Here is a 97,829-nt window from a genome sequence, read left to right as displayed (position 1 = left end):
TTGGAATCCGGGTTCGCAACGCCCGAGACCTTCACACGCGCGTTCGTGCAGCGGTTCGAGATCAGTCCATCGGAGTATCGGAGGATGCTGCGCGCGTACCGCGAGCACGCGGACCTGGCGCAGCAGAGCACGACGTTTGCGGGCTTCGCAGAAGAGACGCCGCTGACACTCCGTTATGACCTCGATGCCGTCCCGGTACGGGTTGAGAGCACCCCCGAGCGGCACCTGCTCGTCCTCCGTCATCGCGGGTACAACGGCCTCGGCATCGGGCACCCATCGGTCGAGCCGTGGCAGCAGCTGAGGGCCTTCGCGATAGAGCACGGCATCGCCCACTCCTCCGACCTCCTCGTGGGCATCACCCCAGATGACCCTTACGTGGTGGACAACGAGCAGATCCGCTTCGACGCTGGCATCCCCATTGCCGCACCGATAGATCCACCCCACCCCTTCACCTACCGCCAGATGCCGGCGCAGGTGTGCGTCGCGCATCGGCACACCGGCGGTGCAGAGCAGATCGCGAAGACCTTCGCGGCTATCGGGGTGCAATGGATGCCCTCAGAAGGGTGGCGGTTGCGCTGCGCACCGCCCTTCGAGATCCATCACGTCGACCAGCGCGCGAACGACGCCGTTCGCGTCAGCTGGACAGACGCCTATGTGCCTCTTGATCACCACCCCGACCATCACCCAGGAGAAGGCCCATGATCGCTTTCGAGTTCACCGAGCACATCGACAGATCGCAACAGGAAGTGTTCGCAGTGCTGGCAGATCCCACAAGGGCGGTCGACTACGTCGACGGTGTCGTGAAGAGCGTGAAGGTGACGGATGGCCCGCTCGCTGTGGGGTCCGTCATCGAGGAGACGCGCCGAGTGAAGAGCAAGGAGGCGACGGGGCAGCTGCAGATCGTGGCTCTCGAGCCGCCCACCGCTTTTGCGGTCGCCAGCGAGGCGGAGGGCATCACCGCGACCTACGTCTACCGGCTGCACCCGGCCGGCACCGGCACGCGGATCGAGTGGACGTGCGAGCTCGCCGCCGGCGGACTGCGGCGGATGATGCTGCCCCTGGTGGCCGCGATCACAAAGAAGGAGGACGGCGACCATCTGGCCCGACTCAAGGCATACATCGAATCGCAGCGAGCAACGGAGACCGCCTCGTGATGCCTTCCGACACCAGCGTCGACGAGGCGCTGGACCGGGCAACCGGGCCACGACGCGGCGAGGTAACCGAACTCCTCGAGCTCTTCGAGCACGTTGCACAGCGCCCGCCGGTGGTGTGGGCGGAACGGATTGTCGGGTTCGGCCAATACGGCTACGCGTACGACAGCGGGCGAGAGGGTATCGCGCCTGAGATCGCCTTCGCTTCCGGGTCCAAGCACACGCTTTACCTGGTCGAGGGGTTTGCCGAGCGGTGGCCCGACCTGCTCGAGCGGCTCGGTCCACACCGCACCAGTAGCGCGTGCCTCTACCTCCCCCGATTGTCGGGGGTGGACCAAGATGCGCTGCGGGAACTACTCGATCGCTCCCTCGCCGTCATTCGAGACGTGCACGGCGACGGCAAATGAGCATGGCGTCTCTCGTCCAAGTAGCCCAGCGCGTGGTCGATCTGGAACGCGCCACAGCCTTCTATTCCGCACTGCTCGGCTCCGCCCCTGTGGCCCGATTCGATCCGCCCGGTTTGGTGTTCTTCGATCTCGACGGCGTCCGTTTGCTACTCGAGAGCGCGGCACCGTCAGCGCTGCTCTACCTCCGCGTCGATGATCTGGAGTTAGCCGTCGACCGAGCCGGCGAGGTCGAAATCGTATCCCCGGGGCGGCCGATCTTCACTCACACCACAGATGCGCTCGGACCAGCAGGGCGAGAAGAATGGCAAGCATTCATTCGCGACCCCGAAGGAAATCTCGTAGGTCTAGTGGCGTTCAGAGATCCAGCGGAAATCAAGTACTGACGGCTTCGACGAAGCTGGCCGCAGCCGTCGTGGACAACTCAGCACAGAATCTGGCCGCACTCCGGTGGACATCTTCGGTGGGAGATCCCGGCTCTGTGGCTGGCACCGCGGACAACTCTGAGCGGTTCCTACACCTCCCGTCACGCGGAGGCACCGTCATCCGTTCCGCACACCACTCGGCAGATCCGACCGCCGCGGCCCGCGGACCTGAGGCTCGCGTACGCCCCCGATGCGGACGGAGACCCTGATGCGGGCGAGGTCATCTGGACGTGGGTGCCCTACGTCGAGAACGACGGGCGGGGAAAGGATCGTCCTGTGCTCGTCATCGCTCGGCGCGACGACGACCACGTGTACGGCGTGCGGCTGACCAGCAGGGCTCACGACGGAGACCGCGATTTCCTCCCGCTCGGCTCGGGGGCGTGGGATTCGCAGGGGCGACCATCCTGGGTGGATATCGAGCAGATCTACCTCGTCCACCGGGACGGCATGCGCCGGGAAGCCGCAGCTCTCGACCTCGAGCGATTCACGCGCGTCGCGCGGGCGCTGCAGCAGCGCTACGGATGGGATGCCGGAGCCTGACCGTCCGTGAACCCACGGACCCCGCCCGCACGCAAAGACCCCCGCCGAGGCGGGGGTCAGAAGTGGGCGATACCGGACTCGAACCGATGACCTCTTCCGTGTGAAGGAAGCGCGCTACCAACTGCGCCAATCGCCCATGGCCGTGAGGCCGGATACCGATCCTACCCGACGCGGACGGCCGCGAACGACACCGGCGGCGAGGACACACCCGGGGCGCGGCTGGTTTTGCACTCGGCCCGTCCTGGGCTAAAGTCATTCAAGCGCCCGGGGAAATCCGGGAGCATGCGGATGTAGCGCAGTTGGTAGCGCATCACCTTGCCAAGGTGAGGGTCGCGAGTTCGAGTCTCGTCATCCGCTCGAGTGCAGTGGTTCCTGGAACCAGCACGTGGGGTCAAACCACACGCGGTGGCGTGGCCGAGCGGCTAGGCACCGGCCTGCAAAGCCGTTTACACGGGTTCGAATCCCGTCGCCACCTCGCTCACAACTTCATAGCCCATACGGGCGCGATTGGCGCAGCGGTAGCGCGCTTCCCTGACACGGAAGAGGTCACTGGTTCGATCCCAGTATCGCGCACAGAACTAAACCCCCGGTTTACCGGGGGTTTTTTCATTGTTCGGTTCTGCGCGGGCTATCGTCTCGGCATGGAATCCGACGGCCTGGTGCGGGAGATCAGGGACGCGCTTCGCGCACGGGCTGATCCCGAGAGGGCGATGGCCCAGCAGGCGTACATGAAGTCGGCGCTCCCGTTCTACGGGGTGCGCCTTCCCGAGGTCCGCGCGGTGGCACGTGCGGCCGCGCGACCTTACGACATCCCGGTCGCGGCGGAGGCGGCATCCGTTCTCTGGGACACCGTCACCCGCCGGGAGGAGTGGTACGCCGCGATGGCCCTCCGAGGCCTTCCCGGGTTACGTCAGGCGCCGGACACCCTCGGGGTCGTGACCGCCATGGTCCGGTTCGGGCGATGGTGGGACATCACGGACGAACTGAGCCACCGCGTAGCCGACATGCTGGACGCGGATGCCGTGACCACCGCGCGCGCGGTCCGCGCGTGGAGCGTCGACGAGGACCTCTGGATGCGGCGGCTCGCGATCATCTCCCAACTCGGCAGGAAGCACAACACGGATCGCGCGCTCCTGGCCGACGTCATCGAGCCCAACCGCGGGGACGCGGAGTTCTTCGTCGCCAAGGCGATCGGCTGGGCGCTCCGCGACTACGCGCGGACAGATCCGGACTGGGTGCGCGCCTACCTCGATGCTCACGACCTCCGCGCATTGTCGCGCCGGGAGGCCGCGCGTCACCTGCTCTAGCGGGGTGCCCCGAGGGCGAGCGGGACCACCGCGAGGAAGAGGGTGAGCGGAGCGATCACAAGGCCCAGGATGACGAAGTTCCGCCACCGCACCGGCACCCCGGCGGAGCGGAGCCGATCCGCCCAGAGCAGGGTCGCGAGCGACGCCCACGGGGTGACGAGGGGCCCGGCGTTCACGCCGACGAGCAGAGCGGCCAGACGCGCGGGGGAGTCCGCCACCGCCTCGAGGGCGAGGTAGGCGGGGAGGTTGTTGATGCCGTTGGCGAGGAGCGCGCTGGCTCCCGCGAGCTGCCAGAGTGAGAACAGATCCTCACCGGACCCGGCGATCACCCCGAGCACCCGTCCGCTTCCGAGCGACTCGAGCGCCGCGACGGCGGTGAAGAGACCGAGTACGAAGATCAGCAACGACCAGGGGACGAGCCGCACCGACAGCGCTTTCGGTGCGCGCCAGGCGAAGACCGCGGCCAGGACGAGCGCGGCGGCCGTCGCGGGGATCCAGGGCTCCAGACCGCTCACGAGGAGGGGGAGGAGAGCGCCGGTCACGACACCGGCCGCGATCAGGAGGGGACGATCCGCAGTGACGGGTTCCGACGCGGTCGGATGCGTCCGGGGGAGCCGCGGCAGGAAGACCACCGACAGCACTCCGACCGAGACCACGATCGCGAGCAGGGCCGACGGCCCGAGAAGCCGGAGGAAGGCCGCCGGATCGTTGCCGGTGCCGAGGCGGTCCAGGGAGAGCAGATTGGTGAGGTTCGACACGGGAAGGACCAGCGACGCGGTGTTCGCCAGCACGACGGTGACGAACGCGAAAGGCAGCGGGTCGAGTCGCCTCGACACCGCCACCGCCACCACAACCGGCGTGAGCAGGACCGCGGTGGTGTCGAGGGAGAGGAACGCGGTCGCGGTGACGGCGAGCGCGACGATGAGGATCCACAGCACCGCGGTCCGCCCGCGCGCGAGCCGCGCCAGACGGCCGGCGAGGAGGTCGAAGAGCCCGGCTCTCGCGGCGAGCTCGGAGACGACGGTGACGGACACGACGAACACGAGGACGGGCCAGACCCGCTCCGCAACCGTCACGAGCTCCGCGGGCGGAAAAATGCCGACCCCCACGGCGATCGCGCCGAGAGCGGCGAGCGCCGCGCCGATGATCGCCAGAGTCACCGCTCCATACTGGGCCACGGGAAGGCCCGCCGTGTCCGACCGGCCGGGATGCGGCCGGTAGCCTTGATCGCGACCCTTCAGGAGAACGCTGTGACAGATGCCGCCCTGCCCTCGGACGCCGCTCGGCCCGCCGACGGCTTCGCCCTTTTCCCCGACCGCTCCGTCGTCGCCCTGCGGGTCAACGGCGAGTTGAAGGACCTGGCGACGGTCGTGCACGACGGCGACGCCGTCGAGCCGGTGACCGTCGACAGCGCCGACGGTCTCGACATCCTCCGCCACTCCGCCGCGCACGTCCTCGCGCAGGCGGTGCAGCGGATCCGCCCGCAGGCGAACCTCGGGATCGGCCCGCCCATCACGGACGGCTTCTACTACGACTTCGGCGTCGATGAGCCGTTCACGCCGGAGGACCTCAAGGCGATCAAGAAGGAGATGGAGCGCATCGTCCGCGAGGGCCAGCGCTTCGTCCGCCGCGTCGTCTCGGACGACGAGGCGCGCGCGGAGCTCGCCGACGAGCCCTTCAAGCTCGAGCTGATCGGCCTCAAGGGTGCCGGCGCGGAGAAGACCGAGGGGGCGTCGGTCGAGGTCGGTGCCGGAGAGCTCACGATCTACGACAACGTCTCCCGCGATGGTGAGACGGCGTGGAAGGACCTCTGCCGCGGCCCTCACGTGCCCAACACCCGCATGATCGGCAACGGCTGGGACCTGCAGCGCGTGGCGGGCGCCTATTGGCGCGGGAGCGAGAAGAACCCCCAGCTCCAGCGCATCTACGGCACGGCCTGGCCGACCAAGGACGAGCTGCGCGCCTACCAGCACCGGCTCGAGGAGGCCGCGCGACGCGACCACCGGAAGCTCGGCGCCGAGCTGGATCTCTTCTCCTTCCCCGACGAGATCGGTCCCGGGCTTGCGGTGTTCCACCCCAAGGGCGGCATCATCCGCTACGAGATCGAGCAGTACATGCGTCGACGCCTCCTCGCCGCGGACTACGAGATGGTGAATTCCCCGCACATCACCAAGGGCGACCTGTTCATGACGAGCGGGCACCTGCAGTGGTACGCCGACGGCATGTACCCCCCGATGGAGCTGGACGAGGTGGTGGATGCCGAGGGGCACGTCACTCGGCAGGGGCAGGAGTACTACCTCAAGCCCATGAACTGCCCGTTCCACAACCTGATCTTCCGTTCGCGCGGGCGCAGCTACCGCGAGCTGCCGCTCCGCCTCGCGGAGTTCGGCACGGTGTACCGCTACGAGAAGAGCGGCACCCTGGCGGGTCTCACCCGGGTGCGGGGGATGACGCAGGACGACGCGCACATCTACGTCACCTCCGACCAGGTGCGCGACGAGCTGACGAGCAACCTCGAATTCGTCCTCTCGGTGCTCCGCGACTACGGCCTCGAGGACTTCTACCTCGAGCTGTCGACGAAGGAGGAGGGCAACCCGAAGTTCATCGGCGACGACGCGCTGTGGTCGCAGGCGACGGAGACCCTGCGGGAGGTGGCCGAGGCGTCGGGTCTCGAGCTCGTTCCCGACCCGGGGGGCGCGGCGTTCTACGGTCCGAAGATCTCGGTGCAGGCGCGCGATGCGATCGGGCGCACGTGGCAGATGTCCACGATCCAGCTCGACTTCAACCAGCCGGAGCGCTTCGAGCTGGAGTACACCGGTCCCGACGGCGACAAGCACCGCCCGATCATGATCCACCGTGCGCTGTTCGGTTCGATCGAGCGCTTCTTCGCGATCCTGCTCGAGCACTACGCGGGGGCCTTCCCGGTGTGGCTCGCGCCGGTCCAGGTCGTGGCGATCCCGGTCGCCGACGAGTATGCCGACTACCTGGGTGAGATCGTCCGGGAACTGCGCGAGCGCGGCGTGCGGGCGGAGCTCGATCGCTCCGACGACCGGATGCAGAAGAAGATCCGCACCCACACGACGCAGAAGGTTCCTCTGCAGCTCATCGCGGGCGAGCAGGACCGCGCCGGCGGCACCGTGTCCTTCCGCTTCCGGGACGGCTCGCAGCGCAACGGCATCCCGATCGCCGAGGCGGTGTCCCACATCCTCGGCGCGATCGAGGGGCGCGTGCTCGTGAACACCGCGGAGGACCTCGGGTGAGCGACGGGCGGGACACGGATGCCGATGCCTCGGTGACCGGATCGGATGCCTTCGCGGGCGTCCCGGACGAGTTCCAGCGGCTGTGGACCCCGCATCGCATGGCGTACATCCAGGCGGGGCGCGAACCGCACCACGAGGAGTGCCCGTTCTGTGCGGCGCCGGAGAAGTCCGATGAGGACGGCCTCATCGTCGCGCGCGGCCGCACGGCCTACGTGCTGCTCAATCTCTTCCCGTACAACTCCGGTCACCTGCTGGTCTGCCCGTATCGTCACATCTCGACGTACGATCAGGCGACGCCCGAAGAGGTCGCCGAGATCGGCGCTCTCACCCAGGTGGGGATGCGGGTCCTCCGCGAGACCTCGCGGTGCGAGGGGTTCAACCTCGGCATGAACCAGGGCGCCGTGGCCGGTGCGGGAGTGGACGGCCACCTCCATCAGCACATCGTCCCGCGGTGGTCGTCGGACGCGAACTTCTTCCCCATCGTCGCCAAGACCAAGGCGCTCCCGCAGCTCCTCGGCGACGTGCGACACACGCTGGCTGAGGCCTGGCCGCACTGACCGGTTCCCTGTGGACAACGCAGGGTTCCTCCACCGCCGCGTGGGTAGGGTCGTGCGGGTGATCTCCCCTTTCCTGAAGAGTCTTCCCGTCGCCGTTCTGACGACGGCCGTGTTCGCCGCGACTCTGGCGGGGTGCGCCCCCGCCCCCGCCCCCTCGGATTCCGAGGGGCCGACCGCGGCGGCAGCCACGCCGACGCCATCGGTTCCCGTGGAGGGGGAGGAGGGTCCGGCGCTGGACATGGAGGCGGCCATCCTCGAGCGCGAGGAGTTCTTGGACGCGCAGCAGCAGCCCCGCGACGGCTCGCTGCTCTCGGCGAAGACACCCGAGCAGCAGGAGTTCATCGCGCAGCAGCGCGCCTATCTCGAATCCCAGGGTGCGACCTGGGCGCCCGAGACCGAGTCGCTCCTGCTCGCGACGACGCTCGACGCGTGCGAGACGGCGATCCTCAACAACCATCGCACCGACGCGGACATCTTCGCGATGCACGTGAACTCGTCGCCGATCTTCGCCCAGGTCACGCAGGGGGATGCCGCAGCCGAGCAGGGACTCGCGAGCATCATGGTGTTCGGGATGTCGTTCGTGTGCCCCTCGGACGCGGAGCAGTGGGATGCGGCCTACACCGAGGTGTACGGCTGAGAGTCCTCAGCGGACCTGTTCGACGGCGAACTGCATCCGAGGGTGGGCGTAGGCCTCCTGCGACTCGATGAGGCGCAGCTCCCGCTCGCCCGAATCGAAGGTGTTCTGCAGCAGATCGAACACACTCGAGGTGGTCCGCGCGAGCGCGTCGGCGGCGTTCCCCGTGGCGGTGAGGTGGGCGGTGAACAGCGCCGCGGTGACGTCGCCTGAGCCGTTCGCCTTCATCGGGATGTGCGGGGTCCGCACGAGCCACGCGCCGTCGTCGGTGACGGCGAGCATCTCGATCGTCCCCTCGGGGCGGTCGGGTCGCTCGACGCTCGTCACGAGCACCGTCCGCGGACCCATCGCGCGTGCGCGGTCGGCGGATTCCAGGGTCGAGGCGAGGTCGGCGGGCTCGGTGCCGGTGAGGAAGCCGAGCTCGAACTGGTTCGGGGTGATGATGTCCGCTGCCGGGACGACCTTCTCGCGCAGGAGTACGGGGATCGCCGGGGCGACGAAGCAGCCGCTCTTGGCGTTGCCCATCACCGGGTCGCACGCGTAGACCGCAGCGGGATTGGCTTCCTTCACACGCGCGACGGCATCGAGGATCACGTCCGCGATCCCTTCGCCGCCCTGGTATCCCGACAGCACGACGTCGATATCGCCGAAGACGCCCCGCTCGCCGATGCCCTCGATGACGGCGGCGACATCGTCCGGGGCGATGAGCGGCCCGCGCCAGGCGCCGTAACCGGTGTGATTGGAGAAGTTGACGGTGTACACCGGGAGCACTTCGACCCCGATGCGCTGAAGGGGGAAGACGGCGGCCGAATTGCCGACATGGCCGTAGGCGACCGCGGACTGGATCGAGAGGATCTTCACCGGACGATCATCCCACTGCCCGGGTGCCCACGGTCGCCTCGACGGCGGCGAGGAGGTCGCGCAGGAGGGATGCGGCATCCGTCGCGGTCAGGTCGTGCACCGTCAGGCGCAGGTGGAAGCGGGCGGCGTCGTCGCCCAGGAGGAACTCGTCGCCGGGGCGGGCGAGCCAGCCGCGACGCATGAGCTGTTCGCAGACGTCGCGGGCGGGCGACGGCAGCCGCACCCACAGGTTCAGCCCGTCACCCGTCGACACCGTCAGCCCCTCGCTCCGCAGGGCTTCGGCGAACGCGGTGTTCCGTTCGGCGTAGTGGACCGCCGCCGCCTCGATGCCCGACCGCACCTCCGGGTCCGTCACCAGGGCATGGGTGAGGCGCTGCAGGAGGTGGCTGACCCAGGTGGTGCCCGGACTGAGCCGCTGCGCCAGTCGCGACCCGGTTTCGGGATCGGATGCCGTCACCGCCAGGCACATGTCGGGACCGAGGAACTTCGACACCGACCGGACCAGGGCCCACCGTTCGTGGTCGCTCGGGATGACCGAGGCATGCGGCATCCGCGAGAGGAGGGAGAAGTGATCGTCCTCGATCACGAGCACGTACGGGTGGGCGGCGAGCTCTGCCCGCAGCTGCTCCGCCCGGCGCTCCGTGATGCTCGCCCCGGTCGGGTTCTGCGCGCGCGGCGTGCAGACCACCGCGCGGACGCCGTCGGCGAGCGCCGCCCGCAGACCGTCCACCGTCATGCCCTCGTCGTCGACGGGGACCGGAACGGCGCGATACCCCCCGAGGCGCACGGTGTTCAGGCTCGCCAGGAAGCACGGGTCCTCCAGCGCCACGCCGTCGTCACGCGTCAGGTAGGTGGACAGGAGACGGTCGATCGCGTCGGAGGCGCCGCTCGTGATCGTGAGCCGCATCGGCTTCTCCGGGGGCAGCGCGGCGCGCATCCACTCGTCCGCCCACGCCTCGAGGTCGCGATCGATCACGGGCTCTCCGTAGAGGACGGGCCGGCCGACGATGCGCGTGAGCGCCGACGTCGGATCCGGGATCCGCGCGGGATCCGGATTGCCCGTCCCCACATCACGCAGAACGGTGTCGGCGGCGAACCCGTCCTGCGCGACCGTCGCAGGGCCCGTCACGTGCGTTCCTGCGCGGCCGCGCGAGACCACGAGCCCGGCCTGAGCGAGCTGACGGTACGCCGCCATGACGGTGTTGCGGTTGACGTCGAGGGCCTCCGCGAGGGCGCGCACCGGGGGGAGGGCGTCGCCCGCGCCGAGCAGGCCGCGCTCCATGCGCTCCCGAAGGCTCTCGGCGATCTCGTTCGCCGTCCCGCCCCGGATCCCCGAAAGGGCGTCGCGGTCGTTGCGGAGCATGCTGCGAGTCTATGCGCGCGCCACCCCGCGTCCGCCCCGTGCTACCTTTTGGCCTAGGCCAAACGTCAGGCTGCCCTCACCCGTCGAAACGGAGCGCCATGTCCACCTCCACCACCGGTTCCTCCCGCGTCAAGCGGGGCCTTGCGGAGATGCTGAAGGGCGGCGTCATCATGGACGTCGTGACGCCGGAGCAGGCGCGCATCGCTGAGGACGCCGGCGCCGTGGCCGTCATGGCCCTCGAGCGCGTGCCGGCCGACATCCGCGCCCAGGGCGGGGTGTCGCGCATGAGCGACCCCGACATGATCGACGGGATCATCGAGGCCGTGTCGATCCCCGTGATGGCGAAGGCGCGCATCGGGCACTTCGTCGAGGCGCAGGTGCTGCAGGAGCTCGGTGTCGACTACATCGACGAGTCCGAGGTCCTCTCTCCCGCGGATTACGTCCACCACATCGACAAGTGGAAGTACACCGTCCCCTTCGTCTGCGGCGCGACGAACCTCGGTGAAGCGCTCCGCCGCATCAACGAGGGCGCCGCGATGATCCGCTCGAAGGGCGAGGCCGGCACGGGCGACGTCTCGGAGGCGATGAAGCACATCCGCAAGATCCGAGGCGAGGTCGCCGCCCTCGGCGCGCTGACCAAGGACGAACTGTACGTCGCCGCGAAGGAGCTCCAGGCTCCGTACGAGCTCGTCGCCGAGGTCGCCGAGACCGGGGCGCTCCCCGTCGTCCTCTTCGTCGCCGGCGGCGTGGCGACCCCCGCGGATGCCGCGATGATGATGCAGATGGGGGCGGACGGCGTGTTCGTCGGCTCCGGCATCTTCAAGTCCGGCAACCCCGCCGAGCGGGCCGCCGCCATCGTGAAGGCGACGACCTTCTTCGACGACCCCAAGGTCATCGCGGACGTCTCCCGCGGGCTCGGCGAGGCGATGGTGGGCATCAACGTCTCCGACCTCCCCGCGCCCCACCGCCTGGCCGAGCGCGGCTGGTGACGCACCGGCCCCGCGTCGGCATCCTCGCCCTCCAGGGGGACGTGCGCGAGCACGCGCGCGTGTTCGCAGAGCTGGATGCGGATGTCCGACTCGTCCGTCGACCGGAAGATCTCTCCCTCATCGACGGACTGGTCCTGCCCGGCGGCGAATCGAGCGTCATCGACAAGCTGGCGCGGGCGTTCGGGATGCGGGAGCCGATCCGTGAGGCGATCGCCGGGGGGCTCCCGGTCTACGGCACTTGCGCGGGCATGATCCTCCTCGCCGATCGTCTGGAGAACCCGATCGCCGGTCAGCAGACCTTCGGCGGGCTGGACGCGACGGTCCGCCGGAACGCGTTCGGAGGACAGGTCGAGTCGTTCGAGGTCGCGCTGGAGGTGCCGGTGCTCGGGGCGCCGCCCGTCCACGCCGCCTTCATCCGTGCTCCCGTGGTGGTCGACTGCGGCGCGGGCGTCGAACCCCTCGCCGCGCTCGCCGACGGTCGGGTCGTGGCCGTCCGGCAGGGGGCGATCCTCGCGACCGCGTTCCACCCCGAGGTCAGCGGAGAGACGCGTTTCCACGCGCTCTTCCTCCGCATGCTCCGCGCCCGCTGAGTCTCGCCGGTAGGATCGAGCGCATGTCCGGACACTCCAAATGGGCTACGACCAAGCACAAGAAGGCGGTCATCGACTCCCGCCGTGCCAAGTCGTGGGCCAAGCTGATCAAGAACATCGAAGTCGCCGCGAAGCTCGGCGGTCCCGACCTGCAGGGCAACCCCACCCTGTTCGACGCGGTCCTCAAGGCCAAGAAGACATCGGTGCCGAAGGACAACATCGACCGCGCGATCAAGCGCGGCGCGGGGATCGGCGGCGAGTCCGTCGAATACTCCTCGATCATGTACGAGGGGTACGGCCCGAACGGCGTCGCCCTGCTGATCGAGTGTCTGACCGACAACAAGAACCGTGCCGCCGCCGAGGTCCGCACCGCCCTCAGTCGCAACGGGGGGACACTCGCCGATCCCGGCAGCGTCGCCTACAACTTCTCCCGCAAGGGTGTCATCGTCGTCTCCGGTGAGGAGACCAACGAGGACGACGTCATGCTGGCGGTCCTCGAGGCCGGTGCCGAGGAGGTCGAGCCGCACGCGCAGGGATTCGAGGTCATCACCGAGGCATCCGATCTCGTGACCGTCCGCAGTGCCCTTCAGGACGCCGGGATCGAGTACGAATCGGCCGACGTGGAGTTCGTCCCCAACCTCAAGGTGGAGATCGACGCCGAGACCGCACGCAAGGTCTTCCGGCTCATCGACGCGCTCGAGGACAGCGACGACGTCCAGAACGTCTTCAGCAACTTCGACCTCACGGCCGACGTGCAGGCCGAGCTCGAGCAGGACGACTGATCGCCCGTCCCCGGCCCGGCGTCGCGGCATCCGTCACGTCCGCGCGTACCGTGGACGGGTGACGTCGTCGGTGCGGGTGCTCGGGATCGATCCCGGACTGACCCGTTGTGGGATCGGCATCGTCGACGTGCGTGCCGACCGCTCGGCCACCCTCGTGCACGTGGGTGTCGCGCGGTCGGATCCTGTCGCGCCGATCGAGGTGCGGCTCGCGGCGATCGCAGCCGGGATCAGGGCGGCCGTCGACGCCCACGCTCCGGACGTCGTGGCCGTCGAGCGGGTGTTCGCACAGCACAACCGCCAGACGGTCATGGGCACCGCGCAGGCCAGTGGCATCGCCCTGCTGGTGGCGGGGGAGCGAGGTCTCCCCGCCGCGACCCACACGCCGTCCGAGGTGAAGGCGGCCATCACCGGATACGGCTCCGCCGACAAGCGACAGGTGCAGGCGATGGTCGCGCGCGTTCTGCGCCTGGACGCGCTGCCCACCCCCGCGGATGCCGCCGATGCGCTCGCCATCGCTCTCTGCCATGCCTGGCGTCGGCCCCTCGGTCCGGTCGGGGGAGGGGCGGCACTGACTCCCGCGCAGCGCGCCTGGGCGCAGGCGGAACGTCGTGCGCGCTCCTGAGCGTGTTGCTCGAACAAACATGCGATACGACGTAAGGTCGGAGGATGATCTCATCACTCCGGGGACGCGTCACTCACGCCGACGATGACGGCGTCGTCGTAGAAGTGGGCGGTGTGGGACTCGCGGTCGCGGTGACCCCCGCGGTCGGCCGGTCCGCCCACATCGGCGCGGAGCTGATGCTTCACACGACGCTGGTCGTCCGGGAGGACGCGCTGTCGCTCTTCGGGTTCGACACCCGCGAAGAGTTGCGTGTGTTCACCCAGCTCCTCGGCGTCACCGGCGTCGGCCCGAAATCCGCTCTCGGAGTGCTGTCCTCGCTGACCGTCGGGCAGATCGCGGATGCCGTGGCCGCAGAGGACGATGCGCCGTTCCGCCGCGTGTCGGGCATCGGCCCCAAGACCGCCAAGCTCATCGTGGTCCAGCTGACGGGCAAACTCGACCACGTCGTCTCCTCCGGCGCGTCCGGCGGCGGTTCCCCGGTCGCGCCGGGCGTCGCCGCGCAGGTCGTGGCCGCCCTCGTCGGACTCGGCTGGCCCGAGCGCACCGCGGCACCCGTCGTGGAGGAGGTGCTCGCCGACGCCTCCGAGGCGGATGGTGCGTCGGTGCCGGCGCTTCTCCGCCTGGCACTGGTGCAGCTCGGCCCCCGCCGGAAGGAGGCCGTCGGTGGATGATCTGAGGGACGTCGACGAGCCTGTCGACGAGTCCGAGCTCGCGATCGAAGGCGCCCTGCGGCCGTCCTCGCTGGCGGAGTTCGTCGGACAGCAGAAGGTGCGCGGACAGCTGCAGCTGCTTCTCGACGCGGCGCGGATCCAGCAGCGTCCGGCGGACCACATCCTCCTGTCGGGGCCTCCGGGGCTCGGCAAGACGACGCTGGCGATGATCGTGGCGCACGAGAGCGACAGGCCGCTGCGGCTGTCGAGCGGTCCGGCCATCCAGCACGCGGGGGACCTCGCCGCTCTCCTGTCGAGCCTCACCCCCGGTGAGGTGCTGTTCATCGACGAGGTGCATCGGATGGCGCGCTCCGCGGAGGAGATGCTCTACCTCGCGATGGAGGACTTCCGCATCGACATCATGGTCGGCAAGGGAGCGGGGGCGACGAGCATCCCCCTGGACCTCGCGCCGTTCACCCTGGTGGGAGCGACCACACGCTCGGGACTCCTCCCCAATCCGCTGCGTGACCGGTTCGGCTTCACCGCGCACCTGGAGTATTACGAACCCGTGGAGCTCGAGCGCGTCATCGAGCGCTCGGCACGCCTCATCGGCGTGGCGGTGCCGCCGGAGGCTCGCGCCGAGATCGCGCGGCGCTCCCGTGGAACACCCCGTATCGCCAACCGGCTCCTCCGGCGGGTGCGCGACTACCTCATCGTCCACGGTGACGGCGCGGACGCCGACCACGCCATCGTCGACGCGGCGCTCGACCTCTACGACGTCGATCCGATCGGTCTGGACCGGCTCGACCGGGCGGTCCTCGACGCCGTCGTGCGTCGGTTCCGCGGTGGTCCCGTCGGTCTCAGCACGCTCGCGGTCACCGTGGGGGAAGAGGCGGAGACGATCGAATCCGTCGTCGAGCCGTACCTGGTGCGGATCGGGTTCCTCGGGCGTACGCCTCGCGGACGCGTCGCGACTCCGGAGGCTTATGCGCACCTGGGCGTCCGCAGCCCCGAATCGATGCTCGAACTCGATGACCTATAATCGCTGAAGGCTTGCGCCGACCCCCTAGGCAGTGCCGCCCCGGCCACGCCCTCTCGAAAGGCCCCTCCTTCTTCATGGACTTCCTCGCCAATTACGGCCTGCTCATCCTGCTGATCGCCCTGCTGGTGTTCATGTTCTGGAGCTCCCGCCGGCGCATGCAGCGCCAGAAGCTCGAGCAGGAGGAGCGCGCCCGCCAGACCGTGCCCGGTGCCGAGGTCCTCCTGCAGGGCGGTCTCTACGGCACGATCGTGGAGTACGACCCCGAGAACCTCGATCAGCCCGCGATCGTCGAGCTCGCCCCCGGCGTCGAGATCAAGGTGCACAGCCAGGCGATCCTCCGCGTCGTCTCCCCGACCGAGGGCGCCGTCAGCGAGGACGACTACCTCGCGGCCGAGCAGAGCCACGAGGAGTACGCCGAGGCCGTCGCCGACGGCGAGATCACCTCGATCAGCGACGACCGTCGTGCCGCGGGTGCTCACGAGGCGATCGACCCCGACGCCGAGCCCGGCAAGCCCCAGGCCTGACCCGTCCTCCGGGACGTCCCCACCAGAAAGCTGAGTCCGTGGCGACTTCCACCCCCGTTCGCAATGCCTGGCGCGCGCTGACCGGACTGCTGGCGATCACCGCCGTGCTGTTCGGCATCAATGCCCTCGGTGTCCACGTCTTCCAGCAGAGCTCCTGGGTTCCCGAGCTTGCTCTGGACCTCCAGGGCGGCACGCAGATCGTCCTCGAGGCGCAGACCGAGGACGGTGTCGCACCCTCCGAGGAGCAGATGGCCCAGGCGGTCACGATCATCCGCCAGCGCGTCGACGCCTCCGGCGTCAGCGAAGCGGACGTCACCACGCAGGCCGGCAACCAGATCGTCGTTCAGATCCCCGGTCAGGCCGACCAGGAGACGCGCGACCGGATCGAGGCATCCGCACAGCTCCAGCTCCGCGCCGTGTTGTTCGCGGGCAGTCCCGCGACGAGCTTCGTCGGCGAGGACGGCACGGAGACGCCGTATCCGACCCCGGATCCCTCGCTGGTGGCGACTCCGACGGCATCGCCGACGAACGGCAGCGACCTCGCCTGGATCACCCCCGCCCTTGAGGCGGAGTTCCTCGCCTACGACTGCGCGGACCCGGCCAACGACCCCGCTCAGGCTCCGGCCGACCAGCCGCTCATCACCTGCGACCCGACCGGCGCGCAGAAGTACATCCTCGGCCCCGTCGAGCTCGACGGCTCCGCGATCGACGACGCCACCTTCGGTCTGCAGTCCAACAACGGTCAGTGGGCGGTCAACCTCCGCTTCGACACCGAGGGCACCGAGACCTTCGCCGCGATCAGCCAGCGCCTCTACGGCGCCACGCCGCCGCTGAACCAGTTCGCCTTCGTCCTCGATGGCTCGGTGCTCTCCGCGCCCTCGATGAACGCGATCATCGTCGGCGGAGACCCGAGCATCACCGGCAGCTTCACCCAGGAGAGCGCGCAGGTGCTCGCCGACCAGCTCAAGTACGGTGCGCTGCCGCTCAGCTTCAACGTCGAGAGCTCCAACACCGTCTCGGCGACCCTCGGTTCCCAGCAGCTCCAGATCGGTCTCATCGCCGGTCTCATCGGCCTGTTGCTCGTCGCGATCTACTCTGTCGTCGTCTACCGCGCCCTCGGCTTCGTGATCGTCGCGTCGCTCATCGTCATGGGTGTGCTCACGTACGTCATGTTGGCGATCCTCGCCTGGCGCATGGGCTTCCGCCTCTCGCTCGCCGGCGTCGCGGGCATCATCGTGACCATCGGCTTCACTGCGGACTCGTTCATCGTCTACTTCGAACGCATCAGAGACGAGATGCGCGACGGGAAGTCGATCACCAGTGCCGTCGAGGACGGCTGGGCGCGGGCGAAGCGGACGATCTACATCTCGAAGTCCATCAACGTCCTGGCCGCGGTCGTCCTGTACGTGCTGGCCGACGCGAGCGTGAAGGGCTTCGCCTTCACGCTAGGTCTCACCACGCTGATCGACATCCTCATCTTCATCCTCTTCACCCACCCGGTGCTCCAGCTGCTCGCGAGGACGAAGTTCTTCGGCTCCGGGCATCCGCTCTCCGGACTCGACCCCGACGCGCTCGGCGCGGTGTACCGCGGGCGCGCCCAGTTCCGCAGCCCCGTCGCCGCCGGATCCGCGGGGGCGGCCAAGCGTGCAGGCCGTGCACGGGGTGAAGCAGTGCGACGCCAGACGATCGCCGAACGCAAGCAGGCGGAGCTCCAGGCCGCGGGTGCGGACCGGACATCGTCGACCACCGGCAAGGAGGGAGACCGCTGATGCGCTCCATGAATCAGCTCGGCAACGACCTCTACACCGGTAAGGTCTCGTTCCCGTTCGTCGGCCGTCGGCGGCTGTGGTTCCTCATCGCGGCGATCCTCGTCATCGGTGCGGCGCTCGTTCCGCTGTTCCGTCCGATCCAGTTCTCCATCGAGTTCACCGGCGGCTCTCAGTTCACGGTGAACAACGTGGTCGACACCGACCAGTTGATCGCCGACGAGGCAGTGCGGTCGGTGGTTCCGACCGCGACCACGCGCGTGGCGACGGTCGGTGAGGACACGATCCGCGTTCAGACGGACCAGCTGACGGATGCCGAGACGCGCGACGTGTCCGCTGCCCTCTCCGAGGCGTACGACGTCCCCGTCGCCGACATCAGCGAGTCCTTCATCGGTCCCAGTTGGGGTGCGGACGTCACGCGTCAGTCGCTGTGGGGGTTGGCGATCTTCCTCGCCTTGACGTTCCTGATCCTCGCCCTGTACTTCCGTACGTGGAAGATGTCGGTGGCAGCCATCATCGGTCTGGTCGATGTCCTCGTGATCACGATCGGCATCTACGCGCTCTTCGGCTTCGAGATTTCGCCGGCCGGTGTCATCGGCTTCCTGACGATCTTGTCGTACGCGCTGTACGACACCACCGTGGTGTTCGACAAGATCAGGGAGAACACCACGGAAGACGGCGAGATATCGGGTCGCACCTTCGGGGAGTCCGTGAACCTCGCGGTGAACCAGACGCTGGTGCGTTCGATCAACACGACGGTCGTCGCAGCGCTCCCGACCGCAGCGATCCTCATCATCGGCGTCATCTGGATGGGCGCGCAGACGCTCACAGACCTGTCGCTGGCGATCTTCGTCGGAACGATCGTGGCGGCGTACTCCACCCTGTTCGTCGCCGCGCCGCTCTACTCGCTGCTCCGGGAGCGCGAGCCCAACCTGGTCGCGCGCGACCAGCGCGTGCTCGAGGCTCGCGAGCTGGCCGGCACCCCCGCCTGACTCGGCTCGCCGCCCGCGGGCGGCGTAGGATGATGATCTTCACCGGAGGGTAGGGCGTCGATTGGCAGAGACCGTTCCCCCCGCGTCGACATCGTCGCTTCGACGACTCGTGCCGCGGATCTTCTCGCGGTCGGCGCGACGGGATGATGTCGAGCAGCTGCTGAGGACGGTGCGGACGCACCATCCCAAGGGCGACCTCGTCATCCTCGAGCGCGCCTATGCGGTCGCCGACAAGGCGCACAGTGGTCAGACGCGGCAAAGCGGCGAGCCGTACATCACGCATCCGCTCGCGGTCGCGCAGATCCTCGCCGACCTGGGGCTCGGACCGCGGGCGATCGCCGCGGCGCTCCTCCACGATACGGTCGAGGACACCTCCTACGGGCTCGACGACCTGTCGGCGGAGTTCGGCGACGAGGTGGCGATGCTGGTCGACGGCGTCACCAAACTCGACAAGGTCAAGTACGGCGAGAGCGCGCAGGCCGAGACCGTCCGCAAGATGATCGTCGCGATGTCGCGCGACATCCGCGTCCTGCTCATCAAGCTCGCCGATCGACTCCACAACGCGCGCACCTGGGGCTTCGTGCCGCCCGAGAAGGCGCGGAAGAAGGCGACGGAGACCCTCGAGATCTACGCGCCCCTGGCGCACCGGCTCGGTATTCAGGCGATCAAGTCCGAACTCGAGGACCTGAGCTTCGCGGTACTCCACCCGAAGCTGTACGCCGAGATCGAGAGTCTCGTGCTTCAGCGGACACCCCAGCGCGAGCAGTACGTCCGCAACGTCATCGAGTCCGTCGACGCGGACCTCCGTGAGCTGCGGATCCGCGGACGCGTCATGGGGCGGCCCAAGCAGCTGTACTCGGTCTATCAGAAGATGATCGTGCGCGGTCGCGAGTTCGACGACATCTACGACCTGATCGGCATCCGTGTCCTCGTCGGCAGTGTTCGTGACTGCTATGCGGTCCTCGGGGCCATCCACGCGCGGTGGACGCCGCTTCCGGGCCGGTTCAAGGACTACATCGCGACCCCGAAGTTCAACCTCTACCAGTCGTTGCACACCACGGTCATCGGGCCGAACGGCCGCACGGTCGAGATCCAGATCCGCACCAACGAGATGCACCAGCAGGCGGAGTTCGGCGTCGCCGCCCACTGGAAGTACAAAGAGCAGATGGCGGGTGCGAAGCCCGACGCGAAGGCCGTGGACACCGACATGGCCTGGCTCGCGCACATCTCCGACTGGCAGGCCGAAACCGCCGACCCGGGAGAGTTCCTCGATTCGCTGCGCTTCGAGATCGGCGCGAAGGAGGTGTACGTCTTCACGCCCAAGGGTCGCGTGATCGGCCTCCCCGCAGGGGCGACACCGGTCGACTTCGCCTACGCGGTGCACACCGAGGTCGGGCACCGGACGATGGGCTCCAAGGTGAACGGCCGACTCGTGCCGCTGGAGTCCGAGCTGAAGAGCGGCGACGTCGTCGAGGTCTTCACGTCGAAGAACCCCGACGCAGGTCCCAGCCAGGACTGGCTGAGCTTCGTCAAGAGCACGCGCGCCCGCTCCAAGATCCGAGGCTGGTTCACGAAGGAGCGGCGCGAAGAGGCCATCGAACAGGGCAAGGAGTCCATCGCCCGCGCGATGCGGCGACAGAACCTGCCCCTCCAGCGGCTGATGAGCCAGGATTCGTTCGGCGAGGTGGCGCAGCAGCTGAAGTACGAGGACGTCTCCGCGCTCTATGCGGCGGTCGGCGAAGGACATGTGTCGACCCAGTCGGTGATCGAGAAGGTCACCGCGCTCGTCAGCGCCCAGGACACCTCGACCGGGCCGATCGACATCCCCGTGGTCGGCCGCGCCCGCCAGCCTCGCAGCGGCGACTCCGGAGTTCTGGTGCGGGGTGCCCCCGACATCCTGGTGAAGCTCGCCAAGTGCTGTACGCCGGTCCCCGGCGACGAGATCGTCGGCTTCGTCACCCGCGGAAGCGGGGTGTCGGTCCACCGCGAGGACTGCACCAATGTGGCGTCCCTCAAGCAGGACCCCCAGCGTCTGATCGATGTCGAATGGGCGCCGACGACGAAGAGCCTCTTCCTCGTCCAGATCCAGGTCGAGGCCCTGGACCGCTCGGGTCTGCTCAGCGACGTGACGCGTGTGCTCAGCGAGCATCACGTGAACATCCTGTCGGCGACGGTGTCCACCAACAACGATCGCCTGGCCATCAGTCGTTTCGTCTTCGAGATGGGCGACACCGTCCACCTCGACCGGGTGCTGAACGCCGTCCGGCGCATCGACGCCGTCTACGACGTCTACCGGGTCACGTCGAGCTGATCGCCGAGGGCGGTCAACGCCGCCCGAGCACGGCGGACGTGGGGGAGGGTGCTGGACTCCAGCCACGCGCGCGTCTCTTCGAGGACGGCGGGGACGGCGATCGCGAACGCCCGGGCGGCGTCGGCGTAGACGGGGGACTCCTCGCGCAGGAGGTCGGCGAGGGTACGGGCCCGGGACGTGACGAGCGTGCCCCCGCAGCGGAGCAGGTCGTCCGGATCCACGCGGATGTCGCGATACTGCAGGCGCCGTGAGACCAGCGTATGCCGCCGCCGCGGGCTCGTGCGTTGCACGGTGTGGCGGCCCGGCGGGTGGACCAGACCGCCGTGGATCCACGCGGCGGACAGATGGGTCGCGGCCAGATCGTCGCCGAGCAGCGGGCGGAGGGATGCCGCCCGCAGCGCTACAGTTTCCACGGTGTCGGCCGGGGCGTAGCCCTCGCCGACCTCGACGATGTCGCCGTCGAGACAGGCCGCCGTCAGCTCCGCATGCGAGAGGCGGTCACCGGCGAAGTACAGCAGTCGAGAACCCACCCTCGAAGTGTGCCCTGCATCGCCACGATGCGGCGGCGCGGGCTCCGTTCCTGTGGATATCTCCCGGTCAGTGAAGGGTCAGAGGCCCAGGGCGGAGAGCCAGGCGCGCCGGGCCTCGAGGGCCTCGGTCGCGCGCGCGAGGGCCTTCTTGTCCCCGGAGGCCTCGGCCGTGGCCACGTCCGCCTCGAGCTTGGCGATCGCGTCGGTGAGCTGGCGGGTCATGTCGTTGGCCCGCGCCTTCGTCTCGGGGTTGTTCCGCTTCCAGTCGACCTCTTCGCGACCGCGCAGCGCCTGCTCGATCTTGCGGAGATCGTCGTCGAGCGCGCGCTCGACGTCCCGCGGGAACACGCGACCGATCTCGTCCCAGCGCCGCTGGATGCCGGTGAGGAGCTGGCGGGCCTTGGCGATGTCCCGCTCGTCCGCCACGGCGCCGGCCTCGACGAGCAACGCGCGCTTCGCCTCGATCTTCTCGCGGGAGGCCTCGGCGTCGGCCGCCTCCCGCTCGCCGCGCGCCGAGTACAGGGCGTCACCGGCGGCCTTGAAGCGCGCCCAGAGGGCGTCGTCGGCCTTCTTGCCGGCACGACCGGCGCCCTTCCACTCGTCGAGGAGGTCGCGGTACGCGGGGATGCCCTCCTCGCCACGCGGTGCGAGGGCTTCAGCGCGCTCGACGAGCCGGGTCTTGCGGTCGCGCACGGCCTTGTGGGCCTCGTCGAGCTCGGCGTAGAACTCGCGACGGTGCTTGTCGACGCTCGCACGGGCATCGCGGAAGCGCTTCCAGAGCTGCTGAGCGGTCGCCTTCGGCAGGCGGGGGCCGTTCTGCTGCTGGGACTGCCACTGATCGAACAGCGCCGTCATCTCGGCGGACGCCTGCTTCCACTGCACGGTGCGCGGGTCGCGGGCCGCGAGTGCTTCGGCAGCCTCGACGACCGCGGTGCGCTCGCGCACGGCCTCGTCGACCGCTTCGCGCGCGGCGGCGGCTTCGGTCTCGGATGCCGCGGCCAGCGCCTCGACGAGCGCGGCCACGCGCGCCTCGAGCGACGCGAGGTCGCCGACGGCGGCCGCCCCGTCCAGCTTGCCGGCGACGGTCTTGGCCGCGGAACGCAGGTCGGAGGCGGACGCGCCGCCCCGGCGGTGCCGGACCTCCAGCAACGTCACCTCGGAAGCGAGGTCGGCGTACTTGCGCTCGAAGTAGGCGAGCGCCTCGTCGGTCGAGCCGTCGGGATACTGGCCGACCACGCGCCATCCCGCGGCTTCACGGACCGACACGGTGCCGTCGTCGTCGACGCGTCCCCAGGGCTCGGTCGACGCGGCGTCGTTGGCGGTTTCGGATCGGGATTCTGCTTCGGCAGTCACGGGATGCACCTCATCGCGGATCTCTCCGCCTGTGGGGGAATGAACGGCTCCTCAGCCTAGTACGCGGGTCCGCCCGGCCGGAGGCCGACTCACTCGGTGGGTGCGGCCGTCGGCGCCGGAGCATCCTCCGAAGGTGCCGGTGTGGTCTCGTCCGAGGGTTCCGGGGTCTGCGTCGGCGCGGGGGACTCCACGGGTGCGGGAGTCTCGATCGGCGCGGGAGCACCCGGCCCCGCGGTGAAGTACACCGTCTGCACGCCGACGGCGGCGAGGATCAGCAGGCCTCCCACGACGACGCCGATGAGGTTGTCGCGGCGACGCCGGGCGCCCTGGGAACGGTGGAACTCCGTTCGCGCCTGATACAGCCGCGCGCGCTCTCGCGCCTGTCGGTCCTTCGCCTGGGCCACCGGTTCTCCTCTACGACGAGCGCGGGCCTGCTCGATCGGCCCGATCCTACGGCGCGGGCGGGGGAGCACCCAAACCTGGGCGGCGGTGTCGGTGCCGGCGATTAGCCTGGGCGGGTGAGTACCTCCGCCGCGCTCTTCCAGGGGCAGACGCCGCTGGCGGTGCGCATGCGCCCCGCGTCGCTGGACGAAGTGGCGGGTCAGGAGCACCTTCTCCGGCCTGGGTCTCCTCTCGTCACGCTCGCCGACGCCGGGACGACCGGGCGGACGGCGTCCTCGGTGATCCTTTGGGGGCCGCCCGGAACCGGCAAGACGACCATGGCGCAGGCCATCGCGCGATCCTCCGGCCGACGGTTCGTGGAGTTGTCGGCCGTCACGGCCGGTGTGAAGGACGTGCGTGAAGTCATGCAGGAGGCCGTCACGCAGCGCGACCTGTACGGCCAGTCGACGATCCTTTTCCTCGACGAGATCCACCGATTCACGAAAGCGCAGCAGGATGCCCTGCTTCCGGGGGTCGAGAACGGGTGGGTGGTGCTCATCGCCGCCACGACCGAGAACCCGTCGTTCTCCGTCATCTCCCCCCTGCTGTCGCGCTCGCTCCTGCTCACCCTGCGTCCCCTCACCGACGATCAGCTCGGGTCGCTCCTGGACCGCGCCGTCGAGGATCCCCGGGGCCTCGACGCCGCCGTGACGCTGCTCGCCGAGGCGCGGGAGGCCCTCGTGCGACTGGCCTCCGGCGATGCCCGCCGCGCCCTGACGGCACTCGAGGCGGCGGCATCCCTCGCGGAGGCCCCGGACGACGAGGACGGCGAGCATGACGCGGATAGGCGCCCGGAGATCACGGCCGACCACGTCGCGCAGGCGGTCGATCGTGCCCTGCTGCGCTACGACCGCCAGGGCGATGAGCACTACGACGTCATCAGCGCCTTCATCAAGTCGATCCGGGGGTCCGATCCCGACGCGGCGCTCCACTACCTCGCCCGGATGATCGAGGCGGGGGAGGACCCGCGCTTCATCGCCCGCCGTCTGATCATCTCCGCCTCGGAGGACATCGGACTCGCCGACCCTCAGGGGCTCGTGATCGCCGTCGCCGCCGCCGATGCGGTGCAGTTCATCGGAATGCCGGAAGGGCGGATCCCCCTCGCCGAGGCGACCGCGTACCTCGCCACCACGGCGAAGTCGAACGCCGCGTACCTCGCGATCGACCGCGCGATCGCCGACGTCCGCGCCGGGGGATTCGGCCGGGTGCCGCTGCACCTCCGAGACGCGCACTATCCCGGTGCCAAGAGGCTCGGCCACGGCAAGGGCTATCGCTACCCGCACGACAGCGATGTGGGCGTCGTCGCGCAGCAGTATCTTCCCGACGAGCTTCGCGGCCGTCGCTACTACGACCCGACACCGCGTGGCCAGGAGCGCGACATCGGCGCGCGCTTGGAGAAGATCCGTCGCATCGTCGACGGGGACTGAGTGCTCCGCCGGGGCGGCGGAGGCGGCTCTGGTAGCATGGGACGGCTCGAAACCGAGTTTTCGGGCATCCCCCTCTTCTGACACCGACCTTCTGGCGTGCTCCGGCGTGCAGTCCAGACGGGCGACGAGGGGGGATACGCCCGCAGGCCGTGACTCGCACGGCCGCGTATCGGAAGGAAGTCTTCGTGGCTACGAAGTCCCAGGACCGCCGCAAGGTCCGTCTGTCCCGCGCCCTCGGCGTGGCCCTCACCCCGAAGGCCGCCCGCTACCTCGAGAAGCGTCCCTACGCTCCGGGTGAGCACGGTCGCACCAAGCGCAAGGCCGACAGCGACTACGCCGTCCGTCTGCGTGAGAAGCAGCGTCTGCGCGAGCAGTACGGCATCCGCGAGAAGCAGATGCGCAACACCTTCAACGAGGCCCGTCGCAAGGACGGCCTGACGGGTGAGAACCTCGTCGAGCTGCTCGAGATGCGTCTGGACGCGCTCGTCCTGCGTGCCGGCTTCGCCCGCACCACCGCGCAGGCCCGCCAGCTCGTCGTGCACCGCCACATCCTCGTCGACGGCGAGCTCGTGGACCGCCCGTCGTTCCGCGTGAAGCCGGGTCAGCTCATCCACGTGAAGGCGAAGAGCGAGGGCACCGAGCCCTTCCAGGTCGCCGCCGCCGGTGGGCACGCCGAGGTGCTGCCCCCCGTTCCGGGCTACATCGAGGTCGAGCTCGACAAGCTGCAGGCGCGTCTCGTGCGTCGCCCGAAGCGCGCCGAGGTTCCCGTGGTCTGCGACGTCCAGCTGGTCGTCGAGTACTACGCGGCCCGCTGACGCACCGTCAACAGGCCGGAGGGCGTCGGGGAAACCCGGCGCCCTCCGCTGTTTCCGCCTACGATGGGGATGCCGCGGCCCGGCGGATGGGGGCTGCGAGGAAGTGGTGACATGAAGAACGTCTTCTGGTTCGTGTTCGGTATCGCGAGCGGGTTCGTCCTCGCGCATCTGGTCAACAAGGACCCGCGCGGGCACGAGATGCTCGCCGAGGTCGATGCGAGGATCTCCGAGTTCACCGAACGCATCGGCGACGCATACCGCGAGCAGGAAGCCCGTTTCGCCGGCGCCGTGGACGACGCCGTCACCGCGGCGGGCAAGGCCGCCGAAAAGCTCACCGACTGAACCGCATCCGTGCCCTTTCGGGGGACGCGTGTGCCCGTGCTGCAAGGACCCCACATGAAGACCGCCGAGATCGCCCAGCGCTACCTCGACTACTTCCGCAAGAACGATCACGTGATCGTTCCGTCGGCTTCCCTGGTCACCGATGATCCGGCGCTGCTGTTCACCGTCGCCGGGATGGTCCCGTTCATCCCGTATCTGTCGGGTGACGTGCCCGCGCCCTACAAGCGCGCCGCAGACAACCAGAAGTGCATCCGGACCCTCGACATCGAGGAGGTCGGCAAGACCCCGCGTCACGGGACGTTCTTCCAGATGCTCGGCAACTGGTCGTTCGGCGACTACTTCAAGGAGGGGGCGATCCGCTTCGCGTGGGGCCTGCTGACCTCGCCCGAGGAGGAGGGCGGCCTCGCCTTCGACCCGGCCGATCTGTGGGTGACGGTCTACGAGGAGGACGACGAGGCGCACGATCTGTGGCTGCGGCTCACCGACCTCCCCGGGGAGCGCATCCAGCGCCTGGGCAAGGACACCAACTACTGGTCGACGGGTCTCCCCGGCCCCGCGGGCCCCTGCTCGGAGATCTTCTTCGACCGCGGTCCCGCGTACGGCGTCGACGGGGGTCCGGCCACGGACGACGACCGATACGTGGAGATCTGGAACCTCGTGTTCATGCAGTACGAGATCACCAACGTCCGGTCGAAGTACGACTTCGACATCGTCGGTGAACTCCCCGCGAAGAACATCGACACCGGCATGGGGCTGGAGCGCGTCGCGTTCATCAAGCAGGGCGTGGACAACATGTACGAGACCGACCAGGTGCGTCCGGTCCTCGACAAGGCGGTCGAGCTGTCGGGTCGCACCTACGGTGCCGTCCATGAGGACGACGTGCGCTTCCGCGTCGTGGCCGACCACGTGCGTTCCTCGCTCATGCTGCTCGCCGACGGCGTCACCCCCTCCAACGACGGACGCGGGTACATCCTGCGCCGCCTGATGCGGCGCGCGATCCGCTCGATGCGCCTTCTCGGCGTGGACGGGCCCACCTTCGCCGAGCTCTTCGCCGCATCCCGCGATGCGATGAAGGATGCCTATCCCGAGGTCGAGACGGACTGGGCGCGCATCTCCCAGTACGCCCTCGCGGAGGAGGCGACGTTCCTGCGCACGCTGGCGTCCGGATCGGCGATCCTCGACGAGTCGCTCGCCGCGTCCAAGGCGGCCGGTCGATCCTCGGTGGCCGGATCGGAAGCCTTCCTGCTGCACGACACCTACGGATTCCCGATCGACCTCACGCTCGAGATCGCCGAGGAGGCCGGTCTGACGGTCGACCGCGCGGCGTTCGACAGGCTGATGGCCGAGCAGCGCGACCGAGCGAAGGCCGACGCGCGCTCTCGGAAGAAGCAGCTCGCCGACACGAGCGTCTACCGCGCCCTGCGCGCGCAGGGCGAGACGGTGTTCACCGGCTACTCGGACCTGGAGACCGAATCGAGGGTGCTCGGCATCCTCGTGGACGGCCACCCCGCCGACCGCGCGACGGTCGGGCAGATCGCGGAGGTGGTGCTCGCCGAGACGGCGCTGTACGCCGAGTCGGGCGGTCAGGTCGCCGACAAGGGCGTCATCGTCGGGCCCGGTTACGAGCTCGAGGTGCTCGACGTCCAGCGGCCGGTCCCCGGACTCACCAGTCACACCGTCGAGGTGCTCTCCGGCGAGGTCGGCGTGGGCCAGCCCGCGACGTCGGTGGTGGACGCGGCCAACCGTCGCGCCGCACGCCAGGCGCATTCGGCCACGCACCTCGTCCACGCGGCGCTGCGCGACACGCTGGGCAAGACCGCCACGCAGGCGGGTTCGCTCAACCGCGCCGGCTACATGCGATTCGACTTCTCCTGGAGCCAGGCGCTGTCGGAGGCGACACGGACCGAGATCGAGGAGATCGCCAACAACGCCGTGCGTGACAACCTCGAGGTGCAGACCCGGGTCCTCCCGCTCGACGAGGCGAAGGCACTGGGCGCGATGGCCCTGTTCGGTGAGAAGTACGGGGACAGCGTCCGCATGGTCGACATCGGCGGACCCTGGTCGCGTGAGCTGTGCGCCGGTACGCACGTGTCCCGCAGCTCCGAGGTGGGGCTGATCAACCTGATCGGCGAGTCCTCGGTGGGCGCGTCGAACCGTCGCGTCGAAGCCCTGGTCGGTCTCGACGCGTTCCGCTCGCTCGCGGCGGAGCGCGCCCTGGTGTCGCAGCTGTCCTCGACGCTGAAGACGCCGCGGGAGCAGCTTCCGGGACGCATCGCCGAGCTGACGGCGAATCTGAAGGCCGCCGAGAAGCGCATCGCGGCCCTCGAGGCGAAGTCGCTGGGGGAGCGGGCGCCCGCGTTGCAGGCCGCCGCGCGTCGCGTCGGCGCGGTCACGGTCGTCGCCGAGTCGCTCGGTGCGGCCTCCTCCGCCGACGACGTCCGGACCCTCGCGCTGCAGGTGCGCGACCGTCTCGGCAGCGACGCCGCCGTCGTCGTGCTCGGCGCGGAGGTGGGTGGACGCCCCGTGGTCATCGCGGCGACGAACGACGCCGCACGGGCGACGGGCGCCAAGGCGGGTGCTCTCGTGAAAATCGCCGCCGGCGTCCTCGGCGGCGGCGGTGGCGGACGCGACGACGTCGCCCAGGGCGGAGGAACGGATGCCGCTGCTCTGCCGGCGGCGCTGACCGCCGTGGCGGAGGCCCTGAGCGCGTGAGCGGTTTCCGCCGAGGCGTGCGGCTCGGCATCGACGTCGGCCGCGCCCGCGTCGGTGTCGCGCGCTGCGACCCCGACGGACTGCTCGCCACCCCCATCGAGACCGTGCCGCGCGACGACGCCGCGGTGGCACGCATCACCGCCCTCGCGGAGGAGTACTCCGCAACGGAGATCTGGGTGGGCCTCCCCACCAATCTGCGCGGTGAGGACACCGCGTCCACGACCGACGCGCGAGGCTTCGCGGCGGAGCTCGCCGCTCGTGCCGCCCGTCCTGTCCGCCTCGTCGACGAGCGTCTGTCGACGGTGAGCGCGCACGCCGTTCTGCGCAATGCAGGCAAGAGCCAGCGTTCGTCTCGTAGCATTGTGGATCAGGTCGCCGCGGTCGTGCTCCTGCAGCATGCACTCGATGTGGAGAAGAGCACGGGGCGCCCACCTGGCACACCCGTCCCCCAGGAGTCTCCCTGATGCCCCACGACACCGATCCGTTCGCGGACCTGTTCGGCAAGTTGCCCGACCCGCGGACCCGGTCCACCGGCGACGGTGCCGGCCCCGCTGCGGGGCGAGACGCCCCCGCGGAGCGCCGCGCCGATGCGCGCGGATCGGACCCCGTGCCGAGCCCGACCGGACAGACCCCGACCGGACAGACCCCGGCATCCGCTGATCCTCCGCTCACGCGGCGCCAGGCTCGCAGGACGCCGGATGCGGGTGCCGAGTCTGCGATCCGCGCCGATGAGCCGAAGCGGACGGCGAGCCCCGGGGAGTCCGCGTCGACGCCCGCGATCACTCGTCCCCCGGCGCCGGTGACGCCGAGTCGAGGGTCCGCCGCGACGGCGTCATCCTCCCCGGCCGCCGCGGAGCAGCCCGCCCGAGCGGCGCGCAGCTCCACGAGCACCGCCACGTTGGAAGACCTCTTCGCGAGGGAGCATTCGGGCGACGAGATGGGTTCCCCGCCCCGTGCTCCGCGTCGACGTCGACGGGTCGGGATGTGGATCGCCCTCGCCCTCGTGCTCGTCGTCGTCGGAGGTGTCGCCGCGGGCGGTCTGTGGGTGTGGAACACCTACGAGAGCCAGATCCGCGCTGTCATGGGGTGGGAGGAGCCGAAGGACTTCGAGCCCGGCATGGCCAACGGCGAGGCGTTCGTGACGATCGCCAGCGGTGACAGCGGAGGACCGATCTCCCAGTCGCTCTTCGAAGCGGGTGTCACCAAGACCCCGGGAGCCTTCTACGACTACCTCATCGCCACCGCGCAGAACCCCCCGTTCCAGCCCGGGGTGTACGCACTGCAGCGCCAGATGACCTCGGAGGCGGCACTCGAGGCGCTACTGAACCCCGAGAACAAGATGGAGGACTCCGCTCAGTTGCCGGAGGGCCTGACCGTGGAGCAGTCGCTGACGCGACTGGCCGACGGCACCGGCATCCCCCTGGAGGAGTTCCAGGCCGCCGTCGCCGACCCGTCCGCGTACGGGGTGCCGGCGGACACCCTCGAGGGATGGCTCTTCCCGGCCACCTACACCTTCGACCCGGGGACGACCGCCCCGCAGATCATCCAGCGTCTGGTCGACCGCACGGTGCAGTCCCTCGACTCCGCGGGGGTGCCCGTGGAGGACCGCGAGGAGATCCTGACCATCGCCTCGATCATCCAGCGCGAAGCACGTTTCGAAGCCGACATGCAGAAGGTGTCGCGCGTCATCCAGAACCGGCTGGACCCCACCAACCAGGAGACGTTCGGCCTTCTGCAGATGGACTCCACGGCGCAGTACGGATACGGCGAGATGCACGCGGGAAGCGCGAGCACCTCCGCCGAGGCGCAGTTCGACGACAACCCGTGGAACACCTACGTGCGGACGGGTCTGCCCGTCGGACCGATCGCCAACCCCGGGGACGTCGCGATCGCCGCGGCCCTGAACCCCGCCGACGGCGACTGGCTGTACTTCGTCACCGTGAACCTCGACTCGGGCGAGACGGTGTTCACGAACAACCTCGCCGACCACAACGCCGCCGTGGCGCAGTGGCAGGCCTGGTGCCGCGACAACCCGGACTCGGGGTGCTGATCACCGGAGACCGGCTGGCGGTCTGGGGCGATCCGATCGCCCACAGTCGGTCGCCCCAGTTGCACGCCGCGGCCTATCGGGTACTCGGTCTCGACTGGCGCTACTCGCGCCGCCGGGTGGACGCGGCAGGGTTCGCGGACGCCCTCGCGGGGCTCGACGCGAGATGGCGCGGGCTGTCGCTGACGATGCCGCTCAAGTCGGTCGCGCACCGCACCGCCGTGACACACGATCGGCACGCACAGCTCACCGGTGCGGTGAACACCCTGCTTCTGGATGCCGGAGGACCGCGCGGATTCAACACCGACGTCGGTGGCATCGTCGCCGCTCTCGCCGAGTCCGGCATCGACGCGGTGACCACCGCGCGCATCATCGGCGCCGGCGCCACCGCGACCTCCGCGCTGGTCGCGCTGGCGGAGATGGGTGCCGGCACGATCGAGATCGTCGCGCGGCGCCCCGAAGCCTTCGAGCCGCTCACCGTCCTGGGCGAAGCGCTCGGCGCCCGCGTGGTCGGGGTTCCGTTCGCCGCCGCCGCGCGGACGCCGGTGCCGGTGACGGTCGCCACCCTCCCGGGCGATGCCGCGGTGCCCGAGGCCGACGGCATCCGGCTGGCGCGGAACGGGGGCCTCCTCCTCGACGTCGTCTACGGCCACTGGCCCACGCCTCTGGCGGGTCACTGGCAGAACGAGGGGGCAACCGCACTGTCCGGCCTCGGGATGCTGCTGCACCAGGCCGTCCGGCAGGTGCGCATCTTCACCTCCGGTGAGGCTGAGACACCCCTTCCGGAGGAGGCGGCGGTGCTGTCGGCGATGCGCTCCGCCGCCGAAGGTCCGCTCGCGGCGTCATCCGACCCGGACGACGTGGGAGACTAGACCAATGCTCCGCGTGCTCACGGCCGGCGAATCGCACGGCCCCGAACTCGTCGCCATCATGGAGGGCCTCCCCTCCGGCATCCCCGTTTCGCGTGCCGCGATCCAAGCGGATCTCGCGCGCCGCAAGCTCGGCTACGGTCGCGGCTCACGGATGAAGTTCGAGGAGGACGATCTGTCCATCTCGTCGGGGGTCGTCCAGGGACGCACCCTCGGGAGCCCCGTCGCCCTGCGCATCGGGAACACCGAGTGGCCCAAATGGGTCGAGGTGATGAGCGCGGAGCCCACCGAGCTCACCGAACGCTCGCGCGGACGCGGGGCGGCCCTCACCCGTCCGCGTCCCGGCCACGCCGACCTCGTCGGGATGCAGAAGTACGACTTCGACGAGGCGCGCCCGATCCTCGAGCGCGCCAGCGCCCGCGAGACCGCCGCCCGGGTCGCGCTCGGTGCCGTCGCCCGGGCCTTCCTCGGCGAGCTCGGCATCCGTCTGGTCAGCCATACGCTCTCGATCGGTCCGGTCCGTGTCCCCGAGGGGCGGGCGGTCCCGACGCCGGACGACGTGGACGGTCTCGACGCGGATCCGTTGCGGTGCTTCGATCCCGAGACGAGCGCGCGCATGGTCGCAGAGGTGGATGCCGCACGCAAGGACGGCGACACCCTCGGCGGCATCGTCGAGGTGCTCGCCTACGGTCTGCCGCCGGGGCTCGGATCCCACGTCCACTGGGACCGTCGCCTCGACGCCAAGCTCGCGCACGCCCTCATGAGCATCCAGGCCATCAAGGGCGTCGAAGTCGGCGACGGCTTCCTCACCACCACGCGTCGGGGATCCGACGCGCACGACGAGCTCTTCGCCGCGGCGCAGGGCATCACCCGCGCCACGGACAAGGCGGGCGGCACCGAAGGCGGGATGTCGACCGGCACCCCGCTGCGCGTCCGAGCGGGCATGAAGCCCATCGCGACGATCCCGAGGGCCCTCCGCACCGTCGACGTCGCCACCGGCGAGACCGCGGCCGCGCACCACCAGCGCTCGGACGTCTGCGCCGTCCCGGCCGCCGGCGTCGTGGCGGAGGCCATGGTCGCCATCGTCCTGGCCGACGTGGTGCTGGAGAAGTTCGGCGGCGACAGCATCGGCGAGACGCGTCGCAACCTCGAGGCCTACCTCGCCGCGATCCCGGAGACGCTCCGCTCGAGCGCGGACGTCGACGCGGTCCTCGCCACGCATGACCTCTCCTGAGTCCGGGGCGATCGTCCTCGTCGGTCCGATGGGAGCCGGCAAGACCAGCATCGGGCGTCGTGTCGCGCGCGACCTCGGCGTGGGCTTCAGCGACACCGACAAGATCGTGGTGCGGGACCACGGACCGATCCCGCAGATCTTCGTGGAGCACGGCGAAGCGCGCTTCCGCGAGCTCGAACATCACGCCGTGGCCGAGGCGCTCCGCGCGGGTGGTGTCGTCGCCCTCGGGGGCGGCGCGATCCTCGACGCGCGCACCCGGTCCCTCCTCGAGACCCATCGCGTGGTCCTCCTCACCGTGAGCCCGCAGACGGTGGCCGGACGCCTGCACGGCGACGATCGCCCGCTTCTCGCCGGCGACGACGCTCTGGAGCGCTGGCACCGGATCTGGACCGAGAGGCGCCCGCTGTACGACAGCGTCGCCGACGTGACCTTCGACACCTCGCGCGGCCCCCTCTCACGGGTGGTGGATGCCGTCACCGCCTGGGTACGCGGCACCGACGCCCCCTCGACCTCCCCGACGACCGCCGTGTCGTCCCGCTCTTCCAAGGAGTCCTCGTGACCGAGTCCGTGACCGATACCACCACGATCACCGTCGCCGGTGACGACGGGTACGACATCCTCGTCGGTCGCGGCATCCTGGACCGTGTCGGGGACGCCCTGCCGGTTGCCGCACGCAAAGCCCTGATCGTCCACGCCCCCACCCTCGCCGAGCGCGCGGGTGCGCTGCGCCAGCAGCTGCTCGAGGGCGGCCGGGAGGTCCTGCTGGCCGAGATCCCCGACGCCGAGCAGGGCAAGCGCGTCGAGGTCGCCGCATTCTGCTGGCAGGTGCTCGGGCAGGCGGACTTCACCCGCACCGACGCCGTCATCGGCTTCGGCGGGGGAGCGGTGACGGATCTCGCCGGTTTCGTCGCCGCGACGTGGTTGCGCGGAGTCGCCGTCGTCCAGGTGCCCACCACGGTGCTCGCGATGGTCGACGCGGCGGTCGGCGGCAAGACCGGCATCAACACCGCCGAGGGCAAGAACCTCGTGGGTGCGTTCTGGCCGCCGCGCGCGGTGGTGTGCGATCTCGACCTGCTCGACTCGCTGTCGGCGAACGAGCGGACCGCGGGTTTCGCCGAGGTCGTCAAGGCGGGTTTCATCTCGGCGCCCGAGATCCTCGACATCATCGAGGCGGACCCCGTCGCCGCAGTCGATCCGCACAGCGCGGGATTCCGTCGCTGCGTCGAGCTGGCCATCGAGATGAAGGCCCGTGTGGTGGGGGAGGATCTCCGCGAAGCGGGGCTCCGCGAGATCCTGAACTACGGGCACACGCTCGGGCACGCCATCGAGCACGCCGAGCGCTACCGCTGGCGTCATGGTGCGGCCATCTCGATCGGCATGGTCTTCGCCGCCGAGCTGTCGCGTCTGGCCGGTCGCCTCGATGACGCATCCGCGCAGCGGCATCGGACGATCCTCGAGAGCCTCGGGCTGCCGACGACCTATCGCGCGGGCGCGTGGCCGCAGCTGCTGGCCACGATGCAGCGCGACAAGAAGAGCCGAGGCGGGATGCTGCGCTTCATCGTGCTGGACGACATCGCCCGCCCCACCGTGCTGCGCGCGCCCGACGAGTCGCTGCTGTTCGCGGCGTACCAGGAGGTCGCCGGGTGACGAACGAGTCCGCCGGCGCGCGAGATCGCGGCGATGTGCGAGATTGCGGACCGCGGAGGCCTCCGGCATCCGTCATCCCGCACATCTCCGTGATCGTGCGCGGCTAGTGTGAACGCGTGACCGACCGCCGCCTGCTGCTCGTCAACGGCCCGAACCTGAACCTCCTGGGCACCCGCCAGCCGGAGATCTACGGACATGAGACCCTCGCCGACGTGGAGGACCTCGTCCGGGATCGGGCGGGACGCCGTGGGTTCGACATCCGCGCGATCCAGAGCAACCACGAGGGTGTCCTCATCGACGCGATCCACGCCGCACGCGCGGACTGCGCCGGCATCGTCATCAATCCCGGTGGATTGACCCACACCTCCGTCGCTCTGCGGGACGCCCTTGCCGGCGTCTCCCTCCCCGTCGCGGAGGTGCACATCTCCGACATCTCGGCGCGCGAGTCGTTCCGCCACTTCTCCTACGTGCGGGATGTCGCCGCGGTCCACGTCATCGGCGAGGGGATCGCCGGGTACGGCCGCGCGACCGACGCGCTGATCGCCCTCATCTCGGGGGACGAGGCCGCGGGAGGCGTCCCGTAGAATCGACTGTCGGCCGCGCTCGGCGCGTGCCCCGAATCCCAACGAACGGACATTCCACCTCATGGCATCCACCGCAGACATCAAGAACGGCGTCGTCCTCAACATCGACGGTCAGCTCTGGAGCGTCGTGGAGTTCCAGCACGTCAAGCCCGGCAAGGGCGGCGCGTTCGTGCGCACCAAGCTGAAGAACGTCGTCACCGGCAAGGTCGTCGACAAGACCTACAACGCCGGCGCGAAGATCGAGACCGAGAACGTCGACCGCCGCGACTTCACCTACCTCTACAACGACGGTGAAGGCTTCGTCTTCATGGACGTCGCCGACTACGACCAGCTCACGGTCCCGGCCGCGACCGTCGGAGACGCGGCGAACTTCCTGCTGGAGAACCAGCAGGTCCAGATCGCGCTGAACAACGGCAATCCGCTCTACATTGAGCTTCCGGCGTCGGTCGTACTGGAGATCACCTACACCGAGCCCGGCCTGCAGGGCGACCGTTCGTCGGCGGGTACCAAGGCGGCGACGCTCGAGACCGGGTACGAGATCCAGGTGCCGCTGTTCGTCGAGCAGGGCACGAAGGTCAAGGTCGACACCCGCAGCGGTGACTACCTCGGCCGCGTCAACTGACGCGTGAGCGCCCGGAGCAAGGCGCGCAAGCGCGCCCTCGACATCCTTTTCCAAGCCGACGTGCGCGGCGAGGACATCCCCGTGATGCTCGCCGTCGAGGCCAAGCGCGCCGCCGCCGAGCCCGCCCGCGAGGCATCGTGGCTCTACGCCCGCGAGATCGTCGACGGTGTCATCGACAACCGCGATGAGATCGACGAGCAGATCACCACGTACGCCAAGGACTGGTCGCTCGCACGGATGCCGGCCGTGGACCGCGCGGTCCTCCGCATCGGCGTCTGGGAGATCCTCTTCAACGACGCCGTGCCCCCGGCGGTCGCGATCGACGAGGCCGTCGAGCTCGCCAAGGAGTATTCGACCGACGATTCCGGCTCGTTCGTGCACGGCATCCTGGGGCGGATCGCCCGCACCTCGTGACGGGGCGACAGCCCTGATCGGTGCACGCCGATGTCCGCGGCGGCGACGAGGATGATCCCGTGACCTCCCACTGGCGCGACCTCCTCGGCACCGGCGGGCGCGACGGCGATGGCGGTGAGGCGCTCGCGCTCGGCTTCGAGCTGCGCCGCCGCGAGCCGTACGATCCCGCGCGGTGGGAGCCGCGTGGTGTGGCCACCGTGACCACCGCGACGCTGACCGGCGTCGCGGGAGATCTCCACGTGGCCCTTCGACCGCTCATGCGAGGATCCCGCGGGGACTGGATCCGGGGGGACGTGTCCTGGGAGTCGCTGCGGCGTGGCCCCTCCCGTTTCCGTCCCGACCAGGTGCGGTGGTTCGCCGAGCTGCACGCCCTCTCCCGGGTGGCGCGGCCCGAGGCGCCGCTGCCCACGACCGGCGATGTGGTCGTGCTCGACGAGATCGTGTCGACCCATGTGTGGCCTCACCTCCAGGCGGCATCGGATGCCGGCGTGCCCCTGGTGCCTGCGACGGGGCACCAGGAGGTGACGCTGGCCGATGCGGCGAGCGCACGCGTCGCAGTGGATCCGCGTCGCGGGGGAGGCCTTCGCCTGTCCGCCGACATCGACCTCCCGGGACTCGCTCCGGACGCGGCCGTGATCCGTCCGGTCGGGCAATGCGGCCTGTACGCGGCCGAGGCACGCGGTGACGTGGTCCGGCTGATCCTCGCAGCGGTGCCCTTGCCGATGCCCCTTCCGCGTCTGCTCCTCGACGGTGCGGTCGACGTGCCGGCGGGCGACACGGACGCGTTCCTCGTCGAGACCTACCCGCGGCTCGCGCGGTCGGCGCCGCTCTCGATCGCGGACGGGGTGCCCCCGCCCCCGGAGGATCGACCGACCCTGGGCGTCGACGTGACCTACCGGGACGACGGGGTCGCCGAGTACGGCATGCGCTGGCGCTACCCCGGGGTCGCCGTCGCCTTCGACGATGACGCGGCGTCCGCCGGCATCGTCCGTGACGCCGAGGGAGAAGCGCGGATCATCGCCGTCCTCGAGGGCCTCTGGAGCGCCGCGGGTGCCGAGTTCCAGCCGTCGGCCGTCCTCGACGATGCCGACGCCGCGGCGTTCGCGACCGCGATCCTCCCGGAGCTGGATGCGCACCCCGACATCGTCGTCACGGTCGAGGGGGCGCCTCCCACGGCCGAAGCCCTCCGCGGGGACCCGCGCATCCGGATCACCGCCGTCCCGTCGTCGGATCCGGACTGGTTCGATCTCGGCATCCTCGTGTGGATCGACGGCAGGCCCGTCCCGTTCGGTGCGCTCTTCCGCGCGCTCTCGCGGGGACGGGCGCGGATGAAGCTCGCCGACGGCGGATGGTTCTCCCTCCGTCATCCCGCGCTGCGACGCCTGAAAGACCTCCTCGACGAGGCGGGCGACCTGGACGAGTGGGAGACGGGACCGCGGGTCGCGCGGAGCCAGATCAGTCTGTGGGCGGATTTCGAGGATCTCGCGGACGAGTCGGATGCCGCCGCCGAATGGCGCGCGCTCGTCGCCGCGTTCGCCGACGAAGGGTCGCCGACGCCCCCGCTGGATGTCCCCACAGGGATCCGCGCGACGCTTCGTCCGTATCAGCGCGACGGGCTGTCGTGGCTGGCGCGCTTGCACGACCATCGGCTCGGGGGGATCCTCGCCGACGACATGGGCCTCGGGAAGACCCTGCAGCTGCTGAGCCTCGTCGCCCGCGACCGGGAGCGCGGCGGGCGGCGCCCCTGGCTGGTGGTCGCGCCCACCTCGGTGATCACCACGTGGCGTCGGGAGGCGGCGCGATTCGCCCCGGATCTTCGTGTCGCCCTCATCGACGGCACAGCGGCCCGGCGTGATCGCACGGTCCTCGACGTCGCCGCCACGGCGGACGTCGTCGTAGCGTCCTACGGCGTGGTCCGCATCGACGCCGACGAGTTCGCCGCGCTCACCTGGGCGGGGCTGATCCTCGACGAGGCGCAGTTCGTCAAGAACCCGGCGACCAGGATCCATCGCGCCGTCGCGGCGATCCGCTCCGGCGGTGTCTTCGCCGTGACGGGCACCCCGATGGAGAACAGCGTGGAGGATCTCTGGGCGCTGCTCTCGCTCACAGCGCCCGGTCTGTTCCCGTCGCGTCGCCGCTTTCGGGAGGAGTACGTCCGTCCGCTCACCCGGACGGATGGGGACGCGCCGACGCCCCTCGCCGTCGCGGCCGGTCGCTCCCACCGCGCGCGACAGCGTGAGAACCTCCGCCGACGCACGCGGCCCTTCCTCCTCCGGCGGACGAAGGAGCACGTCGCCCCGGAGCTGCCTGCGAAGCAGGAGCAGGAGATCGAGGTGCGGCTCTCGCCGGCGCACCGCGCCCTCTACGACCGCGTCCTCCAACGGGAGCGCCAGAAGATCCTCGGGCTCCTGGACGACCTGGACCGCCAGCGCTTCATCGTCTTCCGCTCCCTCACGCTCCTGCGCATGCTGAGCCTCGCCCCGGCTCTGATCGACGAGCGCGATGCCGGGCTCGGCTCGGCGAAGCTGGACGTCCTGGTGGAACGCATCGCCGAGGTGCGGGCGGAAGGTCACCGGGTGCTGGTCTTCAGCCAGTTCACCTCCTTCCTCGACCTCGCGGGCGCACGGCTGAGCGAGGCGGGCATCGTCCATACCCGCCTGGACGGCACCACCCGGGGACGGGACGCGGTCGTGGAGGAGTTCCGCTCCGGGCGGGCCCCCGTCTTCCTCATCAGCTTGAAGGCGGGCGGGTTCGGTCTCACCCTCACGGAGGCGGAGTACGTCTTCCTCCTCGATCCGTGGTGGAACCCGGCTGCCGAATCGCAGGCGGTCGACCGTGCGCATCGCATCGGCCAGAGTCGGAGCGTCTTCGTCTACCGGCTGATCGCCGCCGGAACCATCGAGGAGAAGGTGCGCGCACTCCAGCAGCGCAAGGCCGACCTCATCCGCGGCGTGCTCGACGACGGTGCCGCGTTCGCCGATGTTCTGGACGCGTCCGACATCCGCTCGCTGCTGGAGCCGTGATTATCCCCGGCTCCTCACGGAGCGCCCAGGAGGGGCCCGCGTAGACTCGGAGAGTTCATTTCCGACAGGAGCGACATGAAGATCACAGGCCTCGGGCACGCCGGGATGTTCATCGAGACCGCGGGGGGCTCGATCCTCTGCGACCCGGTGATCGGCCCCAGCTTCTTCGGTTCGTGGTTTCCGTTCCCGGACAACCGCGCGCTCGACTGGGAGCGGTACGGTGCCGCGGACTTCCTCTACATCTCGCACCGTCACCGCGACCACTTCGACCCGGCACTCCTCGAGCGGTACGTCTCGAAGGACATCCGCGTGCTCCTGCCGGAGTACCCCACCGACGATCTCGAGCAGGACCTGATCGCCCTCGGCTACACCAATCTGGTGCGGACCGAAGCCGGCGTCCCCCTCGAGTTCGGGCCGCTGAAGCTCATGGTGACACCGCTGCGCGCGCCGAGCGACGGCCCCATCGGCGACTCGTCGCTCTCGGTCGACGACGGAACCGCCTCGGTGCTGAACCAGAACGACTCCCACCCGCTGGACCTTGAGAAGCTGTTCGACTTCGGCAAGCCCGACGCCTACTTCACCCAGGTCTCGGGGGCCATCTGGTGGCCGATGGTCTACGACCTGCCGCAGGACGCCAAGCAGAACTTCGCCCAGCTGAAGCGCGACGCGCAGAACAAGCGCGCGATGTACTACATCGAGAAGGTCGACGCCGAGCACGTCTTCCCGATGGCCGGGCCGCCGATGTTCCTCCGCGATGCGCTGTTCCGGTACAACGGCACGGGACTGGAGAACGACTCGATCTTCACCGACCAGCACCAGTTCCTCCAGCACATGGCCGAAGTCCGCCCGGAGCAGAAGGGCCACCTGTTCCTCCCCGGCACGGAGGTCGAGGTGCGCGGGAGCGACGTCACGGTCACGCAGACGCTCTTCTCCGAAGCGGAGATCGCCGGGATCTTCGAGGACAAGTGGGAGTACCTCGCCGCGCAGCGAGACAGTCGTCAGGAGGAGATCGCGGCGGAAGAAGCCACCCGCGCCGAGATCATGCCGCCCGCGGAGATGCTGGCTGCGCTGAAGGAGTGGTGGGAGCCGCTGCTCCGGCGGGCGCGGACGATCCGAAACGGCGTCGGCGGGATGGTGCGCTTCCGCATCGGCGAGCTCGACATGGTCGTCGACTTCCCCAAGGCCAAGCTCCGGGAGTATGCGGGCGAGGAGTGCGTGTACTGGTACACGATCCCCGCCGACCTGGTCTCGACGAACATCCGCGACCACGAGATCGACTGGTCGAACTCGATCTTCCTCTCGATGCAGTTCGAGGTGGGGCGCTCGGGCAAGTTCAACGAGTTCCTCACGACGTTCCTGAAGTGCCTCTCGCGGGACCGGATCGAGTACGTCGAGAACTGGTACGCCGAGCAGTCCGATCAGACGGAGGATGCCGAGATCGACGGCTGGCAGGTCCAGCGCCGCTGCCCGCACCTGCGGGCGGATCTCACCAAGACCGGCAAGATCGAGGACGGCGTCCTCACGTGTTCCCTGCACGACTGGAAGTGGGACCTGGCGACCGGACGCTGCCTGACCACGACCGGTCACCCGATCCGCTCGCAGCGCGTCACCGAGGATGCCGCCGTCCGATAGGCTGTCCTGCGATCACCACAGCAACCTTTAATCCCGTCCCGTGAGGCGGAGAAGGGAGCGGCGGATGAGCACACGTACCGTGCTTCACGAGGCCGACATCTCGCGTGCCCTGACTCGGATCTCCCACGAGATCCTGGAGTCCAACAAGGGGCCGGAGGGCCTCGTCCTCCTCGGCATCCCGACGCGGGGCACGACGCTCGCACAGAGGATCGGCGCGCTCGTCGGCGATTTCGGCGGCATCGCCGTCCCGGTCGGGGCCCTGGACGTCACGATGTACCGCGACGACCTGCATCGGAACCCGACCCGCACCCCGCAGCCCACCGACATCCCCTCGGTCGGCATCGACGGACGCACGGTCGTCCTCGTCGACGATGTGCTGTTCTCCGGCCGGAGCATCCGTGCCGCCCTCGATGCGCTCCAGGACATCGGACGCCCCGCGGCGGTCCGGCTGGCGACGCTCGTCGATCGGGGACACCGGCAGCTGCCGATCCGGCCGGACTTCGTCGGCAAGAACCTCCCCAGCGCGCGGGAGGAACGCGTCAACGTCCGCTTGCGGGAAGTGGACGGCGTCGAAGAGGTGACCATCGAGTCATGAGGCACCTCCTGGACACCCGCACCCTGTCGCGCGAAGACGCCCTGCGCATCCTGGACGTCGCCGAAGACATGGCCGACACCCAGCGCCGCGAAGTCAAGAAGCTCCCGACCCTCCGGGGGAAGACGGTGGTGAACCTCTTCTTCGAGGACTCCACCCGCACGCGGATCTCGTTCGAGGCCGCGGCCAAGCGCCTCTCGGCCGACGTCATCAACTTCTCCGCCAAGGGCTCCAGTGTGTCCAAGGGGGAGTCGCTGCAGGACACGGCGCAGACCCTTCAGGCGATGGGGGCGGATGCCGTCGTCATCCGCCACGGAGCCTCCGGTGCGCCGCGCACCCTGGCCACGAGCGGGTGGATCTCCGCCGGTGTGGTCAACGCCGGCGACGGCACCCACGAGCACCCCACGCAGGCGCTTCTGGACGCCTTCACGATCCGCAAGCGCCGGTTCGGCGCCGACAGCCGTGGCCGGGATCTCGCCGGCATCCGTGTGACCATCGTCGGCGACGTCCTGCACTCGCGCGTCGCGCGCTCCAACGTCTGGCTGCTCACGACGCTCGGCGCGCACGTCACCCTGGTGAGTCCTCCGACGCTCGTTCCGCAGGACGTCAGCCGGTGGCCGGTCGAGGTTCTGTACGGCCTTGACGAGGCTCTCGCGCGGGAACCGGATGCGGTGATGATGCTGCGCATCCAGCTCGAACGGATGAATGCGGCGTATTTCCCCACTGAACGGGAGTATTCGCGCATCTGGGGGCTCGATGCCCGGCGAGCATCGGCCCTCCCGGCGGATACGATGGTCCTGCACCCGGGCCCCATGAACCGGGGGTTGGAGATCTCCGCAGAGGCCGCCGACAGCGCCCGCTCGACCGTCCTCGAGCAGGTCGCCAACGGCGTCTCGGTGCGCATGGCCGCGCTCTACCTGCTTCTGGCGGGCGCGGGACCCGACGACCGGAACGCCGCAGACGAGGAGAGCCCCCGATGACCCAGTCACCGCCGACCGCCACCCCCGAACGGCTGCTCTTCCGCGGCGCCCGCATCGACGGTGCCGCCGCCGCCGACATCCTGGTCGCGGACGGTTTGATCGTCGGGGTCGGCGCGGGTCTCAGCCGCAACGGCGCGACCGAGATCGATGTCGACGGTCTGGTGGCCCTGCCGGGGCTCGTCGACCTCCACACCCACCTGCGCGAGCCGGGGTACGAGGCGTCCGAGACGATCCTGACCGGTTCGCGTGCAGCCGCCGCGGGCGGGTACGCGGCCGTATTCGCGATGCCGAACACCTCGCCCGTCGCCGACACCGCCGGGGTCGTCGAGCAGGAGCTCGCGCTCGGCGAAGCCGCCGGTTTCGTCACGGTCCAGCCCATCGGAGCCGTCACGGTCGGGCAGAAGGGCGAGCGGATGGCGGAGCTCGGCGCCATGGCCGACTCCCGCGCCCGCGTCCGCGTGTTCAGCGACGACGGCTTCTGCGTGTGGGATCCGCTGATCATGCGTCGGGCGCTGGAGTACGTCAAGGCGTTCGACGGCGTCATCGCCCAGCACGCGCAGGATCCCCGGCTCACCGAGGGAGCCCAGATGAACGAGGGCGCCGTCTCGGCCGAACTCGGACTGACCGGGTGGCCGGCGGTGGCGGAGGAGTCGATCATCGCCCGCGACGTCCTCCTCGCCGAGCACGTCGGTTCACGCCTGCACGTGTGCCACCTCTCCACCGCGGGATCGGTGGAGATCATCCGGTGGGCCAAGAAGCGCGGCGTGGACGTGACGGCGGAAGTGACCCCGCACCACCTGCTGCTCACCGAGGATCTGGTGCGCGACTACGACCCGCGCTTCAAGGTGAACCCGCCCCTGCGTCGCGAGGAGGACGTGCGCGCCGTGCGCGAGGGGCTCGCCGACGGGACGATCGACATCGTCGCGACCGATCACGCCCCGCACCCCGCGGAGGCCAAGGCCTACGAGTGGGGTGCGGCGGCCAACGGAATGGTGGGGCTGGAGAGCGCGCTGCGCGTCGTCCAGCACGCGATGGTCGACACCGGAATGCTCACGTGGGCGGATGTCGCCCGGGTGATGTCCCGGGAGCCCGCGCGCATCGGCCGCCTCGCCGGGCACGGCACGCCGATCACCGTAGGGCACCCCGCGCACCTCGTCTTCCACGACCCCGCTCCGATGCGCACCTTCGGCACCGCCGACCTTGAGGGGCGGAGTGTCAACTCGCCCTATGTGGGCCGAGAGCTCCCCGGCGCGATCCGCTGGACCGTCTACGGCGGTCTCGTCACCGTGGCCGACGGCGCGGTCCTGGACCGGCCCGGGGTGCGCTCGTGAACGGGGTGCTCGTGAACGGGGTGCGCTCGTGACCCGCGAGGGGGCACTCCTCATCACGGTGGGGGTCGGTGTCCTCGTCGTGGCGCTCCTCGGCTGGGCGTGGCGACGACGTGCCCGCCGCGATGCCGGGTGGTCGGCGCCCTTCGGCGATCTGCCGGCCGGTGCCGAGGTCGCGGCATCCTTCCCCGTGCTGTACGTCGCCACGACGCGCCACGGCGAACCGCTCGAGCGCCTCGCCGTCCGGGGCCTGGGTTTCCGCTCCCGCGGCGAGGTCCGCGTGGCTTCGGCGGGCGTCGCGATCGGCCTCACCGGGCAAGCGCCCATCTTCCTCCCCGCGGCGCGCGTGACGGCCGTCGCGCAGGCCACGGTCGCCATCGACCGCGTCGTCGAGCGGGACGGGCTCGTCCGCGTCTCGTGGCTCATCGACGACGACACGACGGTCGACTCCTACTTCCGCCCGCAGGATGCCTCGGCGCGAGCCCTCGCCGACGCCCTGGGTGCCCTCCTTCCGAAGAACAAGACGGGACACGACGCATGACCTCTCCCTTCGACCTCGACCCCGCTGTCCTCGTCCTCGAGGACGGGACCCGGTACCCGGGCGACGCCTACGGTGCCCGGGGCACGACACTCGGCGAGGTGGTGTTCGCCACCGGCATGACCGGGTATCAGGAGACCATCACCGACCCCTCCTACGCCGGCCAGATCGTGGTCCAGACTGCGCCCCACATCGGCAACACCGGCATGAACGACGAAGACCCGGAATCCCGACGCATCTGGGTGTCGGGCTACGTCGTCCGCGACCCGTCGCGGGTCGTGTCGAACTGGCGCGCCGATGAGAGCCTCCCGGACGCTCTCGTGCGCGACGGCGTGGTCGGCATCAGCAACATCGACACGCGTGCCGTCACCCGGCGCATCCGTTCCGAGGGCAGCATGCGCGGCGGCGTGTTCTCGGGTGCCGCGGCGGGCCTGGACGCCGAGGAGCAGCTGCGTCTCGTCCGCGAAGCCCCGGACATGCGCGGACGCAACCTCTCCGCGGAAGTGTCGGTCAGCGAGGTCGAGGTGACCCCCGCCGTCGGCGAGCGCATCGGAAACCTCGCGGTTCTGGACCTGGGTGTGAAGACCGCCACGATCAACAACCTCGCCGCGCGCGGGTTCGAGGTGCACGTCTTTCCGCAGTCGGCCACGATCGAGCAGATCCGGGCCATCGAGCCCGTCGCGGCCTTCTACTCCAACGGTCCCGGCGACCCGGCGGCGTCGGACCAGCATGTGGAGCTGCTGCGGGCCGTCCTCGACGACGGTCTGCCCTTCTTCGGGATCTGTTTCGGCAATCAGCTCCTCGGGCGCGCGCTCGGCTTCGGCACGTACAAGCTGCCGTTCGGCCACCGCGGCATCAACCAGCCCGTGCTCGACAAGGCGACCGGCCGAGTGGAGATCACCTCGCAGAACCACGGGTTCGCCGTGGACGCCCCCACCGACGGCATCGTCGAGAGCCCGAACGGGTACGGGCGCGTCGAAGTGAGTCATATCGGCTTGAACGACGACGTGGTCGAGGGACTCCGCGCCCTCGACATCCCCGCCTTCAGTGTGCAGTACCACCCCGAGGCGGCCGCGGGCCCCCACGACTCCAACTACCTCTTCGACCGGTTCCGCGACATGGTGCTCGCGGCCCACAGCAAGGACGACAACTGATGCCCAAGCGCGACGACATCACCAGTGTCCTGGTCATCGGGTCCGGCCCGATCGTCATCGGCCAGGCGTGCGAGTTCGACTACTCCGGCACCCAGGCCTGCCGCGTACTGCGCGAGGAGGGCGTGCGCGTCATCCTCGTCAACTCGAACCCGGCGACGATCATGACCGACCCGGACTTCGCCGACGCCACCTACATCGAGCCGATCACGTGGCAGACCATCGAGACGATCATCGCGAAGGAGAAACCGGACGCGATCCTGCCCACCCTCGGCGGACAGACGGCGCTGAACGCCGCGATCCAGCTCGACAAGCACGGCGTCCTCGAGAAGTACGGGGTCGAACTGATCGGCGCCAACCTCGAGGCGATCAACAAGGGCGAGGACCGGCAGCTGTTCAAGCAGCTCGTTCTCGACTCGGGCGCGGACGTCGCCGACAGCCGCATCTGCCACACCATGGACGAGGTGCTCGCCGGCGCCGCGGAGCTCGGATACCCGCTCGTGGTGCGCCCGAGCTTCACGATGGGCGGTCTCGGGTCCGGCTTCGCCTACGACGAGCAGGACCTGCGCCGGATCGCCGGCGCGGGCCTGCGGGATTCACCGACGACCGAGGTGCTGCTGGAGGAGTCGATCCTCGGGTGGAAGGAGTACGAGCTCGAGCTCATGCGTGACAACGCGGACAACGTCGTGGTCGTCTGCTCGATCGAGAACGTCGACCCCGTGGGCGTCCACACGGGTGACTCCATCACCGTCGCTCCCGCGCTGACGCTGACCGACCGCGAGTACCAGAAGATGCGCGACATCGGCATCGACATCATTCGCGCGGTGGGCGTGGACACCGGTGGCTGCAACATCCAGTTCGCCGTGGACCCCACCAACGGCCGCATCATCGTCATCGAGATGAACCCGCGCGTGTCGCGCTCGTCGGCCCTGGCATCCAAGGCCACCGGATTCCCGATCGCGAAGATCGCCGCGAAGCTCGCCATCGGGTATCGCCTCGATGAGATCCCGAACGACATCACCAAGGTGACGCCGGCGAGCTTCGAACCCACGCTCGACTACGTCGTCGTGAAGGTGCCGCGGTTCAACTTCGAGAAGTTCCCGGCCGCCGACACCACCCTCACCACGACCATGAAGTCCGTTGGCGAGGCCATGGCGATCGGTCGGAATTACGCCACGGCCCTCCAGAAGGCCCTGCGGTCGCTGGAGAAGCGCGGCTCGAGCTTCCACTGGGGCGAGGAGTCCCGTTCGGTCGAGGAGCTGCTCGACATCGCCAAGATCCCGACCGACGGACGCATCGTCGTCCTCCAACAGGCCCTGCGCCTGGGCGCGACGCCCGAGCAGGCCTTCGAGGCGACGGCGATCGACCCCTGGTTCATCGACCAGATCGTCCTCATCAACGAGGTCGCGGAGTTCGTCCGCACCGCCGCCGAACTGGACGCCCGGGTGCTGCGCATCGCGAAGGAGCACGGCTTCAGCGACGCCCAGATCGCCCAGCTCCGGGGCATCGACGAGGTGTCCGTGCGGACTGTCCGCCACGGACTCGACATCCGTCCGGTGTACAAGACCGTCGACACGTGCGCGGGAGAGTTCCCCGCGCTCACGCCCTACCACTACTCCAGCTACGACGCCGAGACGGAGGTGACCCCGTCGGAGCGCACGAAGGTGGTCATCATCGGTTCGGGGCCGAACCGGATCGGGCAGGGCGTGGAGTTCGACTACTCGTGCGTGCACGCGTCGTTCGCGCTGTCGGATGCCGGCTTCGAGACGGTCATGGTCAACTGCAACCCGGAGACCGTCTCCACCGACTACGACACGTCTGACCGCCTGTACTTCGAGCCGCTGACGCTCGAGGACGTCCTGGAGGTGCTCCACGCCGAAGCGCAGTCGGGCACGATCCTCGGCGTCATCTGCCAGCTCGGCGGGCAGACGCCGCTGGGGCTCGCGAAGGGCATCGAGGAGGCCGGCTACACCATCCTCGGCACGTCGCCCGCGGCGATCGACCTCGCGGAGGAGCGCGGGCTGTTCAGCGGCATCCTCGAGGAGGCGGGTCTCGTGGCGCCGCGCCACGGCACCGCGATCGACGTCGAGGGCGCCATCGCCGTCGCCGAGGACATCGGGTACCCGGTGCTGGTGCGTCCGAGCTTCGTCCTCGGCGGCCGCGGCATGGAGATCGTCTACGACACCGACAGCCTCCGCGACTACTTCCTGCGCATCGCCGATCAGGCGATCATCGGGCCGGGGCTCCCGTTGCTCGTCGACCGCTTCCTCGATGACGCGGTCGAGATCGACGTCGACGCCCTCTTCGACGGCGAGACGCTCTACGTCGGCGGCGTGATGGAGCACCTGGAAGAGGCCGGTATCCACTCCGGCGACTCCAGCTGCACCCTTCCGCCGGTGAGCCTCGGGCGCACGGAGATCGACCGCGTCCGCGAGGCCACCGGCGCGATCGCGCGCGGGATCGGCGTCCGGGGTCTGCTCAACGTCCAGTTCGCCGTCAGCGCGGGGGTCCTCTATGTCATCGAGGCGAACCCGCGCGCGAGCCGCACGGTTCCCTTCGTCTCCAAGGCGCTCGGCATCCCCCTCGCCAAGGCCGCGAGCCGCATCATGGCCGGCATGAGCATCGCTGACCTGATCGCCGAGGGCCTCCTGCCCGAACGCGACGGGTCGCGGGTGCCGCTCGACGCCCCGGTGGCGGTGAAGGAGGCGGTGCTCCCCTTCAAGCGCTTCCGTACCGCAGACGGACAGACCGTCGACTCCGTCCTCGGCCCCGAGATGCGCTCGACCGGCGAGGTCATGGGAATCGATCGCGACTTCCCGACCGCGTTCGCGAAGTCGCAGGAAGCGGCCTACGGCGGCGTGCCGCTCAGCGGTCGTGTGTTCATCTCCGTCGCCGACAGCGACAAGCGTGCGGTCATCCTGCCCGCCCACCGCCTCGCCGAGCTCGGGTACGAGCTCGTCGCCACCGAGGGGACGGCGGAGATCCTCGCGCGGAACGGCATCCGCGTCACGGTCGTGAACAAATACTCGTCCACGCAGGAGTCGGGGGAGCCCAACATCGTCGACCTCATCAACGCGGGGGAGATCGACATCGTCGTGAACACCCCGTCGGGCGGAATGGCTCGGGCCGACGGCTACGAGATCCGCGCCGCCGCGGTCGCGGGAGACAAGGCGCTGTTCACCACGATGGCCGTCCTCGGCGCGGCGGTCAGCGCGATCCCCGTCCTCCGTCGCGGATTCGAGGTCCGCAGCCTCCAGGAGTACGCCGTCGATCGGGCCGGGCACGCGTGAGCTCGTTCGGACGCCGCATCAGGGAGTCCCTGGATCGCTTCGGCCCGCTGTGCGTGGGGATCGACCCTCACCCGCACCTGCTGAGCGACTGGGGGCTCGGCGACACACCGGCCGGTGCCCGCGACTTCGGGCTCCGCGTGGTCGACGCGGCGGCGGGACGCGTCGGGGTCGTCAAGCCCCAGGTGGCCTTCTTCGAGCGCTTCGGCGCCGCGGGGTTCGCCGCGCTGGAGTCGGTGCTGGCGTCCGCGCGCGCTGCGGGACTGATCGTGATCGCCGACGCCAAGCGCGGGGACATCGGCTCCACGATGGACGGGTACAGCGCCGCCTGGCTGACGCCCGGCTCGCCGCTCGAAGCCGACGCCCTCACCGTGAGCCCCTACCTCGGGCCCGAGTCCCTGCGCGCGACGCTCACCGGAGCGGTGCGACTCGGCAAGGGCGTGTTCGTCCTGGCCGCGACCAGCAATCCGGAGGCCGCGGCGCTGCAGACGGCGCGCACGGTCGACGTCGAAGCGGAGGAGGACCAGTCCGTCGCCCGCCGGGTCGCACGCGACATCGCGTGGGTCAACGGCTCCGCCGCCTTCGGCGGAGAGCTGGGCCCGATCGGACTCGTCGTCGGAGCGACCGTCGACCGGCACGAGTTCGGCCTGACCGACGATGTGCTCGCCGGCGCCCCGCTGCTGGCACCGGGCTTCGGCGCACAGGGTGCCACTCCGGCCGATCTGCCCCGGCTCTTCGGCGCCGTCGCGGCGCACGTCCTCGCGTCGGAGAGTCGGAGCGTCCTGTCAGCGGGACCTGCCGGCCTGACCGCGCGCATCGACGAGCGCTCCGCCCTCTACCGGGACGCGGGGATCGCGCGCGGCCGCGGGGGAGCGGCGCACGATGGCTGATTCGCGCACCCCTCCCGAGGTCGACCGGGTCGCGGCATCGCGGCGTGCCGTGGCTGCGCGCCGCGAGCGCGCCGCGCTCAAGAACGACGTCGCCACGCGGGTGATCACCCCCCAGGAGCTCCTGCGGCGCGCGCTGGATGCGCCGACCTCGCCGGCGGGCGCGATGCGCGTCACGGAGTTCCTCACGAGTGTGCCGGCGATCGGCGCCGGGAAGCGCGATCGCATCCTCGCCGACCTCCGCATCTCGCCGGTGAAACGGCTGGGCGGTCTCGGTGCGCGCCAGCGGGAGGCGCTGCGCGCCTTCCTCGACGCCCGGTTCCCCGAACCCGCTCCTCGGTCGGGCCGCAGCCGCCTCCTCGTCCTCGCGGGTCCGACGGCGGTCGGCAAGGGCACCGTCGCCGCCCACATCAAGGAGCACCACCCCGACATCCACCTCTCGGTCTCGGCCACGACACGCGCACCGCGTCCGGGTGAGGTCCACGGCGAGCACTACTACTTCGTCGACGACGCGGAGTTCGACCGGCTCGTGGCGGAGGGCGAGCTTCTGGAGTGGGCCACCGTCCACAACGCGTACCGGTACGGCACCCCCCGTGGCCCGATCGAGCAGGTCCTCGCCGAGGGCAGGACGGTGCTCCTGGAGATCGACCTGCAGGGTGCGCGTCAGGTGCGGGCCGCCGAGCCGACGGCGACGCTCGTCTTCCTGCTGCCGCCGAGCTGGAACGAGCTCGTCAACCGGCTCATCGGTCGGGGCACCGAGGGCCCGGAAGAGCAGGCGCGACGCCTGCGCACCGCGCGGGGCGAGCTCGCGGCGCAGGCGGAGTTCGATTACCGCGTCGTGAACGACGACGTCGCGCGGGCCGCCGCGGAGATCGCCGCTCTCGGATCCTGACGCCGCATTTCGTCACGTTACGTCCGTGACGCGGAGGTGGTGATGGAGTCGGCATGATCGAAGACGTGTCCACCCTCCTCGCGCCCGCCGTGCCCGCAGCGACCGCGCAGTCCTCCCGCGGCGTCGTCCGCCTGACCGGTCTGTCGCGCGCCTTCGCGACCCCGCAGGGGGAGCACGCCGTGCTGAGGGACGTCGACCTCGACCTCGCCGCAGGGGAGATCCTCGCGATCGTCGGACCCTCCGGGTGCGGCAAGTCCACGCTGCTCAAGCTCCTCGGGGGTCTGGACCAGCCGTCCCGCGGAACCATCACGCTGGATTCCTCGGCCGTCCGCGACACCGACGACCGCACGGCGGTGGCCTTCCAGGAGCCGCGCCTGCTGCCGTGGCGGACGATCGCGCAGAATGTCGCGCTGGGCCTTCCGCGCGGGACGGCGAAGCGCGAGGCACGCGACCGCGTGGCCGATCTGCTCCGTCTGGTGGGGCTGGACCAGGCCGCGGAGCGCCGGCCCGCAGAGGTCTCCGGCGGGATGGCGCAGCGCGCGTCGCTGGCACGCGCCCTCGCGCGCGGACCCGAGGTGCTCCTCCTCGACGAGCCGTTCGGCGCGCTCGACGCCCTCACGCGTCTGCGCATGCAGGACCTGCTCCTGGACATCCACGCTTCCCGCCCCACGACCGTCGTCCTCGTGACGCACGACGTGGAGGAGGCCCTCTACCTCGCCGACCGTGTGGTGCTCCTTCGCACCCTCGGTGACGACCCCGTGTCCGGTTCCGTCGCCCGTACGGTCGACGTCCCCGGCATCCGTCCCCGCGATCGTGCAGATCACGTCTTCGCGGACCTGCGCGCCGAGCTCCTCGAAGGACTCGGCGTCCCCACCCATCACCAGACTCTCGAGGAGACCCGATGAGCACCGTCATCCGCCGCACCGTACCCGCGATCGTCCTCGCCGGTGCGATGATGATGGCCACGACCGGGTGCCTCTCGGGCGAGAACGCCTCCGCGCAGTCCGAGGGCGACACCGCCGGCACCGCTTCGGAGTGGTCCACCGACACCCTGTCCATCGACTTCGCCACCTACAACCCGCTGAGCCTGATCGTGCGCGACCAGGGACTCATCGAGGACGTGCTCGGCGATGACGTCACCGTCGAGTGGGTGCAGTCCGCCGGCTCGAACAAGGCCAATGAGTTCCTGCGCGCCGGCTCCCTCGACGTGGGCTCGACCGCGGGCTCGGCGGCGCTCCTCGCCCGCGCCAACGGTTCGCCCATCCAGGTCATCGACATCTACTCGCAGCCCGAGTGGTCCGCGATCGTCGTGCCCGAGGGAAGCGACATCACGTCCGTCGCCGACCTCGCCGGGAAGTCCGTCGCGGCCACCACCGGCACCGACCCCTACTTCTTCCTCCTGCAGGCCCTGGAGACCGAGGGCCTGTCGGTCGACGACATCGAGGTGCAGAACCTGCAGCACGCCGACGGTCGCGCGGCGCTCGAGGCCGGTTCCGTCGACGCGTGGGCGGGCCTGGACCCGATCATGGCGGCCGCCGAGGTCGAGTCCGGCGCGCAGCTGATCTACCGCAACGTCGACTTCAACTCCTACGGCTTCCTCAACGCCACCGAGAGCTTCCTCACCGAGCACCCGGATGTCGCGCAGGTGGTCGTGGACGCATACGAGGAGGCGCGTGCCTGGGCGTTGGAGAACCCCGAGGAGACCGCCGCGCTCCTGGCCGAGGTCGCCGCGATCGACATCGAGGTCGCGAACACCGTCATCCAGGAGCGCTCGAACCTCGACGTCTCGGGTGTCCCGGGTGAGGCCCAGCTCGATGTCCTCCGCGTGATCGCGCCGGTCCTCGTGGCCTCGGATGCGGTGCAGGGCGGGGAGAGCGCCGTGAACGACGCGCTCGACACCATCGTCAACGACACCTTCGCCGTACAGGCGACCGAGGGCCGATGACCTCCGCACCCGCGCAGAACCGCACGACCCCGGACGCCACCCCGCGTCCGGGGTCGTCGGCGCGCGCGTTCTGGAGCCGTCGCTCGGTCCGCATCGTCGGGGGAGCGCTCGTCCCGCTCGTCCTCCTCGCGGTGTGGCAGGCCGTCACCGTGTCGGGTCTGGTCCCGGCCTACCGGCTGCCTCCGCCGGCCAGCGTCCTCAACGCCGCGGTGCAGCTCGCTGAGAGCGGGTCGTTGTGGATCCACATCGCGATCTCGGTGCAGCGGGTGTTCCTCGGCTTCGCCATCGGCGCCGTGATCGGGCTCGCCGTCGCCGCCGTCGTGGGGCTGACGCGCGCCGGAGACGCGCTGTTGAGCCCGACGCTCGCCGCGATCCGGGCGGTCCCGTCGCTCGCCCTCGTTCCCCTGCTGCTGCTGTGGATGGGGATCGGCGAAGAATCGAAGGTCACGCTCATCGCGATCGGTGCGTTCTTTCCGGTCTTCACCACCGTGAGCCTGGCGCTCCGTCAGGTCGACGCGCGCTCGGTGGAGATGGCCCGCTCATTCAGCCTGCGCGGATTCGCGCTCTTCCGCACCGTGCAGCTCCCGGCCGTGGTGCCCTCGATCATGGCCGGCCTCCGGCTCGCCCTTGCGCAGGCGTGGCTCTTCCTCGTCGCTGCGGAGCTCATCGCCGCCTCCATGGGGCTCGGCTGGCTGCTCACAGACTCACAGTCGAACGGCCGAGTGGACCGCATCCTCCTCGCCATCGTCCTCCTGGCTCTCCTCGGCACCCTCACCAACGGCATCCTGAGCATCGTGCAGAAGTACCTGCTCCGGCGGTGGATCTGACATGAGCGGCATCGATGACGGGAGCAGCGCTCCCGGGTCCGAGGGGCGCCTCGTGGAGACCCGGGCGTTCCCTCCGTCCGCCGAGCTCACGGCGCGCGCGAACGTGACCGCCGAGGTGTACGCCACCGCGGCGGCGGATCCGATCGCCTTCTGGGAGCGCGCGGCTGAGAGGCTGACGTGGGCGCGGCCGTGGGACACCGCGCACGAGTGGGATCCGCCGGTCCGGGATGCCGACGGGGCTCTGTCGGTGCCCGCGGCGCGCTGGTTCGTCGGCGGACGCCTGAACGTCGCGGAGAACTGCGTCGACAGGCACGTCGCGGCGGGCCGCGGTGATAAGGTCGCCCTGCACTTCGAAGGCGAACCCGGTGACCGGGTCACCGTCACCTACGCCGATCTGCAGCGTCGCGTCGCGCAGGCGGCGAACGCTCTCCTGGCCCTCGGCATCGGGCCCGGCGATCGCGTCGTGATCTATCTCCCGGTGCTCGTGGAGACCGTCGTGATCACGCTCGCGTGCGCGCGCATCGGGGCGGTGCACTCGCTCGTCTTCGGCGGCTTCTCGGCCGAGGCGCTGCGCTTCCGCCTCGAGGACACCGAGGCGAAGCTCCTCGTCACCACCGACGGGCAGCACCGTCGCGGGGCCGCCGTCGAGGTCAAGTCCGCCGCCGACGAGGCCGCGGACGGCCTCGCCCACCTCGAGCACGTCCTCGTCGTCCGCCGCATCGGACAGGACGTCCCGTGGACACCGGGTCGGGACGTCTGGTGGCACGACGTCGTCGACACCGCGTCCCCGGAGCACCGGCCCGACGCGTTCGATGCCGAGCATCCGCTCTTCATCATCTACACCTCCGGGACGACGGGGCGTCCCAAGGGCCTCGTGCACACCTCCGGCGGGTACCTCACCCACGCGAGCTTCGCGCACTGGGCGCACTTCGACGCCCGCGAGGACGACGTGCACTGGTGCACCGCGGACCTCGCGTGGGTCACGGCCCACACCTACGAGATCTACGGTCCGCTCTCCAACGGGCTCACCCAGGTGATCTACGAGGGGACCCCCGACACGCCGGTGCGCACCCGGCATCTCGAGATCATCGAGCGGTACGGCGTCACGGTCTACTACACCGCGCCCACCCTCATCCGCACCTTCATGACCTGGTTCGGTGACGAGCTGCCCCCCGGCCACGATCTGTCCTCGCTCCGCCTCCTCGGCACCGTGGGGGAGGCGATCAACCCCGCCGCGTGGGTGTGGTTCCGGCGCACGTTCGGCCGTGACGTCCTGCCCGTCGTCGACACGTGGTGGCAGTCCGAGACGGGCGCGGCCATGATCGCGCCGCTCCCCGGCGTTACGACCCTCAAGCCCGGCTCGGCATCCGTTCCCTTCCCGGGGATCGACGCGGCCGTCGTCGACGAGGACGGCCGCGAGGTGGCCCCCGGTCGCTCGGGGACCCTCGTCGTGCGACGACCGTGGCCCGGGATGGCGCGCACGGTGTGGAAGGACGCGGCCCGCTACCGCGACTCGTACTGGGCGCAGTACGCCGGCCACGGAGCCCACGGCGGCTACTACGTCGCCGGGGACTCCGCGACGGTCGATGCCGACGGGTACATCTGGATCCTCGGCCGGCTCGATGATGTCCTGAACGTCTCCGGGCACCGCATGTCGACGATCGAGATCGAGTCCGCGCTCGTCGCGCACGAGAGCGTCGGCGAGGCGGGTGTCACGGCGGTCGCCGACCCGGTCACGGGCCACGCGGTCGCCGCGTTCGTCGTCGCCTCCGGTACGGCCGCCCCGCAACCGACCGAGCTGCGCTCCCAGGTGGCGCGGGAGATCGGTCCCATCGCGAAGCCGCGTCACCTCGTCGTCGTCCCGGAGCTGCCCAAGACCCGCTCCGGCAAGATCCTGCGACGCCTCCTCGGACAGCTGTGGGAGGCTGAGCAGGATCGCCGCGCGGGGCGGGTCCCGAGCCCCCTCGGCGACACCACGTCGCTGCAGAATCCCTGGGCCGTCACCCAGATCGCCGACGTCCTCGCCGACGCCTGAGCGGCATCATCCCGAACGCCCCCACAGAGAGAGCAGCATGAGCGACGATCACCGGTTCGGCTTCCGCACCCGCGCCCTGCACGCCGGCGGCACCCCCGACGCCGCCACCGGCGCCCGGGCCGTGCCCATCTATCAGACGACGTCCTTCGTCTTCGACGACGCCGCGGATGCGGGCAACCTCTTCGCCCTGCAGAAGTACGGCAACATCTACTCGCGCATCGGCAACCCCACGGTCGCCGCCCTCGAGGAGCGACTGGCGTCGCTCGAGGGCGGCATCGGCGCCGTCGCCACCGCGTCGGGCATGAGCGCGGAGTTCATCACCTTCGCCGCGCTCGTCGGGGCGGGGGACCACGTGGTGGCCTCGGCTCAGCTGTACGGCGGGACCGTCACGCAGCTCGACGTGACGCTGCGCCGCTTCGGCGTCGAGACCACGTTCGTCCCCTCCAGCGACCCGGCCGACTACGCCGCGGCGATCCGACCGGAGACGAAGGTGCTCTACGTCGAGACGATCGGCAATCCCTCCGGAGAGATCGCCGACATCGCCGCCCTTGCGGACATCGCCCACGCGGCCGGCATCCCTCTCGTCGTCGACTCGACGCTGGCGACGCCCTATCTCGCGCGCCCGCTCGAGCACGGGGCCGACATCGTCATCCACTCCGTGACGAAGTTCCTCGGCGGCCACGGCACGACCCTCGGCGGCGTCGTCATCGAGAAGGGCACATTCGACTGGGGCAACGGCAAGTTCCCGCAGATGACCGAGCCGGTCCCGTCTTACGGCGGCATCCGCTGGTGGGACAACTTCGGCGAATACGGCTTCCTGACGCGGCTGCGCAGCGAGCAGCTGCGCGACATCGGACCCGCGCTCAGCCCGCAGGCGGCGTTCCAGCTCCTGCAGGGTGTTGAGACGCTGCCGCAGCGCATCGATGCTCATCTGGCCAACGCGCGGATCGTCGCGGAGTGGCTGCAGGACGACCCGCGCGTGTCCTTCGTGACCTGGGCGGGGCTCGCGGACCACCCGCACCACGACCGCGCCGAGCGCTACCTGCCGCTCGGGCCGGGCTCGGTCTTCGCATTCGGAGTCCGTGCGGACGGCGACGACCCGGATGCCGGGCGCCGGGCGGGGGAGGCCGTGATCGACGCCCTCCAGCTCGCGTCGCACCTCGCGAACATCGGCGACGCCCGAACCCTCGTGATCCACCCGGCGTCCACCACGCACCGCCAGCTCACCGCCGATCAGCTCGATCGGGCGGGTGTTCCCGCCGACCTCATCCGCATCTCGGTCGGTCTCGAAGATCCGGAGGACATCCTGTGGGATCTCGATCAGGCGCTCACCGCCGCGACGGGGGTGACCCGATGAGCGACTCCTGCGCCCTTCCGCAGCCGTCCGTCGGAGAAGCCTGCGCCCTTCCCGGTGCAACCGCCGCCGACACCGGCCGCACCTGGGTCGGCCCGAACGCGCAGGAGCGATTCGAGATCCTGCGCTCCGCACGGTCGATCGCGGTCGTCGGCGCCTCGGACAACCCGGCTCGTGCCAGCTACTTCGTCGGCTCGTACCTGCTCGGCAGTGCCCCCTACGAGGTGTTCTTCGTGAATCCCCGCGCAACCTCGATCCTCGGCCGCCCCGTGTACCCCTCGCTGGCGGACCTGCCGTACGCGCCGGACATCGTCGACGTCTTCCGCCGCCACGACGACCTCCCCGGTGTCGCGCAGGAGGCTGTGGATGCAGGGGCGAAGACCCTGTGGCTCCAGCTGGGGTCGTGGAACGAGGATGCGGCACGGATCGCGGAAGACGCGGGGCTTCGCGTCGTGATGGATCGCTGCGTGAAGATCGAACACGCCCGCTTCCACGGCGGACTGCACCTCGCCGGGTTCGACACCGGCGTCCTCAGCTCCAAGCGACAGCTGATCAGCCGCCCGTCCGCGTCCTGACGGTCCGTCGCGGTAGACTGGTCCGATGCGCGTTCTGCGGAGCGCGCCGCCGACCTCACTTTCCCCATCCGCCGAACCGAGGAGGTTCCCATGGCCGGAACGAACCAGGGCATCATCGAGCCCCCCATCGACAGCCTTCTCGAGAAGGTCGACTCGAAGTACCAGCTGGTGATCTACGCGGCCAAGCGGGCGCGCCAGATCAACGACTACTACTCCGACCTGCACGAGGGGAACCTCTTCGACAACGTGGGTCCGCTGGTCGACTCCACGGTCGAGGACAAGCCGCTCACGATCGCGATGCACGAGATCCACGAGGACAAGCTGCGTCTGCGTCACGCGGAGTAATCCCGCTTTCGGCCGTCGTATGACGGCCCGGTGCCCCTGATCGCGGCCGTGTCCGCGATCAGGGGCATACTTGTTCCCGCCCCGTTCCGCGATCTGGAGGATCGATGTCCGCCCTGCGCCTGTTCACGTCCGAGTCGGTCACGGAAGGGCATCCGGACAAGATCTGCGACCAGATCTCGGATGCCGTCCTCGATGCGCTGATCGCGCAGGACCCGGGAAGCCGCGTGGCGGTCGAGACCCTCGTGACGACGGGGCTCGTCCATGTCGCGGGCGAGGTGCGCACGGACGGATACGTCGACATCCCCGGAGTCGTGCGAGGCGTGGTGAACCGCATCGGCTACACCTCCAGCGAGACCGGGTTCGACGGCGACTCCTGCGGAGTGACGGTGTCGATCGGCGAGCAGTCCGGTGACATCGCCGCCGGCGTCGACACCGCGATCGAGCACCGCGAAGGCGGATCCCTCGACCCCGTCGACGCGCTCGGTGCTGGCGACCAGGGCATCATGTTCGGGTTCGCCACGAACGAGACGCCGCAGCTCATGCCGACCGCCATCCACACCGCGCACCGCATCGCCGAGCGCCTGTCCGAGGCACGCCGCTCCGGCGCCCTCCCGTTCCTCCGCCCCGACGGCAAGACGCAGGTGACGCTCGGCTACGACGGCGTCGTGCCGCGGACGGTGGAGACCGTCGTGCTGTCGACCCAGCACCACCCGGACATCTCGCTCGCCGCGCTCCGTGCCGCGGTGCGCGCCGAGGTCATCGAACCCGTCATCGCGGAGTCGGGCCTGGACATCTCCGGCACCGACTTCATCATCAACCCCGCCGGCCCGTTCGTCATCGGCGGCCCGAAGGGGGACGCCGGACTCACGGGGCGCAAGATCATCATCGACACGTACGGCGGCGCGTCCCGCCATGGCGGCGGTGCGTTCAGCGGCAAGGATCCCTCGAAGGTCGACCGTTCAGCCGCGTACGCGATGCGCTGGGTCGCCAAGAACGCCGTCGCGGCGGGGCTGGCCGATCGGCTCGAAGTCCAGGTCGCCTACGCGATCGGCAAGGCGGCCCCGGTGGGGATGTACGTCGAGACCTTCGGCACCGGTCACGTCTCTGACGATCAGATCACCCGGGCGATCTTGGAGGTGTTCGACCTGCGGCCGCAGGCGATCATCGATCAGCTGGATCTGCTGCGGCCCATCTACGCCAAGACGGCCGCCTACGGGCACTTCGGTCGCGAACTCCCGGAGTTCACGTGGGAGCGCACCGACCGCGCCGACGACCTCCGCGCGGCCGCGGGCTTGTGAGGCCGGTGCCCGACCGGCTCCGGCTGCGCGGGTGCACGACGTGAGCCTCCCGGTCGCCCGGGTCCTGATCGATTCGCCGTTGCCGCAGCTCGATCGCCTCTTCGACTACGCGATCCCACGGGAGTTCGACGCGCTCGCCCAACCGGGCGTGCGGGTGAAGGTGCCTCTGCGCAGCGCGGGCCGGGTCGTCGAGGGATTCCTCGTGGAGCGCGCGGTCGCCGAAGAGGGGGGACGGCCGCTGTCCGAGATCGAGGACGTGGTCTCCTCCGTTCCGGTCCTCACGCCGGATCTCTACCGACTGGTGCGTCGCGTCGCAGATCGTGCGGCGGGCTCGGCGGCCGACATCCTGCGCCTGGCCATCCCGAAACGGATGGTTCGGGCCGAGAAGGTCTGGCTGGCCTCGGAGACCCCGGAGGCGCCTCGGATCGACGAGACCGTGCGCCAATGGGCGAGGATGCGTCTGTCCGGGTTCCCCGGCCTCGACGAGGCGATGCGCGCGGATGCGCGGATCGCGCTCGACGCGCCGCCGCATCCTGTGCGCCTTCCGGCGGGCGACGACGTCGGGGCGTGGGCGGAGCTTCTCGCGGCACTCGCGATCGATACCCTCGCGCGGGGGCGGACCGCGGTCGTCGTCGTTCCCGACCACCGCGACCGCGCGCAGATCGAGGAGGCGCTGGCCGGTCGCGTCCCGCTCGCCGCGGTCGTCCGCCACGACGCCGCGCAGTCCTCACCCGCCCGGTACGCGGCGTATCTGCGGACCCTCGCCGAAGCCCCCTGCATCGTCGTCGGGAACCGCTCGGCCGTCTACGCCCCGGCGCGTGACCTCGGGCTCGTGGCGATCTGGGACGACGGCGACCCGCTCCTCGGAGAGCCGCTCTCACCGGGCGTGCACGCCCGGGACGCCGCGCTCCTGCGCCAGGAGCTCGAGGGAGGTGCCCTCGTCTTCGCCGGGCACACCAGAACGACGGACGTCGAGCGTCTGGTCGCGGTCGGGTGGGTACGGGATCTGCCGGCGCGACGCCGCGTCGGGGCGCGGGTGGTCCTCAGCGCGACGCGCGAGGGGGAGTCCCGCGGAACGCGCGTCCCCTCCACTGCATACGCCGCCGCCCGGGAGGCGCTCGCGCACGGGCCCGTCCTGGTCCAGGTCTCCCGACCGGGATACGCGCCGGTCCTCGTGTGCGCCGAGTGCCGGCATCCGGCGCGGTGCCGCCACTGCGCGGGTCCGCTGCACGCGCGCGGTCCCGGAACGGTCCCGGTGTGCACGTGGTGCGGGCGCAGCGCCCACGCCTGGCGATGCTCCGAGTGCGACTCGGATCGGGTGCGGATGGCCTCCTCCGGCAGCGAAAGGACCGCCGACGAACTCGGTCGGGCCTTCCCCGGAACCCGGGTCATCGTCGCCGACGGCGACCATCCGGTCCTGCGGGTCGACGACCGGCCCGCACTCGTCGTCGCGACCCGCGGCGGAGAACCGATCGCCCGGGGCGGCTACCGCGCCGTCATCCTGCTCGACGGAGATCGGATGCTGATGGCGGACGATCTGCGCATCGGCGAGTCCTGTCTCCGGTGGTGGTCCAACGCCGCCGCGCTGGCCGCGCCCGGTGCGCCGGTCCACCTCGTCGGGGTCACCGGGGCGGTCGCGCGGGCCCTGGCGACGTGGACCCAGCCCGCCTACGCGCGCGCCGAGCTCGCGGATCGCCTGCCGCTGCGGATGCCGCCCACCGTCCGGGTCGCGGCCCTCAGCGGCGCGCGGCGTTCGGTCGACACCGCGCTGCAGAAGCTGCGGGAGGATGTCCCCGAGCTCGACGCCGACGCGATCCTCGGTCCGGTGGAGGGGGAGGACGGCGCGCGCGCGCTCGTCCGGTTCGACTACGCCCGCGGGGCGCGGGTGGCCGAGAGCCTGCGCGCGTCCGTGGTGAGCGATGCGGTGTCCGGCCGCCGGCCGCCGCGCGGGAAGGGCCAGGTACGCCGGAATACACTCAGAGTGCGGGTCGATGTGCCCGATCTCGAGTTGTGAGGAGCTCCATGCGTCTGGTCTTCGCCGGAACCCCGGCGGTCGCGGTTCCATCCCTGAAAGCCCTCGCGGCCTCCGCGCACGAGGTCGATCTGGTCGTGACCCGCACCGACGCCCCCCTCGGCCGACGACGCGTGCTGACGCCCTCTCCCGTGGCCGCTGCCGCGGAAGAGCTCGGCATCGAGACGCTTCGCACCGCACGCCTCGATGACACCGCGACCGCCGAGATCGGCGCGCGCCGCCCCGATCTCGGCGTGATCGTCGCCTACGGAGGCCTCGTGCGGGAACCGCTGCTCAGCGCGCCTCGTCTCGGCTGGATCAACCTGCACTTCTCGCTCCTGCCCCGGTGGCGCGGCGCGGCTCCCGTGCAGCACGCGCTCATCGCCGGTGACGAGCAGGTCGGAGTGAGCGTCTTCCACCTGGTCGCGGAGCTGGATGCCGGGGACGTCATCGCCGAGGAGGCGATGCGCACGCCCGAGGACGTCACCGCCGGCGAGCTCCTGTCGACGCTGGCCGACGTCGGGACCGGCGTCCTCCTCGCAGCGGTCGACGCGCTCGCCTCCGGAACGGCGGTCGCGCGCCCGCAGCAGGGCGAGGTGACGTACGCGCCGAAGCTCTCCATCGACGACGGACGCGTCCGCTGGGACGCACCGGCCGCCGCGGTCCTCGGCCGCATCCGGGGGACGACGCCTGAGCCGGGCGCGCACACGGAGGTGGCCGGCATGCGGCTGAAGATCCTGGCCGCGCGACGCTCACCCGACCCGTCGCCGCGCCTGAATCCCGGCACGCTGTCCCTCCACGAAGGCCGCCTCCTCGTCGGCACCGCCGACGCTCCGGTGGTCCTCGACCGGGTGCAGCCCGCGGGTCGATCGGCGATGAACGCCGCCGACTGGTGGCGGGGCCTGCGCGTGACCTCCGCGGTGGCCGGCTCATGAGCGCCTCCGCTCCTCGTCGCATCGCCTACGAGACGTTGCGGGCCGTGCACGAGTCCGACGCCTACGCGAATCTGCTCCTGCCGGTGTCCCTCGCACGGGCCGGCGTTTCAGGTGCGGATGCCGCGCTGGCGACGGAACTCACCTACGGCACGCTGCGACGTCAGGGGACGTATGACGCGATCATCGGGGTGGCCGCCGATCGGGCCGTCGCGAACATCGATCCGGCGCTCGTCGACGCGCTGCGGCTCGGCGTCCATCAGCTGCTGTCCACCCGCGTCGCATCCCACGCCGCTGTCAACGAGTCGGTCGAACTCGCGCGGGCGGCGGCAGGGCGGGGCCCGAGCGGCTTCGTCAACGCCGTGCTCCGGCGGGTCTCGCGCGACACGCCGGGGGAGTGGATGGCGCGCATCGCCGAGGGAGCACGGTCCGACGACGAGCGCATCGGTCTGCTGACCTCCCATCCGGTGTGGGTTGTGCGCGCGTTCCGTCGGGCCCTGGCCGCCGAGGGGCGCGCCGACGAACTCGACGCGTTGCTCGCCGCCGATAATGCGGCGCCCTCCGTGACGATGATCGCCTTGCCGGATCTGGCGGACCGGCCCGCGGATGCGCGTGCCACGCCGCTGTCACCGTACGGATTCCGTTCCGAGGGCGGCGACCCCGAAGCGACCGTCACCGGCGCGGACGGACGCATCCGCGTGCAGGACGAGGGATCTCAGCTCGCGGCTCTGGCGCTCACCCGGGCGCTGCCGGCGAAGGCGGGGGAGCGCTGGCTCGATCTGTGCGCGGGTCCCGGCGGCAAGACCGCCCTCCTGGCCGCGGAGGCGCTGAAGGTCGGCGCCCGCGTCGAGGCCAACGAGGTCGTCCCCGCCCGAGCGGGTCTCGTCCGCAAAGCCGTCGCCGGGGTGCCGATGGAGGTTCCCGTCTCCGAGGAGGACGGTCGATCCCGCGCGGCCCGCGACCCCGGGGCCTACGATCGCGTCCTCGTCGACGCGCCCTGCACGGGGCTGGGCGCGCTGCGGCGCCGCCCCGAGGCGCGGTGGCGGAAGACTCCGGCGGATGTCCCCGAGCTCGCTTCCCTCCAGCGGGAACTGCTGGATGCCGCGCTGGTGGCGTGCGCGCCGGGCGGCGTGGTCGCGTACGTGACGTGCTCACCGCATCTCGCCGAGACCACGGCCGTCGTCGCGGACGTCCGCGCGTCCTGGGGCGACGCGGTCGAGGAGCTCCCCGCGCGCGACGTGATCGCGGGGATCGCATCGTCACCGCCCGACCTGCCGGCCCAGACCGACGGGACTCTCCGGGCTCAGCTCTGGCCGCATCGCCACGGCACCGACGCGATGTCGATCACTCTCCTGCGGAAGGCCTAGGGGCGGCATCCGTCCCCGGCTCACTCCGCGAGCCGGAAGCCCTCCGGCATCACTTCGAACTCCGCTCGCAGCGCGATGAGCGCGGCCGGGTGCGTGCGGGCGAGCTCCGACGCGTGGACGACGACCTCGGTGCCGTCGGGGACGGAGGCGGCGATCTCCCGGAGCACCCCGATGACCCGCTCCGTGCCGGAGAAGCCGAGCTCACCGCCCAGATGGACCACGCGCCCCTCGCCGGTGCGTTCGATCCGCAGCGCCGGCACCGCGACGTTCTCGTGCGACTCCAGCAGGTGCATGTCGAAGCGGTCCGACACCGTCTCGACGGCGGCGATGGCCCGCACGCTGTTGCCGTGCGCGTCGAGCCGCGGGCTGAAGGCGGCGACGCCGAACTGCGAGGGTGCCACGGCGAGCAGCCCGCCGCTCACCCCGCTCTTCGCCGGCAGGCCGACGCGCAGGAGCCACTCGCCGGAGTAGTCGTACATCCCGCAGGACGACATGATCGAGAGCACGTCGCGCGCGACGCGGGTGCTCACCACGCGGACGTCGGTCACCGGGTTCACACCGCCGAACGCCAGCGTCCCGGCCATCACCGCCAGGTCGCGGACGGTCACGAGCAGTGAGCACTGGCGGAAATAGGTCTCCACCGCTGCCTCCACGGATCCGGTCATCACGCCGTAGGAGCGCAGCAGGTGCCCGAGGGCGCGGTTGCGATCGCCCGTCGCCGACTCGGAGGCGTACACCGCCTCGTCGACCCACAGGGAGCGGCCCGCGAACGCCGACAGTTTCGAGACGATACGCGCCGTGCGCTCGTCGATGTCGCTCTCCGGCTCTCCGACGAGCGCCGTCGTCGCGATCGCGCCGGCGTTGACCATGGGGTTCGCGGGACGCCCGGTGTCGTGGGCGAGGCTGATCGCGTTGAAGGGCTCTCCGCTCGGCTCCACGCCCACGCACTCGAGGACCCGTTCGCGCCCGCACTCCTCGAGCGCCAGCGCCAGGACGAACGGCTTCGAGATCGACTGGATGGTGAACTCGTGCTCGCCGTCGCCGACGACCCGCACGCGACCGCGCGGTCCGACCACGGCGAACGCCAGCCGATCGGGATCCGCCGCGGCGAGTTCCGGGATGTAGGCGGCCGGCGCGCCGTCGTCCATCGGTCTGATCTCGTCGAGGAGGTCGTCCAGCAGTGCGGTGATGGGGTCCACGGCTCGACCATAATGGACCCGTGCCCGCCCGTGACGTCCCTCAGCCCGCGCGCGAGATCCGCATCAACCCCAGCATCCTGGCGGCGGACTTCGTCAACATGCAGACCGAGCTCGCCCGGATCGCCGCCGCGGACTTCGCGCACGTCGACGTCATGGACAACCATTTCGTGCCGAACCTCACCTTCGGCCCCCAGATGGTGGAGCGGATCCAGCAGACGAGCCCGATTCCGCTGGATGTGCACCTCATGATCGAGGACCCCGATCGCTGGGCCCCCGGTTACGCCGAGCTCGGCGCGGCCTCGGTCACCTTCCATCTCGAGGCGGCGCGCGACCCGATCGCCCTCGCCCGACGACTGCGCGACATCGGCGCGCGCGCGGGTGTCGCGGTGAAGCCCGGGACACCGGCATCCGCTCTCGATGAGCTGTGGGGCGAGGTCGATCAGATCCTTGTCATGACCGTGGAGCCCGGTTTCGGGGGCCAGTCCTTCATGCCCGAGACGATGCCGAAGCTCCGCCTCCTCGCCGACGAAGCCGCGCGGCGCGGGTCGGCGGTCTGGCTGCAGGTGGACGGCGGGATCAGCGCCTCGACCATCGCGCAGGCGGCCGAAGCGGGAGCCGACACGTTCGTCGCCGGTTCGGCGGTCTTCGGCGCCGACGATCCGGGAGCGGCGATCGCGGCTCTCCGCGGCCAGGCCGCCGCGCACGCGCACTGACCACGGCGCCGGATCACCCTCCCGCGGCGCGCTACCCTTGCATGGTGAAGACGTTCGATGCGCTGTTCGATGAGCTCTCCGCCAAAGCGGCCGAGCGACCCGAAGGATCCGGGACCGTCGCGCAGCTGGACGCCGGTGTGCACGCGATCGGGAAGAAGATCGTCGAAGAGGCCGCCGAAGTGTGGATGGCCGCCGAGTACGAGTCGACCGATGCCGCGGCCGAGGAGATCTCGCAGCTGCTCTACCACCTGCAGGTCCTGATGCTCGCGAAGGGCCTCACCCTCCAGGACGTCTACCGACATCTCTGAGCGCTCCGTCCCACCGCTCACCCCCATCGAAAGTCCCGACATGCTGCGAATCGCCGTGCCGAACAAGGGCTCGCTCGCCGAGACCGCGTCCGAGATGCTCCAGGAGGCCGGGTACACCGGCCGCCGCGACCCGAAGGACCTCCACGTCCTCGATCCCGACAACGGCGTGGAGTTCTTCTACCTGCGCCCGAAGGACATCGCCACCTACGTCGGCTCCGGGGCGCTCGACGTCGGCATCACCGGTCGAGACCTGCTCCTGGACGCCCGGATGCCGGGCGCGCGCGAGATCGAATCCCTCGCCTTCGCCGGGTCGACCTTCCGCTTCGCCGCTCCGACCGGGACGTTCTCCGAGCTCTCGGACCTCGAGGGCAAGCGGGTGGCGACGTCGTACCCCGGACTCGTCGACGCGTTCCTCGATCGCCACGGCATCGCGGTGGACCTCGTGCCGTTGGACGGCGCGGTCGAGTCCGCAGTGCGGCTGGGGGTCGCGGATGCGGTGGCCGACGTCGTCGAGACCGGCACCACGCTCCGCCAGGCGGGGCTCGAGGTCTTCGGCCCCGTCATCCTGCGTTCCGAAGCGGTCCTCATCACGGGACCGAGCGACGCCGACGGGACCGAGACGCTCCTCCGTCGCCTGCGCGGAGTCCTCGTCGCGCGGCAGTACGTCCTCGTCGACTACGACCTCCCCGTGGCCCTGATCGATGACGCCGTGGCGCTCACGCCGGGGGTCGAATCGCCGACCATCTCACCGCTGCGCGACCCCGACTGGGTCGCGGTGCGGGTCATGGTGGCGCGCAAGAAGGTCAACCAGGCGATGGACGATCTCTACGCCCTCGGGGCGCGCGCGATCCTGGTGACCGCGATCGACAACGCGAGGCTCTGATGAGCCTCGTCTGCCGCGTCATCCCGTGCCTCGACGTCGCCGGCGGCCGAGTGGTGAAGGGCGTGAACTTCCAGAATCTCCGCGACATGGGGGATCCGGTCGAACTCGCCCGCGAGTACTTCCGGCAGGGCGCCGACGAGATCACCTTCCTCGATGTCACCGCGACCGTCGACGAGCGCGCGACGACGTACGACGTCGTGCGTCGCACGGCCGAGGAGGTCTTCATCCCGCTGACCGTGGGCGGGGGAGTGCGCTCCGTCGACGATGTCGCGCGTCTGCTCGCCGTGGGGGCCGACAAGATCGGCGTGAATTCGGCCGCCATCGCGCGCCCCGCCCTCATCGACGAGATCGCCGACCGGTTCGGGGCCCAGGTGCTGGTCCTCTCCCTGGACGTCATGCGGCGCCCCGGGGGGCCGACCGACGAGATCCCGTCCGGGTTCGTGGTGACCACCCACGGCGGACGCACCGCGACCGACATCGACGCCCTCGCCTGGGCTCACGAGGCCATCGAGCGGGGGGCCGGCGAACTCCTGGTCAACTCGATCGACGCCGACGGGACGAGAGAGGGCTTCGACCTCGAGCTCGTCCGGCTCATGCGCGAGGCCTCGCGCGTGCCCGTCATCGCCTCGGGGGGCGCGGGAGCGGCCGTGCACTTCGGCCCCGCGATCGCCGCGGGGGCGGATGCCGTCCTCGCAGCGTCCGTGTTCCACACCGGTCAGCTCACGATCGGCGACGTCAAGCGCAGCATGGCGGGGCAGGGGATCGCCGTGCGCGAGAGCCTCCTCCCGGGGGAGACCGTCGCATGAGCCCCGACGATCCCGACGGCGTCCCCGAGGATGTCGTCGCCGAGCGGATCTCCCGCGTGCGCTTCACCGCGGACGGCCTCGTCGCCGCCATCGTCCAGCAATGGGACACCCGTGAGGTCCTGATGCTCGGCTGGATGGATGCCGAGGCGCTCCGCCGGACGCTGACGGAGGGTCGTGTGACCTTCTGGTCGCGCTCGCGCGGCGAGTACTGGCGGAAGGGCGACACGTCCGGTCACATCCAGCTCGTCCGCGGAGCGCACCTCGACTGCGACGGCGACGCGATCCTCGTCGAGGTCGAGCAGGTGGGGGCCGCCTGCCACACGGGCCTGCGCTCCTGCTTCGACACGCTCGACCTCGAACCCGCGCGCGGGCCGGAGACGGGCGCGTGACCCCGCGATCCCGTCTGATCAGCGTCCTGACTCTCCTCGCGTGCGGGGCCGTCGGCGTGATCTCCGCGACGCAGACCTGGTTCACGGTCGTCCTCGACGACGGCGCGGCCGAGCCCCTCCTCGTTCCCGGTGACGGCGCGCTGGCGCTCCTGACCCCCCTGAGCCTGACGGTCCTCGCCCTCGGCGGAGCGCTGTCGATCGTGGGTGTCGTCCTGCGGTACGTCTTCGGCGCGCTCACGGTCGTCATCGCGGTGCTCCTGGGTGCGCTGACGGCCGGCACCGCCTTCGCCACTCCGATCTCGGCCGTGTCGGCGAGTGTCACCGAGGCGACCGGAATCACGGGGACACGGGCGGTGAGCGACCTCGTGGCCTCACTCACCCCCACTCCCTGGCCCTTCATCACTCTGGTCGCATGGGTGGTCCTCGCCGCCGGCGGCATCCTGATCTTGGTGACCGCGCGCCGATGGCGCAGCGCTGATCGCCGGTATCGTGCCGAGGGCGACGCGCCCGCACGGGCAGCGGGCGCGGACGGCGCACGACCGGCCGATGCGGCTCGGGACACGGCCATCGACTCGTGGGACGACCTGTCGCGCGGAGAAGACCCGACCGCCGACCGCTAGACTGAGAAAACCCGCGCTGACAGGAGGAACCCCCATGAGCAACGAGATCGGTGACCCCGGCCACGGCCACTCTCCCGCCGCCTGGACGGCCGTCACGATCATGCTCGTCGCGGTCGCGCTGGGCACACTGTTCTACTGGTTCGACATGCCCGTGCTGGTCTGGGCTTCGGCAGGTCTCCTCGTCGTGGGCCTCCTGACCGGCTGGATCATGGCCAAGGCCGGGTACGGCGTCAACGGCACCAAGTACATCGCGAAAGAGCACTGAGCGTGCTCGCCGACCTCACGGCCGGCGCGGTGGAGGATGCCGAGGCGCGCGCACGCGCGACACCTCGGCCCGCGGTGGAGGCCGCCGCCCTCGCGCGTACCCCGGCCCTCGACGTCCTGGCTGCGCTCGCGCCGGCCGATCGTGTCAAGATCATCGCCGAAGTCAAGCGCGCGAGTCCCTCGCGCGGTGACCTCGCCCTCATCCCCGATCCCGCGTTGCAGGCACGCCGCTACGAGGAAGGGGGAGCCTCGGCGATCTCCGTCCTCACGGAGGGACGCCGTTTCAAGGGAAGCCTCGCCGATCTCGACGCGGTCCGCGGCGCGGTGCAGCTGCCGGTCCTCCGGAAGGACTTCATCGCGGACGAGTACCAGGTGCTCGAAGCGCGAGCGGCGGGAGCCGATCTCGTCCTCCTCATCGTCGCCGCTCTCGATCAAGAGACCCTCGCGCGGCTGCACGCCTTCACCCGCGAGCTCGGTATGACCCCGCTCGTCGAGACGCACTCGGCGGAGGAGGTCGATCGTGCGGTCGACCTCGGCGCCGACCTCATCGGTGTCAACGCCCGTGATCTGTCGACCTTCGAATTGGACCGGGATCTCTTCGGCCGACTGGTCGAGCGCATCCCCGCCGGGACGATCAAGATCGCCGAGTCCGCCGTCCTCACCCCGGCCGACGTCGCCCACTATCGCGCCGCGGGCGCGGACGTCGTCCTCATCGGCGAGGCGCTGGTCACCAGCGACCCCGTCACCACCCTGCGCGCCTTCCTCGAGGCGGGCGCGGACACCCTCCCCGGAGGAAGAGAGTCCTGATGAGTCTTCGCGAAGTGACCGGGCCGTTCTTCGGCGAGTTCGGTGGGCGGTACATGCCCGAGTCCCTGATCGCCGCGATCGATGAACTGACGGCGGTCTACGATGCCGCGAAGGTCGACCCCTCGTTCCAGGCGGAGTTCGTCGGCCTCCTGCACTCCTACGGCGGACGACCGTCGCCGATCACCGAGGTGCCGCGATTCGCCGAGCACGCCGGCGGGGCGCGCATCTTCCTCAAGCGCGAGGACCTGAACCACACCGGTTCTCACAAGATCAACAACGTCATCGGCCAGGCGCTGCTGACCAAGCGTCTCGGCAAGACCCGCGTCATCGCCGAGACCGGAGCCGGCCAGCACGGCGTCGCCACCGCCACCGCCGCGGCGCTGTTCGGCTTCGACTGCACCGTGTACATGGGCGAGGTCGACACTCAGCGGCAGGCGTTGAACGTTGCGCGCATGCGCCTCCTCGGAGCCGAGGTGATTCCGGTCACGACCGGCTCGCGCACCCTCAAGGACGCCATCAATGAGGCCTACCGCGACTGGGTCTCGAGCGTCGAGACGACCAACTACATCTTCGGTACCGCAGCCGGCCCGCATCCGTTCCCGGCCATGGTGCGCGACTTCCAGAAGATCATCAGCGAGGAGGCGCGCGCGCAGCTGCTGGAGGAGACCGGCCGGCTCCCCGACGCCGTTCTCGCGTGCGTCGGCGGTGGCTCCAACGCGATCGGCATGTTCGACGCCTTCCTCGACGACGACGGAGTGAAGCTCTACGGCGTCGAAGCGGCCGGCGACGGTGTCGACACACCGCGCCACGCGGCCTCGATCGGTCGTGGCCGACCTGGCGTCCTCCACGGGGCGAAGACGTTCGTGCTCCAGGACGAGGACGGTCAGACCACGGAGTCGCACTCGATCTCCGCGGGGCTCGACTATCCCGGTGTCGGTCCCGAGCACGCGTGGCTGGCCTCCATCGGACGCGCGGAGTACATCCCCGCCACCGATGACGAGGCGATGCAGGCGCTCCGCCTCCTTTCCGAGACCGAGGGCATCATCCCCGCGATCGAATCCGCGCACGCCCTTGCCGGGGCCCTGCGCATCGGGCGAGAGCTCGGTCCCGACGCCATCCTCGCAGTCAACCTCTCCGGCCGAGGCGACAAGGACATGGACACCGCGGCGAAGTACTTCGGCCTGTACGACGACGGGGCTTCCGCATGACCTCCCGTGTGTCGGCGGCGCTCGACGCGGCCCGTGCAGAAGGCCGGGGTGCGCTCATCGGGTACCTGCCCATCGGGTACCCCGATCTGCAGACCAGCATCGACGCGGCCGTCACGCTCGCGGAGAACGGCGTGGACATCCTCGAGCTGGGTCCGCCGTATTCCGATCCGGTGATGGACGGCCTCGTGATCCAGGAGGCGACGCAGGCGGCCCTCGCCGCCGGTTTCCGTCTGCGCGACACCTTCGAGGCCGTCCGCGAGATCACCCGGCGGACGAGCGTGCCGGTCCTCGTCATGACCTACTGGAACCCGATCTACCAGTTCGGGATCGACCGGTTCGCCGACGGTCTCGCGGAAGCGGGCGGCGCCGGTCTCATCACCCCCGACATCACTCCGGATGCCGCAGGGGAGTGGATCCGCGCGAGCGAGCGCACCGGTCTCGACCGGGTGTTCCTCGCGGCGCCCACCTCGACCGATGAGCGGTTGAAGATGATCGTGGAGGCGTCGACCGGATTCGTCTACACCGTGTCGACGATGGGCATCACCGGCGAGCGGGCGGACCTCGATGCCGCTGCGCGGAGGCTCGTGTCGCGTCTGCGCGAGCACGGAGCTGCGCACGCGTGCGTCGGCATCGGGATCTCCAACGCCGATCACGTCGCGGGTGTCGTGGAGTACTCGGATGGAGCCATCGTAGGAACCGCCCTCGTCCGCGCCCTCCGCGACGGCGGGCTGGAATCCCTCGGCGAGACCGCCCGAGCCCTCTCCGCGGGCACCGCACGCGCGTCGAACTAGACTGCACACGTCGTATCGTCGCCGACTTCCCTCAGCAAGGACACTGCTCTTCATGATCACCGTCGCCGCGGGCGTCTTCGCCAGCATCCCGAGCCCTTCGATCAGCTACATCGATCTCGGGCCCCTGCGCATCCACTTCTACGCGCTGTGCATCATCGCCGGCATCGTCGCGGCGGTGCTGTGGACCAACGCCCGCCTCACCAAGCGCGGCGCGGAGCCCTGGGTCGTCATCGACATCGCGCTCCTCGCCGTCCCGCTCGCGATCGTCACCGCGCGGATCTATCACGTCCTCACGCATTGGGACTTCTACTTCGGTGAGGGGCGCAACCCGCTCAGCGCGCTCTACATCTGGGAAGGCGGCATCGCCATCTACGGCGCGCTCATCGGCGGGGCCGTGGGCGCGTGGCTCGGATGCCGGTGGACCGGCATCCGGTTCTGGACGTTCGCCGACGCGCTCGCCCCCGGCCTCCTCCTGGCACAGGCGATCGGTCGTTTCGGCAACTGGTTCAACCAGGAGCTCTACGGACTTCCGACCGACCTGCCGTGGGGTCTGGAGATCGACTACCCCAACGCCGCGTGGCCGGTCGGGCTCCCGGAGGGCACGCTGTTCCACCCCACCTTCCTCTACGAGGTCATCTGGAACGTCGCGGGCGTCGTCGTCCTGGTGGCGGCAGGACGCGCGCTGAAGCTCCAGTGGGGGCGTCTGTTCGGCCTCTACCTCATCTGGTACAGCGCCGGCCGCATCGCGTGGGAGTCCATCCGCATCGATCCCAGCGAGATCATCCTGGGGCTGCGAACGAACGTGTGGGCGGCCATCTTCGGCGTCGTCATCGGCATCGCGATCATGATCGTGCAGAACCGCCGTCACCCCGGACGCGAGCCGTCGCCGTACGTTCCGGGTCGCGAATGGCACCCGGACGGGGCTGTACAATCGCAGGACACCGACGACTTCGTCGACGTCAGCGAACCGCCGACGTCCGAGCCGGTCGGGGGCAGCGCCACAAGCACACCCGCCACGAAATAGCGCTCACCGAACGACCCGTACAAGGCAGTTCATCGAGTCCCGGGCCGACGTCGTCCCATTTTGAGCATCAACGTGAGGACGGTTGGTATGGCATCGAGCCCCCGTCGCAACGCCCCCGAGGCGAGCACCCCGGCATCCGGGCTGTCCGGGTTCCCGCGCAAGCAGGGAATGTACAACCCGGATTTCGAGAAGGACGCGTGCGGACTGGCGATGGTCGCCACCCTGCGCGGTGAAGCAGGTCACGACATCATCGACCTGGCGCTCACGGCGCTGCGGAACCTCGAGCACCGCGGGGCGATCGGCTCCGACGCCGGAACCGGCGACGGGGCGGGGATCCTCACGCAGATGCCGGACGCGTTCCTGCGTGCGGTGGTTCCCTTCGATCTGCCGACGGTGGGTGAGTACGCCGCCGGAATGGTGTTCCTGCCCCGCGATGACGACGCACGGGCGTCGCAGAAGGCGGGGATCGAGAAGATCGCCGCGTCCGAGGGACTCACCGTCCTCGGTTGGCGCGAGGTCCCCACCGAGGAGGAGAACCTCGGCAAGCTCGCGTTCGCCGCGCGTCCCGTCTTCGAGCAGCTGTTCGTCTCCCGGCCCGCCGTGGGCGACGCGCCGGCGCTTTCCGGAATCGACCTGGACCGCCGCGCGTTCCGCCTGCGCAAGCGCGCGAGGACCGAGCTCGACGCGTATTTCGTGACCCTCTCCGCGCGCACCCTCGGTTATAAGGGCATGGTCACCACCCTGCAGCTCGAGCCCTTCTATCCGGACCTGCAGGACGAGCGCTTCGCATCGGAACTCGCCGTCGTGCACTCCCGCTACTCCACGAACACGTTCCCGTCGTGGCCGCTCGCGCAGCCGCTCCGGATGCTCGCGCACAACGGCGAGATCAACACCGTCAAGGGCAACCGCAACTGGATGCGGGCGCGACAGTCGCAGCTGGAGTCCGACCTCCTCGGTCACATCGACCCGCTGCTGCCCATCTGCACCCCGGGCGCGAGCGACTCGGCATCCTTCGACGAGGTGCTGGAGCTGCTGACCCTCACGGGGCGGAGCCTGCCGCATGCCGTGATGATGATGGTCCCCGAGGCCTACGAGAAGCAGGCCGACGTCGACCCCGACCTCCGAGCCTTCTACGAGTACCACTCCATGCAGATGGAGCCCTGGGACGGACCGGCGGCGCTGATCTTCACCGACGGCACCGTCGTCGGCTCGACCCTCGACCGCAACGGTCTGCGCCCGGGGCGCTGGACCGAGACCACCGACGGCCTCGTCGTCATCGGCAGCGAGACCGGAGTGCTGGACTTCGCCCCCGAGCGCATCAAGCGCCGCGGACGCCTCCAGCCCGGACGCATGTTCCTGGTCGACACCGCTCAGGGGCGCATCATCGAGGACGAGGAGATCAAGGGCGAGCTCGCGCGGCTCCACCCGTGGCGCGAGTGGCTGGACGCCGGTCGTGTGCGTCTGGCCGACCTCCCCGAGCGCGAGCACATCGTGCACCCGATCGCGTCGATCACGCGCCGCCAGCGGACCTTCGGCTACACAGAGGAAGAGGTCCGGATCCTGCTCACCCCGATGGGGCAGACGGGCGCCGAGCCGCTCGGCGCCATGGGCAGCGACACGCCGGTGGCGGTCCTCAGCGAGCGCCCGCGCCTGCTCTTCGACTACTTCACGCAGCAGTTCGCGCAGGTGACCAACCCGCCCCTGGACTCCATCCGCGAAGAGGTCGTCACCTCTCTGTCGCTCGGTCTCGGGCCGGAGCGCAACCTCCTGGAGTGGGGGCCGGAGCACACGCGCACGGTGACCCTCGACTTCCCCGTGATCGACAACGACGAGCTCGCGAAGATCCAGCACATCGACACGGCGCTGCCGGGCCGCACGTCGGTGACCATCCGTGGTCTGTACCGCGTCGAAGCCGGGCACAAGGGGATGAAGAAGCGCCTCGAGCAGATGTGCACGGAGGTCGACCAGGCCATCGAGGACGGCGCGGAGTTCATCGTCCTGAGCGACCGCGACTCCAACAAGGACCTCGCGCCGATCCCGTCGCTGCTGATGCTCGCGGCCGTGCACCACCACCTCATCCGCAAGCAGACCCGGATGAAGTGCGGTCTCGTCGTCGAGGCCGGCGACGTCCGTGAGGTGCACCACGTCGCCACCCTGATCGGCTACGGCGCCTCGGCGGTCAACCCGTATCTCGCGATGGAGACGGTCGAGTATCTCGTCCGCGCCGGCTTCATCACCGGTGTCACGCCTCAGAAGGCCGTGAAGAACCTGATCTACGCCCTCGGCAAGGGTGTGCTGAAGATCATGTCGAAGATGGGCATTTCCACGGTGTCCTCCTACGCCGGTGCGCAGGTCTTCGAGGCCGTGGGTCTGTCGGAGGACTTCGTCGACACGTACTTCACGGGCACCGAGTCCAAGCTCGGCGGCATCGGTCTGGACGTCATCGCGGCGGAGAACGCCGCGCGCCACGCGTACGCGTACCCCGAGGACGGAGCGGTGCGCGCGCACGAGCGCCTGTGGACCGGCGGCGAGTACCAGTGGCGCCGTGACGGCGCGCCGCACCTGTTCAACCCCGAGACGGTGTTCCGCCTCCAGCACGCCACCCGGACGCGCCGCTACGACATCTTCCGCGAGTACACGCGGATGGTCGACGACCAGGCGGAGGAGCTGAAGACCCTCCGAGGGCTGTTCCGGCTGCGCACCGAAGGCCGGACTCCGGTTCCTCTGGACGAGGTGGAGTCCGTCGCATCCATCGTCAAGCGGTTCTCCACGGGGGCGATGAGCTACGGCTCGATCTCGAAGGAAGCGCACGAGACGCTCGCGATCGCGATGAACCGCATCGGCGCGAAGTCCAACACGGGTGAGGGCGGCGAAGACGTCGAGCGGCTCCTGGACCCGGAGCGGCGGAGCGCGATCAAGCAGGTCGCCTCCGGACGGTTCGGCGTCACGAGCCTGTATCTCACCGAGGCGGATGACATCCAGATCAAGCTCGCCCAGGGCGCCAAGCCCGGCGAGGGAGGTCAGCTCCCGCCCCAGAAGGTGTACCCGCAGATCGCCCGGACGCGCGGAGGAACCCCCGGTGTCGGCCTCATCTCGCCGCCCCCGCACCACGACATCTACTCGATCGAGGACCTCAAGCAGCTGATCTTCGACCTCAAGCGCGCGAACCCCGCCGCCCGGATCCACGTGAAGCTGGTCAGCCAGTCGGGGATCGGTGCGGTCGCCGCCGGAACCGCCAAGGCCCTCGCCGACGTCATCCTCGTCTCGGGGCACGACGGCGGCACCGGAGCGAGCCCGATGAACTCCCTCAAGCACGCCGGGACGCCGTGGGAGCTGGGTCTCGCCGAGACGCAGCAGACCCTGATGCTCAACGGCATGCGCGACCGGGTCGTCGTGCAGGTCGACGGTCAGCTCAAGACCGGTCGCGACGTCGTGATCGGTGCTCTGCTCGGCGCCGAGGAGTTCGGCTTCGCCACGGCTCCGCTGGTCGTCTCCGGGTGCATCATGATGCGTGTCTGCCACCTGGACACGTGCCCGGTGGGTGTCGCCACGCAGAACCCGACCCTGCGCGCCCGGTTCACGGGCAAGCCCGAGTTCGTCGTGAATTTCATGGAGTTCGTCGCCGAAGAGGTGCGGGAGTACCTCGCGGCGCTGGGCTACCGCTCGCTCGACGAGATCATCGGCCACACCGAGCTCCTCGACATCGAGGGTGCCGTGGAGCACTGGAAGGCGAGCGGGCTGAACCTCGCCCCCGTGCTGGAGGGACCGGCGTTCGCGGACTCCGAGCCGCGCCGCAGCGGCCGCGTGCAGGATCACGAGCTCGACGAGCATTTCGACATGCAGATCATCGAGCGAGCTCAGGACGTCATCGCCCACGGCGGGCATCTCGTCGTGGACCTGCCGATCCGCAACACCGCGCGGGCGGTCGGTACGCTGCTCGGCCACCACGTCACGCGCGTGCAGGGGGAGAACGGACTGCCGTCGGGAACGATCGAGGTGAACCTCACCGGATCCGCCGGTCAGTCGTTCGGCGCCTTCATGCCCGCGGGGATCACCCTGCGACTTGAGGGCGACTCCAACGACTACGTCGGCAAGGGGCTTTCGGGGGGACAGATCGTCGTCCGCCCGCCGCGTGCGGCGACCTTCGACGCCTCGAAGAACGTGATCGCGGGCAACGTGATCGGCTACGGCGCCACGCAGGGGACCATGTTCCTGCGCGGCGTGGTGGGTGAGCGCTTCTTCGTCCGCAACTCCGGTGCCACCGCCGTCGTCGAAGGTGTCGGCGACCACGCGCTCGAGTACATGACCGGCGGACTCGCCGTCATCCTCGGCACGACCGGGCGCAACCTCGGGGCCGGCATGTCGGGAGGAACCGCGTACGTGTACAAGCTCGATGAGGCACTGGTGAATCGCGAGGCGCTGGCGAGCGGAGAGCTCGAACTCGGTCCGCTGGGCTCCGGTGACGCCGAGATCCTCCGCGACCTGCTGCAGCAGCACGTCGCCGAAACCGACTCGACCCTCGCCGCGGCGATGCTCGCGGACTTCGAGACCGAACTGGACAACTTCGTCCGTGTCATGCCGCGCGACTACGCCGCGGTTCTGCAGACCCGCCAGGCGGCGGCCGCCGAGGGGCTGGACCCCGACGGCGACGTCGTCTGGAGCCGCATCCTGGAGGTGACCGGTGGCTGATCCCAAAGGCTTTCTGAAAGTCACCGACCGAGAGCTGCCCCCGCGGCGGCCCGTGCCGGTGCGCATCATGGACTGGAAAGAGGTCTACGAGCCCGGCGACAGCGCGGTCCTCCGCCGTCAGGCGGGGCGCTGCATGGACTGCGGCGTGCCGTTCTGCCACCAGGGCTGCCCATTGGGGAACCTCATTCCCGAGTGGAACGACCTCACGTGGCGTGGCGAGGGACGCGCGGCGATCGAGCGCCTGCACGCGACGAACAACTTCCCTGAATTCACCGGGCGTCTGTGCCCGGCGCCGTGCGAGAGCTCGTGCGTCCTGGGGATCAACCAGCCGCCGGTGACCATCAAGCAGGTCGAGGTGTCGATCATCGACGAGGCCTTCACCCGCGGCTGGGTGGAGCCCGAGCCGCCGGGTCGCCTGACCGGCAAGACCGTCGCCGTGGTCGGTTCCGGCCCCGCCGGACTCGCCGCCGCCCAGCAGCTGACGCGCGCCGGCCACACCGTGGCGGTGTACGAGCGCGACGACCGCATCGGCGGACTCCTCCGGTACGGCATCCCCGACTTCAAGATGGAGAAGCGTCACCTCGAGTCCCGGCTCCGGCAGATGCAGGACGAGGGCACGCGGTTCCGCGCCGGCGTCGAGGTCGGCCGCGACATCTCGTGGAGCGACCTGCGTGCCCGGTACGACGCGGTCGTGGTCGCGACCGGAGCGACGCTTCCCCGGGAGCTCGCGATCCCCGGGCGCGATCTCGACGGCATCCATTTCGCCATGGAGTACCTCGTCGAATCGAACCGCGCCGTGGCGGGTGACGCCCCGGCCAACCAGATCCTCGCCGAAGGCAAGCACGTCGTCGTCATCGGCGGCGGTGACACCGGAGCGGACTGCATCGGCACCGCGCACCGTCAGGGTGCGCTCAGCGTCACCAACCTCGCGATCGGACGCCGCCCTCCCGAGGAGCGGCCGGAGAACCAGCCCTGGCCGATGAGCCCGACGCTGTTCGAGATCGCCTCCGCGCACGAAGAGGGCGGTGAGCGCAGCTACCTCGCATCGACGGTGGAGTTCCTCGGGAACGACGTCGGCGAGGTCCGCGCGCTCCGTGTGGCCGAGACGGAGTTCGTCGACGGTCGCCGCGTGCCCAAGAGCGGCACGGAGCGCGAGATCCCCGCCGACCTGGTCCTCATCGCGATGGGCTTCACCGGCCCCGAGCGCGCGCACCTCGAGGAGCAGCTCGGCGCGCAGTTCACCGATCGCGGAAACGTCCACCGTGAGAACGACTACCAGACCACCGCTCCCGGCGTGTTCGTCGCCGGCGACGCCGGCCGCGGCCAGTCGTTGATCGTGTGGGCCATCGCCGAGGGTCGCGCCGCCGCGGCGCACGTCGACCGCTTCCTCATGGGGGAGACCGAGCTGCCCGCTCCGGTCGGACCGCATGATGTCGCGATCGGTCTGCAGCCCGCGTAGGCTGGCCCCGGCACTTCGCCCCCTACCCACCCGGAGAATCCACGGATGAGACGCGCCAAGATCGTCGCCACGCTGGGTCCGGCCACATCGTCGTACGAGATGGTTCGCGCCATCATCGACGCCGGTGTGGACGTCGCCCGCTTCAACCTGAGCCACGGGGACTACTCGGTCCACGACAACAACTTCGCCAACGTGCGCAAGGCCGCAGAGGATGCCGGCCGCGCAGTCGCCGCCCTCGTCGATCTGCAGGGCCCGAAGATCCGCCTCGGGCGGTTCGAGAACGGTCCGCACGAGCTCGCACCCGGCGACATCTTCAAGATCACGGTCGAGGACATCCCCGGCACCAAGGACATCGTCTCGACGACCTTCAAGGGCCTGCCGCAGGACGTCAAGCCCGGCGACTTCCTCCTCATCGACGACGGCAAGGTCCGTGTCGAGGTCGTCGAGACCGACGGCACGGTCGTCACCACCAAGGTGATCGTCGGCGGCCCCGTCTCGAACAACAAGGGCATCAACCTCCCCGGCGTCGCCGTCAACGTCCCCGCCCTGTCGGAGAAGGACGAGGCCGACCTGCGCTGGGGTCTGCGAGCGGGGGCGGATCTCATCGCCCTGTCGTTCGTGCGCGACGCCAAGGACGTCCAGCGCGTCCACGAGATCATGGCGGAGGAGGGCGTCCGCGTCCCCGTCATCGCCAAGATCGAGAAGCCGCAGGCGGTCGACAACCTCGAGGAGATCATCGACGCCTTCGACGGCATCATGGTCGCCCGCGGCGACCTGGGCGTGGAGCTCCCGCTCGAGGCCGTCCCGATCGTGCAGAAGCGCGCGGTGGAGCTGTGTCGCCGCATGGCCAAGCCGGTCATCGTCGCGACGCAGATGCTCGAGTCGATGATCAGCAGCCCCGTTCCCACCCGGGCCGAGACCAGCGACGTCGCCAACGCCGTCCTCGACGGTGCCGACGCGGTGATGCTGTCCGGTGAGACCAGCGTCGGCGCGTACCCCGTCGTCGTGGTCGAGACCATGGCCCGCATCATCGCCTCCACCGAGGAGCACGGTCTCGAGCGCATCGCGCCGCTCACGACCAAGCCCCGCACCCAGGGTGGTGCGATCACCCTGGCGGCCATGGAGGTCGCGGAGTTCGTCGACGCGAAGTACCTGTGCCTGTTCACCGAGTCCGGTGACACCGCGCGGCGCATGTCGCGCCTGCGCCCGAACATCCCGATCCTCGGCTTCGCGCCGGACCCGGCGATCCGTCGTCGCATGGCCCTCACGTGGGGTGTGCAGTCGACGCTCGTCGAGCACGTCGCCCACACCGACCTGATGTTCATCCAGGTGGACAACTACCTCCTCGACAACAAGCTCGCCGAGGTCGGCGACAAGGTCGTCGTGATCTCCGGATCCCCTCCCGGGATCATCGGGTCCACCAACGACATCCGCATCCACAAGGTCGGCGACGCCGTCAACGGCAACGCGCCCATCTACAAATCGGAAGCGTGACACACGACGAAGCGGCCGCCGGGTATCCGGCGGCCGCTTCGTCGTTCTCGGCGTATCTTTTTCGACGTGCCGGTGGTGGGAGTCGAACCCACACGCCCTTGCGGGCAACCGAGTTTGAGTCGGTCGCGTCTGCCATTCCGCCACACCGGCTGGTCCGCGAACGACCATACCGTAGGATTCAATGGTGACTGAGCAGGAAACCACCACGGCACCCACCCCCCGTCGCGTCGTCGTCGCCGAGGATGAGTCGCTCATCCGACTCGACATCGTCGAGATTCTTCGCGACAACGGTTTCGACGTGGTCGGCGAGGCCGGTGACGGAGAGACCGCCGTGGCCCTTGCCACCGAGCTGCGCCCCGACCTCGTCATCATGGACGTCAAGATGCCGCAGCTCGACGGCATCTCCGCCGCCGAGAAGCTGAGCAAGAACCACATCGCCCCCGTGGTGCTCCTCACCGCGTTCAGCCAGAAGGAGCTCGTCGAGCGCGCCAGCGAGGCCGGAGCCCTTGCCTACGTCGTGAAGCCCTTCACGCCGAACGACCTCCTCCCCGCGATCGAGATCGCGCTGGCCCGCTACGAGCAGATCATCACCCTCGAGACCGAGGTCGCCGACATGGTCGAGCGCTTCGAGACCCGCAAGCTCGTCGACCGGGCCAAGGGGCTGCTGAACGAGAAGATGGGGCTGTCCGAGCCCGAGGCGTTCCGTTGGATCCAGAAGGCGTCGATGGATCGCCGCCTGACGATGCAGGACGTCGCGAAGGCGATCATCGAGCAGCTGGCTCCCAAGAAGGGCTGATCAGCCCGCGAGGTCTCGGATCATGTTCGTGATCCGCACCGTCGAGCAGCGCCGACCCTCGTCATCGCGCACGACGATCTCGTGCACGGTGAGGCTTCGCCCGGCGTGCAGAGGAACGCACTCACCGGTGACCCACCCGCGAGTGGCCGATCGGGTATGGGTGGCGTTGATGTCGACGCCGACGGCCAGGCGCCCCGGGCCGGCGAGGAAATTCGCGTGCATCGAGCCGAGCGACTCCCCGAGGACGACATAGCCTCCGCCGTGAAAGAGGCCCACCGGCTGCGTGTTGCCCTCGACCGGCATCCTCGCCACGGCGCGATCCGCCGTGAACGTCACCCACTCGAACCCCATCTTCTCGGCGAGGGCGCCGATCCCTCGGCTGAGCGCCCACTCGAGGCCGTCGTCACGGGGTGAGTCTGCGGTCATCGCGGCGCCTTCCGTCGGAGGAGATTCGGCCGTCGGATGCCCCGTCTAGGCTTGCAGGGTGACGGACTCCGCAAAGCCTACCCTCCTCGTCGTCGACGGCCATTCGCTGGCATACCGGGCCTTCTACGCGCTGCCGGTCGACAACTTCTCGACCAAAGACGGTCAGCACACCAACGGCATCTACGGCTTCCTGTCGATGCTGGTGAACCTCATCAAGGCCGAGCGTCCGACGCACCTCGCCGTGGCCTTCGACACCTCGCGACAGTCGTTCCGCACCCGTGAGTACCCCGAGTACAAGGCGAATCGTTCGGAGACGCCGGCGGAGTTCAAGGGGCAGATCCCGCTCCTGCAGGAGTGTCTCGCCGCCATGAGCATCCCGGTGCTCCAGCAGGAGGACATCGAGGCCGACGACATCCTCGCCACCCTTGCCGCCGAGGGCGCCGCGGCCGGGTTCCATGTCCTCGTGTGCTCGGGTGACCGCGACACCATTCAGTTGGTCAACGACGACGTGACCCTGCTTTACCCGAACGTGCAGGGCGTCTCCCAGCTGAAGCGCTACGACCGCGAGGCCGTCATCGAGCGGTACGGCGTCCCGCCCGAGCAGTACCCGGACATCGCAGCCCTCGTCGGCGAGACGAGCGACAACCTCCCCGGTGTGCCGAAGGTGGGGGAGAAGACGGCGGTGAAGTGGCTCACCCAGTTCGGCTCGCTCGACGCGCTCCTCGACGGCGCCGACACCATCAAGGGCGTCGTCGGCGGTAACCTGCGCGAGCACCTCGACGACGTGCGCCGCAACCGGATGCTGAACCGTCTCATGCGCGACGTCGAGCTTCCCGTGACTCCCGCCGACCTCGCCGTCCAGCCGATGGACGCCCAGGCGGTGCGCGACATCTTCGCGCGGTTGGAGTTCCGCACCCTCCTCCCGCGGGTGTTCGAGGTCGCGGGCCTCGACCCGTCGGTGGGAGCGCCCCCGGCTGCCGACGCGGAGCCCCTCCCGGCGTCGCCCACTGTGAATGCCGGCGCGGTGACGGAGTGGCTCGCCGCCGCCGAAGGCGTCATCGGTGTGACGGTGGTCGTCCAAGGCGGTCTGCCGCACCGCATCGGCTTGGCCACAACGTCCGCCGCCGTCGAGGCGGACTGGTCCGACGATCTCGCCGACGGTCTCCGCGACTGGTTCGCGAGCGAGACCCCGAAGGCGTTCAGCGACGCCAAGACGCAGATCAAGGCGCTGCGCCGCGCCGGGATCACGGTGACGAACCTGGCGTTCGACACCGTCATCGCCGGATGGCTCCTCCGCCCGAGCCTCCCCGACAAGACCCTCGCCGACCTCGTCGACCGCTACCTCGACGAGAAGCTCCCCGAAGCCGACCCGTCGCAACTGGTGCCGGAGAACGAGGGGGCGACTCCCGGTCAGCTGTCCTGGTTCACGCTGCGGGTCGCCGATGCCCTCCGCGCCGAGCTGCCGGCATCCGTGGCCTCGGTGCTGACCGACATCGAGCTGCCGACCCTCTCGACCCTCGCCGACATGGAGCTCGCGGGTGTGGCGGTGTCGCACGAGAAGCTCTCCGGCTTCTCCGCGGAGCTCGCCGCGCGCGCCGACGGCATCGCCCAGCAGGCCTACGCGGCCATCGGGCGCGAAGTGAATCTCGGTTCGCCGAAGCAGCTGCAGGAAGTGCTCTTCGACGAGCTCGAGCTTCCGAAGACCCGGAAGACCAAGACCGGCTACTCCACGGACGCGGCGGTCCTCGCCGATCTGCAGGAATCCCACCCGCACCCCTTCCTCAGCCTCCTCCTGCAGCACCGGGAGGCGACGAAGCTCCGCCAGATCATCGAGTCCCTCGACGGCGCCATCGCCGCCGACGGTCGCATCCACACCACCTACGTCCAGACCGGGAGTCAAACCGGCCGTCTGAGTTCCACCGATCCCAACCTGCAGAACATCCCCATCCGCACCGAGGAGAGTCGACGCATCCGCGCCGCGTTCGAGGTCGGCGACGGGTACGAGACGCTGCTGACCGCGGACTACTCGCAGATCGAGATGCGCATCATGGCGCACCTGTCGGAGGACCCGGGCCTCATCGAGGCGTTCCGGTCGGGCGAAGACCTGCATCGATTCGTCGGTGCCCGCGTGTTCGCGGTCGCTCCGGAAGAAGTGACCCCTGCGATGCGCACCAAGGTCAAGGCCATGTCCTACGGTCTGGTCTACGGCCTGTCGGCGTTCGGGTTGTCCAAGCAGCTGCGCATCGAGCAGTCGGAGGCGAAACAGCTGATGATGGAGTACTTCGCGCGCTTCGGTGCGGTGCGCGACTACCTCCGGTCCTCGGTGGAGCAGGCCCGGATCGACGGTTACACGGAGACGATCTTCGGTCGTCGCCGGCCGTTCCCCGATCTCGCGAGCCCGAACCGCGTCCTTCGCGAGAACGCGGAGCGCGCCGCGCTGAACGCCCCGATCCAGGGGAGTGCCGCCGACATCATGAAGATTGCGCTGTTCCGCATCCACGAGGAGCTGATGAGCCAGGGCCTCGGTTCGCGCGTGCTTCTGCAGATCCACGACGAACTCGTCGTCGAGGTCGCCGCGGGGGAGTGGGATCGGGTCGAGGAGATCGTGCGGGTCCGGATGGCGGATGCTGCGGACCTCACGGTTCCGCTGGACGTCCAGATCGGGCGCGGCGGGGACTGGGACACCGCCGGGCACTGAGTCGGGAACGTCCGCGCGGCGTGGGCGGCTGGCGCGGTCGCACGCGCCTGCCTAGGCTCGAATCCATGACTGAGAACTCCCGGACGCCCACGCCGATCGACACGATCGCCGACGCGTGGGTCGACACCATCGCCGAGCTGGAACCGACCGTCGCGACCTACATCGGTCGCTTCGAGCACAACGGCCGTTACGGCGACTACAGCCCCGAGGGGCACGAGCGGGTCGTGGCCGCCGCGCGGTCCACGCTCGCGGAACTCACCGCTGCGGAGCCCGTCGACGACATCGACCGCGTGACGAAGGCCGACCTCTCGCGCGAGCTCGAGCTCGATCTGGAGCTCGCCGACGCCCAGTGGCATCTGCGCGACCTCAATGTCATCGCCTCGCCCGCGCAGGACATCCGTGCCGTCTTCGATCTGATGCCCACCGACACCCCCGAGGACTGGTCGGTCATCTCGGAGCGGCTGGGCGCGCTCCCCGTCGCGATCGAGGGATACGTCGCGACGCTCCGCGAAGGTGCGGCGCGCGGCGTGGTTCCGGCGCGACGACAGGTCGTCGAGGTCGCGGCCCAGATCGCGCGCTACACCGACGACTCCGGCTTCTTCGCCGAGTTCACGGCGGAGGCTGCGCCGGCGGAAGGGCAGCTCCCCGCATCCCTCGCGCGCGATCTCGCCGATCGCGCGGGCGCCGCGCGGGTCGCCTACGACACGCTCGCCGCGTACCTCACCTCGGAACTCGCTCCCGTCGCCGAGGAGAAGGACGCCGTCGGACGCGACCTCTACGCCCTCCACTCCCGCCGGTTCCTCGGGGCGGAGATCGATCTCGACGAGACCTACGAGTGGGGTGTCGAGGAGCTCGCGCGCATGGTCGCGGAGCAGGAAGCGATCGCGAACGAGATCCTGCCCGGGGCGAGCGTCGAGGAGGCGGTGGCCTTCCTCGAGAAGGACGACGCGCGCAAGCTCCACGGCACGGCGCAGCTGCAGGAATGGATGCAGCGGGTCAGCGATCGCGCGGTCGAGGAGCTGGGGCGGACCCACTTCGACATCGCCGATCCGATCCGCAAGCTCGAATGCATGATCGCCCCGACCAAGGAAGGCGGCATCTACTACACCGGACCGACCGACGATTTCTCGCGACCGGGACGCATGTGGTGGTCGGTTCCGGAGGGGGTCGAGGAGTTCGACACCTGGCGGGAACTGACGACGGTGTACCACGAGGGCGTTCCGGGGCATCACCTGCAGATCGCGCAGGCGGTGTACAACCGCGGCCAGTTGAACTCCTGGCGCCGGCTTCTTGCCGGAACATCCGGCCATGCCGAGGGGTGGGCTCTGTACGCCGAACGCCTGATGGAGCAGCTGGGCTACCTGGATGACCCCGCCGACCGCCTGGGCATGCTCGATGGGCAGCGCATGCGTGCCGCGCGCGTCGCGCTCGACATCGGCGTCCACCTCGAGAAGCAGCGTCCGGACGGTGCCGCCGCCTGGGATGCGCCGTTCGCGCTGGAGTTCATGAGCCAGAACGTGAACATGCCTGCCGAGTTCGTGCGCTTCGAGGTCAACCGCTACCTCGGCTGGCCCGGGCAGGCGCCGTCCTACAAGGTGGGGCAGCGCATCTGGGAGCAGCTGCGCGACGATGTCGCCGAGCGCGAGGGCGCGGCCTTCTCGATCAAGGACTTCCACAAGCGCGCGCTCGACGTCGGTGGTGTCGGTCTGGACACTCTCCGTGAGGCGCTCGCCCGCTGATCGGCGCACCGGCGACGCAGCGGTGACGACGGTGGCGCCTCCGAGGGAATAGGCTGAACCCGCACACGTTCTATTCGTGCGAATAGAAAGGACGATCCATGATCGAGTTCGGACTGCACACCTTCGGGGACGTCACCGTCGATTCCGACGGCGAGCTGCTCTCTCACGCGCAGACGCTGCGCAATGTCGTCGACCAGGCGGCCCTCGCCGATGAGCTGGGGATCGCCTTCTTCGGCGTGGGGGAGCATCACCGCACCGAGTACGCGGTGTCGAGCCCGGAGATCGTGCTCGCCGCGATCGCATCGCGCACGAAGAACATCCGTCTGGGCACCGCCGTCACGGTGCTCTCCTCCGATGACCCGGTGCGTGTCTTCCAGCGCTTCGCGACGCTGGATGCGCTGTCGAACGGACGCTCCGAGCCGATCCTCGGACGCGGTTCCTTCACGGAATCCTTCCCGCTCTTCGGCTACGAGTTGAAGGACTACGACGTCCTCTTCGAAGAGAAGCTGGACCTCCTCGCGGCACTGTTGAAGGAAGAGCCCGTCACCTGGCAGGGGACCACACGGCGGCCGCTTCAGGGCACCGAGGTCTTTCCCAAGACGGAGAACGGGATGCCGGCCTGGATCGGCGTCGGCGGCTCCCCGGAGTCCGTCGTCCGCACCGCCCGATACGGGTTCGGGCTCATGCTCGCGATCATCGGCGGCCCGTCCGCCCGCTTCGCGCCCTACGCCGACCTGTTCCGTCGTTCGCTCGCCCAGTTCGGCCATGACGCGCGGCCGATCGGCGTGCACTCCCCGGGGCACATCGCCGACACGGACGAGCAGGCGTGGGAGGAGGCCTACCCCGCGTTCGACGTGATGTTCACCACGATCGGTCGCGAACGCGGGTGGCCTCCGTACAACCGTCTGCGTTTCCAGCAGGACGTGGGCGAGGGCGCCATCTACTCCGGCTCGCCGGAGCGCGTCGCGCGCAAGATCGCCGATACGGTGCTCGCGCTCGGACTGGATCGCTTCGACTTGAAGTACTCCAACGGAACGCTTCCGCACGAGAAGCTCATGCGCTCCATCGAGCTGTTCGGAACCGAGGTGATCCCCCGTGTTCGCGAGCTGGTCGCCGAGGCCCGGGAGCGCGACGCGGTGCCGATCGCGCTCTAACATGAGCCAGTGAGCACCGACACCCCGAGCGCCTCTGACACGTCGGCCCGGATGGACGCGCTGCCGTTCACCCGCCGTCACCTCCGGGTTCTGACGGGGTCCGGGATCGGCTGGGCCCTCGACGCGATGGATGTCGGGCTCATCTCGTTCATCATCGCGGCGCTGGCCGTGCAGTGGCAGTTGGAGCCGTCTCAGACCGCGTGGATCGCTTCGATCGGATTCGTCGGCATGGCGATCGGCGCCACCCTCGGCGGGCTGCTCGCCGACCGGTTCGGGCGCCGCCAGATCTTCGCGCTCACTCTTCTCGTCTACGGGATCGCCACGGGTGCGAGTGCGCTCGTCACGGGCCTTGCGGCCCTGCTCGTGTTCCGCTTCCTGGTGGGGCTCGGGTTGGGGGCGGAACTCCCGGTCGCATCGACCTATGTCTCGGAGTTCGCGCCCGCTAGAATCCGCGGTCGCGTCATCGTGATCCTGGAGGCGTTCTGGGCGGTCGGCTGGACGGCCGCCGCCGTCATCGGATTCCTCGTGATCCCGGCATCCGACGACGGCTGGAGATGGGCGTTCGCCATCGGCGCCATCCCCGCCGCCTACGCCCTCGCCGTGCGATGGGGGCTGCCGGAGTCGCCGCGATGGCTCGCGCGCCGTGGGCGTCACGACGATGCCGATCGCGTGGTGCGCAGTTTCGAGGATGCGGCGCGGCGCATCCGTGCCACCGGGGGTCGTACCCGTTCCGCGACGGGTCGCGTCGTCGAGCGCACGAGCGAGAACGCGCACCCGGATGCTGGAAGTGGCGTGTCCGGGTTGTGGCGCCGGGAGTTCCGTGCCCGCACGGCGAGCCTGTGGATCGTGTGGTTCTGCGTGAACTTCTCCTACTACGGTGCCTTCATCTGGATTCCGTCGATCCTGGTGTCGCACGGGTACGATCTGGTGCGCTCGTTCGGGTTCACCCTCGTGATCACGCTCGCGCAGCTGCCGGGCTACGCCGTCGCGGCGTGGCTCGTGGAGGTGTGGGGCCGGCGCGCGACGCTGTCCGTGTTCCTCGTCGGGTCCGCGGCATCCGCTCTCGTCTTCGGCACGGCCGACAGCGTCGCGATGATCATCGGCGCGGGAATGGCCCTGTCGTTCTTCAACCTCGGGGCGTGGGGAGCGCTGTACGCCGTGACACCGGAGATGTATCCGACCTCCCTCCGCGCGACAGGCGCCGGTTGGGCGGCCGGGGTCGGCCGGATGGCCTCGATCATCGCGCCCCTCACGGTTCCGCCGCTGCTCGCCGGAGGAGGCGCGCCGTTGCTGTTCGTCGTGTTCGGGGCCTTCTTCGCCGTCGCGGCGATCGCCGCGTGGGGACTGGTGGATCGTCGCGGCGCGAGTCTCGACGATCGCTGAGCGGTCGTAGGCTGTCGGGATGTCTTCTGTGCGCTTCGTGGCGATCGGCGACTCCTTCACCGAGGGGTTGGGTGACGAACTGCCGGACGGTACTGTGCGCGGGTGGGCCGATCTCGTCGCCGAGGGCTGGGCGAACGCCTCCGATGCGCCGGTCGAGTATGCCAATCTCGCCATTCGCGGGAAGCTCGTCTGGCCGATCGTGGACGAGCAGCTCGAGCCCGCGCTGGCACTGAAGCCCACACACCTGTCGTTCAACGGCGGCGGCAACGACATGCTGCGCCCCCGCACGAGCATCGCGGCGATCGTCGAGGCTTTCGACCGCGTGCGTCTGCGTTGCGCACAGGAGGGAGTGCAGCTCATCCTGCTGTCGGGTGCGAATCCCTCGGGGCAGTTGCCTCTCGGCCGGCTGGTGCGACAGCGCGGTGACGTTCTCTCTGCCGCCGTGGTCGAACGGTTCTCGGCGCACCCCGATGTGCTCCGCGCGCTCAACTGGCCGGATCGCGAGCTGGCCACGCCGCCCTACTGGTCGGAGGACCGTCTGCACATGAATGCCCGGGGGCACCATCGTGTGGCCGCGCGGGTGCTCTCGACACTGGGATTCGAGCCGCCGGCAGCGTGGTGGTCGCTTCCGGAGCTCGCTCCGACCGGCGCGCGGGGCGCGGCATATTACCGGGAGCATGTGGCCCCGTGGGTGCGTCGGCGGCTCGCCCGCACGTCGTCCGGAGACGGGCGGATGCCGAAGTTCGCCGAGTGGGTGACGGTCGCGCCGAGCTCCGACGCCTGATCCACAAATGCGGGCCGCTGTCAAGGCCTCCCAGTGAACACGCGGGAAGCGCCACACTCGTGGAGGGACGACATCCGTCTCGTACAGGGGAGGGCGCACGTCCCGGCCCCGGAAAGGAACCTCGCATGAGCATCGGAGCGGGAATCTTCCTCTTCGCCGTCGGCGCCATCCTCGCCTTCGCCGTCAACGTCGATGTCCAGTGGGTCAACCTGGACATGATCGGCTACATCCTCATGATCGCGGGCGCGGTCATCTTCGTCATCGGTCTCGTCCTGATGATGCGTCGCCGGTCGGTCGACTCCGTCACCCGCACGACCGATTCCGCCGGGGGAGAGCGTGTCACGCGCCGCTCCACCAGCGCCAGCGACGACGCCGCGGGTCTCTGACCCCGCACCGTCGACTGTACGAAACCCTCGTGAGCACTGCTCTCACGGGGGTTTCGTCGTTCCGCGGCGGCGGGAGGGCTGATGGGGCTCAGCGTCGTTTCGGCCGAGGATCATCCCACCCGATGTGCACGCGTGTGCGGCGCCGCTCGATGACGATGAACGTGGCGCCGATCGCCCACAGAGGGAACTGGGTGAGGAAGGCGAGTCGGAAGGCGTCGAGCGTGTAGGTGTCCGGAGTTCCCGCGCCCTGCAGGTCGAGTGCGAGACCGATCGCGAAGATCGCGATGAGCGCGGCGAGGAAGCCTCCCACATTCGTGATGCCGGTCGCCGTGCTGAGGCGATGAGCCGGATTGTGGGTGCGCGCGTGATCGAACGCGATCATCGACGCCGGGCCGCCCATCGCGAGGGCGAACGCGAGGGCATAGAGGCTCCAGATCGGCGCAGGTCCCGGCCATGCGATCACCACACTCCACACCAATGCCTGGATGCCGACGGCGGGGAGCACGAGCGCGCGTGAGCGAAGATGCGGAATGCGTCGGGAGAGGTCGCCGACCAGCGGGCCAATCGACATTCCGATCACGACATACAACGACAGGAGCGACGCCGCCTGCGCGGGGGAGAGCCCTTCGCCGGCGGTGAGGAACGGCATTCCCCAGAGGAGGACGAACGCGGTGCCGGCGAACGGCGTGGTGAAGTGCGACCAGAACGCAAGCCGGGTGCCGGGATGCGCCCAGGCCGCACGGATGCCGACCCCGGTGTCGACCGACGAGCGAACGATCTTGATCGCCCCGGTCTCGGTGTTCACCGAGACGTCCGCGGCGCGATCCGGCGGGTGGTTGCGGATGAGCAGGGCGACGAGGATCGCGAACAGCACGCAGAGGCCGGCGATCGAGCCGAAGGCGATCTCCCAACTCGTGGCGTGCAGGAGAGCCGCCAGCGGTGCGATCGCGAGGAGTTGCCCCGCCTGGCCCACGAGCCCGGTGAGCTGACTCATGACCGGCGCGCGTTGGGCGGGGAACCAGGTGGCGACGAGGCGGAGGACGCTCGGGAACACGGCGGCGTCGCCGGCGCCGAGGAGTGCACGGGCGAGAATCGCCACCCCGACGCTGGGGGAGAGGGCCAGGGTGAGCTGTCCCACCGCCATCAGGATCATCCCGGCCGTCATGATCGGCCGCGCCCCGTAGCGATCGAGAAGAAGCCCCACCGGGATCTGCATCCCGCCGTAGACCGCGAGTTGGATCACGGCGAACATCGACAGGGTCGCGGCATCCGCGGTGAAGCGCTCCGCCGCGTCCACACCGACGGCGGACAGGGAGCTGCGGTTGATGACGGCGAGCATGTACGCCGCCACCCCGACACCCCAGATCAGCCAAGCGCGCCATCCCGGGCCGTCCGCGCGGGGGAGGGCAGCGCGGAAGGACACGGTGTCTACGCTACTCCGCCGCGCACACCAGTCCCGTCCGCCGGTCGGGGTTGCAGCGTCAGGTTGCGGGCAGCGCGCGGCGTCCGGTCCGCCCGCGGAAAGCGACCAGCGCGCCGATTCCCGCGAACGTGAGCGCGGACAGGGTGCTGACGCCGATGAGGATCCACCCGGCGGGTGCGGCATCCGCTCCGCCGATGAGGAACGTGTCCGCGAGCGCCATCCCCGGGCCGAAGGAGGCGAGGAAGTACGCCCCCGCGCCTGCGGCGAGGAGTCCGAGATAGCCGAGCGTCGTCGCGGTCGGTGTCGCATCGGGACGCCGGGCGGCGATCAGCAGGAACGCCGCGATGAGGGGTCCTACGAGGAGGAACCCGATCACCCCCGGGGCGAAGACACCCTCGCCGGCGGCGGACATCGCCTCGTGGATCTCCGTCAGCGAGAGGCCCGGTGCAGCCGCCAGAGGGTTCCACACCAGGATCTGCAGCATCGCCACCGCGGCGTAGATCATCACGGCGATCGTTCCCAGGATCGCCAGCATGCCCGTGCGTGGTCGCTGTCGCGTCATGCCTTCACCCTAGAGCGGATGCCGTGCGTCCGCCGCGGGATGGGATCGGCGGCTTACTTCTTGCCGACCCGCTGCTGGGCCATCTTCCGGACGACATCGAGCGCGCCCGGAACGAAATCGCCCCACGCGTCGCCGACCTTCGCCAGATCGAGCTTGCCGGTGTGCACCTGCTCGCACAGGCGCATCCATCCCTCGCCCATCGCCACCGTCAACGCCGCGGCGACACTGGCGTTCACCGCGTTCCCCGCGCCGGGGATCAGCTTCAGGACGCTCCGCGCGAGAGCCTGGCCGGTGATCTGGACTCCCAGTTGAGCGAGCGCGCCCGCGGACATCATCGTCTTCAGCTCGAGGTCGTAGATCGCTGCGATGCGCCCCATCATCCCGAGTTGGATCGGCGCCAGGGCCAGCGCATCGCCGACGGGAATCGGCGTCGCCGCGACTCCGGCGGCGAGTCCTGCGGCGCCGTTGATGATCGGGCGCGCCATCTCGCGCTTCCAGGGGAGGTTGAGTCGCTGCGCGATGCGAAACGCGTCCTGAACGTCAGCGGGCGACAGCGCGAGGGTCTCCGCGACGAGATCACCGAGCCCGTGGCCCGTGCCCTTTCCATCTCTCTCGCGCGTGGAGGTGGGCATGACCCCGGCGAACGGGATGGTGATCGGCTGGCCGTTCTCGTCGACGGGCTCCTCGAGCCAGGAGATGAACTCCCGTGTTCCCTTCGTGGGGCGTCGGCTTCCCGTGAGGGCGTTCCGCTCCCAGTCGACTTTGGTCAGCACAAGGATGACGGGAAGTCCGCGCGCGTCGAGCTCCTGGATCATCTCGATGTCGGCGCGCGTGAGGCGATCGTCGTTCGCCTTCACGCAGTACCAGACCACGGCGATCTGCTCGTTGCGCGGGTGCTGCTCGATGGTCTTCAGATGGTCGCGGAGCTGCTCTCGCGGCGGCACGGCCGACCCGATCTCGAAACCCTCGATGTCCCAGATGCCGAGCGAGTCGTCGTGGTAGTAGCGGACGCCCTTCGTCACGGGAAGGCCTTTCCCGACCGCAGCCCAATCGCGTTGGAAGACCGCGTTCACCAGGGAGGACTTGCCGACGCCCGTGCCGCCGATGACCGCGAGGTTGAATCGCCCGTAGCGGGACTTCGCCTCCGAGGTCGCTTCGAGGAACGGGCGCTGGTCGATCTCGCGCTTCTGCCGGGAGGGGTCGGCTGACATGGGGCGGTGAACGTCCTTCCGCGAGCGTCGTGCTCGCTGTCCACACGATACGCGCCCATCGGGGGAGTGGTCCCCAGCGACGTATCCCCTCGCGCGTTCGGCGACTCCTGTGAGGCGAGGAGGAACGGATGCCGATCCTGCAGAGCATCGCCGCAGCAGTCGTCCCGGCGGTGCCGGAGAAGCCGCGTGCCGATCCGGGTCTCGTCGCATCGGCATCCGGTTCTGGCTTCGCCGATATCTTCCCGCGGAGATCGCGGGAACCGCCGCCTTGGTCCTGGCCGGTCTCACCGTCACGGAGACCAGCGCGCACCCCGTCGTGGTCCGGCGGTGGCCGCGGTCGGTGAGAACCTCGGCTTCTACGGAGTCCTGGCGGTGGTGGTCCTCGTCGAGCAGCGTCGGCGCGGCCGAAAGGGAGCGCGCGCGATCGCCGCCATCGTCGTGCTGCTCGCCGCGGAGTTCGGCGCCGCCGAGCTGCTGGACAGTCTGCTCGTGCGGCCCGGAGCGATCGCTGTCGCGCTGTGGCTCGTGCCGGAGCCGCTCTGGGCGCTGCTGGTGGGTAAGGTCGCCGCCGATCTCGTGTTCTACGCGATCGCGGCCGTCGGCTACATCATGACCACGAAGACTCATCTGCGCCGTCCCGTCGACGATCGAGGCAGTGGAGAGGGCCCTGCTCGGTCTCAGGCGAAAGCGCTCCCGTGACACACGCACCTTTCGGGTAGGGCGGTGGGTGGGGGCGTGGTGTGCGACCGCCTGTCGCACACTGCTGGGGAACCGCGTTACCTGTTTCCTCATTAACGACGGGGGAGGGGTGGCCTACCCGACGCGAGGATTGTCCAAAGACTTCGGTGGCCCACAAGACGCCCCTCTGCGCGAATCCTCAACGGGCCGGTCTTACGAGAATTGGGATCGGCGCAAGCCCACCCACGCTGTCGCGTGTTTGATCATCAGGGCGGGTTGCAGTGGAGGACCGGTATGCGGGCGCAGTCTTTTCTGGTTCGCGTAGCTAATCAAACGGGCCTATCCGCGCCTAGTCATATGCTCGGTCCCATGACCCGCCGGGATCAGCAGCCGCGACGTGAGGAGAAGCGCGCGCGTCTTCAGGCGGAGAGAGTCATGTCAGGCCAGGTGGGCGCTTACACGCCGCCGCCGCGCACGTCCTGCCGGCAGAAGAGTTGGTATCAGGCGATGGACGACGCTGACACCATCGGCTTGCGCGACTCAAGCTGTCAGTGTGGGCGTCTACACCGACCTGATCACGCCGTCTCGTGCACAGGTGGGGTTCGGTGGATCGGCTCGCCGCGGTAGTTCATGCGTGCGCCGTGCGACACTGCCAGGGTGCGTCGGGACGACTTTCGCCAACCTCCGGTCGTTGCACTGAGCCCGCGCGACGACGAAGTCGCCGCCGACCGCAGCCGCTGGCCTGACACGATTCCTGCGGTCGCGCAGCTGCTCGAGGAAGGGCTCGCCCTGGACCCTGGCGTCACGTTCCTCGTGGGCGAGAACGGCTCGGGCAAGTCCACCATCGTCGAGGCGGTAGCGATGGCCTACGGGTTCTCGGCGGAGGGTGGCTCGGCTTCCGCTCGCCACAGCACCCGACCCAGCGAGTCTGACCTGTCGGAGCGGCTGCGCCTGCAGCGCGGCGTCGGCGGCCCCAAATGGGGCTACTTCCTGCGGGCCGAGACGATGCACTCGTTCTACACGTACCTCGAGGAGAACCCCTCGGACCGTCCCGAGCCGATATTCCATGAGATGAGCCACGGCGAGTCCTTCCTCGCCATCCTCGACACGCGATTCGACTCTCCCGGCTTCTACTGCCTGGACGAGCCCGAAGCGGCCCTGTCGTTCGGGTCGACGCTCACCCTCATCGCTACGCTGCACCGCATCGCGTCCGACGGCGGCCAAGTGCTGTGTGCCACACACTCGCCGATCCTCGCGTCCCTTCCCGGTGCGAAGATCATCGAAGTCGGCGAGTGGGGCATGCGGCCGTCGCGCTGGGAGGACCTGGAACTGGTCGCCCAATGGAGGTCGTACCTCGCGGCGCCGGAGCGATACCTCCGGCACCTGCTCGACTGAGCACGGCCGGGACGCCCCGTCAAGGGATCGCTCTGTGCAATCACTCGAGTCTCTCTTCGTGCAAATCTGTGGTCGTCATCGACCTGATCTGTTTCGCAAGCGCGGCGGGGTCAGCTGGATGCGTTGTATCGACCTCGATGAGCGGCCCGACCCGCAGTGGAGTAACTCGCTGACCCCACAGCTCGCTCTCCTCACGGAGGCTGTCCAGGTGCCGGGCATCGCGGATCCGAGCGGCGTACCGTGCTCGGACGGTGTCTCGGTCCGTAACGCAACGAATCTCCACGCGCAGACCTGGAAGTCGATCGACGAGTGGTCGCGTGTATTCGAACCATGTGCTGTCAATGACGGCGCCTGGACAGTTCCGAGCCATCCGCAATACGGCATGTACAGCCGCGACACCCAGTTGCCGAGATTCCTCGACCGTTCGCGGGGGGCCCAAGACGTCCATGAGCGATTCCTTGACCTCATCCTTGCTCAGGTACGGCACTTCCAGTTCCTTCGAAAGCGCCACGCTCAAGGTCGACTTGCCGGAAGCCGGCCAGCCGCCGACCAACACGAAAATCGATGACATGGACTACCTCCAGTAGCCATCCAACCTCTCCGCGCGTTGAGATCCCGAACCGTTCGCGTTGCGTCGCCGATTGACCCCAGCAAAGTCTGCCGGGTGGTCTGGTTGGCAGCCAGCTCAGGAGTCGTCCGTAGAGAAGCGGTAGCGGATCCGCATACGCCTCGCAGACCCGGAGGGAGTGGGGCTTCAGAATGGTGATCGCGCAACGAGCTGTTGCGCGAATGGCACGGCGTTTCAAGCGAGCTGGAAAGTCCGGGCTACGGTCCCGAGATGCGAGTCCAAGCCGTGGTGCCTTCCGCGTGTCGCGCTGCAGCGCTTGACGAGGGCACGATCGCCTCGCCCGCGCGACGGGTGTCGTCGCGAACTGCATGACGACAGCGAAGGCCTTCGCGGAGCCGCCATCCGATGGCCGCCAGGAAGAACACGGCAATCAGGATGATTCCAACGAGTTCCGCCATGACCACATGGTAGATCTCCGGCTGCACGAGCAAAGCGGTGTTCATCGAGAGTTCATCCCGTCGAGGACACTGTGCGAGCGACTTGCTTGGCCGTGCGCCGTTCAGGGATCCACCTACGGCCCATCGAGGTCGAGGAGAATACGGTTGGCGTCGGCCAGCTCACGCCGCATCTGCTCGATTGACCTCGGCGTGAAACGCTTGACTTGCAAGGTCAGGATCGCATCGGCCGCGAAGTCACTGACCTCGAATGCTGCGGCGACGGCTGACCTGGCGTCGGCGTCATCGCCCGCTATGTCGGCGCACACCTGCATGAGCCTTTCGGGGTCTTCGAGGGCTTTCATGTAAGCGCTGATGATCTCGATGCGCGCCATCAGGTTACGACGATCTTCGTCCATGAGGCCACCGTACTGAGCCGAAATGAACGGGCTGCCAGGTGCCGGCTATCGCCATGGCCTGCTTCGCAAGCGGATCGTTCAGCGCGACGGACACAGGCGCGCTCGAGCACCCCGGCGCGGGCAAGGATCGCTCGGCCCACCGATCGACCAAGCTGACGGTAGCTCACCCCGCGAAGAAAGGTGTTACCCGTTTCCGACGTAATTGCGAAGCTTGCAAATACGTCGTCCTCTACTGCTGACCCGGCGTAATCTACACCGGCGTATTTTCAAGCATCCGACGATGATCGTCCCTTGCTGCGAACGCACCTCGCTCCGCCCCGTCACCTATCAGGTCGCCAGTCAAGCGGCGCCTTAGCCCAGAGCGGGCTCGGCCCGAGACAGCACGTAACTTCGATGCACATATGTACAAGTGACCACTTGTGGTAGGTTGAACTCACCATGCAAGGAGGTTCTCGATGAGTGCAGAACTAGCGGCAGATCTTGACATGGCTTTGCGTGCACTGGCTGATGGCAACCGGCGAGCGATTCTGCGCGTGATTCGGTCTGATCCGCAGCCGGTTGGCGTGATTGCGGAGGAACTCGGCCTTTCGCAGCAGACGGCATCGCACCATCTCGGTGTGCTTCGCAATGCCCGACTTGCGGTCGGCACGCGGGATGGGGCGCGGCATCTGTTCGCGATCGACACGGATGGGTTGACGGCAGTGCGCTCATATCTGGATGAGTTCTGGCCGGGGAAACTCGCCGCGCTGAAGGCCGTGATCGAATCTAAGGAAGTTGACCAGCGTGGCTGAGTTTGGCGACTCTATCGAGATCGCCGCTGCACCGGAAGCGGTCTTCGAGTATCTGGTCACCAATGAGGGCATGACGGCCTGGATGGGACAGTACGCCGATCTCGATCCAACTCCTGGCGGGCAGTTCGCCGTCAACATTGCGGGCCACCCAGTCCGAGGGAAGTACCTGCGCGTCGAACGGCCGACTCGAGTCATGGTGTCGTGGGGTTTCGCCGGGAGTGAAGATCTCCCTGCAGGAGCCTCTACGGTCGATTTCCGCCTCACGCGAATTGCGAGCGGCACACGTGTGGACCTCCGCCACTCCGACCTGCCGGAGGCTGAGGTGCGCGGCCATGCTGACGGGTGGACAAACTTCCTTCCCCGTCTCGCCGCTGTCGGGGCTGGTGTCGAAGTCGGCCCCGATCACTGGCAACCGCTTTCGGAATGAACCAACGTGTCGTTGCTATCGAAAGATTAGAGAATTGGAGTAGCTCATGGCTCAGGACACCGCATATAACACCGTTCAGAAGTATCACCGGGCGTGGACGAGCGGTGATATCGACACCGCAATGAGGTACGTCTCAGACGACATCGTTTGTCGCGCCCCTGGCGTCGACCTGGATAGCAAAGATGCGTACCGCGATTTCATCGGTGGCTTTGCCCCGATGGTCACCGGGATCGAGGATATCGCCGAGTTCGTGGATGGAGACCGGGTAGCGCTGTTTTACTACCCGCAGACCGCTGCAACCGCGACGACTCCGGCAGCCGAGTACTTCACCGTTGCCGACGGGAAGATCATCAAGAGCGTGCTCATTTTCGATCGGCTCTCCTACGGACCGCCCCCGCAGGGCTGACTCGAGAGAAGATCGTGACTCCCGAGCAGGACTCGCTCGTCCAGCGGCTCCGCGCATTGCTCGCCGACGAGCGGGTAATGCGCGAGGTATCGATGTTCGGCGGAAGATCCGTGATGGTGAACGAGAAGATGATCGTTAGCGCGCTCAAAGACGGGAACCTCCTTGTAAGAGTAGACAGCGCTCAACACGACGAGCTCCTCGCGCAGCCAGGAGCGACACAGGCCGAGATGGGCCCGGGGCGCGACATGGGGCCAGGGTGGATCGAAGTCACATCCGCAACGATTGAGAACGAGGAGCAACTCTCAGCTTGGGTTCGAGTCGCGCTGCGGTATAACCGCGAGGTCACGGGCGTTCATTCATGAGCGAATTCCATGGGTTCCCGCCAGAGCTGTTCGACTTCTTCACCGACCTGGAGGTTGCGAACACGAAGTCTTTCTGGCGAGAGAACAAGAAGAGGTGGGAGCATGACGTCCGCAAACCGATGCGATCACTGCTTGCCGATCTCTCCAATGAGTTCGGACCGTTGCGCATGTTCCGGCCGAACCGCGACGTGCGATTTTCCGCTGACAAGTCTCCGTACAAACTCTGGACAGGCGCGACTAGCGAGTCGCGAGCAGTCGGCGGAATCGGCTATTACCTCGAGGTTTCCGCCACGCGCATCGTGACCGGTTATGGGGCTCTTCGGACAT

95 protein-coding genes and 5 tRNA genes are annotated in these 97,829 nt (G+C 69.5%); 84 read left to right on the top strand and 16 right to left on the bottom strand.

Annotation, left to right across the window (positions count from 1 at the left end; genetic code table 11):
- Positions 1 to 84 precede the first annotated feature (84 nt).
- The 5 genes from LTL01_RS13485 (at position 85) to LTL01_RS14950 (ending at position 2,520) form a co-directional block, all read left to right on the top strand.
- Complete coding sequence (locus tag LTL01_RS13485) at positions 85 to 702, top strand: AraC family transcriptional regulator (RefSeq protein WP_228164526.1); 618 nt, start codon at positions 85 to 87, stop codon at positions 700 to 702.
- Entirely contained in the window at positions 699 to 1,154 is a 456-nt protein-coding gene (locus LTL01_RS13480; protein ID WP_054687628.1) for an SRPBCC family protein, read from the top strand. The genes LTL01_RS13485 and LTL01_RS13480 overlap by 4 nt, the downstream gene beginning before the upstream one ends.
- On the top strand, positions 1,154 to 1,558 hold the full coding sequence (locus LTL01_RS13475; protein ID WP_062637438.1) for a DUF1801 domain-containing protein: 405 nt from the start codon (positions 1,154 to 1,156) through the stop codon (positions 1,556 to 1,558). Before LTL01_RS13480 ends, LTL01_RS13475 begins: the two co-directional genes overlap by 1 nt.
- Before the next feature lie 2 nt (positions 1,559 to 1,560).
- On the top strand, positions 1,561 to 1,941 hold the full coding sequence (locus LTL01_RS13470) for a VOC family protein (protein ID WP_082802998.1): 381 nt from the start codon (positions 1,561 to 1,563) through the stop codon (positions 1,939 to 1,941).
- 273 nt (positions 1,942 to 2,214) lie between these two features.
- A complete protein-coding gene (locus LTL01_RS14950) occupies positions 2,215 to 2,520 on the top strand; it encodes a type II toxin-antitoxin system PemK/MazF family toxin (protein WP_372461354.1) in 306 nt (101 codons plus the stop codon).
- A 63-nt stretch (positions 2,521 to 2,583) separates the two neighbouring features.
- Here the strand turns inward: LTL01_RS14950 and LTL01_RS13460 are convergent.
- Positions 2,584 to 2,656: transfer RNA gene (locus LTL01_RS13460), tRNA-Val, on the bottom strand.
- Positions 2,657 to 2,804: 148 nt separating this feature from the next.
- On the opposite strand from LTL01_RS13460, the gene LTL01_RS13455 reads away from it, so the two are divergent.
- From LTL01_RS13455 to LTL01_RS13440, 4 genes are all read left to right on the top strand, one after another.
- A tRNA-Gly gene (locus tag LTL01_RS13455) sits at positions 2,805 to 2,877 on the top strand.
- 47 nt (positions 2,878 to 2,924) lie between these two features.
- Positions 2,925 to 2,995: transfer RNA gene (locus LTL01_RS13450), tRNA-Cys, on the top strand.
- 26 nt (positions 2,996 to 3,021) lie between these two features.
- Positions 3,022 to 3,093, top strand: a tRNA-Val gene (locus LTL01_RS13445).
- A gap of 68 nt (positions 3,094 to 3,161) precedes the next feature.
- Positions 3,162 to 3,827 carry a DNA alkylation repair protein gene (locus LTL01_RS13440; RefSeq protein ID WP_236968925.1) on the top strand — a complete coding sequence of 222 codons (666 nt, stop codon included), beginning with the start codon at positions 3,162 to 3,164 and terminating at the stop codon, positions 3,825 to 3,827.
- On the opposite strand, the gene LTL01_RS13435 is transcribed toward LTL01_RS13440, so the two are convergent.
- Positions 3,824 to 4,987, bottom strand: coding sequence for an SLC13 family permease (locus LTL01_RS13435; protein WP_236968924.1), 1,164 nt, complete (start codon positions 4,985 to 4,987; stop codon positions 3,824 to 3,826). The two genes, LTL01_RS13440 and LTL01_RS13435, sit on opposite strands and share 4 nt — an antisense overlap.
- Before the next feature lie 48 nt (positions 4,988 to 5,035).
- On the opposite strand from LTL01_RS13435, the gene thrS reads away from it, so the two are divergent.
- From thrS to LTL01_RS13420, 3 genes are read left to right on the top strand one after another with little or no spacing between them, the layout of a single operon-like run.
- On the top strand, positions 5,036 to 7,087 hold the full coding sequence (thrS, locus tag LTL01_RS13430; protein WP_372461353.1) for a threonine--tRNA ligase: 2,052 nt from the start codon (positions 5,036 to 5,038) through the stop codon (positions 7,085 to 7,087).
- A complete protein-coding gene (locus LTL01_RS13425) occupies positions 7,084 to 7,644 on the top strand; it encodes an HIT family protein (protein ID WP_053547405.1) in 561 nt (186 codons plus the stop codon). The genes thrS and LTL01_RS13425 overlap by 4 nt, the downstream gene beginning before the upstream one ends.
- 58 nt (positions 7,645 to 7,702) lie before the next feature.
- Complete coding sequence (locus tag LTL01_RS13420) at positions 7,703 to 8,281, top strand: hypothetical protein (protein WP_236968922.1); 579 nt, start codon at positions 7,703 to 7,705, stop codon at positions 8,279 to 8,281.
- A 6-nt stretch (positions 8,282 to 8,287) separates the two neighbouring features.
- Here the strand turns inward: LTL01_RS13420 and pdxY are convergent, their stop codons facing one another.
- A complete protein-coding gene (gene pdxY, locus LTL01_RS13415; RefSeq protein WP_236968921.1) occupies positions 8,288 to 9,139 on the bottom strand; it encodes a pyridoxal kinase PdxY in 852 nt (283 codons plus the stop codon).
- 7 nt (positions 9,140 to 9,146) lie between these two features.
- Positions 9,147 to 10,502 carry an aminotransferase class I/II-fold pyridoxal phosphate-dependent enzyme gene (locus LTL01_RS13410; protein ID WP_236968920.1) on the bottom strand — a complete coding sequence of 452 codons (1,356 nt, stop codon included), beginning with the start codon at positions 10,500 to 10,502 and terminating at the stop codon, positions 9,147 to 9,149.
- A 98-nt stretch (positions 10,503 to 10,600) separates the two neighbouring features.
- Here LTL01_RS13410 and pdxS point away from each other — a divergent pair, with 98 nt between their 5' ends.
- The 10 genes from pdxS (at position 10,601) to LTL01_RS13360 (ending at position 20,770) form a co-directional block, all read left to right on the top strand.
- Complete coding sequence (gene pdxS, locus LTL01_RS13405) at positions 10,601 to 11,491, top strand: pyridoxal 5'-phosphate synthase lyase subunit PdxS (protein ID WP_236968919.1); 891 nt, start codon at positions 10,601 to 10,603, stop codon at positions 11,489 to 11,491.
- Positions 11,485 to 12,081, top strand: coding sequence for a pyridoxal 5'-phosphate synthase glutaminase subunit PdxT (gene pdxT, locus LTL01_RS13400; RefSeq protein ID WP_236968931.1), 597 nt, complete (start codon positions 11,485 to 11,487; stop codon positions 12,079 to 12,081). The genes pdxS and pdxT overlap by 7 nt, the downstream gene beginning before the upstream one ends.
- A 23-nt stretch (positions 12,082 to 12,104) precedes the next feature.
- Entirely contained in the window at positions 12,105 to 12,863 is a 759-nt protein-coding gene (locus tag LTL01_RS13395) for a YebC/PmpR family DNA-binding transcriptional regulator (RefSeq protein WP_053547411.1), read from the top strand.
- 58 nt (positions 12,864 to 12,921) lie between these two features.
- On the top strand, positions 12,922 to 13,485 hold the full coding sequence (gene ruvC / locus LTL01_RS13390) for a crossover junction endodeoxyribonuclease RuvC (protein WP_236968918.1): 564 nt from the start codon (positions 12,922 to 12,924) through the stop codon (positions 13,483 to 13,485).
- Positions 13,486 to 13,529: 44 nt separating this feature from the next.
- A complete protein-coding gene (gene ruvA, locus LTL01_RS13385; protein WP_236968917.1) occupies positions 13,530 to 14,156 on the top strand; it encodes a Holliday junction branch migration protein RuvA in 627 nt (208 codons plus the stop codon).
- The gene (gene ruvB / locus LTL01_RS13380; RefSeq protein ID WP_053547414.1) at positions 14,149 to 15,177 is read left to right on the top strand and encodes a Holliday junction branch migration DNA helicase RuvB; all 1,029 of its coding nucleotides are present in this window, start codon (positions 14,149 to 14,151) and stop codon (positions 15,175 to 15,177) included. Before ruvA ends, ruvB begins: the two co-directional genes overlap by 8 nt.
- Before the next feature lie 74 nt (positions 15,178 to 15,251).
- Positions 15,252 to 15,701, top strand: coding sequence for a preprotein translocase subunit YajC (locus LTL01_RS13375; RefSeq protein WP_053547415.1), 450 nt, complete (start codon positions 15,252 to 15,254; stop codon positions 15,699 to 15,701).
- A gap of 38 nt (positions 15,702 to 15,739) precedes the next feature.
- A complete protein-coding gene (gene secD / locus LTL01_RS13370; RefSeq protein WP_236968916.1) occupies positions 15,740 to 17,470 on the top strand; it encodes a protein translocase subunit SecD in 1,731 nt (576 codons plus the stop codon).
- A complete protein-coding gene (gene secF / locus LTL01_RS13365) occupies positions 17,470 to 18,459 on the top strand; it encodes a protein translocase subunit SecF (RefSeq protein ID WP_053547417.1) in 990 nt (329 codons plus the stop codon). Before secD ends, secF begins: the two co-directional genes overlap by 1 nt.
- Before the next feature lie 61 nt (positions 18,460 to 18,520).
- Positions 18,521 to 20,770, top strand: a complete 2,250-nt coding sequence (locus LTL01_RS13360; protein WP_053547418.1) for a RelA/SpoT family protein — start codon at positions 18,521 to 18,523, stop codon at positions 20,768 to 20,770.
- On the opposite strand, the gene LTL01_RS13355 is transcribed toward LTL01_RS13360, so the two are convergent.
- The 3 genes from LTL01_RS13355 to LTL01_RS13345 all read right to left on the bottom strand — a co-directional run bounded on the left by LTL01_RS13355 (position 20,749) and on the right by LTL01_RS13345 (position 23,057).
- Positions 20,749 to 21,300 carry a type IV toxin-antitoxin system AbiEi family antitoxin gene (locus LTL01_RS13355; protein WP_236968915.1) on the bottom strand — a complete coding sequence of 184 codons (552 nt, stop codon included), beginning with the start codon at positions 21,298 to 21,300 and terminating at the stop codon, positions 20,749 to 20,751. The two genes, LTL01_RS13360 and LTL01_RS13355, sit on opposite strands and share 22 nt — an antisense overlap.
- Positions 21,301 to 21,378: 78 nt before the next feature.
- On the bottom strand, positions 21,379 to 22,653 hold the full coding sequence (locus LTL01_RS13350; protein ID WP_236968914.1) for a DUF349 domain-containing protein: 1,275 nt from the start codon (positions 22,651 to 22,653) through the stop codon (positions 21,379 to 21,381).
- A gap of 89 nt (positions 22,654 to 22,742) precedes the next feature.
- Positions 22,743 to 23,057 carry a dioxygenase gene (locus tag LTL01_RS13345; protein WP_236968913.1) on the bottom strand — a complete coding sequence of 105 codons (315 nt, stop codon included), beginning with the start codon at positions 23,055 to 23,057 and terminating at the stop codon, positions 22,743 to 22,745.
- A gap of 114 nt (positions 23,058 to 23,171) precedes the next feature.
- Between LTL01_RS13345 and LTL01_RS13340 the strand changes: the two genes are divergently transcribed.
- From LTL01_RS13340 to LTL01_RS13175, 34 genes are all read left to right on the top strand, one after another.
- Positions 23,172 to 24,521 (top strand): replication-associated recombination protein A, encoded by a 1,350-nt coding sequence (locus LTL01_RS13340; RefSeq protein ID WP_236968912.1) that lies wholly within the window; start codon positions 23,172 to 23,174, stop codon positions 24,519 to 24,521.
- A 185-nt stretch (positions 24,522 to 24,706) separates the two neighbouring features.
- Positions 24,707 to 25,336 carry a 30S ribosomal protein S4 gene (gene rpsD / locus LTL01_RS13335; RefSeq protein ID WP_053547503.1) on the top strand — a complete coding sequence of 210 codons (630 nt, stop codon included), beginning with the start codon at positions 24,707 to 24,709 and terminating at the stop codon, positions 25,334 to 25,336.
- 111 nt (positions 25,337 to 25,447) lie between these two features.
- Positions 25,448 to 25,678 carry an ATPase gene (locus LTL01_RS13330; protein WP_053547422.1) on the top strand — a complete coding sequence of 77 codons (231 nt, stop codon included), beginning with the start codon at positions 25,448 to 25,450 and terminating at the stop codon, positions 25,676 to 25,678.
- Between the two features lie 54 nt (positions 25,679 to 25,732).
- Positions 25,733 to 28,390, top strand: a complete 2,658-nt coding sequence (gene alaS, locus LTL01_RS13325; RefSeq protein WP_236968911.1) for an alanine--tRNA ligase — start codon at positions 25,733 to 25,735, stop codon at positions 28,388 to 28,390.
- Positions 28,387 to 28,854 carry a Holliday junction resolvase RuvX gene (ruvX, locus tag LTL01_RS13320; RefSeq protein ID WP_236968910.1) on the top strand — a complete coding sequence of 156 codons (468 nt, stop codon included), beginning with the start codon at positions 28,387 to 28,389 and terminating at the stop codon, positions 28,852 to 28,854. Before alaS ends, ruvX begins: the two co-directional genes overlap by 4 nt.
- Positions 28,854 to 30,440, top strand: a complete 1,587-nt coding sequence (gene mltG, locus LTL01_RS13315; RefSeq protein ID WP_236968909.1) for an endolytic transglycosylase MltG — start codon at positions 28,854 to 28,856, stop codon at positions 30,438 to 30,440. The genes ruvX and mltG overlap by 1 nt, the downstream gene beginning before the upstream one ends.
- Positions 30,410 to 31,309 (top strand): shikimate dehydrogenase, encoded by a 900-nt coding sequence (locus LTL01_RS13310; RefSeq protein WP_308195190.1) that lies wholly within the window; start codon positions 30,410 to 30,412, stop codon positions 31,307 to 31,309. Before mltG ends, LTL01_RS13310 begins: the two co-directional genes overlap by 31 nt.
- 4 nt (positions 31,310 to 31,313) lie before the next feature.
- Positions 31,314 to 32,540 (top strand): chorismate synthase, encoded by a 1,227-nt coding sequence (aroC, locus tag LTL01_RS13305; protein ID WP_053547425.1) that lies wholly within the window; start codon positions 31,314 to 31,316, stop codon positions 32,538 to 32,540.
- Complete coding sequence (locus tag LTL01_RS13300; protein ID WP_236968908.1) at positions 32,527 to 33,099, top strand: shikimate kinase; 573 nt, start codon at positions 32,527 to 32,529, stop codon at positions 33,097 to 33,099. Before aroC ends, LTL01_RS13300 begins: the two co-directional genes overlap by 14 nt.
- A gap of 8 nt (positions 33,100 to 33,107) precedes the next feature.
- Positions 33,108 to 34,187, top strand: coding sequence for a 3-dehydroquinate synthase (gene aroB / locus LTL01_RS13295; protein ID WP_236968929.1), 1,080 nt, complete (start codon positions 33,108 to 33,110; stop codon positions 34,185 to 34,187).
- 116 nt (positions 34,188 to 34,303) lie between these two features.
- On the top strand, positions 34,304 to 34,771 hold the full coding sequence (locus tag LTL01_RS13290; RefSeq protein WP_236968907.1) for a type II 3-dehydroquinate dehydratase: 468 nt from the start codon (positions 34,304 to 34,306) through the stop codon (positions 34,769 to 34,771).
- Between the two features lie 61 nt (positions 34,772 to 34,832).
- On the top strand, positions 34,833 to 35,393 hold the full coding sequence (efp, locus tag LTL01_RS13285) for an elongation factor P (protein WP_053547428.1): 561 nt from the start codon (positions 34,833 to 34,835) through the stop codon (positions 35,391 to 35,393).
- 3 nt (positions 35,394 to 35,396) lie between these two features.
- Positions 35,397 to 35,807, top strand: a complete 411-nt coding sequence (gene nusB, locus LTL01_RS13280) for a transcription antitermination factor NusB (RefSeq protein ID WP_053547429.1) — start codon at positions 35,397 to 35,399, stop codon at positions 35,805 to 35,807.
- A gap of 59 nt (positions 35,808 to 35,866) precedes the next feature.
- Positions 35,867 to 38,830 carry a DEAD/DEAH box helicase gene (locus tag LTL01_RS14885; protein WP_236968906.1) on the top strand — a complete coding sequence of 988 codons (2,964 nt, stop codon included), beginning with the start codon at positions 35,867 to 35,869 and terminating at the stop codon, positions 38,828 to 38,830.
- Between the two features lie 75 nt (positions 38,831 to 38,905).
- Positions 38,906 to 40,462, top strand: coding sequence for a Rieske 2Fe-2S domain-containing protein (locus LTL01_RS13270; RefSeq protein WP_053547430.1), 1,557 nt, complete (start codon positions 38,906 to 38,908; stop codon positions 40,460 to 40,462).
- Between the two features lie 64 nt (positions 40,463 to 40,526).
- A complete protein-coding gene (gene pyrR, locus LTL01_RS13265) occupies positions 40,527 to 41,057 on the top strand; it encodes a bifunctional pyr operon transcriptional regulator/uracil phosphoribosyltransferase PyrR (protein WP_053547431.1) in 531 nt (176 codons plus the stop codon).
- On the top strand, positions 41,054 to 42,034 hold the full coding sequence (locus LTL01_RS13260; protein ID WP_053547432.1) for an aspartate carbamoyltransferase catalytic subunit: 981 nt from the start codon (positions 41,054 to 41,056) through the stop codon (positions 42,032 to 42,034). Before pyrR ends, LTL01_RS13260 begins: the two co-directional genes overlap by 4 nt.
- Positions 42,031 to 43,365 (top strand): dihydroorotase, encoded by a 1,335-nt coding sequence (locus tag LTL01_RS13255; protein WP_236968905.1) that lies wholly within the window; start codon positions 42,031 to 42,033, stop codon positions 43,363 to 43,365. The genes LTL01_RS13260 and LTL01_RS13255 overlap by 4 nt, the downstream gene beginning before the upstream one ends.
- Positions 43,366 to 43,393: 28 nt before the next feature.
- Positions 43,394 to 43,903 carry a PH-like domain-containing protein gene (locus LTL01_RS13250; RefSeq protein ID WP_236968904.1) on the top strand — a complete coding sequence of 170 codons (510 nt, stop codon included), beginning with the start codon at positions 43,394 to 43,396 and terminating at the stop codon, positions 43,901 to 43,903.
- The gene (carA, locus tag LTL01_RS13245) at positions 43,900 to 45,054 is read left to right on the top strand and encodes a glutamine-hydrolyzing carbamoyl-phosphate synthase small subunit (protein WP_236968903.1); all 1,155 of its coding nucleotides are present in this window, start codon (positions 43,900 to 43,902) and stop codon (positions 45,052 to 45,054) included. Before LTL01_RS13250 ends, carA begins: the two co-directional genes overlap by 4 nt.
- Positions 45,054 to 48,341, top strand: coding sequence for a carbamoyl-phosphate synthase large subunit (gene carB, locus LTL01_RS13240; protein ID WP_236968902.1), 3,288 nt, complete (start codon positions 45,054 to 45,056; stop codon positions 48,339 to 48,341). Before carA ends, carB begins: the two co-directional genes overlap by 1 nt.
- The gene (gene pyrF / locus LTL01_RS13235; RefSeq protein ID WP_236968901.1) at positions 48,338 to 49,228 is read left to right on the top strand and encodes an orotidine-5'-phosphate decarboxylase; all 891 of its coding nucleotides are present in this window, start codon (positions 48,338 to 48,340) and stop codon (positions 49,226 to 49,228) included. The genes carB and pyrF overlap by 4 nt, the downstream gene beginning before the upstream one ends.
- A complete protein-coding gene (gene gmk, locus LTL01_RS13230) occupies positions 49,221 to 50,117 on the top strand; it encodes a guanylate kinase (RefSeq protein ID WP_236968900.1) in 897 nt (298 codons plus the stop codon). The genes pyrF and gmk overlap by 8 nt, the downstream gene beginning before the upstream one ends.
- Before the next feature lie 53 nt (positions 50,118 to 50,170).
- Positions 50,171 to 51,022, top strand: coding sequence for an ABC transporter ATP-binding protein (locus LTL01_RS13225; protein WP_236968899.1), 852 nt, complete (start codon positions 50,171 to 50,173; stop codon positions 51,020 to 51,022).
- A complete protein-coding gene (locus LTL01_RS13220) occupies positions 51,019 to 52,062 on the top strand; it encodes an aliphatic sulfonate ABC transporter substrate-binding protein (RefSeq protein WP_236968898.1) in 1,044 nt (347 codons plus the stop codon). Before LTL01_RS13225 ends, LTL01_RS13220 begins: the two co-directional genes overlap by 4 nt.
- Positions 52,059 to 52,889, top strand: a complete 831-nt coding sequence (locus tag LTL01_RS13215) for an ABC transporter permease (protein WP_236968897.1) — start codon at positions 52,059 to 52,061, stop codon at positions 52,887 to 52,889. Before LTL01_RS13220 ends, LTL01_RS13215 begins: the two co-directional genes overlap by 4 nt.
- 1 nt (position 52,890) lies before the next feature.
- Positions 52,891 to 54,924 (top strand): acetate--CoA ligase, encoded by a 2,034-nt coding sequence (gene acs, locus LTL01_RS13210; protein ID WP_236968896.1) that lies wholly within the window; start codon positions 52,891 to 52,893, stop codon positions 54,922 to 54,924.
- Positions 54,925 to 54,961: 37 nt separating this feature from the next.
- On the top strand, positions 54,962 to 56,281 hold the full coding sequence (locus LTL01_RS13205) for an O-acetylhomoserine aminocarboxypropyltransferase/cysteine synthase family protein (protein WP_236968895.1): 1,320 nt from the start codon (positions 54,962 to 54,964) through the stop codon (positions 56,279 to 56,281).
- A complete protein-coding gene (locus LTL01_RS13200; protein WP_053547442.1) occupies positions 56,278 to 56,853 on the top strand; it encodes a CoA-binding protein in 576 nt (191 codons plus the stop codon). The genes LTL01_RS13205 and LTL01_RS13200 overlap by 4 nt, the downstream gene beginning before the upstream one ends.
- Positions 56,854 to 56,943: 90 nt before the next feature.
- Positions 56,944 to 57,198, top strand: a complete 255-nt coding sequence (gene rpoZ, locus LTL01_RS13195; protein WP_053547443.1) for a DNA-directed RNA polymerase subunit omega — start codon at positions 56,944 to 56,946, stop codon at positions 57,196 to 57,198.
- Positions 57,199 to 57,302: 104 nt separating this feature from the next.
- Positions 57,303 to 58,496 carry a methionine adenosyltransferase gene (gene metK / locus LTL01_RS13190; protein ID WP_053547444.1) on the top strand — a complete coding sequence of 398 codons (1,194 nt, stop codon included), beginning with the start codon at positions 57,303 to 57,305 and terminating at the stop codon, positions 58,494 to 58,496.
- 31 nt (positions 58,497 to 58,527) lie between these two features.
- Positions 58,528 to 60,510, top strand: coding sequence for a primosomal protein N' family DNA-binding protein (locus LTL01_RS13185; protein ID WP_372461351.1), 1,983 nt, complete (start codon positions 58,528 to 58,530; stop codon positions 60,508 to 60,510).
- 8 nt (positions 60,511 to 60,518) lie between these two features.
- Positions 60,519 to 61,442 carry a methionyl-tRNA formyltransferase gene (fmt, locus tag LTL01_RS13180; protein ID WP_236968893.1) on the top strand — a complete coding sequence of 308 codons (924 nt, stop codon included), beginning with the start codon at positions 60,519 to 60,521 and terminating at the stop codon, positions 61,440 to 61,442.
- Positions 61,439 to 62,806 carry an RsmB/NOP family class I SAM-dependent RNA methyltransferase gene (locus LTL01_RS13175; protein WP_053547511.1) on the top strand — a complete coding sequence of 456 codons (1,368 nt, stop codon included), beginning with the start codon at positions 61,439 to 61,441 and terminating at the stop codon, positions 62,804 to 62,806. The genes fmt and LTL01_RS13175 overlap by 4 nt, the downstream gene beginning before the upstream one ends.
- Before the next feature lie 20 nt (positions 62,807 to 62,826).
- Here the strand turns inward: LTL01_RS13175 and glsA are convergent, their stop codons facing one another.
- On the bottom strand, positions 62,827 to 64,005 hold the full coding sequence (glsA, locus tag LTL01_RS13170; protein ID WP_236968892.1) for a glutaminase A: 1,179 nt from the start codon (positions 64,003 to 64,005) through the stop codon (positions 62,827 to 62,829).
- A 20-nt stretch (positions 64,006 to 64,025) separates the two neighbouring features.
- On the opposite strand from glsA, the gene rpe reads away from it, so the two are divergent.
- From rpe to pyk, 14 genes are all read left to right on the top strand, one after another.
- Positions 64,026 to 64,718 (top strand): ribulose-phosphate 3-epimerase, encoded by a 693-nt coding sequence (rpe, locus tag LTL01_RS13165; RefSeq protein WP_053547447.1) that lies wholly within the window; start codon positions 64,026 to 64,028, stop codon positions 64,716 to 64,718.
- Positions 64,719 to 64,762: 44 nt separating this feature from the next.
- On the top strand, positions 64,763 to 65,026 hold the full coding sequence (locus tag LTL01_RS13160) for a phosphoribosyl-ATP diphosphatase (RefSeq protein ID WP_236968891.1): 264 nt from the start codon (positions 64,763 to 64,765) through the stop codon (positions 65,024 to 65,026).
- 40 nt (positions 65,027 to 65,066) lie between these two features.
- Positions 65,067 to 65,909, top strand: a complete 843-nt coding sequence (hisG, locus tag LTL01_RS13155; RefSeq protein ID WP_236968890.1) for an ATP phosphoribosyltransferase — start codon at positions 65,067 to 65,069, stop codon at positions 65,907 to 65,909.
- Positions 65,909 to 66,715, top strand: a complete 807-nt coding sequence (hisF, locus tag LTL01_RS13150; protein ID WP_236968889.1) for an imidazole glycerol phosphate synthase subunit HisF — start codon at positions 65,909 to 65,911, stop codon at positions 66,713 to 66,715. Before hisG ends, hisF begins: the two co-directional genes overlap by 1 nt.
- Entirely contained in the window at positions 66,712 to 67,104 is a 393-nt protein-coding gene (hisI, locus tag LTL01_RS13145) for a phosphoribosyl-AMP cyclohydrolase (RefSeq protein WP_053547450.1), read from the top strand. The genes hisF and hisI overlap by 4 nt, the downstream gene beginning before the upstream one ends.
- The gene (locus LTL01_RS13140) at positions 67,101 to 67,724 is read left to right on the top strand and encodes a Trp biosynthesis-associated membrane protein (RefSeq protein ID WP_236968888.1); all 624 of its coding nucleotides are present in this window, start codon (positions 67,101 to 67,103) and stop codon (positions 67,722 to 67,724) included. The genes hisI and LTL01_RS13140 overlap by 4 nt, the downstream gene beginning before the upstream one ends.
- A 34-nt stretch (positions 67,725 to 67,758) precedes the next feature.
- Positions 67,759 to 67,989 (top strand): DUF6704 family protein, encoded by a 231-nt coding sequence (locus LTL01_RS13135; protein WP_053547452.1) that lies wholly within the window; start codon positions 67,759 to 67,761, stop codon positions 67,987 to 67,989.
- A gap of 2 nt (positions 67,990 to 67,991) precedes the next feature.
- Positions 67,992 to 68,795, top strand: a complete 804-nt coding sequence (gene trpC / locus LTL01_RS13130) for an indole-3-glycerol phosphate synthase TrpC (protein WP_053547453.1) — start codon at positions 67,992 to 67,994, stop codon at positions 68,793 to 68,795.
- On the top strand, positions 68,795 to 70,003 hold the full coding sequence (gene trpB, locus LTL01_RS13125) for a tryptophan synthase subunit beta (protein ID WP_053547454.1): 1,209 nt from the start codon (positions 68,795 to 68,797) through the stop codon (positions 70,001 to 70,003). The genes trpC and trpB overlap by 1 nt, the downstream gene beginning before the upstream one ends.
- Positions 70,000 to 70,794 carry a tryptophan synthase subunit alpha gene (trpA, locus tag LTL01_RS13120; RefSeq protein WP_236968887.1) on the top strand — a complete coding sequence of 265 codons (795 nt, stop codon included), beginning with the start codon at positions 70,000 to 70,002 and terminating at the stop codon, positions 70,792 to 70,794. The genes trpB and trpA overlap by 4 nt, the downstream gene beginning before the upstream one ends.
- Before the next feature lie 52 nt (positions 70,795 to 70,846).
- Complete coding sequence (lgt, locus tag LTL01_RS13115; protein WP_236968886.1) at positions 70,847 to 71,818, top strand: prolipoprotein diacylglyceryl transferase; 972 nt, start codon at positions 70,847 to 70,849, stop codon at positions 71,816 to 71,818.
- A gap of 87 nt (positions 71,819 to 71,905) precedes the next feature.
- A complete protein-coding gene (gene gltB / locus LTL01_RS13110; RefSeq protein WP_236968885.1) occupies positions 71,906 to 76,507 on the top strand; it encodes a glutamate synthase large subunit in 4,602 nt (1,533 codons plus the stop codon).
- Entirely contained in the window at positions 76,500 to 77,966 is a 1,467-nt protein-coding gene (locus tag LTL01_RS13105) for a glutamate synthase subunit beta (RefSeq protein ID WP_053547458.1), read from the top strand. Before gltB ends, LTL01_RS13105 begins: the two co-directional genes overlap by 8 nt.
- 45 nt (positions 77,967 to 78,011) lie before the next feature.
- Positions 78,012 to 79,460 (top strand): pyruvate kinase, encoded by a 1,449-nt coding sequence (pyk, locus tag LTL01_RS13100; RefSeq protein WP_236968884.1) that lies wholly within the window; start codon positions 78,012 to 78,014, stop codon positions 79,458 to 79,460.
- A gap of 67 nt (positions 79,461 to 79,527) precedes the next feature.
- On the opposite strand, the gene LTL01_RS13095 is transcribed toward pyk, so the two are convergent.
- Positions 79,528 to 79,610, bottom strand: a tRNA-Leu gene (locus LTL01_RS13095).
- Between the two features lie 34 nt (positions 79,611 to 79,644).
- Here LTL01_RS13095 and LTL01_RS13090 point away from each other — a divergent pair.
- Positions 79,645 to 80,256 (top strand): ANTAR domain-containing response regulator, encoded by a 612-nt coding sequence (locus tag LTL01_RS13090; protein WP_053547513.1) that lies wholly within the window; start codon positions 79,645 to 79,647, stop codon positions 80,254 to 80,256.
- Here LTL01_RS13090 and LTL01_RS13085 read toward each other — a convergent pair whose 3' ends face one another.
- On the bottom strand, positions 80,257 to 80,682 hold the full coding sequence (locus LTL01_RS13085) for a hotdog fold thioesterase (protein ID WP_236968883.1): 426 nt from the start codon (positions 80,680 to 80,682) through the stop codon (positions 80,257 to 80,259). It lies immediately after the preceding gene.
- Between the two features lie 58 nt (positions 80,683 to 80,740).
- Between LTL01_RS13085 and polA the strand changes: the two genes are divergently transcribed.
- From polA to LTL01_RS13055, 6 genes are all read left to right on the top strand, one after another.
- Positions 80,741 to 83,380 carry a DNA polymerase I gene (gene polA, locus LTL01_RS13080; protein ID WP_236968882.1) on the top strand — a complete coding sequence of 880 codons (2,640 nt, stop codon included), beginning with the start codon at positions 80,741 to 80,743 and terminating at the stop codon, positions 83,378 to 83,380.
- A gap of 65 nt (positions 83,381 to 83,445) precedes the next feature.
- Positions 83,446 to 85,119 (top strand): DUF885 domain-containing protein, encoded by a 1,674-nt coding sequence (locus LTL01_RS13075; protein ID WP_236968881.1) that lies wholly within the window; start codon positions 83,446 to 83,448, stop codon positions 85,117 to 85,119.
- A gap of 98 nt (positions 85,120 to 85,217) precedes the next feature.
- Positions 85,218 to 86,273 (top strand): LLM class flavin-dependent oxidoreductase, encoded by a 1,056-nt coding sequence (locus LTL01_RS13070; protein WP_236968880.1) that lies wholly within the window; start codon positions 85,218 to 85,220, stop codon positions 86,271 to 86,273.
- Between the two features lie 51 nt (positions 86,274 to 86,324).
- Positions 86,325 to 87,656 carry an MFS transporter gene (locus tag LTL01_RS13065; RefSeq protein ID WP_236968928.1) on the top strand — a complete coding sequence of 444 codons (1,332 nt, stop codon included), beginning with the start codon at positions 86,325 to 86,327 and terminating at the stop codon, positions 87,654 to 87,656.
- Between the two features lie 19 nt (positions 87,657 to 87,675).
- Positions 87,676 to 88,440 carry an SGNH/GDSL hydrolase family protein gene (locus LTL01_RS13060; protein WP_236968879.1) on the top strand — a complete coding sequence of 255 codons (765 nt, stop codon included), beginning with the start codon at positions 87,676 to 87,678 and terminating at the stop codon, positions 88,438 to 88,440.
- Positions 88,441 to 88,565: 125 nt separating this feature from the next.
- Entirely contained in the window at positions 88,566 to 88,826 is a 261-nt protein-coding gene (locus LTL01_RS13055; RefSeq protein WP_053547465.1) for a DUF6458 family protein, read from the top strand.
- Positions 88,827 to 88,914: 88 nt separating this feature from the next.
- Here LTL01_RS13055 and LTL01_RS13050 read toward each other — a convergent pair whose 3' ends face one another.
- The 3 genes from LTL01_RS13050 to LTL01_RS13040 are packed head-to-tail and all read right to left on the bottom strand — an operon-like array spanning position 88,915 to position 92,022.
- Entirely contained in the window at positions 88,915 to 90,249 is a 1,335-nt protein-coding gene (locus LTL01_RS13050) for an MFS transporter (protein WP_372461350.1), read from the bottom strand.
- Positions 90,250 to 90,307: 58 nt separating this feature from the next.
- A complete protein-coding gene (locus tag LTL01_RS13045; protein ID WP_236968878.1) occupies positions 90,308 to 90,811 on the bottom strand; it encodes a hypothetical protein in 504 nt (167 codons plus the stop codon).
- A 53-nt stretch (positions 90,812 to 90,864) separates the two neighbouring features.
- A complete protein-coding gene (locus tag LTL01_RS13040; RefSeq protein WP_236968877.1) occupies positions 90,865 to 92,022 on the bottom strand; it encodes a GTPase family protein in 1,158 nt (385 codons plus the stop codon).
- A gap of 327 nt (positions 92,023 to 92,349) precedes the next feature.
- Between LTL01_RS13040 and LTL01_RS13035 the strand changes: the two genes are divergently transcribed.
- Positions 92,350 to 92,721: a hypothetical protein gene (locus LTL01_RS13035; protein WP_236968876.1), complete on the top strand. Its 372-nt coding sequence runs from the start codon at positions 92,350 to 92,352 to the stop codon at positions 92,719 to 92,721.
- A 609-nt stretch (positions 92,722 to 93,330) separates the two neighbouring features.
- Positions 93,331 to 94,095: an AAA family ATPase gene (locus LTL01_RS13030; RefSeq protein WP_053547469.1), complete on the top strand. Its 765-nt coding sequence runs from the start codon at positions 93,331 to 93,333 to the stop codon at positions 94,093 to 94,095.
- Between the two features lie 40 nt (positions 94,096 to 94,135).
- On the opposite strand, the gene LTL01_RS14945 is transcribed toward LTL01_RS13030, so the two are convergent.
- The 3 genes from LTL01_RS14945 to LTL01_RS13015 all read right to left on the bottom strand — a co-directional run bounded on the left by LTL01_RS14945 (position 94,136) and on the right by LTL01_RS13015 (position 95,516).
- Positions 94,136 to 94,666, bottom strand: coding sequence for a P-loop nucleotide/nucleoside kinase family protein (locus tag LTL01_RS14945; protein ID WP_082334647.1), 531 nt, complete (start codon positions 94,664 to 94,666; stop codon positions 94,136 to 94,138).
- A gap of 254 nt (positions 94,667 to 94,920) precedes the next feature.
- A complete protein-coding gene (locus LTL01_RS13020) occupies positions 94,921 to 95,166 on the bottom strand; it encodes a hypothetical protein (RefSeq protein WP_053547470.1) in 246 nt (81 codons plus the stop codon).
- A gap of 68 nt (positions 95,167 to 95,234) precedes the next feature.
- Entirely contained in the window at positions 95,235 to 95,516 is a 282-nt protein-coding gene (locus tag LTL01_RS13015; protein ID WP_236968874.1) for a hypothetical protein, read from the bottom strand.
- Between the two features lie 455 nt (positions 95,517 to 95,971).
- Here LTL01_RS13015 and LTL01_RS13010 point away from each other — a divergent pair, with 455 nt between their 5' ends.
- From LTL01_RS13010 to LTL01_RS12990, 5 genes are all read left to right on the top strand, one after another.
- The gene (locus LTL01_RS13010) at positions 95,972 to 96,307 is read left to right on the top strand and encodes an ArsR/SmtB family transcription factor (RefSeq protein WP_236968873.1); all 336 of its coding nucleotides are present in this window, start codon (positions 95,972 to 95,974) and stop codon (positions 96,305 to 96,307) included.
- On the top strand, positions 96,300 to 96,734 hold the full coding sequence (locus tag LTL01_RS13005; protein ID WP_236968926.1) for an SRPBCC family protein: 435 nt from the start codon (positions 96,300 to 96,302) through the stop codon (positions 96,732 to 96,734). Before LTL01_RS13010 ends, LTL01_RS13005 begins: the two co-directional genes overlap by 8 nt.
- A 46-nt stretch (positions 96,735 to 96,780) precedes the next feature.
- On the top strand, positions 96,781 to 97,140 hold the full coding sequence (locus LTL01_RS13000) for a nuclear transport factor 2 family protein (RefSeq protein ID WP_236968872.1): 360 nt from the start codon (positions 96,781 to 96,783) through the stop codon (positions 97,138 to 97,140).
- 14 nt (positions 97,141 to 97,154) lie between these two features.
- The gene (locus LTL01_RS12995) at positions 97,155 to 97,502 is read left to right on the top strand and encodes a TfoX/Sxy family protein (RefSeq protein WP_236968871.1); all 348 of its coding nucleotides are present in this window, start codon (positions 97,155 to 97,157) and stop codon (positions 97,500 to 97,502) included.
- Positions 97,499 to 97,829, top strand: a 331-nt coding sequence (locus LTL01_RS12990; RefSeq protein ID WP_236968870.1) for a DUF2461 family protein, incomplete at its 3' end; no start/stop codon positions are given. The genes LTL01_RS12995 and LTL01_RS12990, both read left to right, overlap by 4 nt.

The sequence above is a fragment of the Microbacterium aurantiacum genome (genome assembly GCF_021654035.1).
Classification (GTDB): domain Bacteria; phylum Actinomycetota; class Actinomycetes; order Actinomycetales; family Microbacteriaceae; genus Microbacterium; species Microbacterium aurantiacum.
The sequence above is the reverse complement of the archived record's forward strand: the minus strand, read 5'-3'. Positions and strand labels throughout refer to the sequence as shown.

Excerpts from the sequence above, each read along its gene's own strand:
- LTL01_RS13485 (WP_228164526.1), top strand. The coding sequence starts at position 85 with ATGCTGCGCGCGTACCGCGAGCACGCGGACCTGGCGCAGCAGAGCACG.
- LTL01_RS13480 (WP_054687628.1), top strand. The coding sequence starts at position 699 with ATGATCGCTTTCGAGTTCACCGAGCACATCGACAGATCGCAACAGGAA.
- LTL01_RS13475 (WP_062637438.1), top strand. The coding sequence starts at position 1,154 with ATGCCTTCCGACACCAGCGTCGACGAGGCGCTGGACCGGGCAACCGGG.
- LTL01_RS13470 (WP_082802998.1), top strand. The coding sequence starts at position 1,561 with ATGGCGTCTCTCGTCCAAGTAGCCCAGCGCGTGGTCGATCTGGAACGC.
- LTL01_RS13440 (WP_236968925.1), top strand. The coding sequence starts at position 3,162 with ATGGAATCCGACGGCCTGGTGCGGGAGATCAGGGACGCGCTTCGCGCA.
- thrS (WP_372461353.1), top strand. The coding sequence starts at position 5,036 with ATGCGGCCGGTAGCCTTGATCGCGACCCTTCAGGAGAACGCTGTGACA.
- LTL01_RS13410 (WP_236968920.1), bottom strand. The coding sequence starts at position 10,502 with ATGCTCCGCAACGACCGCGACGCCCTTTCGGGGATCCGGGGCGGGACG.
- pdxS (WP_236968919.1), top strand. The coding sequence starts at position 10,601 with ATGTCCACCTCCACCACCGGTTCCTCCCGCGTCAAGCGGGGCCTTGCG.
- LTL01_RS13395 (WP_053547411.1), top strand. The coding sequence starts at position 12,105 with ATGTCCGGACACTCCAAATGGGCTACGACCAAGCACAAGAAGGCGGTC.
- ruvA (WP_236968917.1), top strand. The coding sequence starts at position 13,530 with ATGATCTCATCACTCCGGGGACGCGTCACTCACGCCGACGATGACGGC.
- LTL01_RS13375 (WP_053547415.1), top strand. The coding sequence starts at position 15,252 with ATGGACTTCCTCGCCAATTACGGCCTGCTCATCCTGCTGATCGCCCTG.
- secF (WP_053547417.1), top strand. The coding sequence starts at position 17,470 with ATGCGCTCCATGAATCAGCTCGGCAACGACCTCTACACCGGTAAGGTC.
- LTL01_RS13330 (WP_053547422.1), top strand. The coding sequence starts at position 25,448 with ATGAAGAACGTCTTCTGGTTCGTGTTCGGTATCGCGAGCGGGTTCGTC.
- alaS (WP_236968911.1), top strand. The coding sequence starts at position 25,733 with ATGAAGACCGCCGAGATCGCCCAGCGCTACCTCGACTACTTCCGCAAG.
- mltG (WP_236968909.1), top strand. The coding sequence starts at position 28,854 with ATGCCCCACGACACCGATCCGTTCGCGGACCTGTTCGGCAAGTTGCCC.
- aroC (WP_053547425.1), top strand. The coding sequence starts at position 31,314 with ATGCTCCGCGTGCTCACGGCCGGCGAATCGCACGGCCCCGAACTCGTC.
- LTL01_RS13300 (WP_236968908.1), top strand. The coding sequence starts at position 32,527 with ATGACCTCTCCTGAGTCCGGGGCGATCGTCCTCGTCGGTCCGATGGGA.
- efp (WP_053547428.1), top strand. The coding sequence starts at position 34,833 with ATGGCATCCACCGCAGACATCAAGAACGGCGTCGTCCTCAACATCGAC.
- LTL01_RS13270 (WP_053547430.1), top strand. The coding sequence starts at position 38,906 with ATGAAGATCACAGGCCTCGGGCACGCCGGGATGTTCATCGAGACCGCG.
- pyrR (WP_053547431.1), top strand. The coding sequence starts at position 40,527 with ATGAGCACACGTACCGTGCTTCACGAGGCCGACATCTCGCGTGCCCTG.
- LTL01_RS13260 (WP_053547432.1), top strand. The coding sequence starts at position 41,054 with ATGAGGCACCTCCTGGACACCCGCACCCTGTCGCGCGAAGACGCCCTG.
- LTL01_RS13255 (WP_236968905.1), top strand. The coding sequence starts at position 42,031 with ATGACCCAGTCACCGCCGACCGCCACCCCCGAACGGCTGCTCTTCCGC.
- carA (WP_236968903.1), top strand. The coding sequence starts at position 43,900 with ATGACCTCTCCCTTCGACCTCGACCCCGCTGTCCTCGTCCTCGAGGAC.
- carB (WP_236968902.1), top strand. The coding sequence starts at position 45,054 with ATGCCCAAGCGCGACGACATCACCAGTGTCCTGGTCATCGGGTCCGGC.
- gmk (WP_236968900.1), top strand. The coding sequence starts at position 49,221 with ATGGCTGATTCGCGCACCCCTCCCGAGGTCGACCGGGTCGCGGCATCG.
- LTL01_RS13225 (WP_236968899.1), top strand. The coding sequence starts at position 50,171 with ATGATCGAAGACGTGTCCACCCTCCTCGCGCCCGCCGTGCCCGCAGCG.
- LTL01_RS13220 (WP_236968898.1), top strand. The coding sequence starts at position 51,019 with ATGAGCACCGTCATCCGCCGCACCGTACCCGCGATCGTCCTCGCCGGT.
- LTL01_RS13215 (WP_236968897.1), top strand. The coding sequence starts at position 52,059 with ATGACCTCCGCACCCGCGCAGAACCGCACGACCCCGGACGCCACCCCG.
- acs (WP_236968896.1), top strand. The coding sequence starts at position 52,891 with ATGAGCGGCATCGATGACGGGAGCAGCGCTCCCGGGTCCGAGGGGCGC.
- LTL01_RS13205 (WP_236968895.1), top strand. The coding sequence starts at position 54,962 with ATGAGCGACGATCACCGGTTCGGCTTCCGCACCCGCGCCCTGCACGCC.
- LTL01_RS13200 (WP_053547442.1), top strand. The coding sequence starts at position 56,278 with ATGAGCGACTCCTGCGCCCTTCCGCAGCCGTCCGTCGGAGAAGCCTGC.
- rpoZ (WP_053547443.1), top strand. The coding sequence starts at position 56,944 with ATGGCCGGAACGAACCAGGGCATCATCGAGCCCCCCATCGACAGCCTT.
- metK (WP_053547444.1), top strand. The coding sequence starts at position 57,303 with ATGTCCGCCCTGCGCCTGTTCACGTCCGAGTCGGTCACGGAAGGGCAT.
- fmt (WP_236968893.1), top strand. The coding sequence starts at position 60,519 with ATGCGTCTGGTCTTCGCCGGAACCCCGGCGGTCGCGGTTCCATCCCTG.
- LTL01_RS13175 (WP_053547511.1), top strand. The coding sequence starts at position 61,439 with ATGAGCGCCTCCGCTCCTCGTCGCATCGCCTACGAGACGTTGCGGGCC.
- hisG (WP_236968890.1), top strand. The coding sequence starts at position 65,067 with ATGCTGCGAATCGCCGTGCCGAACAAGGGCTCGCTCGCCGAGACCGCG.
- hisF (WP_236968889.1), top strand. The coding sequence starts at position 65,909 with ATGAGCCTCGTCTGCCGCGTCATCCCGTGCCTCGACGTCGCCGGCGGC.
- hisI (WP_053547450.1), top strand. The coding sequence starts at position 66,712 with ATGAGCCCCGACGATCCCGACGGCGTCCCCGAGGATGTCGTCGCCGAG.
- LTL01_RS13135 (WP_053547452.1), top strand. The coding sequence starts at position 67,759 with ATGAGCAACGAGATCGGTGACCCCGGCCACGGCCACTCTCCCGCCGCC.
- trpB (WP_053547454.1), top strand. The coding sequence starts at position 68,795 with ATGAGTCTTCGCGAAGTGACCGGGCCGTTCTTCGGCGAGTTCGGTGGG.
- trpA (WP_236968887.1), top strand. The coding sequence starts at position 70,000 with ATGACCTCCCGTGTGTCGGCGGCGCTCGACGCGGCCCGTGCAGAAGGC.
- lgt (WP_236968886.1), top strand. The coding sequence starts at position 70,847 with ATGATCACCGTCGCCGCGGGCGTCTTCGCCAGCATCCCGAGCCCTTCG.
- gltB (WP_236968885.1), top strand. The coding sequence starts at position 71,906 with ATGGCATCGAGCCCCCGTCGCAACGCCCCCGAGGCGAGCACCCCGGCA.
- pyk (WP_236968884.1), top strand. The coding sequence starts at position 78,012 with ATGAGACGCGCCAAGATCGTCGCCACGCTGGGTCCGGCCACATCGTCG.
- LTL01_RS13085 (WP_236968883.1), bottom strand. The coding sequence starts at position 80,682 with ATGACCGCAGACTCACCCCGTGACGACGGCCTCGAGTGGGCGCTCAGC.
- LTL01_RS13075 (WP_236968881.1), top strand. The coding sequence starts at position 83,446 with ATGACTGAGAACTCCCGGACGCCCACGCCGATCGACACGATCGCCGAC.
- LTL01_RS13070 (WP_236968880.1), top strand. The coding sequence starts at position 85,218 with ATGATCGAGTTCGGACTGCACACCTTCGGGGACGTCACCGTCGATTCC.
- LTL01_RS13065 (WP_236968928.1), top strand. The coding sequence starts at position 86,325 with ATGGACGCGCTGCCGTTCACCCGCCGTCACCTCCGGGTTCTGACGGGG.
- LTL01_RS13060 (WP_236968879.1), top strand. The coding sequence starts at position 87,676 with ATGTCTTCTGTGCGCTTCGTGGCGATCGGCGACTCCTTCACCGAGGGG.
- LTL01_RS13055 (WP_053547465.1), top strand. The coding sequence starts at position 88,566 with ATGAGCATCGGAGCGGGAATCTTCCTCTTCGCCGTCGGCGCCATCCTC.
- LTL01_RS13045 (WP_236968878.1), bottom strand. The coding sequence starts at position 90,811 with ATGACGCGACAGCGACCACGCACGGGCATGCTGGCGATCCTGGGAACG.
- LTL01_RS13040 (WP_236968877.1), bottom strand. The coding sequence starts at position 92,022 with ATGTCAGCCGACCCCTCCCGGCAGAAGCGCGAGATCGACCAGCGCCCG.
- LTL01_RS13030 (WP_053547469.1), top strand. The coding sequence starts at position 93,331 with ATGCGTGCGCCGTGCGACACTGCCAGGGTGCGTCGGGACGACTTTCGC.
- LTL01_RS14945 (WP_082334647.1), bottom strand. The coding sequence starts at position 94,666 with ATGTCATCGATTTTCGTGTTGGTCGGCGGCTGGCCGGCTTCCGGCAAG.
- LTL01_RS13020 (WP_053547470.1), bottom strand. The coding sequence starts at position 95,166 with ATGAACACCGCTTTGCTCGTGCAGCCGGAGATCTACCATGTGGTCATG.
- LTL01_RS13015 (WP_236968874.1), bottom strand. The coding sequence starts at position 95,516 with ATGGACGAAGATCGTCGTAACCTGATGGCGCGCATCGAGATCATCAGC.
- LTL01_RS13010 (WP_236968873.1), top strand. The coding sequence starts at position 95,972 with ATGAGTGCAGAACTAGCGGCAGATCTTGACATGGCTTTGCGTGCACTG.
- LTL01_RS13000 (WP_236968872.1), top strand. The coding sequence starts at position 96,781 with ATGGCTCAGGACACCGCATATAACACCGTTCAGAAGTATCACCGGGCG.